This window comes from uncultured Haliea sp., from assembly GCF_963973825.1.
In the GTDB taxonomy this organism is placed as follows: domain Bacteria; phylum Pseudomonadota; class Gammaproteobacteria; order Pseudomonadales; family Halieaceae; genus Haliea.
The window spans coordinates 1-115,343 of record NZ_CAXBAE010000009.1; the positions used below are offsets into that span (position 1 = coordinate 1).

Here is a 115,343-nt window from a genome sequence, read left to right on the forward strand (position 1 = left end):
CCGTCGGCGGCCATGGATGGCCGCCGCCGAGCCTACATGGACGTACTTGCGGCGGGTCCCGCAGCGCCGGCCCCACCGCCATACTGCCAGCACCAAACCCAAAACCCACAATGTCCAACTGCGCCCACCAAACCGCTGTATAGGAACTTCCGATGACCACCACCGTCCTCACCACCACAGATCACCGCGGCGTTGCCACTGTCACCCTGAACAACCCGACCAAGCACAACGCCTTCGACGACAGCATGATCAGCGCCCTGCGGCTGGCTTTTGACCGACTGCGCGAGCGCGATGATGTGCGCGTGGTGGTACTGCGCTCCGAGGGCAAGCATTTCTCAGCCGGCGCCGATCTGGACTACATGAAACGCATGGCCACCTACGACTACGGCCACAACCTGCACGACGCGGAAATGCTCGCGGGCATGCTGCGCGCGCTCTACGAATTACCCCAGCCGACCATTGCCCGCATCCAGGGAGCGGCGCTGGGCGGCGCCGTGGGGCTGGTGAGCTGCTGTGACATGGCGGTGGCCACACGTGGCGCCAGTTTTGCCCTGTCGGAAGTGAAGATCGGCCTGGTGCCCGCTACCATCAGCCCCTATGTCATACGTGCCATCGGTGAGCGCGCGGCCCGTCGCTATTTCCTCACCGGCGAGCGCTTCGACGCCCACCGGGCGCTGGAGCTGGGCCTGATCAGCGAGGTTGCCGACGAGGAATCGCTGGAGGCCGATGTATCACGGCTGGTTGACGCCATCCTCGGCAACGGGCCCGAGGCCGTGCGCGCGGCGAAGGACCTGATCGCCAGCGTTGCAGGAGAACCGCTGAGCCCGGCACTGGTCGAGGATACCTGCGCCAGGATTGCCCACATTCGGGTCTCTGGCGAAGGCCAGGAAGGCCTCAGCGCCTTTCTGGAAAAGCGCCCCCCCAACTGGCAGGAGACCTAGCCATGTTCGACAAGCTGTTGATCGCCAACCGCGGAGAGATCGCCTGCCGCATCATCCGTACAGCGCGTCGGTTGGGCATCGCCACGGTGGCCGTTTACTCGGACGCGGATCGCAACGCTCTGCACGTGCGCATGGCGGATGAGGCGGTACACATCGGCCCGGCCCCCGCGCGAGAGAGCTACCTGCAGGCCGAGCACATCATTGCTGCGGCGCTTGCCACGGGGGCGCAGGCCATACATCCCGGCTATGGGTTTTTGTCCGAGAACGCCGGCTTCGCGCGCGCCTGTACGGAGCGGGGGCTGGTGTTCGTCGGCCCGCCCAGCGCCGCCATCGAGGCGATGGGCTCCAAGGCTGCCGCCAAGCACATCATGGGCGAAGCGGGCGTACCGCTGGTGCCGGGCTACCACGGTGCGAACCAGGAACCGGTCCTGCTGCGACAGGAAGCCGAGCGCATGGGCTACCCGGTTCTGCTGAAGGCGACCGCCGGCGGCGGCGGCAAGGGCATGCGCCAGGTGTGGTCGGGGGATGAGTTCGACGCGGCACTGGCCGCGGCCCAGCGCGAGGCCAGCGCCAGCTTTGGCGATGCCACCATGCTGGTGGAGAAATACCTGACCCGGCCGCGCCACGTGGAAGTGCAGGTGTTCTGCGACAACCACGGCAACGCCATTTACCTTGCCGAACGCGACTGCTCAGTGCAGCGCAGACACCAGAAAGTCATTGAGGAAGCCCCCGCCCCCGGCATGACAGCTGCGTTGCGCGACGCGATGGGCACCGCCGCCGTGCAGGCTGCACGCGCCATTGACTACCGCGGTGCCGGTACCGTGGAGTTCCTGCTCGACGAAGACGGCAGCTACTACTTCATGGAGATGAACACGCGCCTGCAGGTCGAACACCCGGTGACCGAACTGATCACCGGGCAGGATCTGGTGGAATGGCAGCTGCGGGTAGCCGCCGGCGAGGAGCTGCCACTGCAGCAGCAGGACCTGACGCTGCGCGGCCACGCCTTCGAGGCGCGCATCTACGCCGAGGACCCGGACAACGACTTCCTGCCGGTGACCGGCACCCTTGCCTATCTGCGGGCGCCGGATGAGTCCAGCCATGTACGCGTGGATACCGGCGTGCAGCAGGGTGACGAAATCAGCGTGCACTACGACCCGATGATCGCCAAGCTGATTGTCTGGGATGAATCCCGGGAGCGGGCGCTGCAGCGCCTGTCGACCGCCCTGCGCGACTACCGCATCGGCGGGACCGTCACCAACCTGGATTTTCTATACAACCTGGCCACCGCCGACCCTTTTCGCCGCGCCGAACTGGACACCGGGTTCATCGAACGCCATCAGACGCTGATTTTCCGCCAACGGCAGCAGGATCTGCAGCGGGACCTGCCCATGGCCGCCCTCGCCCTGTTCCTGCATCGCCAGCAGCAGGCAGCGCCGCCCGGCTGCCTTGACCCGTGGTCACCCTGGGGCAGCGGCACAGGCTGGCGCCTCAATGAACCGCACCTCCACCATGTCATGCTGCACTGCCACCAGCACGACGTGAACGCCACACTGGAACCCCTGGCCCGTGGCGGTTTTAGCATCTGCATCGAAGGGCAGCACACCGAACTGCGCGGCGAGTTGCGGGGCGACGAACTGGTTTTCGAGCAGGACGGCCACCGCAGGCGCGCTACCCTGGCATGCACCACGGAGGGTTTTACCCTGTACCTGGCCGACGGTGCCTGCCACTTCCGTGAACTGCGGCCGGACACCGGAGAAACTGCGCAGAACGCGGCGGCAGGCGGCCTGAACGCCCCCATGAACGGGACGGTGGTCAGCCTGTTGGTCGAGCCCGGTAGCGATGTGCAGGCCGGCGCTCCCCTCATGATCATGGAAGCCATGAAAATGGAGCACACCATTCGCGCGCCCGGTGACGGCACCGTGAGCCAGTTCTACTTTGCTCCGGGCGATCTCGTCGACGGCGGCGCTCCGTTGCTGGCCTTCGCCGCAAGCGAGGATGCCCGCGCATGACCCTGCCCACCTCTGTCACCCTCGTCGAAATGGGCCCGCGCGACGGCCTGCAAAACGAATCTGCCCGGATTTCCGTGGCGACCAAACTGCAACTGATTGACGATCTCGCCGCCGCCGGCATCAGGGTGATTGAGGCGGGCAGCTTCGTGAATCCCAAATGGATACCGCAGATGGCGGACAGTGCCGAGGTTTTTCGGGGCCTGCAGCGGCGACCCGGCGTGCGATACACCGCGCTCACACCCAACCTGCAGGGCCTGGAACGGGCACTGGACGCGGGAGCCGATGAAGTGGCCGTCTTCGGCGCCGCTTCGGAGGCCTTCTCACGCAAAAACATCAACTGCGGCATCGCCGAGAGCCTGCAGCGCTTTGAGCCGGTGATGGCGCGTGCGCAGGCCGCCAATGTTGCCGTACGTGGCTATATTTCCTGCGTGCTCGGCTGCCCCTACGAGGGTGCGATTGAGCCCCAGGCGGTGCTGGAGGTGGCACGCGCGCTGCTTGCCATGGGCTGCTACGAGGTATCGCTGGGCGACACCATCGGCACCGGCACTGCGGGCAGTACCCAGCGGCTGCTGGAGACCCTGCTGGCAGACATCCCGGCGCGGCAACTCGCGCTGCACTGCCACGACACCTACGGCCAGGCCCTGGCGAACATCCTGGTAGGGCTGCAACACGGCATCGCGACCATCGATGCCTCGGTCGCCGGTCTCGGTGGCTGCCCCTATGCACGCGGCGCCACGGGCAACGTGGCAACGGAGGATGTGGTGTACATGCTCAACGGTATGGGTATCGACACCGGCATCGACCTGAGCGCGCTGGTCGGCGCCGGTGCACGCATATCGGAGGCCCTGGGACGCCGCAACAGCTCGCGGGCGGCAAACGCCCTGCTAGCCTCCGCGGGCTGATATACACGGGGCCCTGCCGGGCGTGATAAAGTGCGGCGCAAACCGCAGCGGAACGCTCCATGCCCGTCTCCTCCGTCACCCTGCAGCGACAGCTCGCCGCCACCACCGTGGCGGTCAGCGGGGTGCTGCAGATCGCTGCCCTGTGGCAAAACCGGTTGAGTGAAGATCTGCTGGTGACGGCACTGATTGGCAGCATCTACCTGCTGGTTGCGCTGGGCCTGTTCGGCCGCTCACGCTTTGCGCTGGTTGTCGCGGTTGCCACCTGCGGCAGCAGCGCGCTGCTTCTCGCCCCCGACCTGCCGCTCGCGAACTGGTCTCCTCTGCAACAGCTGCGCATTGCGGGCGATGCCATCGTCGCGGTGGTGTGCCTGAACGTGCTCTGGTCGGTACGCCACTTGCCCAGCATCTAGACCACCGGCCGCGGCTACCGCAGGGCAACCCGGCGTGCCTTGCACCAGGTCGGGGCCGATTCTGGCTAGTCAGCACCGCGGGCAGGCGCTAGAGTGCCGCGATGGACACACTCTCCACAGCATTCCCCAGCGAAGGACTCGACCCCGAGACCTGCCGCCGGGCGCGCCTGTCGCGGGATCCGCGCTTCGACGGCGAGTTCTTCCTCGGGGTGCGCAGCACCAGCATCTACTGCCGGCCCATCTGCCCCGCGCGCGCAGCGGCCGAACACAATGTGGTGTACTTCCGGGAGGCCAGCCAGGCTGCCGAGGCGGGCTTTCGCCCCTGCCTGCGCTGCCGCCCGGAGGCGGCACCCGGCAGCGCCGCCTGGCAGGGCAGCTCCGTGACCGTGCAGCGGGCGCTGCGCCTGATTCGTGAGGGCGCCCTGAACACAGCCACGCTGGCCGCGCTGTGTGAGCGCCTGGGCGTCGGCGAGCGGTACCTGCGCAAGCTGTTCCAGCGCGAACTCGGCGTTTCGCCGAATGCCGTCGCGCAGAACCAGCGGCTGCTTTTCGCCCGCCAGCTGTTGCAGGAAACCGCCCTGCCCGTCACCGATATCGCCTTTGCCGCAGGTTTTGGCAGCGTACGGCGCTGCAACAGCGCGTTCCGCGTCAGTTTCGGCAAACCACCCAGTGCCATGCGTCGGGGCCGGGACCCGGCGACACCGGGCCAATCGATCAGGCTGCAGCTGCGCTACCGCCCACCCTACGACTGGGAGGGCGTTCTGGACTTTTTCCAACGGCATGCGGTGAGTGGTGTGGAGTCAGTACAGGACGGCGTGTATCACCGTCAACTGCGCTGGCCGGGGAACGGCGGTGCGATTACCGTGCGCCACCGGCCCGCAGACCGCGCCATCCTGCTTGAGCTGCGGCTTGACCATCTCGCGGACATGATGGCCGTGGTACAGCGGGTGCGGCGCATGTTCGACCTGGATGCCAACCCCGGGGTCATCGCCGACAGCCTCGCCCGGGATCCTGCACTGGCGGCGCTGTTGGAACGCTTTCCCGGGGTACGATCCCCCCTGTGCTGGAGTGCCGAAGAGGCCACCGTTCGGGCAATCGTGGGCCAGCAGGTCAGCATCGGCGCGGCGCGCAGCGTCTGCTCCCGGCTGGCCGATGCCACACGGGAGCCAGGACAGGGTGCCGGCTTTCCAACCGCAGCGGCCATTGCGGCGCTGGACGACAGCCACTTTGCCATGCCCACACGGCGTCGCGACACGCTGCGCGCCGTGTGCCGTCGCCTGGCCAGCGGCGAACCCACGAGCGCGCAGGCGCTGCTGGCAGAGCCGGGCATCGGCCCCTGGACCGTCGCCATGATCGAGATGCGTGGCGAAGGCCGGCCAGATGCCTTCCCGCCCCGGGACCTGGGACTGATGCGCGCCTGGGAGGCACTGCCCGACGCCGAGGCTCCGCTGGACCACGCCTGCGAGCGCTGGCGCCCATGGCGGGCCTATGCCGCCAACCTGCTGTGGCTCAGCCTCGGTGCCTAGCCGGCCGACGCTGCCCGAAGGCGCACCCGCCCCCGAGCCCTCAAACCAGGACACCCCCACCATGCCCATCACCACAGCACGCGTGATAGACAGCCCCCTTGGACCACTGCAACTGGTCGCAACGGGGTCACACCTCAGCGCCATTCATTTTCCCGGCCGCCACGGGGCGTACACGCCGGACGACGGCGCCTGCGCTGTCTTGGAACTGGCCAGCCTGCAGTTGACGGAGTATTTCGCCGGTCAGCGGCGCGCATTCGACCTGCCGCTCGCGGCGGGGGGCACGGCGTTCCAGCAGGCGGTCTGGCAGGCCTTGCGCGAGATTCCCTGGGGCGAACTGCGCAGTTACCGGGACATTGCCTGCGCGCTACGGAACCCGCATGCGGTGCGCGCTGTGGGCGCCGCCAACGGCCGCAACCCGCTGCCGATCGTGGTGCCCTGCCACCGGGTAATAGGCGCCGACGGCAGCCTCACCGGGTTTGCCGGTGGGCTGGAGGCGAAGAGACTGTTGCTGGAACTGGAGGGCAGTCTGCCGACGCGCAGTCGTTAACGCAGCCTGCCCACGGCTGCGGATCAGGGACTGTTGGCGATGAAGCTGATCCAGGTAGCTTCGTTGATGAACCCGCCACCCCAGCTGGCCCACACCTCGCCAAGGCCGGCTTCGGTGATCGACTCCACCGACTCACCCGCCGCGAGTTTGTCGGCGACAAAGGTGGAGGTCAGCTGCAGCATGTCGAGGTAGCGCTCCAGATCCGCCTTCGTGGCCAGGCTGCCGTGGCCGGGAACGATTACGGTACTGCCGTCAACACGCTCAAGCACCGCCTCTACCGCGGCAATATAGCCGGGCACCGTACCGCCGGAGCCGATATCCACAAAGGGGAAACGATCCTTGAAGAACAGGTCCCCCATGTGCACCACGTTCTCCGCCGTAAAGTAGACCACGCTGTCGCCATCGGTGTGGGCCGCGGCATAGTGCTGCACCTCCAGATCGTCACCGTTGAAGTGCACGGCCACGGAATCTCCGTAGGTAACCACCGGCAAAGCACCCTTGGGGCTGGGTTCCACCACGCGGTTCATTGCCGGCATGTCCTGCCGTGTCGCCATACGCTCACGCACCCGGGTGTGAGCGACCACAACCGCGCCCCGATCTGCCCAGAACAGGTTGCCACCCGTGTGGTCGGAGTGCCAGTGGGTGTTCAAGACAAACCGCGGGTTGGCATCCGCGCCGGCGAGGTCGATCAGCGCCGCTTCATAAGCGGGTACCATGTTCGCGTAATCGTCGTCGATGATCAGCAGCCCGTCCTCACCCACCGAGGCGACAACATTCCCGCCACGCCCCTGCAGCAGGTGCAGTGTGCCGGTCAGCGGCGTGGAGGTCACCTCGGGCAGGGGTTCGTGGTTGTCTGCCTGGGCTGGCACAGCAGCGGCCAGGGACAGCGCTGCGCCCAGCAGCACAGCCGACAGCGAGACGCGCTGCCCTGCGGGCAAGGTGGGAAAGATCTGTTTTCGTTTCAACGACATGGGACGTCCTTCTTTGCGGATACGACGGTGACCCCTACGCATTGAGGTCGGGAATAAGATCATCCTTGAGGTGTTCAATGGCGTCCTTCAGACGCAGTTTTTCCTTTTTCAGGCGCTGCAGGAGAATCTGGTTTTTATAGGGGAACTCATAGAGCTCTTCGATCTTTTCATCCAGCGCACGGTGCCGCGCCATCAGCTCCATCAGCCGCATGGCGGGCGTCGGTTCCTCGTTGGCGGCGTCGGTTTCAACGTGGCCGCGTCCAAATGGGATGCGCGGTGGCTCGTTCATTGTGGGGCTGGCTCCTGCACTCGCCGTGTCCTGATCGTGTTCAACTCTATACCTTCCGGGTTTGTCGGCACAAGCACCCCGTTAGTCTTCGCTCACCGAGAGGCGTCGCCGGCAACCTGCCGCTGATGCTCCAGCAGCGCCGGCCAGAGCGCGTTGTGCGCCTCCCCAACCGCCAGAAAATGCGGGCTCAGCAGCGAATCCCGGCAGTTGTAACGCAGCGGCAGGCCGTCCATACCGAGCACACTGCCCCCGGCCGCCTCCACCACCGCCTGGCCGGCCGCAACATCCCATTCACAGCAGGGCGAAAACCGCGGATAGACATCCCCTCGCCCCTCCGCCAACTGGCAGAACTTGAGGGCACTGCCGCTGTTTTCGCGCTGTAGGGTGCCACAACGCGACTCCAGCCACGCCAGACAGGCATCCAGCTGGGCATTGCGATGGCGCCGGCTGGCCAATACCGTCACACCACCCGGAGCGTCGCCCAGCGCCCGGGTCGCCAGCGCCTGCTGCTGCCATCCGCCCCGGGTGTCCGCCGTGAAACGCGCCGACAGTTTGCCCGGTACACCCACACAGGCGACCTTCTGCAGCGGTATATAGAGCACCCCCAGCACAGGCCGGTGCGCGTCGATCAACGCGATATTGATGGTGAACTCGCCCGTACCGGCGATGAACTCCTTGGTGCCATCCAGCGGGTCCACCATCCAGAAGCGGGCCCAGGCATGACGGCGGGCCTTCTGCGCGGGAGATGACTCCTCCGAGAGCAGCGGCAGGTCGGGCGTGAGCGCCGCCAGACCATCGCGCAGGCAGGTATGGGAATCCATATCGGCGTGCGTGAGTGGGGAATTATCCGTTTTGGCGCGCAGACCACTGTCGCCGGGGGCGTGATAATGCTCACAGATCAGCTCTCCTGCCGTCCGGCAGAGTTCGAGAAGCGGAGGGATGAGCGTGGTTAAATCGTGCACGGCGAGCACCTGCAGAATCCAGCGGCGATTGTAACACCCTGTTTTGCTGCGCGCTGTCGCGCCGACCCCTTGCCCGGGGTAAACCCCGCCTGCTCCCAGCCCCCGGCATGCGGCTCGGGCCGAAAAACGGCATACTAGGCTGCCTCGAAACAACGATGAGCCGCTGGCATGATCAACTGGGACAGCATCGATACAGTTCTGCTGGATATGGACGGCACCCTGCTGGACCTGCACTTCGACAATTACTTCTGGCTGGACCACCTGCCCCGCCTGTATGCGGAGAAACACGGTATCCCGGCAGCAGATGCCACCGCTGCCCTGCACGGGCGTTTCGATGGCCGCCAGGGCACGCTGGACTGGTATTCGCTGGATTACTGGAGCGCGCAACTGGACATGGATGTACCGGCGCTGAAGCAGGAACTGCGGCACATGATACGGCTGCGGCCCCACGCCCTCGAGTTTCTGCAGCGGCTGCACGCCGGCCCCCGCGAAGTGGTACTGGTGACCAACGCCCACCGCAAAACACTGGATATCAAGATGGCCCAGGTGGATATCACACCGTGGTTCGACCGCTTGGTGGTGTCGCACGATCTCGCCGCACCCAAGGAGGATCAGGCCTTCTGGCACGCCCTGCAGGCGCTGCACCCGTTCAACCCCGCTCGCACCCTGCTGATTGACGATACCGAGAGTGTGCTGCAGTCAGCGCATGACTATGGCATTGCCCACCTGCTCACCCTGCTGCAACCCGACAGTCAGCTGCAGAAGCGTCTGGACACCCGTTTCCCCGGCATCCATCACTTTGATGAGATCATGCCGGATGCTCATTCTGCGAGTGCTATAACGTGAGCGAGCACAAACTTCGCATCGATAAATGGCTGTGGGCGGCGCGCTTCTTCAAAACCCGCAGCCTGGCCAAAACCGCCATCGAGGGGGGCAAGGTGCAACTGGATGGGCAACGCATCAAGGTGTCCAAGGAAATCACCGTGGGTGACCGACTGCTGATTCGTCAGGGCTGGGACCTGCGGGAAGTGATCGTCGACGCGCTCTCCGACCAGCGCCGTGGCGCCCCGGAGGCCCGCCAGCTTTATACCGAAACCGAGGCCAGTGTCGCGCGCCGCGAGAGTGAGACCGAGGCCCGCAAGGCTGCCGGGGGCATGATAGAACGACCGCTGCACCGGCCGACCAAGAAGCAGCGGCGACAGATCCACCGTTTCAAGGAACTGCCGGGCGACGAGTAAGTGGCAGTGCTAACACACGGAAATGATCGCAATCCTCTCCGAATACGCTAAAATCTGACCATGTTACGCGATATTCCCGTCACACTTCCCACCACGCCCCTACTGAGCGCCGTCGATCAGGGGCGCTCCCTGCGCACGCTGAACGAGACAGAGCTGGCGCAATTGTGCGAAGAGCTGCGCGCCTATCTTCTCTACAGCGTCGGGCAGAGCGGCGGCCACTTTGGTGCCGGCCTCGGTGTGGTAGAGCTGACCGTGGCACTGCACACTGTATACGACACACCACAAGACCGCATCGTGTGGGACGTTGGCCACCAAACCTACCCGCACAAGATTCTCACCGGGCGCATGCAGCAGATGCGCAGCATACGCCAGTCCGGCGGCCTCGCGGGCTTCCCCAAGCGCAGCGAGAGCGAGTACGACACCTTCGGGGTGGGCCACTCATCGACCAGCATCTCCGCCGCCATGGGCATGGCCCTTGCCGCACGGCAGCAAGGCGTTGACCGGCATGTTGTCGCGGTGATCGGCGATGGCGCCATCACGGGCGGCATGGCCATTGAAGCGCTGGCGCACGCGGGCCATGTGCGGCCCAACATGCTGGTGGTCCTCAACGACAACCAGATGTCCATCGGCCACAACACCGGCGGCCTCGCCACCTATTTCGCCAAGATATGGGCCAGCAAGACGTACATCAGCCTGCGAGAGGGCTCCAAGAGGATCCTCAAGCGCATCAAACCCGCCTGGGACCTGGCCAAGCGCACCGAAGAGCATATGAAGGGCATGGTTGCTCCCGGCACCCTGTTTGAAGAGCTGGGCTGGCACTACATTGGCCCGCTGGACGGCCACGACCTGCCGCAACTGCTGCAAACCCTGGAGAACATGAAGGACCTGGAAGGGCCCCAGTTCCTGCACATCCGCACCATGAAAGGGAAGGGCTTCGCACCGGCGGAAAAAGACCCGGTGGGCTACCACGCCATCAACAAGATCGAAGCTGTACCCAAGGGACCGCAGGCCAACCTGCCCGCTCCGCCCGCTGCACCGCGCAAGCCCAAGTTCCAGGACGTATTCGGGCGCTGGCTGTGCGACATGGCCGAGCGGGACCCAAGGCTCGCGGGCATAACGCCAGCCATGTGTGAGGGGTCAGGCATGGTGGAATTCGCCGAACGCTTCCCCCAGCGCTACCACGACGTTGCCATCGCCGAGCAGCACGCCGTCACCCTGGCGGCTGGCATGGCCTGCGATGGCCTGAAGCCCGTTGTGGCAATCTACTCCACCTTTTTACAGCGGGCCTACGACCAGCTCATCCACGATGTCGCCATCCAGAACCTGGACGTCACCTTCGCCATCGACCGCGCTGGCCTGGTGGGCCAGGACGGCCCCACCCACCATGGCGCCTTCGATCTCAGCTACCTGCGCTGCATCCCTAACATGGTGATAGGCGCGCCCTCCGATGAGAATGAATGTCGGCAAATGCTCTACACGGCCTACCAGCACGCGGGCCCCGCGGCAGTCCGCTACCCGCGCGGCACGGGCAAGGGTGCACTGATTGCGGAAACCATGACTGAGCTGCCCATCGGCAAGGCTGTTACCGTGCGCGAGGGCCATCGCGTGGCGATTCTGGCCTTCGGCACCGTGCTGCCGGCAGCGCTCGAAGCCGGAGCTGCCCTGGATGCCACGGTGGTTGATATGCGCTGGGTGAAACCGCTGGATGAAGCCCTGGTGCTGGCGCTTGCTGGGAAGCACGACTTGCTGGTCACCGTGGAAGACAACGCGATTGCCGGTGGTGCGGGCAGCGGGGTTCACGAACTACTCGCGGCGAGGCGCGTCGACACGCCCTGTCTGCATCTGGGCATTCCAGATGCGTTTGTGGAGCACGGCAGCCAGGCCGAGCAATACGCAGCGGCCGGACTGGACGCGGCGGGTATTGTGACAGCGGTGGAATCCCGCCTGATCGACGTGGAGCTTGCGCATGGCGAGGTTCGGGCCAATGCTGTGCCGGTGGTGGGGTGATCGCTTGAACACCGAGGGCGCCTGACACGTGGCCCCCATCAAGGTGCTCTGCGCTGCAACCTCCTATCCTGCGGACACCAGCGACTGGCGCGGGGTATTCATCCGCCATCTGGTCGATGCACTGGCCCGCCGCCCGGATATTCAACTCTCCTTGTGGGCCCCACCGGGCCCCTTGCCAGACAACGTGCGCTACCTCCCCAACCATGATGAAGAGCGCATGCTCTCCGAACTCATGGCCGCCGGGGGCATCGCACATCTGATGAGAAGCCGCAGCCTCAGTGGTTTAACTGCGCCACTCAAACTATTGCGCTCCCTTCACTCAACGTTTCGCAGAGAGTCACAAACCGATCTTTACCACCTGAACTGGCTGCAAACGGCTCTGCCGCTTCCTGCCGATGGAAAACCGGTGCTGGTTACGGTTTTGGGGACGGATTTGAAGCTACTGCAGCTTCCATTGGTGAAATCGTTGCTACGACGAGTGATGCGACAACGTGCGGTAACCATCTGCCCCAATGCCGAGTGGATGCAGGCGCCTCTCGAGAAGGCTTTCGGGGATATTGCACACGTTCAACCGGTTCCCTTCGGCATCGACCCCCTGTGGTATGACATCGAACGAAAACTGGAGCCGAAGCAACCGGTATGGTTGGCGGTCACCCGCCTGACTCGCGACAAACTGGGTCCACTGTTCGAATGGTCAGAACCGCTGTTCAAGGGCAAATCTAGGCAGTTGCACCTTCTGGGACCCATGCAGGAGCAAACAGAAATCCCAAGCTGGGTGCACTACCACGGGCCCGCCACTCCAGTGCAGCTGGAAACCCGGTGGTTCCCCAAGGCGCACGGCCTGATAACGCTCAGCGAGCACGCAGAAGGCCGCCCGCAGGTTATGCTGGAGGCCATGGCCGCAGGCTTGCCCATTCTCGCATCCGATATGCCAGCCCACGCCAGCCTTGTGCAACAAAGCATCACCGGCGAGTTGGTTAGTGACCGGGAAAGCTATGCTACCGCATTGCAAAACCTCGAAAACGAGACGGGTAATGGGCAGTACGGCGCCAGCGCCCGACACTGGGCACAGGAAGCCGTCGGCACATGGGATGACTGTGCGGCGCGCTTTTTAGCGCTCTACAACGAGCTGCTGACACACGCCCATGATTAGCCGTGTGCTGGTCATTGGCGCTGGAGGCTTCATCGGCAGAGCGCTGTGTCAAGCGCTTAATGTCCAAGGCACACGAGTGAAGGCGGTTTCGCGCAGAGGACAGCTCCTGAACCTCCCGGGTATCGAACAGATTGCTAGCGATTGCCGCAACCCCTCCGAGGTGGCCACCTCGCTGGGCGACATCGACGCCGTGGTTTACCTAGCTGCGTGCAGCACACCGGGCAGCAGTGCTGGCAAGCCGTCTGCAGAGCTCAGCGAGAACCTGGCGCCATTGATGGCTACACTTGAGGCGCTGCAGGGCCACCCTTCCATACCTCTCATCTATTTCTCTTCAGCCGGTGCAATCTATGACGAGCAGGCTGCGGTGGCCTCTTGTGAAAGTGACCTGCCGCGGCCTCGCTCCTACCATGGTGCAGCGAAGGTAGCCGCAGAGCAGTTCATTGGAGCCTGGGCAAGGCAGTTTGGTGGAGGCGCAACAATCATAAGGCCTTCCAACGTTTACGGCCCCGGCCAGGCAGAAAAAGCAGGCTTCGGCATCGTGCCAGCAGCCCTCGGCTGCATCAGAAGGGACGAAGCACTGACCGTGTGGGGAGACGGCTCCGCCGTGCGCGACTACCTGTATATTGACGACCTTGTAGACTTGACGCTCGCCGCACTGGAACAGGCATCAGCAAGCGAAGTACGAACACTGAACGCCGCCAGCGGCGAGTGCGTCAGCCTCAACGAGCTTCTCAGCCTCGCCGAGCTGGCGAGCGGCCAAGCCTTGCGAAGACAATATATACTGGGCCGCACGGTGGATGCCAGCAGGGTAAGCATCAGCGCGGACTGCGCTCGCCAGACTTTGGGCTGGCGGCCCGCAGTGCCACTGGCAGAGGGACTCAAGCGAACATGGCTGTGGTTGAACACTACCCCGCTCTAACGCGGCCTGCTGCGCCGCTGGTCTCGGTCTGTATCGCCCACTACAAGGGCCCGGAGTTGATCGCGGCATGTCTTGATTCCGTACTGGCGCAGGACTGTGCTTTCGATCTGGAGATCATCGTGCATGACGATGCGTCTCCGGATGATTCGGTGGCGTTCCTGCGGAAACGTTACCCCCAAGTGGAGCTCCTCGTCAGCGGGGAGAACGCGGGGTTTTGCGTGGCCAACAACCGGATGGTGGCCCATGCGCGAGGCAAGTTTGTGCTGCTGCTCAACAACGATGCTGCGCTGTTCCCCGATGGTCTGACTGTTCTGGCGGACGCGGCAGCACAGCAGGATCCGCCGGGCATTCTCACGCTGCCGCAGTACGACTGGGAAAGCGGCGAACTGGTGGACCGCGGCTGCTTGCTGGACCCCTTCTACAACCCGGTGCCCAACCTAAACCCGGACCGCAGGGACGTGGCGATGGTGATTGGGGCGTGTTTATGGATTGAGAGAGAAGTGTGGGGGCGGCTGGGCGGGTTTCCGGAGTGGTTTGAGTCCGTCGGTGAGGATCTTTATCTGTGTTGCGCGGTTCGTCTTGGTGGTGGGCCTGTGGAAGTTACCTGCGAAAGCGGGTACCGACACAGGCAGGGGCATAGCTTTGGTGGCAACAGAGTGGACGGAAACAAGATCTCTTCCAGCTACCGTCGCCGGCGTCTGAGCGAGCGCAATAAGACCTATGTATTATTCGTAGTCACTCCGACCGGACTGATGTGGCCCCTGCTCGGACTCCACATTCTGCTAGTCTTCGTTGAGGGCCTCATCTTGACTCTGATCAGAAGGGACGGTCGAATCTTGCGTGAAGTATATGCCAATGTATTCACTTCATCGTGGTGTCAAAGAAAACTACTGCAGGAATGCCGGGCTTCAGCACAAAGAATGAGTTCAATCAATCCACGGGATTACTTCCGAACTTTCACCTTGCGCCCGAGAAAATTAACCATGTTGTGGCACTACGGTTGGCCTTCACTTGAGAAATAATGCAGACATCGCTGCGACTTGGCGCTCTACGCTGACCATCGTAATTCCAACCTTCAACTCGATAACAGACCTTCCAGCATGTCTGAAAAGTGTCCAGAGCATACTTGGCCACCTAGTCGGGGAGACCGTTTTCGTCGTCATCCAAGACGGCCTTTCTACAGACGGCACAAAGGAATATGTGGAGAACATTAGTAGTAATGGAATCAGCTTCGTGTCAGAAGAGGACAAAGGCGTCTATGACGCAATGAACAGAGCTGTCGCACGAACGAACACAGAGTGGATATATTTTCTGGGTTCTGATGACCGTCTTCTCCCAGGTTTCGAAGTCATGTTAAGCCAATTGACCAGCACTGATAATATCTATTACGGGAATGTGAGACTTGGAAGTAGTGCAAAACGATATGATGGTTCTTTTTCAACCGTCAAACTCGTATTCCGCAACATCTGTCATCAAAGCATGTTTTTCCCAACACATGTTCTCAAGCAGCATCCTTACTCGCTCGATTATCCAATCAAATCTGACTGGGCTAGTAATATTCGCCTTTTTGCCAGCACACCGTTCCAGCATGTAAATGTGGATGTTGCGCTTTACAATGACAATCACGGATTAAGCTCAACTTATGAAGATAAACAGTTCAAAAGAGATAAGGCGAAATTGTTTCGTGAATTCCACGGCTACTGGTCGAAGCTTCTATGTGACATCTCGCCAACGATAACAAAAATCTATCACCTCGCGACTAGGAAAAAGAAAAAAGGACTCATAGAATTTAGAAACATCTGAAAGCAGACCTATCCGAGACTATATTTACGATTCGCTCAATCACAATCTCCTAAATTTACAGATCTAAGCTATGGTTTCTTCGCAACGATCACGTCTTGATATGAGAAGTGCCTCTCTCTATTTGACCAGCTTCCATGAAGAATTGGCTCCTCAATCACCAACCCCGCATCGACATAGAATCCTCTTACGAGCTCTTCGGATACGGCAATCGTCTGCTCTGGCGTTCGCTTGTGCGTCGACAAGAAGTCGCCGAAATCATAGCAGAAATTTTGCGATGCCTGCTTGGAGAGAATCTGCGCCATCGTGAACTCGTTAATCAAATAGTAAGTTATAAAGCACTTCCCATTTCTTCTCATAACTCGCGAAATCTCATTCAAGTAGGCACTAATGTCATCGGGGCGCATATGACTAAAAACTGACGTAAGAAAAACTACATCGTAGGTACTATTCTCAAAAGGAAGTCGGTATTTTGCCGCCGGCTGGCCATTCTCACGCCCCGCATATGGATTTGATACGTCCGCATGATGAAACAAAAAATTGGGGTATCGTGATGTAATCTCATTCGTACACCACTCAACAGCCTTTTCTACAATTTCAACGCCATCGTAACGACCCGGGGGACTCACTAAATCTGCTAATGCGATAGCCACCCTGCCATAACCACACCCTATTTCAAGGATTGCTGAACTCTTATTCAAACCCGTTGTCACTACCAAGTCGTGCTTGATCGCCGCTCCTATAGCCGCAAAGTCTCCGCCGCCAACCAAAAGCGCCGTCATAGCTGGAGGAGACATCGGCCTCCTGGTCCGGGTGAGCGATCGATAAGCGTCTATGAAAAAATAAAATAAAATTCTGGCGAAACGTTTTAAAAATGGCGGAATGTATTGTAGAGCACTTTTCATATAGTTCTCTGTGCGATAGCTAAACCTACACACCAGCAGTGGGTACGTCCTTAGGCAACCAGTTTTCCCTCAAATGCCGCTGGGCTGAGACTCCCATTGGCGCTGTGTCGGCGTCCTTGATTTTAATCCACTTCGCTACACTCGGATACCGTTTGCCTCATTTCTCCCCAGGTACCGATGTGCCAGCCATAGACTGCCTCCACTGTGAGCCAATGGATGAAGCTCCCTGCGCAGGCATCGCCTTGGCAGCTGCTCCGGCTCATACTGCAACTCATACCATGTTCGCCTGGGACCGCTTGGTAGGCCTTTGAATAAAACTCGCCGCCGCGATCAGAGTGTACACTGATCCCGGTAGGCATACCGCGAAAGCGCAGGGATACTTTCAGTGCATCGCGGACCAACTGCGCCGTCATGCGCTCTGACATTGAGGTGGTTCAATAGATGTGACAAACCCAGTCAAGGAATAATATCCTGAACTGGAGGTGGTACAAGATGGACACGAGGAAGAAGTACTCAAAGGAATTCAAGCTGGATGCGATCAGCCTGGTATTGGAGCAGGGCTACAGCCGCGCAGAAGCTGCGCGCAGTCTGGGCATTAACGCCAACATACTGTGCCGGTGGATCAAGGAGAGCGAGACGGACGATGGCACGGCCTTCCGTGGCAACGGCAAGCTCACAGCGGAGCAGGCTGAGATTCGAAATCTCCGAGGCGAGGTGCGGCGTCTGAAGATGGAGAAAGACATCTTAAAAAAGGCGACGGCCGGAATGCCGGACCACTTCTTTGCCAAGGAAACGCGGTGAAGTACGCGTTCATCACCCTGCACAAGAAGACCTGGCCTGTCGATCTGATGTGCCGACTACTGGGTGTCGCCTACTACCGGCACTGCGTGTATCAAAAATACCGGCAGCCGGATCCGGAGCACGAGGGTATGCTTGCAGCGGTGAAAGCGGTCGCCACGTCCAGTGGTTACAGGTACGGGTCGCGCCGGATGCGGCGGGCGCTGAACGCGCTTGCGTATCCTGTGGGACGACGCAAAACGCGATCCCTGATGCGTGAAGCGCAGGTTCGCGCACGCTACCGAAAGAAGTACAAGGCAACGACGAACAGCAATCACAAGCAGCCGGTATTTGAGAACGTGCTGCAAAGACAGTTCACGGCGGAAGGGCCGGACCAGGCGTGGGTATCTGCCCTGACGTATATATGGACACAGCAAGGCTAGCTGTACCTGACAGTGTTTATCGACCTGTTTAACCGCGAAGTCGTGGGCTGGAGCATTAGCTCACGGATGAAGACAAAAGCAGTGACCGATGCGTTACGCATGGCGCTGTGGCGACGGCGTCCAGCGCCTGGTTTGGTAATGCTTGCGGAGCTTCTTCTCCAGCCTGGCCCACGGGATGAGCTTGTCCATCCGTTCCAGAAAAATCTCGCGCCGAGTTTTGCGCTTCTTGTTGGCAAACTCGGCTTCGGCGAAGGTCATCTGGGTCATGCTGACATCCTGTGCTTGGGGCATGGCGTATTATCGCAAAATTCCAGGCTTATTCAGAGTATTTCTAAGGTGCGGTGAAGATGAAAATTGAGCCCGACAGGTATAGCAAATTGAAAGTTATAGCTCTGTGGTACTCACCTATCTCCGCGCACCCGGTACTCTCCGCTAGAATGATCGTAAGCAATCAGATGTGAACTCAATGCCACTTTGATCGCATCGGGAAGATAGTTCGCCATAAGAAACCGAGCAGCCAGTAAGAAATCCAGAAAGCGTGGACGGCGACAAATGGAGAGATGCTCTTCTCTATAACTCTCGGCCCTGATCTGGCTCAATTGACCCACATGAATTGTGAACCCAGCCAGCCACGCGGATACAACATAGAGATTCGCATGCTGACTGAAAACACTCCAGAGATAAGCATCGCCAGCCAGCTTGAATCTACGCAATCTATCGAAATCAATCCTCTTATGTAGTGATGCCGACCAGAAAGTAGATTCCTGCTGAATATGTGGAAGCAACCCTCCGTAAAAGCCCTTATCGATAAGCCTACGGCTATAACCATAAGGCAACCGGCAAGATACCATATGTTCTTGTTCGTTATAGACAACGTCAAATCCGGTGACGAACTCAACGCAGCTAATGGAGAAAACCTCATCAAGTATTTCGAGCGCATGCGGCGCATAATAATCACCGGCATTTACGTAAGCGTATATATCTGCAACGGCAGCGCGCTGAAAACCTTTGGCTATCGCGTCGTACATCCCCGAATCTGATTCAGAGTGTACTCGTATTGAGATACTATCTACCATACTCGAAAAGTCATGCGCAATGCGTTCAGCTATAGCCAGAGTGGCATCTGTCGACCCTCCATCGCATATTATATACTCCAAAAATATACTGCCATCACCCGCCGAAAGCGCCGTCTGCTTTATTACGGAGTGCATAGTGCGCTCAATGTAGCGCTCCGCGTTGAGACAGGGAGTCACGATGCAGAAATTCATGGTTCGCTCTGTAGCACTTGTCGACTTGGTTAACCTTGCGTGTGTACACTAAGGGCTCTTCTCTATAAAACGTTACCTCGACGGGATACTGAAAGCAATGAAACTCTTGGCTAGAATAGTTAACTATTTGCTGGGCTTGGTGGGCCTCAAACTCATCCCCAAGAGTGCCGATGCCTTCCAGATGACTAAAGCGCTCGAAAGGCTCTTTGTACACATTCCGAATACAAAGACAGTCATTGACATCGGTGCATCCAATGGCATGTGGAGTGAAGCCGCGATGCGCACATTCCCAAAATCCAGCTTTCTGGCTGTGGAACCCCTGATCGAGCGGGAGCACTTCCTTCGGGCGATACAGTCCCGAACCCCACGGTTTGACTATGCACTGTGCGTTGCTGGCTCTCCAAACGATGAGATTCTTAGAATACGTGTCGCAGAAGATCTTGACGGCAGTGCAGTTGATATCGATGGCGCCTCAGGTCGCCAAGTGCCAAGTAAGACCATAGATCAGTTGGTTGTCGAGAAGGGTCTAACGGGTCCTTTTATTCTCAAATTCGACACACATGGATTCGAGCGAGAAATTCTTGAAGGAGCAAGAAAAACGCTACACACCACTGAAGCAATCATTATGGAATGCTATAACTTCAGCATCACGAAAAGCAGCTTGCGATTTCCAGATATGTGTCTGGCTCTGGAAAAAATCGGTTTTAGACCGATGGACCTTGCAGATCCAATGTTACGCCCTACCGATAGTGTTCTTTGGCAGTTTGACTTGATATTTATGAAATCTGATGCCAAAGTTTTCCTAGATGACCGCTATCAGAGCCATTAAGACCATGCTGTGTTTTCAGGGTATTCCAAGTGAACTATCGCATCAGCGCTCATTCACCAACACTAATTTCGATTAACTAGCGTCTATGTGCGCAGCGTCTGATGTATCATTTTCACTCCTGGCTGGAACTAAAGACGAGATACCTCCGAGACTCGGCGTTCCGTTCCGACTAAATCCATCGCATTTGAGCTGTTAAACGTAGTTTAGCTTGCCACCCCAGAGTCGCGTGAGAAGACTTAGCAACGCATAAAACGTGAAAGCACACTGTTCAGAAAGTTGGCCGCTGCCCTCATATTCAATCAAATATTGCCTGGGTTGAATCCATTTTCGATCAAACCGAAGTTCGCGAAGCCATTCATCAGCCAGATATCGCATCCATGACGCTCGCCCTCTTTCTTCTATCAAGTAGTGACTTAACGCAGACCGGTAACCTTGAGAAATCTGATTGCGGGTGTTTGAAACTGAAAAAGATCCACTATGGGCGCGAAAAAAGACGAGTGGCGTAGAGAGGTGAACAACGCAGCTATAACTCCCGGCAGTCAACAGCGATATCATTACATCTGGTCCTGCCCCGTGAGCATCGAAGGGTCTAGGCGTTGCGGTCGGGAAATTTGTGTGCAAGTTGGCGATCAAGTCCTTTGTGCGAATTACAATGGCACCTGGGCTGACTGGAGCATCGCCACACAAAATTAGATTGATGAACTTAGTCGAGTCCAAACGCACGGCATTGCCTAATGAATAGTCAGTGCGTGATCTGTCCTTGCTCCTGCCGATTCGAGCCGCGCAATAAACGAGTGCCACATCGGGGTCTTCCAACTCTGGTACCATTTCGGCAAGACAGTTCAGTTCCAGCGTGTCGTCGCTAAACAGGATCTTGACAAATTCGCCCCTTGCCTGTTCGGCGCAGCGCCTCCAGTTGCGCACCGGGCCAATGTTCCTATTGTTGCGGAACGCTCTCACACGCGGGTCGCGGGCGGCGAATTGCTGACAGATTTTCCAGGTGCCATCGTCGCTCGCGTTATCCACCACCACGACCTCGAAATCCAGATAGGTTTGAAGCAGCGCTGACTCGATGCACTCAGCTATCAAATTTTCCCGATTGTATACAGGGATGAGAATACTGACTCTCGGTGAAGCCTTTGTGTCGGTCATGCTGCCTGTACTTATACGTGAGACTTAATAAGGTAATGAACTTGAATTGGCAATGCTACAGCAGCAAGCAGCAAACTGCAGATGGTTCCCAGCACAATCCCGCTCAATCCCAAGCCAAGATGTTTCGCCAAAAATATGGACAGCGGGATATTCGCCAGCATGGCCACAATAGCTGTGTAAAGCTGCAGTCTGATTCTACCTATACCGTTTACCAACATGACGAAGATGGTGTTCCAGGTGGAGATTAGGACGAATAAACCTATTGTAATTATGATAGGTAAAGAAACTACCAGATCACTGCCTATCCACACGGAAATTATCGGGCGTGCCGATAGGCACAGCGCAATAACCATGACCACGATGCCCCCAAAGATCATCATTTGTTTGCGGAGCATGTCTTCTATCCACGCAAAGTTCTCGCGGTGGTACGCATCGGTATAGGCCGACCAGAGCGGCCCAGCGACCAGTGCGTGCACGAAGGTGATTACACCAAAAAGCTTGGAAACGACCTCGTACTGAGTAACGTATTGTGGGCCGAACAGCTGGGTAATCAACATTTTGTCGGTAGTAAAAAGAACGAGCACGGCGAGCTGGATGGTGAAGAACTGCAGGCCTACATGCAATAAAGGGTGCGCATGCTGTTTTTTTAAATACGGACGCGGGCGTAGCTCTGGATAACGTTGGTAGAACCACAGACTCAACGAGATGTTGGCGGCAGTCAAGGATAGGCCGTAAACAAGTGCCAAATGGCTGATCGACGCACCGGTGGTTTTGGTGAGGACATATACCAGACCGAGCACCGCGACGTTCGAGATCAGCTGGCCCAAGGCTATCACCGAGGTTTTCTGTACAGCTCCCAGAAGCGCACCAATCAGACCGATCCAGAAGTTGAGCACTATAAAGAAAACCCCGATTTGCACGGTCGCCCGCAGGGCGGCGTCCGAAATCGTCTGGGTATTGAACACTACCTGCCACGGTATAAAGAACGAAACCGCCGTGACGAGCACCCATAGCGCCAGCGCGATCAAGCCAATAAGAGTGTATCCAGAGGCGATAAAACGGGCGGCTTCGCCGCGCTCGTTCTTGGCCAGGGACTCGGCGACTCTGTTGCGCAGACCGTTACCGACACCCAGGTCAAAAAACAGGACCCAAGACATGACAGTGAGCAGGGTTGACCAGACGCCGAACTGCTCTTGGCCTAGGTAGCCGATCATAAGGGGAATCGCGAGGAAGGAGGCGCCCATAGCGATAGCACGATACCCAACCGCGCCCTTTATCTGACGCAGGTAGTTATGGGTCCGCTCCGTGGAACCGGCCTCGTTCATCAGGCAGTGCCCACCCATTCAACCATGCGCGCCACACCTTTCTGAGCAGAGACCAGTGGCTCCCATTCCAGCAGTTGTCTGGCCTTAGCAATATCCGCGACGAAGACGCGCTGGTCGCTCTTGCGAACGGGAAGCCGGGTGAACTCCAGCTCGATCTCCTGTAGTTGTTCAAGGACTGAGAAAAGCTCCAGCAGCGAAAGGCTGTTTCGGATGCCGCCACCGATATTAAAAGCCTGACCCCTGGCCTGTTCGATATGGGCGACCGCGGCCATATATAGCTGCTTCATATCGTCCGCATGGAGTACGTCGCGTACCTGCTTACCTGTGCCCGAAATGGTGAAAGGCTCTGTTACCTTGCCTGCTCGCGTTTCAACGGCCTTCTGGCAAAACCAGCCTACCCAGCCCTGATCATAGGTAGCGAATTGCCTGCCGCCGTACATCGACGAGTGGCGGAACACGACGGTCTTCAGGCCAAAGATACGCGCGTAGTCCAGCATGTACTGGTCAGCAGAACCCTTGGAACAACCGTAGGGCGAATGAAAATCCAGCTGTGTCTGCTCGTCAAAACCGTTGGGGTGCTCCACACATTGGTAGCGCGTTTCAGTTTCCTGATAATTATATTGCTCCAAATCACCATAGACCTTGTTGGTCGAAGAGTACACCACGATAGCCTGTGGTGCATGCTGGCGCACCGCTTCCAGAAGATTGTGCGTACCCAGCGCATTCACTTCGAAGTCCATTCGCGGATTGGCGATTGAGGTGGTCATCGCCACCTGGCCAGCAAGATGGAAAATGGTATCTGGCTTGAACGTTTGGATAACGCGGGTGATGTCATTCTGGTTGCGGATGTCGCCGTGCTTGAGGGAGAATTTCCCCTGTCCTTGCAGCCAGGCTAGGTTGTCGCGCGAGCCGTTTCTGGAGAGATTATCGAAAACCACCAGTTCGTCGCCTCGGGCGAGGGCGTCCGATGCCAGATTACTGCCCAGGAATCCGCAACCGCCGGTAATCAGTAGTTTCACGTGTTAAATTCCAGCTCGATAGTCTTTTGGAGGCCTGCTTCCAGGTCAAAGGCTGGTTGCCAGCCAAGTTGTCTGATGCGATCGGTATTGGCCTGGCAATGCATCACTTCATTTGGGCGATACGGTAATGCACCAAAATGCAATTCGGTCTGTGATGCCGTCAGTCGATGCGCTGTTTCGACAAACTCCCGGATAGTGGTTGCCACCCCAGAGCCCACATCTATGTCTTGCGTCGCATCCAACTGGTGGCGTTTCTTCAACAATGTATCATAGGCGTGAACGACATCGTCAATGTAGATCAGGTCACGCGCTTGCTCACCTGCGGTTAACTTGAGCAAAGGATCGTTGCGCTGGCATGCGTTCAGCACATGCGTGGTGAACTTAGACGCATCATCATTCGGGCCATACATGTGTTGGAGTAGCACATTGACAAACTTTAACTGACCGCCCGATTGGAGCGGGAGCATACGGCCCCAGCCTGCAAACTGATGTTTACTAAGCGCATAAACGCTTACCTCAGGGGCCAAGGCGCTGCCAGTATTGATAAAGGTGACGGGCAGTGTGCTTTGCTGGAGAGCCTGTGTAATGACAACTCCAAACCGCAAATTGGTATCAAAAACCTGTAGGTTAGTTTCGCCCTGTCGGCCGTAGGAGCACGCAGTATGTACAACTATTTCTGGCTGGGTCTTTTTGATAAAGGCATAAACTTCAGCATCAGTAGTATAGCGGCCGATATTGAACGAGGGATCCAGACCGCTCAGGCGGTGCAACTGCGAACCGGGCCTTAGTAGCAGCGCCACCTGATGGCCGGCCTTGAGCCAATGGAGAGCAAGAGCGCTTCCCAAAAAGCCACTTGCGCCAGTCAACAGAATATTCAAAGCAAGTATCGCCCGCTCTAGAAGTTGATTCCGAAAAGCTCCTCCATCTTTTCTCCGATGAAGTCGAAATGCTCGGCAGAAAGCGAAGGCTGAACGCCCAACCAGAACGTCTGGTTCATGGTACGGTCGGTGTTGGTCAATTCGCCAACCACACGATACTCAACATCCTTGAAGTAGGGCTGTCGGGTAAGGTTACCGGCAAACAGAAGGCGAGCGCCAATCTTGTATTGGCCAAGGTATTTAAGCAGGTCAAGGCGCCTTACCCCGCTGGACTCTTTGAGGGTCACCGGAAAGCCAAACCAGGAGGGGTCGCTGTTGGGTGTTGCTTCGGCGACTTCCAGATATTCGTTAAGGCTGGCAAGCCGCTCCTTAAGCAGCGCGAAGTTACGCTTGCGCGTAGCTATGAATTCGGAGGCGCGTTCCAGCTGGGCTAGCCCGCAAGCAGCCTGCATGTCCGTAATTTTCAAGTTGTAGCCAATGTGGGCATAAACATACTTGTGGTCATAGCCGTGCGGCAAAGTGCCGAACTGCTGGCCAAAGCGTTTACCGCAGGTGTCATCGCAGCCAGGTGCGCAGTAGCAGTCCCGGCCCCAGTCACGGAAGGACTCAGCGATCACCTTCAGTGTTGGGTTGTTGGTGAATACTGCGCCACCCTCCCCCATGGTGATGTGGTGCGCCGGGTAGAAACTCAGCGTACCAATGTCACCCCAGGTACCGACCATTCTGCCATCGTATGTGGCGCCCAGCGCGTCGCAGCAGTCCTCTACCAGCCAGAGCTGGTGCTTCTCACAGAGGGACTTAACCTTGGCGAGGTTGAACGGGTTCCCCAGCGTGTGTGCCAGCATAATGGCCTTGGTTTTGGGCGTAATCGCCGCCTCAATCAAGTCGGCATTGATATTGTGGGTCTTAGTATCAACATCAACAAATACTGGCACGGCTCCGAACTGCACAATCGGGTTGACAGTAGTTGGGAAGCCCGCAGCCACGCCAATGACCTCATCCCCCTTTTTGATGGCGCGGTCCCCCAGGTTTGGTGACGTTAATGCGCTGAAGGCAACCAGGTTGGCGGAAGAGCCGGAATTTACGGTGATCAGGTGGTCGACACCAATGAATTCCGCCAGTTTCCTCTCAAATTCGGCGTTGAAACGGCCTGTAGTCAGCCATCCGTCCAGCGACGCTTCCACCATTAGTTGCAGCTCGCGCACACCAATAATCTTGCCAGATGGTGGAATGACGGTTTCACCTGGGCTAAACGCTTTGGGGGCCAACGCTGTGTCGGCGTACTGTTCAACCAGTCTGCCGATCTCCTGTCGGAGTGCTTCTGGAGTCATGAAGTGCCTTTGCAGATTATCTCGGTGAGTTTCAGGGTCAACTGGCTTGATACTGCGTTATTTGGTCGAGGGTCTTTTGCTGGATATCGCCCTTGCCCAACCAGCATCGTTGCCAGTCCACAATGGACAAAAGCGCCTGCTCCAAAGGCCAGCGCGGCTGCCAATGTAGTTTGCCGGCGGCTTTGGAGATATCCAGTTTCAGCAGCTGTGCTTCATGAGGCAATGAACTCCGGTCCAAATGCCAGCTCGCTCCTTCGCCCCAGACTGAGACCATGTAGTTCAATATCCACTCTACAGCGCGAACATCTTCATCTCGCGGCCCGAAGTTCCAACCTTGCGCGTATTCCGCACCTTCGGTAGATAGCTTTTCAGCTAGAAGCAGGTAGCCACTCAAAGGTTCTAGTATATGCTGCCATGGGCGGGCGCCCTGCGGGTTGCGGATTATCACCGGCTGCTTCTTCTCGAACGCCCGTAGGATGTCTGGAATCAACCTGTCATCGGCCCAATCACCCCCGCCAATCACGTTACCTGCCCGCGCTGAGGCCAGCCAAGCCGTTTCTGGGCTGTCGAAAAAAGAGCTGCGGTAGGCCGCGGTCACCAGCTCCGAACAGCCTTTGCTGCTGCTGTAGGGGTCATGGCCACCCATGGGCTCGTATTCGCGATAGCCCCAGACCCACTCGCGGTTCGCGTAACATTTGTCTGTTGTTACGTTGACGATCGCTTTCAGGCTCTTGCACTGGCGTGCGGCCTCCAGCACGTGCACGGTCCCCATGACGTTGGTAGCGTAGGTCTCCACTGGCTCGCGGTACGAAAGCCGTACCAGCGGCTGAGCGGCCATGTGAATCAGAATATCCGGGTCAAACTCGGTCATGCTGCTCGTAACGGCGTCCAGATCGCGAATGTCTCTGATCTCCGACTCTATTCCCTCGGCAACTCTGGCCTCCAGAAACAGCGCTGGACTGGTCGGCGGCTCGAGGGCAAAGCCTTTGACCTTGGCATCCATACTCTTAAGCCAAAGCGTCATCCAGCTGCCCTTGAAGCCCGTATGCCCGGTCAGAAATACCTTCTTGCCCTGCCAGAAATCTGGATTAACATTTGCGCTCATCGAACTAGCCCCACACCTTCCAGGGGGCCTTGCCACTTTCCCATAATTGCTCCAGCAAGACCTTGTCCCGCAGCGTATCCATGGGCTGCCAGAAACTCTGATGCTCATAGGCCATAAGTTCGCCCGCTTCCGCCAACTGCATCAACGGCGCGTCTTCCCACATAGTCAGGTCGCTAGCGAGGAAATCAAGCACTTTAGGTGAAAGCACGAAAAAGCCGCCGTTTATCATGCCGCCATCACCTTTCGGCTTTTCCTTGAAGTTCATCACCTGCTTGTTTCGTATATCCAGTGAGCCAAAACGACCTGGCGGATAAGTGGCGGTCAAGGTTGCGGCTTTCCCGTGGGCTTTATGAAAGCGCACCGATTCCGAGATGTCTATGTCGCCTACCCCGTCACCATATGTGAAGCAGAAGGCTTCCTCATCCCTGACATAGCTGGCAACCCGCCGCAATCGACCGCCGGTCATGGAGTGCTCGCCTGTGTCCACAAGCGTCACACTCCAGGGCTCGGCGCGTTTGTCGTGCACCTCCATCGTGTTGTCACGCATGTTGAAGGTGACATCGGACATATGCAGGAAGTAGTTGGCGAAGTACTCCTTTATAAGGTAGCCCTTGTAGCCGCAGCAGATCACAAAATCGTTGATTCCGTGCGCTGAGTACATCTTCATGATGTGCCAGAGAATAGGCTTGCCGCCAATTTCAACCATCGGCTTGGGGCGGGTGCTGGTTTCTTCGCTGAGCCTTGTGCCCAGCCCGCCAGCCAGTATAACCGCTTTCATCCTTACTCCTGTTCTGACCTCAATTTGAGCTCACGAAGGCATCAGAGAAAAAATTCTTGCCACTGAGCCCCTCCGCGACAAGTTCGTCATGCGCGCTATGAATCATTGCCTCTGAACCGCAGGCGTAGACCACTGCATCGGGCAAGTTAAGTCGATCCTCGAGGACGGCGTGTTGCACGTAACCTTTGCGCCCTGACCACTCTGGGCTGCGCGATAGGACAGAGGTGAACTCTAAGGGTAAGTTGGGAAACTTGGGCTGCCAGTAAATATCCTGCTCCGTTCGCCCACCCCAGTACAGGTGAATCCGGCTAAACCCGGGTCGCGCGGCTGCCGACAACTGCTCAAGCAGCGACTTGATGGGCGCTATGCCAGTACCTGTCGCCAGCAGGATAATCTGCTTGAGGTTCGTTTTACGCAGACTGAAGGTCCCCAATGGCCCCTCCAAACGGAGCAGGTCATTGGTTTTGGCTTCAGAGAACCAGTATTGGCTCATTTCGCCATCGGGAACCTTGCGGATCTGTAGCGTAAGTTTTCCATCATTTCGCGGGGCGTTGGCAATGGAATAGCTACGGCGCAGGCCATCCTTGCCAATCATATCCACGTACTGGCCCGGCACATATCCGAGATGGATGGCCGGAGGGGTGCGCAGAGTCACTTCCAGGACGTCGTCGGTCAACGGCTGCAAGTGGTCGATGCGACAAGGCAGCGTTTTTACCTGCAGCTTTCCAAGCGCTCCCAGGTCTTCGATATCGAGCTGCACCGAAGTGGTGGCGGTTCGACAGCAGGTAAGAATGTAGCCTTCTGCCAGCTGCGATTCCGTGAGGGAGACTTCCGGCTGCAGTGCAGTTGTCTCGCCGCTTACTACCACCGCCTTGCAGACACCACATCTACCAGTCCGGCAACTGTGCTCCAGAATAATACCGTGATGTCGGGCAGCCTCCAGAATCCTCTGCTCTGGCTGGCAGTCGAAGTGAATTTGGTTGGCGAGCATCACTTTGAGCATCGTTTGGATTCTACTGGTTGCCACTCAGAACCTGATTCAATAGACCCACCCGATTCTGACCAGGTTGTGGATGCCCAGTATACCTATGCGGTTGTGGTTGAGTCTCTATTTTACTACGTGTTTCTGCTTGGTCACATAAGACAGCTGCTGGTTCCTATCGGATTGTTTAGCCGCTGACCGTGTGTATTCTAATCGACCAATCGAACTGATTCTACGAGACCTCAATCAACTCTCAGAAATAGATAGAGATAAGGATAGATACAAACGTAGACCTACTGTGTTATCAAATCTTGATTCTGCGACCGTTGCTTCTACCGGCGCTTCTATTCCACTGGTGAGTGCGTAGAATACCTGACTGATGAGATTTCCGAAATTCCGGTCGTCAGAAGCCCACTAACTCAACGCTATCGAAGCGAACTATATATTCAAGGAGTTCAATCTTGGCACCCAAAGCACTCATCACCGGCGTCACCGGCCAAGACGGCTCCTACCTGGCCGAGTTGCTCCTGGATAAGGGTTACGAAGTTCACGGCATCAAACGCCGCGCCTCCTCGTTCAACACCCGGCGCGTCGATCATATTTACCAAGATCCTCACGTGGACAACCAACGGTTCATCCTGCACTACGGCGATCTCACCGATTCCTCAAGCCTCACCCGCATCATCCAGCACGTGCAGCCAGACGAGGTCTACAACCTCGGCGCCCAGAGCCATGTAGCGGTCAGCTTCGAGTCACCCGAGTATACCGCCGATGTTGATGCGATGGGCACTTTACGTATTCTGGAGGCCATTCGGTTGCTCGGACTGGAGCACAAAACGCGCTTTTACCAGGCGTCAACCTCGGAACTGTATGGGCTTGTCCAGGAAACACCGCAACGCGAGTCAACTCCTTTTCATCCGCGCTCACCCTATGCAGTGGCCAAGCTCTACGCCTACTGGATCACGGTGAATTACCGTGAGGCCTACGGCATGTACGCCTGTAACGGCATACTGTTCAACCACGAATCACCCCGCCGCGGTGAAACCTTCGTGACCCGCAAAGTCACCCGCGGCCTCGCCAACATCGCCCAGGGGCTCGAAAGCTGCCTGTACATGGGCAACATGAATTCCCTGCGTGACTGGGGTCATGCGAAGGATTACGTGCGCATGCAATGGCTGATGCTTCAGCAAAGTGAGGCGAAAGACTTTGTTATCGCCACTGGCAAGCAACATTCTGTACGCGACTTCGTGCGTTGGAGCGCCCAAGAACTGGGTATCAAACTCGAATTCCACGGCAAGGGCCTCGATGAGCGGGGTATCGTGGCAGAGATCCTCGGGAACAAGGCGCCTGCGGTGCGGGTAGGTGATGTGGTAGTCCGTGTCGATCCGCGCTACTTCCGACCCGCAGAGGTCGACAGCCTGAAGGGGGATGCGACACGTGCACGGCGGGAACTGGGCTGGGAGCCTGAAATTACAGCGCGGCAAATGTGTGCAGAGATGGTCGAGGAGGACCTCAAGGTGGCGCAACGAAACGCATTCCTCAGGCAACATGGCCACGACGTGTCAGTCACGGTAGAAAACTGATGCCTCACAAGACCATATACGTTGCCGGCCACAAGGGAATGGTTGGCTCTGCCATTTGTCGACTTCTTGAGAGACGTGAGGACGTCACCCTGGTCACGGCATCCCACGACGAGCTGGATCTGTCGCGACAGACCGAGGTAGAGGCTTTCTTCTCCGGGCACGCGATCGATCAGGTGTATCTGGCAGCCGCCCGGGTCGGGGGCATACACGCCAACAACAGCTACCCGGCCGAGTTTCTGGGTGACAACCTGCTCATCCAGACGCATGTGATACAGGCCGCCCACCGGACAAACGTACAAAAGCTGCTGTTCCTGGGATCTTCCTGCATCTACCCAAAGCACGCCGCCCAACCCATCCGTGAGGATGCTTTGCTCACCGGCGAACTAGAACCTACCAACGAGCCCTACGCCATCGCCAAAATCGCAGGCATCAAGCTCTGTGAAAGCTTCAACCGCCAGTACGGACGCGATTACCGGTCAGTCATGCCGACAAATCTCTATGGGGTCGGCGACAACTTCCACCCGGAAAATAGTCATGTTATTCCCGGCCTCATGCGACGGTTTCATGAAGCGGCACAGACCGGGGCGGAGAGCGTCAGCGTCTGGGGAACCGGCACGCCCCGGCGCGAGTTCCTCTACGTCGACGATATGGCCAGTGCCTGCTTGCACATCATGGAGCTTCCTATCGAGCGCTACCAACAGCACACACAATCCAGACTCAGCCACATTAACGTGGGGACGGGGACAGACTGCTCAATCCGCGAACTGGCCGAGACCATTGCCAGGGTCACGGGGTTCAAGGGGCGGCTGGAGTTTGATACCAGCAAACCGGACGGCACCCCACGGAAGCTGCTTGATGTATCGAAGCTGGCAATGCTGGACTGGCATTCAACGATGGGCTTGGAAGAGGGATTAAAGGAAACCTATACATGGTTCCTTGAGAATGAGGCAGCTGTTATGCCGCTGCTTCCCTGAAGATCACCGTATTCATACACTTCGCATACACCTCATACCCCCTCTCCCGCATGAAGCACCCAACGTCGCTGCCTTCAACCTCGTGAAGGCTGCTCTTCAGCACTTCAACGAGCACATACTGCGGCCGGTAACGGTTCCAGTCATTAGACTTCAACACATCCAGATCCAGGCCCTCAACATCAACCGTCAGGAAGTCGATCTGCTGCCCGGCCGGCAAATGCGCCTCCAGTATCTCTGCCAAGGGTAACACCTGAATCTTTCGGGTCGAGATGATCCTGAATCGGTTGTCGGCCTGCGCCCGCTGTTCTGAGAGTGCCGCGGAAAAACCGTTCAGCGCAGGCTCATTGAACATGTAGTAGTCCAACTCCGTCGCCACGGCGCCCACGCCCATTTCAAGGTTGATATCGCGCTTACGGTGCTTGCGGAAAGCACGCATGCTATTGGGCATCGCATCAATGTTGATGCCGCGCCAGCCTGCCTTGTAGAACAGGCAGGTATTCGAGTATCGCTGTGGATGGTGTGCCCCGACGTCGACATAGAAGCCATCTCTCTTCTCCGAGAAAATCCGTTTCAGTATGAGGTCTTCGCCCTCCTGCGCCCAGGAGCATTGCTGCCACTGATCCCAGCGGATGTTATAGAGCACCCGCCTGACAAGGCTCTTGATAAAATCGGGCACGTATTCCCGTATAAACTCACGCATTAGCCATCACCAATGAGACCGGGCCATTCTGGTCGTCACAGCCACAATATTGAACGACGCCACTTTCATCGCGAAAATTCTGCGCGTTTCTCCCTGCAACAAGTCGGCAAAGAACGCAGCTGTTGCATAGGACAGCACCGTAGCCCAAGCCGCACCCAACGCGCCATAGGACGGAATGAGGAGCAGGTTCAAAGCGACATTCACCAGCATCCCCAGAACCGCCCTCTGCATGCTCAACATCTGCCGGTTCTCAGCAAGATACCAGTTACTGCTGGCAACCCCCAAGAATACAAATATCGCCGCCCAGATGTGAACCGACAACACTTCGCCGGCAGCCGCATAGTCGCTGCCAAACAGCAGGGTCACTACAGGGGTAGACAGGAATGTCATGGGCACGGCGACACACACCGAGAGCCAGACCATGACGTCGAACAGAGTCTGTAAGCGCCGGTAGTACTGTGCCTCATCGGCCATCCGGGATTCCAGGATGGCTGGCAGCACCGACGCCATAACAGCCATGGGGACAAAATACCAAACCTCACTCACGCGGGTCGCAGCGCTGTATAACCCTACCTCTGTATCACCAATCATCTGCCCGAGCATGATCTGGTCTACTTTCATATAAACGGTGATCGCCACGCCCGACAGCAGCAGGGGCCAACTGGCTGTCAGCATCGCCTTTGCCCTGCTGGCAGAGGCTCTGAGTTCGGCAAGAGAAAATCCATAGAACCGGAAAACCCAAAGCATCAGCACGGCGCCCACAAGCGCTTCGCCCATCACGGCCCACGCGAAGAGCACCAGGGGAGCATTCAGCAGAATGAGCACTATCTTGACCACGGCAAAGGCGAGAAAGGCAGCGTTCTGCACCATCACGGTGTACTTGGACAGCACCTGCGACTCGAACCAGTAGGTGGCGACGTCACTCACCTTGAAGAGCATCATGGAGCCGAGTATCGCAACCAGTACTAGCGCCAGCCTGTCCTCGGGGCGCAGCCAGAAGATAACCAGCAGAATGAGCCCGTAGGCCAGCAGCCCACCCGCGAATTGCAACGCAGCGGCGGTGCCGATTGTCACCCCCTTGCCGGCCGGTTCCCGCACGATGTCCCGGACCACAATGCCCTGCAGCCCGAGGCCTGCAACAGCCCCGAACAACCCCACAAACGCGGTGGCGAAACTGAGCAGACCAAACTGCTCGGGGCCCAGGTAGCGGGCGATCCATACCCCTACCAAAAGCCCCACGCCCATACGCAGCACTTTGTCAAAAAAGAGCCAGCCGATGTTGTCGATGACCTTCAGCAGATTGGGCCGATGGGCAACGCGGCGCCTTAGAATGTCAGGGACGATACTCAAATCGATGTACGTTCCCGGGTGAGCCGCTGTTTCCAATATTGCTCTGCACCCAGCACTCCCTCAAAGTCCATCTTACTTTATCCCTGTAGTGGCGCTGCGCGCCCGTCGCGCCGCTTGTAAGCGCACTGCCTTCGGCTCGGGTCGCCCCGTATCGCGCTCTCCTGAGGCGAGACTGACGACATTGAGCCGATCCGACAAGGCGCCAGAAAGACAACGGAGTATACCGTTGCATAACCAGGCAGTGCAGACCAGGCGCTATTCACTCAAAAATGGGCAAACGACTGTTATCATACCCCACCCCAACCCACACAGTCGGACCCCATGACCAAGAAGCAGCCAACCACCTTCGCCGAAACCCTGAGCCAGTTGGAAGCGCTTACCGCGCGCCTCGAAGACAGCGACACCTCTCTGGAGCAGTCGTTGAAAGACTTTGAGCAGGGCGTTCAACTCATTCGCCAGGCACAGCAGTCCCTGCAGGAAGCCGAACAGAAAGTGCAGCTGCTGCTTGAAAAAGAGGGCAAGCCCGTTGCTGCACCGTTCCACAGCGAAGACGAGGAAGGCACAGCAGAGTGAGCCCGGCGTTGAGCACCTTCATGAGCCATAGCCGCGCGCGCTGTGAGGCGCGGTTGCAGGCCGTGGGTGGCATAGCCGCCCAAGACGCGCGTGCCGCGGCCGCGCTCGGCGGCCTTGAGGCGGCGGTACGCTATGCATTGGAGGCTGGCGGCAAGCGCATCCGGCCCTGCCTGGTGTATGCCGCGGCGCAGGCCATCGCCCCCGCAGCGGACGCAGACGCGGCGCTGGACAATGCGGCCTGTGCCATGGAATTGATGCACACCTACTCTCTGATCCATGACGACCTGCCGGCCATGGACGACGATGCGCTGCGTCGAGGACGCCCCACCCTGCACAAGGCCTTCGATGAGGCCACGGCCATCCTGGTGGGCGATGGACTGCAGGCGCTGGCCTTCGAACTGCTGGCAGACGCGCAAGGTGTCTCGGCCGAAGGCCGGGTTGCCATGGTCAGGGTGCTCGCCCGGGCCAGCGGCCTGGGCGGTATGGTCGGCGGCCAGTTTGTCGATATCGCTGCCACCGGCAGCACCCTGACCCTGCCGGAACTGCAGGGTCTGCACGCCCTGAAAACCGGCGCCCTGATCCGCGCCGCATTGAGCCTGGGTGCCATCGCGGCCGGCGCTTCAACCGACGAGCGTTCAGCGCTGGAAACGTTCGGCCAGCATCTCGGCCTGGCCTTCCAGGTGGTGGACGACATACTCGATGTGGAGGGCAACGCTGCCACCCTCGGTAAAACCGGGGGCAAGGACGCCCTCGCGGGCAAAACCACCTATGTCAGCCTGCTCGGGCTGGCGGGCGCACGCGCCGCTGCCGATGCGCTGCTCGCCGAGGGTCTGGAAGCGCTGGGCGGGTTTGGCCGCGAGGCCGACCCTCTGCGCGAACTCGCCCGATTTATTGTGCAACGCCAGGCCTGAACGCCCCGAGCGACCAGGCTTCAGTGGCCCCTGACGCCACGCCCTATTGTGCGCGCCCGGTAAACAGGTGGCCGAGCTTCGCACCTTTGGTTTTGAGGTATTTTTCGTTGTGCGGGTTACTCGCGCAGTGCAGCGGCACGCGTTCTACCACGCTCACCCCGTTTTCCTCCATCGCGGCAACTTTCCGCGGGTTATTGGTCATCAGCCGCACCCGGGTGATCTTCAGGTGCCTGAGCATCGGGCCGAGGATGGAGTAGTCGCGCATGTCGGCGCCGAAACCGAGCTGTTCATTGGCCTCCACGGTATCGGCGCCGGCGTCCTGTAACTTATAGGCCTTGATCTTGTTGAGCAGACCGATACCGCGGCCCTCCTGGCGGAGGTAGAAAATGGCGCCACGGCCGGCCTCTGACACTGCCTTCATCGCCGCTTCCAGCTGGTTACCGCAGTCGCAGCGCAGGCTGAACAGGGCATCACCGGTAAGGCATTCAGAATGGATACGTGCCAGCACCGGTTCACCGTCGCTGACATCGCCCATGGTGAGCACGATATGCTCCTTGTTGGAATCCGGATCCTCAAAGCCGTGGATATCAAACACGCCCCAGGCAGTGGGCAGGCGGGAGGTCTCTACGTAGCGTACTGGCACGGGGGAATCCGGTGGCGAAAAAAAGGGGCGTAGTTTAGCACTTAATCGTCCCGGGTGTGGGGCAGGCCACTACCATTCACGGGAGATGGACAGCACGCCGTTACGCTCACGCAATTCCACATGCTGCAGGTAGCTCATGCCGAGCAGGATGGTGGTCGGGTACTCGCCCAGCACTACGGTGGCGCGGACGCCTTCAACCGGAATCCCCCCCACTTCCACCCGGTCCAGGTTCAGCAGCCAGGCATCGACGACGCCGCTGGCGGTTTCCAGCGTGGAGGGTATCCCCGCTGCATAATCAAGGCCCAGCGCTTCGGCCTGGCGGGTGTTGAGCGCCACCACATTGGCACCGGTATCCACCATCACCTGCACGCTGCGGCCGTTGATCAGGGCGCTGGTGATGTACTGCATGCGATCGTTGCGGGGGATCTGCAGTTCACGCCGCTCGGGCGCCACGTAGTTGGTGGTGATATTGCGGTTAAGACCCACGCGCTGGCGAGTGCCGTTGATCTCCAGCACCGCCCCGCTGGCGTCGGCGCTGAGGAGCTTCACCCCGTCGACGCTGTCGCCGGCGCGCAGGGTCTTGCGCTGGCCGTTGATCATCAGCACCGCAGTGTTCGGGAGCAGGGCCTCCACCGTAACCGAGGCGGCAAACGCACCGCCACTGCCCAACCACCACAGCAGCAATAGGGCCGGCAGCCATCCGCGGCAAGGGGCGATGCGGGACGTGAACATCTCACTGTGCTGTCGCTGGGCCCGTTGCATCACGCTACCCTGCCGCCATCAGCCAGAGCGCGATGTGCAGGGTGATGCAGGCCATTACACCTGCCACCATGTCATCGACCATGATGCCGAAACCGCCGCCGACCCTGCGATCCAGTGCACCTATCGGCCAGGGTTTGGCGATGTCATACACCCGAAACACCACAAACCCGATGATCACCCACATCCAGCCGGCTGGCACCGCCCACATGGTGATCCAGTAACCCACAAACTCATCCCAGACGATACCCGGGTGATCGTGCACACGCAGTTGCCGGCTCGCACGCTCGCAAATCCAGACCCCTGCCAGGGCGGTGCCTACCACAAACAGGGTATACCAGAGCAGGGGCAAGGCAGTGCGCGCCAGCACGGCGTCCACCAGCAGAAACAGCGGCACTGCGGCCAGCGTACCCGCCGTACCGGGGGCCACTGGCGACAGACCGCTGCCGAAACCGAAGGCGAGCAACTGCACGGGGTTGCGCAGCAGCGCGGGCGGCGGGGTGGCAGCGGGCTTGGCCATGGGGCATCTATCCTTCCTGACGTCGTGCCAGTTTACTGCGCTTTGGCGCTGGAACAACCGGTCATTTCCCCTGGCGGGCGCACGCAACCCGGTACCGGCAACCCGGCACCTGCCATCGCGGATCAGAAATGCCGGTAGCCCGTCGCGAGGTGCTCGAAACCGGGGCAGACGACGCCGGCGCCCGCTGCAACCTCACCGATGCGGGTGCAGCCGGCGGGTGGCGATGCACCGGCAGGCAGGCAAAAACACAGTTCGTAGTCATCGCCGCCGGCCAACGCCCAGGCCAACGCCTGCGCGCGGTCCGGATGGGCCTGCAACGCAGCAGACAGTGGCAGCGCATGGGCATCGATGCGCAGCTGCACGCCGCTGGCCGCGGCGATGTGGCCGGCATCCGCGAGCAGGCCATCGGACAGGTCGATCGCCGCCGTGGCGTCATGCAGCAACGATGCGCCCAGTTGCAGCCGCGCTGTCGGCCGGAAAAAACGGCCCTCGAGGTATTCAGCGACCTCAAGCTCCGGCCGGTAGCGACCCTGCAGCACCGCCAGGCCCGCTGCAGCATCCCCCAGCGTACCCGACACGTACAGGCTGTCCCCCGGCCGCGCTGCGTCGCGCGTGAGCGCCCGGCCAGGCGGCAGGGCACCCAGCACCTGTACGGTAATGGTCAGCGGCCCGCGCGTGGTATCGCCTCCTACCAGCGGCAGTGATAACTCGCTGGCCGCGGCGGCCAGCCCCTGGCTGAAACTGTGTAGCCACAGCTCGTCGGCGGCGGGCAATGTCAACGCCAGGGTCATGCCCAGGGGGCGCGCACCCATCGCGGCGAGGTCTGACGCAGCCGCAGCCACCGCACGGTAGGCCACGTCCTCGGGCAGACTGTCAGCGGGGAAATGCACCCCCTCCAGTGCGGTATCGACGGAGGTGGCGAGGCGCTCGCCGGGAGCAAGCTGCAGCAGGGCACAGTCGTCGCCCACCCCCAGCACCACGGCCGGGCCGGCACCCAGAGATGAGAAATAGCGGGCTATCAGGGAGAATTCGTCAGCCGGCATCAGGCGCTGGCGTCGGTTTCGGCCTTGCGCAGCTGGCGAGCCGCCTTGTCCAGTACACCGTTGATGTACTTGTGGCTGTCCGTTGCACCGAATTTCTTGGCCAGGGAGACAGCTTCGTTGATGACCACTTTCCATGGCACATCAATGCGCTGCTGCAGCTCGAAGACACCCATGCGCAACAGGCTGCGCTCAATCGGGTCCAGCTCGTCGAGTTTGCGGTCCAGCAGGGGCGCCAGCACCGCCTCGAGTTCGTCCACGCAGCCCGGCACCCCGTGCAGCAACGCCTGAAAGTACTCGATGTCGACATGATTGAAGTCGTAATCCGTGCGGAACTCGGCTTCGATCTGGTTAATCGGCGCCTCCGCCATGTGCCACTGGTACAGCGCCTGCATGGCGTAGTGCCGCGCCTTGTGGCGCTCGGCCGCCAGGGTATTGCGGGCTTGTTTGGTCACGGTAGCGGTCAGCTCCCGATCCGGCCCAGCAGGCTGACCATTTCCAGCGCTGACAGCGCCGCTTCGGCGCCTTTGTTACCGGCCTTGGTGCCAGAGCGCTCCACCGCCTGCTCGATGGAGTCCACGGTGAGTACGCCGAATGAGATCGGAATGCCGTGCTCCAGGCTCACCTGGGCGATGCCCTTGGTGCATTCACCGGCCACGTAGTCGAAGTGCGGCGTGCCGCCGCGAATCACGGCACCCAGCGCGACGATCGCGTCGAAACCGCCCTGTTTTGCCACGCGCTGGCAGACCAGCGGTATCTCGAAGGCACCCGGCGCCCGCACTACGGTCATCTGCTCATCCTTCACGCCGTGTCGACGCAGGGCGTCGATTGCACCCTCCAGCAGGTGTTCGACCACAAAACTGTTCCAGCGGCCCACCACCAGTGCGTACTGACCGCTGGCCCCCGTGAAATCCCCTTCAATCGTCTTGATGTTTGTCATGCGAATTCCTTGTTCGTGTGTGCCCGGCGCTAGGGTGCCAGGTATTCGAGCACTTCCAGGTCAAAACCCGAAATGGCATTGTACTTGATGGGTGCGCCCATGAGGTGGATTTTTCCCACGCCCAGGTCCTTCAGGATCTGGGAACCCAGGCCTACCTTGGTGTAGGTGTCCGGCAGGGCACGCGCGCTGGAAGGCGCCCTGCCCAGCGCCATATCGATACTGTCCAGCAGTTGCTCACTGCTCTCATCGCCGGCCAGCAGCACAATCACCCCGCGACCCGCTTCGGCCACGCGCTGCATGCAGGCACCGAACTGCCAGGAGGCGCGCCCGTCAATGCGGCTGGCCACCATGTCGCGCAGGGTCGAAGCCACGTGCACCCGCACCAGCGTGGGCTCCTCAGCCGTGATCTCGCCGCAGGTCAGCGCCAGATGCAGATCGCCGGCGGTGTTGTCGCGGTAGGCCAGCAGGCGAAAACGACCCCAGGCGGTGTCGATGTCTCCTTCGCGTACGCGCTCAATGGTGCGTTCATTGACCATGCGGAAGTGAATCAGATCGGCAATCGTGCCTATTTTCAGCCCGTGGCTGCGCGCAAACTCGACCAGTGCCGGGCCATCTGCCAGCAGCCCTTCCGGCGTCAGGATGTCAGCGATCACCGCCGCTGGCAGCAGGCCCGCCAGCGCCGCATAGTCGCTGGCCGCCTCGGTATGGCCGGCCCGCGTCAGCACACCGCCCGGCAGCGCCGTGAGGGGAAAGATATGCCCCGGCTGGACGATATCGGAAGGCACCGCCTGGGGGGCGACGGCCGCCTGCACGGTGCGGGCGCGATCTGCCGCCGAGATGCCGGTATCGATGCCTTCAGCGGCCTCAATGGACAGGGTGAAGTTGGATTTTTCCCCGTGGGCGGCGGGCACCATGGGCGGCAGGTCGAGCTGGCGGCAACGCTCCTCGGTCAGCGCCAGGCACACCAGTCCGCGCGCCTGTCGGGCCATGAAATTGATATGCGCCGCGCTGACATGATCGGCCGCCACCATCACCACGCCTTCGTTGTTGCTGTCGTCATCGTCATCCATCAGCACCACCATGCGGCCCTGGCGGATGTCACTGATCAATTCGTCTACGCTGTTTGTCTGCATGCCTTTGCAATCCTTCTGGGACAGTGCGCGCCTAACCGCGCAGGTAGCCATTATCGGCCAGGGTCGCGAGGGAGATACCCGCCTCGTGCTGCGGTACGGCGGCCGCATCCCCCAGCACCAGGCGCTCCAGGTAACGCGCAATCACGTCCACCTCCAGATTCACCCGGCTACCCGGGCGGTACTCGGCAAACACGGTTTCCGCACGGGTCTGGGGAATGATGTTGAGGTCAAATTCCGCACCGCGCACGGCATTGACGGTAAGGCTGGTACCGTCCACGCAAATGCTGCCTTTGTGGGCGATGTACTTTGCAAGGCCGTCCGGCGCGCGCATCACGTAGCGCCAGGAACGGCCGTCTTCCACCGCGCTGACTACCTCACCAACGCCGTCGATGTGGCCGCTGACGATATGGCCACCCAGGCGGCTGGCCGGCGTAAGGGCCTTTTCCAGGTTGACCCGGCTGCCCGGCTGCAAGCCGCCAAGCGTGGTGAAGTCCAGGGTTTCGCGGGACACGTCTGCCCAATAGCCGTCACCGGGCAATTCAGTCACTGTGAGACAGACGCCATTCGTGGCGATACTGTCGCCGAGCTGCACATCGGCCAGATCCAGCTTGCCGGTGTGTACCCGCAGGCGCAGGTCGCCCCCGGCGGGCTGCAGGGCGGCGATGGAGCCCACGGCCTGGATGATTCCTGTGAACATAGTCTGTCCTGTGTCGTTTGACGCGAGTCCGGCGTCGGGGCCAACGCTCAGCTCGCGGGAACGGCGGTAAATCGCCAGTCCTGGCCCACCTGCCGCACATCGCGCAGGAGCAGGGGCACCTTGTCCGCCATGTGCTCCAGTGGCAACTCCAGCAGCGGTCGCGCTGCGCTCCCCATCAGGGTTGGTGCCATGTATACGATCAGTTCGTCCAACAGGCCCAATTGCAACAGTGCACCCGCCAGGCGGGGGCCGGATTCTACCAGAATTTCGTTGCACTGCCGCCTGTTGAGTTCGGCAAACAGCGCCTGCAGGTCAAGACCGTGGGCCAGACAGGGCAACGCCAGCAATTCGGTGCCTGCGGAGGGCGCAGGCCTGACGGGCCCGCGGGCCGCGTCGTGGCACCAGAGTGTGGGCGCCTCGGCACTGAACACACGCGCCGTCACCGGGGCACGCTGCTGTGAATCCAGCACGACGCGCAGGGGCTGACGAGCGCTGGCGCGCGCGGCGGTGGCGTCCGGTAAACCCAGTTCCTCCGCGCGCACAGTCAGGGCACAATCGTCGGAGAGCACGGTACCGGCCCCCGTCACCACGGCGCAGCTCATGGCCCGCAGGCGCTGTACGTCACGCCGGGCCGGCGCACCGGTGATCCATTGGCTTGCGCCGGAGGCCATGGCCGTGCGGCCATCCAGCGACATGGCCAGCTTGGCCCGAACCCGTCCGCGGCCACGCCGCATACGGGCGATAAATCCTGGAATCACCGCTTCAGCCTCGGCCTGTAACACACCGCATTCCACCGCCACACCCGCGGCGCGCAAACGGGCGAGACCCTCACCGGCCACCTGCGGATTCGGGTCCTGCATTGCCGCCACCACCCGCACCACACCGGCCGCCAGCAGGGCGTCGGCGCAGGGCCCGGTTTTGCCCTGGTGGCTGCAGGGCTCCAGCGTCACGTAGGCCGTGGCGCCGCGCGCGTTGCCGGCCATCGCCAGTGCTTCAATTTCCGCGTGGTTGCCGCCGGCAGGCTGGGTGAAGCCCTCACCAATCACCTGGCCGTCGCGCACCAGCACGCAGCCCACATGGGGGTTGGGCATGGCGGAATAACGGCCTTCCCGGGCAAGCTGCAGGGCTCGCGCCATCATCCGGGTATCAAAGACCGGGTCAGGCATGACGTCCGGCCGCGCCACTCAGGCGCTGCCGCGCTCCGGCCGCGGCTCGGACTCCAGCAGTTCAATGGCATCGCGAAACTCGGCGATGTCCTGGAACTTCCGGTAGACCGAGGCGAAACGCACGTAAGCGACCTGATCCAGCTGTTTGAGATGCTCCATCACCAGCTCGCCCACCACCCGGGAGCCCACCTCGCGCTCGCCGGTCGCGCGCAGGGCGTGCTTGATATGGTTGATCGCCGCCTCGACCTCTTCCACCGGCACCGGTCGCTTCTCCAGTGAGCGCTGGAAGCCAACGCGCAGCTTGGCCTCATCAAAGGGCTCGCGGTTGCCGTTATGCTTGATCACCCGCGGCATGACGAGCTCCGCTACCTCGTAGGTGGTGAAGCGCTCGTGGCAGCTCAGGCACTCGCGACGGCGCCGTATCTGGTCGCCACCAGCGACCAGCCGCGAGTCGATCACCTTGGTATCATCAGCAGCGCAGAACGGGCAGTGCATTGGCTCTCACCTTCAGTACAAGTGCCTGAAGACTAACACATTTTGGCTCTGACTAGCGCGGCAACGGAAGCGCCATTGGGGCTACCATCACAACTTTGCTATCCTCCGGAGTCCACCAGAGGAGATGCTCATGCCCCAGAGCCTGCAGAAATGCCTTTTCCACCGCGCCCTGGCGCTCACGCTGGCCTGCTGCATGGCCTGGCCCACCGCCGTGTTGGCACAGAAGACGGCGCGCCCCGTACTCCTCGGCAAACACTGGGTGGCGCTGACCGGCAAGCCACAGGGCGCTACCGCCGGCGCCATGATGTTCCAGCAGGGCGGCAATGCCATTGACGCGGCCGCTGCAATGCTGGCGGTCACCGCGACCCTGTGGGACGTGCTCGGCTGGGGTGGGGAAACCCAGGCGCTGATTTACAACCCGAATACCGGCAAGGTCATCGGCCTGAACGCCCTGGGTGTTGCACCCACCGGCGCAACGCCCGAGTTCTTTCGCAACCAGGGCATGCTCTACCCCCCCGAATATGGGCCGCTGGCGGCGGTGACCCCGGGCACGCCGGGTGGCCTGATGGTCATGCTGGCGGAGTTCGGCCGGCTGAGCCTCGCCGAGGTGCTGGCCCCCGCCATGGAGATGGCCCGGGGATATCCGATTGAGGCCACCCAGGCACGCTTCATCGAGAGCCGCCGCGACATCCTGCAGCAGTGGCCCGACTCGCAGCGGGTATTCCTGCCCCACTACGACAGCGACAGCCCGGAACAGCGCGCGGCACCGGCGCCCGGCGAGATATTCCGGCAGGCCGATCTGCTCGCCACGCTGCAGAAACTGGTGGATACGGAGGCCGCTGCACTGGCCGCGGGCGCCGACCGCAAGGCGGCCATCATGGCTGCCTACGAACGCTTTTACCGCGGTGACATCGCGGCCGAAATCGTGCGCAGCAACCGCGCCGCCGGCGGGCTGATCACCGCGGATGACCTCGCCGAGTGGGAGGTGATTCTGGAAGAACCCGTGAGCGTCAATTACCGCGGCATCGATGTCTACAAACTCACCACCTGGACCCAGGGACCGGCCATGCTGCAGGCCCTGAACCTGCTCGAGGGCTTCGACCTCAAGGCCATGGGCTACAACAGCACACGCTACATCCACACGCTCTACCAGGCCATGAACCTGGCCTTCGCCGACCGTGACTTCTACTACGGCGATCCCTACCTGCCCCCTGAGGAACCGGTTGAGGGGCTGCTCTCCAAGCGCTACGCCGAAGAGCGGCGCAAACTGATGCCCCCAGACCACAACCTCACGGACCTGAAACCGGGTGACCCCTACCGGTTCCAGCGCGGCAAGAACCCCTTCGAATCACTGCGCCAGCAATGGACGCCAATACCGCCTGCCGCCGACGCGGCTGGCGCCGAGAGCTTCCAGCAGGCCAGCCGCATGACGGCGGACGAGGCCTTCCTCGCCGGCACCACATCGATACAGGCGGCGGACGCAGAGGGCTGGGTGATTTCCGTGACCCCCTCCGGCGGCTGGATTCCGGCGTTCATTGCCGGCAACACCGGCGTTGGCCTGAGCCAGCGTATGCAGAGCTTCGTGCTGGACGAGGCCCTGAACCCCTACAATGTCGTGCAACCTGGCCAGCGTCCACGGGTGACGCTCACACCGTCGCTGGCGCTGCGTGACGGCAAGCCGCTCATGGCCTTCTCCGTGCAGGGCGGCGACACCCAGGACCAGAACCTGCTGCAGTTTTTCCTCAACATGGTGGAGTTCGACATGAACGTGCAACAGGCGGCGGAGGCGCACAATATCCTCAGCTACCAGATGCAGAGCTCATTCGGCGCGCACCAGTCCGAACCTGGGCGGCTGCAGGTCACACCGCTTGTATCACCGTTCACGCGCGCCGAGCTGGAACGCATGGGGTACGACGTGGAGGTGGTGGAGCGCACCTACAACCCGACCACGGCGATCTGGTTCGATCACGAGCATGGAGTGATGCAAGGTGGCGCGTCGGACTACGGGGATGACTACGGGATTGCGTGGTAACAGCTGGCGGGCTGGCGGGCTGGCGCGTGTGGAGCTTCGTAGCGGCGGGACAACGCGGGGGATCGCGGCGAGAACGGCCACTCGTTTTCCATCATCTCCGGGCGGCTGCGCAACTCGACCATTTTTGCTGCGCAAAAATTGGGACTCGAACAGTGCTCGCCGCAAAGCCCCCTCCGATGATGGAAAACGAAAGCTGTGGCCTGATTGTTCTCGCCGCGATCCCCCACGTTGTCCCGCGTACCGTGCGTATTTCTCAGAGGCGACCGGCTCGCACAGTGGGGATTGCCCAGAGGTGGCCGAGTTGACACGCTCCCCGGGTTGAGGCGGATTAAGCTAAACCGTGTCGCTTATTCTGAATGTTGCGGCGTTGACCCGACGCGTTCCGGACTTGCCGCCTGCTATATCCCCAATTCCTTTCGCAGGCTCCGTCTTCAGGCCCGATGCGGTGCACGGGTGGGCGAAAAATCAGGCCACAGCTTTGGCTCGCGATCACCGTAGGGGGTAGTCCGCGAGCACTGTTCGAGTCCCAATTTTGCACAGCAAAAATGGTCGAGTTGCGCAGCGGCCCGGAGGTGATCGCGAGACAGTGGCCGTTCGCCCACCCGTGCACCGCATCGGGCCGCGCTACGAAGTCCCAACACCAACGCAGCCCAGCACAGCCCACAAAAAAGGGGAGCCAAAGCCCCCCCTTTCTTGTGAATCAGCCACCCAATTCACCGATACACAGGAAACCGCGCACAGATGTCCAGCACCTTGGCCTTCACCTCGGCAATCGCCGCATCCGCGGAACCCTGCTCCAGCGCCTCCAGCACATCGCACATCCAACCGGCCAGCTGCACAGTTTCCGCCTCCTTGAAGCCGCGGGTAGTGATGGCCGGCGTGCCCACGCGCAGGCCGGAGGTGATGAACGGTGACCGCGGATCGTTGGGTACCGCGTTCTTGTTCACCGTGATGTTCGCGTTGCCCAGGGCCTCATCGGCATCCTTGCCCGTGTAGGGCTTGCCGATGAGGTCCACCAGCATCAGGTGGTTGTCGGTGCCCCCGGAAACGATATTGATACCGCGATCGATGAAGGTCTTCGCCATCGCCCGGGCGTTGGCCACAACCTGCTTCTGGTAGGCGACAAACTCGGGGCTCTGGGCCTCTTTGAAACTGACGGCCTTGGCCGCAATCACGTGCATCAGCGGGCCGCCCTGGCCGCCGGGGAAGACGGCGGACTGGAACTTCTTCTCCAGCTCTTCATTGGCGCGCGCCAGAATGATGCCACCGCGCGGACCGCGCAGGGTTTTGTGGGTCGTGGAGGTGACCACATCGGCATGAGGAACCGGGTTGGGGTAAACCCCGGCGGCCACCAGGCCAGCGACGTGTGCCATGTCCACCAGCAGGTAGGCGCCCACCTTGTCGGCTATCTCCCGAAACCATGCCCAGTCCATGACACGGGAATAGGCGGAGAAACCGGCCACGATCATCTTTGGCTTGTGCTCCAGCGCCAGCGCCTCAACCTGGTCATAGTCCACCTCGCCGGTGCTCGCCTTGAGGCCGTACTGCACCGCGTTGTACATCTTGCCGGAGAAATTGGGCTTGGCACCGTGTGTCAGGTGCCCGCCGTCGGCGAGGCTCATGCCCAGTACCGTGTCGCCAGCCTGGCACAGGGCCTGGTAGACCGCGGAGTTGGCCTGGGAGCCAGAGTGCGGCTGCACATTGGCATAGTCCGCCCCGAACAGGGCCTTGGCGCGGTCAATCGCCAGCTGCTCGGCCTTGTCGACGTACTCGCAGCCACCGTAGTAGCGCTTGCCTGGATAACCCTCTGCGTACTTGTTGGTGAGCACGGTGCCCTGGGCCTGCATCACGCGCGGGCTGGTGTAGTTTTCCGAGGCAATGAGCTCGATATGCTCTTCCTGGCGACGCTCTTCCTCCTTGATGGCAGCAAAGATCTCGTCGTCAAACCCCTCGATGGTCATGCGCTGGTCAAACATCGGTGTCCCCTGGCAGGCGGGGCCGCGGTGGCCCGTGAAAAGAGCGCAGCATTTTACCCAAATTCGGCCCGGCATATAAGTGGCGAGTCACCCGGAGGGGATTCCTGTATTATTTCTGTCACTGTTGTGACATACAGTGGGCAGCCATCAGTGAACGGCGATACAGGAACCCCCGGTAATCGATGAATATCAGCATATTTGGCAGCGGCTACGTGGGCCTCGTACAGGCAGCGATTTTTGCGGATGTGGGCCACAGGGTGATCTGCATGGATATCGACGCGGGTCGCGTGGACCGCTTGCGCGAGGGCGATGTACCGTTCTATGAGCCGGGCCTGTCGCAGCTTATCCGCAACGGTATCGGCAGCGGACTGCTGTCATTCACCACGGATGCGAAAGAGGCCGTGCAGGCCAGCGACTACCTGTTCGTTTGCGTCGGCACGCCTGCCGGTAGCGATGGCTCCGCAGACCTCACTTATGTGATGCAGGTGGCGGACTCCATCGCCCGCTACATGACCAGCCGCAAGGTGGTGATCACCAAATCAACGGTGCCCGTAGGCACGACCGACAGGATTCACAGGTATATCCTGGACGCGCTGCATAAACAGGGCCGCTCGATTGCTGTCGAGGCCGCCTCCAACCCGGAGTTCCTCAAGGAGGGCTCCGCGGTCGCCGACTGCCAGAGCCCCGACCGCATCATTATCGGCACCGAGTCCCCCCGCGTGCTGGAAGAGCTGCGGCGCATGTACCAGGCCTTCAACCGCAATCACGAGAAAGTGATGCATATGGATCCGCGCAGCGCGGAGATGACCAAACTGGCCGCCAATGCCATGCTCGCCACCAAGATCAGTTTCATGAATGAAATGGCCGCCATTGCGGAAGCGGTGGGCGCCGACATCGAGCTGGTCCGGCGCGGCATGGGTTCGGACCCGCGCATTGGTTACCAGTTCATCTACCCCGGTTGCGGCTACGGCGGCTCCTGTTTCCCCAAGGATGTCCGCGCGCTCAAACACCTGGCAGAGCAGCACGGACACCGCGCGGGCATTCTCACTGCCGTACACGACACCAACCAGCGGCAGAAAAACAAGCTGGCGGAGCGCGTCATGGAGCGGCTCGGTGCCGACCTCAGCGGCAAGACCATCGCAGTGTGGGGACTGTCGTTCAAACCCAACACCGACGACATGCGCGAAGCCCCCAGCCGCTACCTGATCGAGGGCATCTGGTCCTGTGGTGGTCGCGTACAGGCCTTCGACCCCCAGGCCATGCAGGCCTGTCGCGATATCTACGGCGAACGCGATGAACTGGTACTGTGTGCGCACAAGGAAGATGCCCTGAAAGGCGCTGATGCGCTGGTAATCTGCACCGAGTGGAAGGCCTTCTGGTCACCCGATTTCGAACTGATCAAGCGCGAGCTCAGCACGCCACTGATTTTTGACGGCCGCAACCTGTATAACCCGGCACAAATGGAAGAGCTGGATATCGAATATTACGGCATCGGCCGCGGCCGCTCTCTGGCCAGGCCGGCGTGAACGGGCAGGTCACCCTGGGATGGCGGGAGTGGCTGGGGCTGCCGGAGCTCGGTATTGCCCATATCAAGGCCAAAATCGACACCGGCGCGCGCACCAGTGCCCTGCATGCCTTCTACGTTGAGCCGTTTGAACGTGATGGGGAGCAGTGGGTGCGTTTTGGCATCCACCCGCGCCAGGGCGATACAGAACAGGTCGTGGACTGCGAAGCGCGGGTTGTGGACCAGCGCCAGGTCACCGACTCGGGCGGTCACCGGGAAAATCGCTTCGTCATCCAGACCCTGATCGAGCTCGGTGGCGAGCGCATCGAAGCCGAAATCACACTCACCGACCGGGAGAACATGCGCTTTCGCATGCTGCTGGGCCGCACCGCCATGCGTGGCCGCTGCCTCGTCGACCCCGGCCAGTCCTACCTGCTCGGCAGGCGGGCACGCACACAGGATTAACGGCAGATGCCGGCACACGGCAAGGCACTGGACATAGGCGGCCAGCGGGTTCAGCCCGGCGAGCGCAAGGTGATCGACATCCCCGTCGCGCCCACCTACACCCGCGATAACCTGTCCATCAGCGTGCAAGTCGTGCGCGGCAGGCGACCCGGGCCGGTGATGTTCGTCTGTGCCGCGGTGCACGGTGACGAAATCAACGGTGTGGAAATCATCCGTCGTATTCTCAAGGATCCGCATCTGGACCGGCTGCGCGGCACCCTGATCGCGATTCCCATCGTCAACGTGTACGGTTTTATCAACCACACGCGCTACCTGCCTGATGGCCGCGACCTCAACCGCTCGTTCCCGGGCTCTGCCCGCGGCTCGCTGACCGGCCGCATTGCGCACACCTTTCTGCAGGAGATTGTGGCGCACTGCACCCACGGCATCGACCTGCACACTGGTGCACGCCACCGCAGCAACTTCCCGCAGATCCGCGCCAACCTGGAGGATCCCGTGGTGCTGGGCATGACTGAGGCGTTCGGCGCGCCCATCGCCATTGATGCCAAGATACGCGACGGCTCCCTGCGCCAGGCCGCGGGTGACCTCGGTGTCCCCGTGTTGCTCTACGAGTCCTGCGAGGCACTGCGCTTTGACGAGATCTACATCCGCGCGGGGGTGAAAGGGGTGCTCAACGTGATGCGCCATATCGGCATGCTGCGCCGCTCGCGCGCGCGCCCCCGACCGCCGACCATCAGCCGCAACACGCGCTGGCTGCGCGCTCCGGAGAGCGGCATTCTGCGCGTGCTGGTGCCGCTGGGCGCAGAGGTGCAACAGGGGCAGACCATCGGGTTTATTGCCGATCCTATGGGGACCAGTGAAACCGACGTGGTGGCGGACATCCACGGGATCGTTATCGGCCGCACCAACCTGCCCCTCGCCTACGAGGGCGATGCGCTGTTCCACATTGCGGAGATCAGCGACAAGGCCAACTGGGAGGTGGATGAGTTCCACGAGGCGCACGAGCCGGACGCCTCGGAGCTGGACCCGGAGGATTTGAGTTCGGCGCCGATTGCGGATTGACGGAGTTGGTGCCTTCGTTCGGGACCGGCCGGGGCGACGGTGGGGGCGATTCGAGGCGCGCTCAAGGCCATCGCTTACTGCTGAGGCTGCGGGCGGTGCAGGGCTGCCGGGACTGTCCGAGACAGGATGTCGAGGTCAAGCGAGCCATGGATGGCCTTGAGCGTGTCCCGGCAGCCCTGCACCGTTCGCGGCCGGCACCTGAACCGAGCCCTGATACCTGAACGAACAAAGCACGGCACTGAACCCAACCCCGATTCCTGCTAGAATCCGCCCACATTTTTACCACCACAGGCAACGCATACAGATGGCCCAGTACGTCTACACCATGAACCGCGTCGGCAAGGTTGTGCCGCCGAAAAAGAAAATTCTCGAGGATATCTCCCTGTCCTTCTTCCCGGGTGCCAAGATCGGCGTGCTCGGCCTGAACGGCTCGGGCAAGTCGACCCTGCTGCGCATCATGGCCGGGATAGATACGGATATCCTCGGCGAAGCGCGGCCCCAGCCCGGCATCAAAATCGGGTATTTGCCGCAGGAGCCGCAGCTCAACCCGGAGAAGGATGTGCGCGGCAATGTCGAGGAGGGCCTGCAGGAAGCGGTCGATGCGCTGGCGGGGCTGGAAAAGGTGTATGCGGCCTACGCCGAGCCGGATGCGGATTTCGACGCACTGGCGAAGGAGCAGGCACGGCTGGAAGACATTATTCAGGCCACCGACGCCCACAACCTCGATCACAAGCTGGAAGTGGCGGCGGATGCCCTGCGCCTGCCGCCCTGGGATGCGGACGTGACCACGCTGTCCGGCGGTGAGCGGCGCCGTGTAGCACTCTGTCGCCTGCTGCTGTCCGCACCCGACATGCTGTTGTTGGACGAGCCGACCAACCACCTGGACGCAGAGAGCGTTGCCTGGCTGGAGAAATTCCTGCACGACTTCCCGGGCACCGTGGTCGCCATTACCCACGACCGCTATTTCCTCGACAACGCCGCCGGCTGGATCCTGGAGCTGGACCGGGGTCGCGGCATCCCCTACGAGGGGAACTACTCGGATTGGCTGGCCGCAAAGGAAGCCCGCCTGGAACAGGAGAAGCGGCAGGAGGCCTCGCACCAGAAGGCCATCAAGGCCGAACTGGAGTGGGTACGCAGCAACCCGAAGGGTCGCCAGGCCAAGAGCAAGGCGCGCCTGCAGCGTTATGAGGAGCTGCAGTCACAGGAGTTCCAGGCCCGTAACGAGACCAATGAGATCTACATCCCGCCGGGGCCGCGCCTGGGTGACAATGTGGTTGAAGTGACCAAGCTCAAGAAAACCTACGGCGAGCGGCTGCTGTTCGACAACATCAGTTTCACCGTACCCAAGGGCAGCATTGTCGGCATCATCGGCGCCAACGGCATGGGTAAATCCACACTGTTCCGCATTCTCATGGGCGAGGAGCAACCGGACGGCGGTGAAGTGAAGGTCGGGGAGACGGTGAAGCTGGGCTATGTCGACCAGTCCCGCGACGACCTGGACGGCAGCAAGACGGTCTGGGAGCAGGTGTCGGGCGGGCAGGACGTGATCCGCATCGGCAATTACGAGGTGAATTCCCGCTCTTACCTCGGGCGCTTCAACTTCAAGGGCTCGGACCAGCAGAAGTTCGTCAAGGACCTGTCCGGTGGCGAACGCAACCGGCTGCACCTGGCCAACCTGCTGAAGCAGGGCGCCAACGTACTGCTGCTCGACGAGCCGACCAACGACCTGGACGTGGAGACCCTGCGCGCATTGGAAGAAGCGCTGCTGACCTTCCCCGGCAGCGCCCTGGTCATTTCACACGACCGCTGGTTCCTGGACCGCATCGCAACGCACATCCTGGCCTACGAGGATGATGGCAACGTGGTTTTCCACGAGGGCAACTTCACCGAATACGAGGAGGACCGCAAGACCCGCCTTGGCGCCGCCGCGGCACAGCCACACCGGGTGAAGTACCGCAAGCTGAAGTAGCAGCGGGCGCCCCTGTTATCCACCCGCTGCGCCGGCCTCGCAATAGGCCCGCAGCGGGGCTATGATTTAGCCAACTTGATACGCACGAGACCAGGCATGACCGACTCCCCCAACGAACGCCGAGCCTACACCCGCGTCGCTATCGACCTTCCCGTGGAGGTACAGCAGGGCGGCAGCAGCTGGCACCAGCGCCTCATCGACATTTCCCTGGGCGGCGCCGCTACGGATCAGCCGGATGTCTGGGATGCACAGTACAACGAGCCCTTTACGCTGCTGATCGACACCGGCGAGGCGGAACCGCTTGAACTGTACGCCTACCTGCAACATGTGGAGGCCGGGCGCCTGGGGTTCAAGGTGGACCACGTCGACCGGGAGAATATAGACCCGCTGCGGCGCCTGCTGGCCGCCCACATGAGCAACCCCGACGTGCTGGACACGGAACTGCGCCAGCTTGAGGAACAGGCCGAAGACGAGGACGACTGAGGCATCAGGCCCCCGCCGCCGGGATCATTCGACGGCGGCGAGGGCCTCTTCGAGCCGCGACACCGCGATCACCTGCATGCCGCGAATCTCGCCGCGCGGCGCGTTGGCCTTGGGCACTATCGCCCGCCGGAAGCCGTGTTTCGCCGCCTCCGAGAGGCGCTCCTGACCACTGGGCACCGGGCGAATCTCACCGGACAGTCCCACTTCCCCAAAGATCACCATATCTCGCGGCAGCTGCCGGTCGCGGAAGCTGGAAACGATGGCCAGCAACAGCGCGAGGTCGGCACTGGTTTCCAGTACCTTCACACCGCCAACCACATTGGCAAACACATCCTGGTCGCCCACCTGCAGCCCACCGTGTCGATGCAGCACCGCCAGCAGCATGGCGAGACGGTTCTGCTCCAGACCCACCGCCACGCGGCGCGGATTGCCCAGCGCGCTGGCATCGACCAGTGCCTGGATTTCCACCAGCAGGGGTCGCGTGCCCTCCCAGACCACCATCACCGCGCTGCCCGAGGCCGGTTCGCTGCTGCGATCCAGGAAAATGGCCGACGGATTGCGCACCTCCCGCAGACCCTGCTCGGTCATGGCAAAGACCCCCAGCTCATTCACCGCACCGAAGCGGTTTTTCTGCCCGCGCAGGGTGCGGAACCGGGAGTCGTGCCCGCCTTCCAGCAGGATGGAACAGTCGATCATGTGTTCCAGCACCTTGGGCCCGGCCAGCGAGCCGTCCTTGGTGACGTGCCCCACCAGGAACAGCACCGTGCCGCTGCGTTTGGCATAACGCGTAAGGAACGCGGCGCACTCGCGCACCTGGGAGACGCTGCCCGGCGCGGAGCTCAGGTCATCCGAGTGCACGACCTGGATGGAGTCCACCACCAGTACGCGTGGACGGTGGGTTTCGGCGGCGGCAATGATGGCCTCCACACTGGTTTCGGCCATCAGCCGCAGACGGTCGGTGGCCAGGCCCAGGCGGCGCGCCCGCATCGCCACCTGCTGCAGGGACTCCTCACCCGTGATGTACAGGGCATCCATGCTCGCGGCCAGGTGACACATGGTCTGCAGCAGCAGTGTGCTTTTCCCGGCACCCGGGTTGCCGCCCACCAGAATGGCGGAGCCGGGCACCAGCCCCCCACCCAGCACGCGGTCGAACTCCTCGGCGCCACTGGAAAAACGCGGCAGCTCGGCGAGGTCGATGTCACCCAGCAGGCGCGCCTCACTGACGCTGCCGGCGAAGCCACCGCGCGCCTTGCCGCCCCGGGACGCTGCGCCACCTCCGGTCGGGCCGCCCAGTCGAACCTCCGACAGGGTATTCCAGGCCCCGCAATCGTTGCACTGACCCTGCCACTTTGCATAGTCCGAGCCACACTCGTTGCACACGAACGCCGTTTTGCTCTTCGCCATGCCCTGCCCTGCTCCTGTCTCATCGGAAAAAATCGGTCACCCTGCTATCAGACGCCGGGTCAGGTCGGTATCCTAGTGCACACCGCCACCACTTGCCCAACACTAACGGACAGTCCATGCCCCATTCCTCCCTGATTCCCGAACCGCCACTGGTGTTTTCGCCCGGGCTGGCGGCGACGATCGGGCTGGAGGAGGCCATTCTGCTGCAGCAGCTGGCCACACTGTTCGCGCACCGCCCGACCCAGCCCCATCGCGGCTATCGCTGGCTGCGGGTCGAGCGCGATGTCCTGTTGCAGCAGATGCCGTTCTGGGGCCCCGCCGACCTCTACCGCATCTGCCGCAGCCTGGTCGACAAGGGCGTCATTCTGGTGGAGTCCCCGCCCCTGCACAGCCATCCTGAACTCCTGTTCGCCATGAACGAGCAGCACAGCGATGCACCGACGGCGGCCCCCGCCGGACCCGGAGGGCAACCCGCGGGCGTGGTGAAAACCTCCGACGAGCCGGCGGCAGCTGCGCCGCGCAGTGCAGCCCAGCTTCCGGCCAGCTGGGGTCCCAGCGAGGATCTTCTGCAGTTACTGGCGCTGAACCACAACATACCGCGCCAGTTCGCCCTGGACCAACTGGAGGATTTCATCTTTTACTGGCGCGAACGCGGTGAGCCCAGCCACGCCTGGGAAAACAAGTTTCGCCAGCATGTCATCAGCTGCTGGCGGCGTGAACAGCAGCACCGTGCCGAGGCATTTCGCGTCGACCAGAACCAGCCGCTGGACAATCACTGGCAACCCAGCCGGGACGCCCTGGAGATCATGCTGCGCAGCGGCATCGACCGCGACTTCATTCGTGAAGCCACCCCGGAGTTCATCCTCTACTGGCGTGAACGCGGCGATGCCCCGAAAGAACTGAACTCAAAATTCATCCAGCACATCCGCATACAGTGGGCCAAGTACACCTCCAGCATGCGCCACAGCACAGAGCCACGGCGCATCACCGAGGACTGGCAGCCCGATGACGATGTTTTTGATATCCTGCGCCTGTCCCACATCGATGAGGACTTCGCCCGGGGGCTGCTGCCGGAATTCATCGTCTACTGGCGCGACAGCAACCAGGCCCACACATCCTGGAACAGCAAGTTCCTGCAGCACGTGAAATTCCATTGGGCAAAACAGCACCGCATTGACCAGGCAGGACACAGCCATGACGGACAGCAAGGATCTTCTCGAACGGGTCGCACGCGGGATCGAAGCCTCGCAGACGACCTCAACGACACCTCCTGGGCCGACTGATGCCCGCCGTCGGCCCGCCAGCGATGCCCATGTCGAAGCCATCAACCAGGTTTTTGCCCTGTTCCGGCTGAACTACCACAACCAGTATTACGCGGCCTACCCCGACGCCGAACAGCTCAAGCAGATCAAGAAACTGTGGCTGGAATCCCTTGCGGACTATCCGGTTGAGCAAATCCTGCGCGGCGCCCGCCACGCCATCGAGAACAGTGAGTACCTGCCCACGCTGCATCGCATGCTGGAGTGCTGCCAGGAGAGTATCGCCAGCCTCGGTCTGCCCGATGCCTACACGGCCTATCGCGAGGCCTGTGATGCCCGGAGCCCCCGTTCGGCGCAGCGCTGGAGTCACACGGCGGTCTACCTCGCCGGCCGGGACAGCGACTGGTTCTTTCTCGCCAACAACCCGGAACGCCTGACCTGGCCGGTGTTTCGCAAGCACTACCAGGCCTGGTGCACGCGTGCCCTGCGCGGTGAAACGCTGACCATACCCCGCGAGGCGGCACTGGAGCAGCACGAGCCGGCGCCGCTGTCAGCCGAACAACAGCTGGAGGCACTCGCCAGGCTGCGTCGCGAAACGCAGCTCTGAGCGGGCGCGCGCGGCAGCGATGTGTTGCCGAGCCTGGAGGCAACTGTTATTTTTGCGGCGTATTCCTGTGCACTTACTCTCAACAATAAGAACGGACACCCAACATGACCCAGCACAACAAGACGATACTGGCAGTCGCCGTGACGGCACTGCTCGCGGGCTGCAGCGACGGCAGTGACCAGGTGGCAGAGGTGCTGCCGCCGCCCAACCCCTGTGACGGCACGGAAACCGAATCCTCGCGCCTGTTCCTGCAGCAGCTGACCAGCAGCAGCGTGATCATCAAGTGGCGCGGGGAAGCCACCGCCGCCTGCATCGGCAGCAGCGCCGACGGTCTGGCGATGCGCTTTGCCGCCGAGGACACAGAGGGCGACCACAAGGAAGTCCGTATCGATGGCCTGGAGGCGGGCACCACCTACTACTACTCCGTGGGCGGCGCGCCCACCGCACCCGCCGGACAGCAGTTCACCACGGCGCCCGCACGGGGCGATGCGGCGGCCGGTGGCAAGACGCGCCTGTGGGTGATCGGCGATTCAGGCACCGGCGGCGATGACGAGCGCGAAGAACACGAGGGCGAGGCCGCCGAGGTGCTGGCGGGCATGGAGGCCTTCATCGAAGCTGACGGCAAGGCCATTGACCTGTTCCTGATGCTCGGTGACAACGCCTACAACGTGGGCAGCGACTTCAATTACCAGCAGGCAGTGTTCGAGACCTACCCCGACCTGTTGAAATCGGTCTCCCTGTGGCCGACCATCGGCAACCACGAAATGGGCCTGGGCTTTCTCTCCCCGACCCTGGGCCTACCCGGGCTGGGCACCAGCGCAGACCCGGACTCCTACCAGGCCAAAGCCGATGACGAGCCGGGGCGCATGCCATATCTGGACATCTTCTCCCTGCCCGCCGAGGGTGAGGCGGGCGGCGTTGCCAGCGGTACCGAGCAGTACTATTCCTTCGATCACGGCAACGTGCATGTGGTGAGCCTGGATTCACAGCTCTCGGCACGGGACCCTGAGCAGCTGGCGACCATGCGCGAGTGGCTGATTGACGACCTGAGCAGCAACGACCTGGACTGGACGGTGGTGATCTTCCACCACCCGCCCTATTCCAAGGGCGCCAACCACGACTCGGACGACGTGGAAAAGGTCAATGGCTTCGACCGCCCGCAGCGGGACATGCGCGAACAGTTCGTGCCGATCTTTGACGCCTACGGCGTCGATCTGGTGTACAACGGCCACTCACACTCCTACGAGCGCAGCTACTACATCACCAGCCACACCGGCACCTCGGACACATTCTCCACGGCAGAGCATGCCGAACTGCTGGACGGAGATCCGGCAAAGCCCGCGACGGGCCGCGGTGATCTGCCCTACGCCCAGCTCAGCCCGACCAGCGGCGGTGTTGACGACCGGGTGATCTACAGCGTCGTGGGCAACTCCGGCAAGGCAGACAAGGACGCCGGCAGCCTGACTGCTGCGGACGAGTGGCTGCGTCACCCGGCGCACATCGAGCAGCCTGCGGATACCGAGGAACCGCCACGCCGCGGCCTGCCGGTGCTCGGCTCTGCCATCATCGACGCCAGCGACACGGCCCTGACCCACTCCTTTATCGACGTCAACGGCCAGGTGCTGGATCAGTTCACCATAACCCGCTGACCCCCGTGTGGCCGCGGCCCAGTGCCGCGGCCCGGTTACCCAAGAGCACTACAATAATGTCGCGCCCCCTGTTGCTAATGCTGCTACTGTGCCTGGCGCCGGCAGGCGCTGCGCCTGTGGTGGCGCATCCCGGCCATGAGGACCAGCTGAGGGCGATCGAACAGGCCCTCGCCAAGGCCCCCGGGAACCAGGCGCTGTATCTGCAGCGGGGCAAGGTGTACGGGGAAATCGGCCATTTTGCCGAGGCCCAGGCGGACTTTGCCCGGGCACGGGAGCTGGGCCCGGCGCAGTACGCGGACCTGCCCGAGAGCATCATGCTCTACGGCAAGGGTGACCTGGAGCAGGCCATGGCTCTGGCAAATCGCCACATCGCGGCCTTCCCGGATGACCCGGAAGGCTTTCGCCACCGAGCCCTGATCGCCCGCGATGCCGGCGATCACGAGCGCGCACTGGCGGACCTGCAAACCCACTTCAGGCTGCAGGCCCGGCCCAGCCCCGGGCTGTTCGTCTCCGCCGCCACGATGCTGGAGGCATCCGGTCGTCCGACGATGCGCTCGCCGTGCTCGACCAGGGCCTGGAGCAACTAGGGCTGGTACCGCAGCTGCAGCGTGAGGCAATCGCACTGGAACTCGGCGCCGGTAGGCTGCAGGCAGCCCTTGCCCGGCAGGAAACTCTGAGGATACCCTTGCGTGACAGCGCACGCTGGAAACTGGAGCGGGTGGACCTGATGTTGCAGGCCAACAGCCAGGCGGAAGCCCGCGCGCTCCTCGCCGCGGCCAGCGAGCAACTGGCCGGCCAGCGCGACACGCCCGCCCGTCGGGCGCTGGAGGCGCAGGCCGCGCGACTGGCAGAGGCCCTCGCGGACTGATATAACGGGGGCCGGAAAAGCGCACACCGGAGCCCGCCATGACCGCCTTGCAAAATACCGCCGAACGCGCCTCGGCGCTCGCCGATACCCACACCGTCGAAAACGTATCGCGGGAGCTGCAGGACTACAACCTTTACACCGAGGACAAGGCGCTGCAGGAGGCGGTGGCTCGCGAGGGCGCAGCCTGGGCCGGGGAGAGCCTCAGCACCTTCGGCCACGCTGTCGGTAGGGCGGAGTACCTGCAACTCGGCTTCGCCGCCAACAAGTACACCCCGGAGTTCGACACCCACGACCGTTTCGGCAACCGCGTAGACCTGGTCAGCTACCACCCGGCCTACCACCGCCTCATGGACACCGCGATCCGCCACGGGCTGCACGCCTCCCCCTGGACGGAACCGCGCGCCGGTGCGCATGTCGCCCGCGCCGCACACACCTACCTGCACAGCCAGGTGGAGGCCGGCCATGGCTGCCCCATTACCATGACCTTCGCCTGTATTCCCTCAATCCGCACAACCCCGGCCATTGCGGCGCTCTGGGAGCCGAAGATCACGGCTCGGGAATACGACCCGCGCAACGTGCCTGACGTCGAGAAGCGCGCGGTCACCATCGGCATGGGCATGACCGAGAAGCAGGGGGGCTCGGACGTGCGCAGCAACAGCACCCGCGCGCACCCGCTGGGCGCGCGCGGTATGGGGGAAGCCTACGAACTGGTCGGTCACAAGTTTTTCCTGTCGGCTCCCATGTGCGACGCCTTCCTGGTACTGGCGCAAACCGAAGCCGGCCCCAGCTGCTTCCTGGTACCGCGCTGGCGCCCGGATGGCAGCAAGAATCCCCTGCAGGTGCTGCGTCTGAAGAAGAAGCTCAGCAACGCCTCCAATGCGTCCAGCGAGATTGAGCTGCGCGGGGCACTTGGCTGGCTGCTCGGCGAAGAGGGGCGCGGCGTGCGCACCATTGTGGAGATGGTCAGTCTGACCCGCTTTGACTGCATGATTGGCTCTGCCGCCGGCATGCGCATGGCTGCATCGCAGGCGCTGCACCACTGCAGCATCCGCCAGGCATTCGGTCGCGTGTTGAACGAACAGCCCCTGATGCAGAATGTGCTGGCCGACCTCGCCATCGAGAGCGAGGCCGCCCTGGTGACCGGCATGCGCATGGCGCGGGCACTGGACAACGCTGCAGATGAGCGCGAAGCCCTGTTCATGCGCCTGGGCGTCGCCGTTGGCAAGTACTGGGTGTGCAAGCGGGCCCCCAACCACGCCTATGAAGCGATGGAGTGCATTGGCGGCAGCGGTGTCATGGAAGACAGCATGATGCCCAGGCTGTATCGCGAAGCGCCCGTGAACGCGATCTGGGAAGGCAGTGGCAATGTGCAGTGCCTGGACGTGCTGCGCGCCTTGCAGAAGTCACCCCGCGTGGTCGAGGTGTTTCTCGATGAACTGGGCGCGGCCCGCGGCGCGCACCCCGCGCTGGATCGCGACATGCAGCGCCTGCAGCAGGATCTCAGCGCGCCCGAGGATTTTGAGTACCGCGCGCGGGACATCGTGGACCGCATGGCACGGGCGCTACAGGCCGCGCTGTTACTGCAACATGCGCCGACCGGGGTAGCGGAGGCTTTCTGCAGCTCCCGCCTGGGCGCTGAAGGCCAGCACAACGTCGGGGCGCTGCCCCGTGGCCTGGACTGTGCAGCCATTATCGAGCGGGCGACACCAAGGGCCTGAGCCGGCAGCGTGCACGAGGACCCGTGTGACGGGGCTATTCCTCGTCGTAATGCCCGCGCGCGAGATTCTCGAAACGGGTGAATTGGCCGATGAAGGCGAGCCGGCAGGTGCCAATGGGGCCGTTCCGCTGCTTGCCGATGATGATCTCAGCCGTGCCTTTGTCCGGGGAGTCCTCGTTGTACACCTCGTCCCGGTAGATGAACATGATGACGTCGGCGTCCTGCTCAATCGCGCCCGATTCCCGCAGGTCAGAGTTCACCGGGCGTTTGTTCGGACGCTGCTCCAGGGAGCGGTTTAGCTGTGACAGCGCGACCATGGGGCAGGCAAACTCCTTGGCGATGGCCTTCAGGCTGCGGGAAATCTCGGAAATCTCCGCGGTACGCCCCTCGGAGGACCCGGCCACCTGCATCAGCTGAATATAGTCCACCATGATCATCCCGATCTGGCCGTGTTCGCGGGCGATCCGGCGGGCGCGGCTGCGCAATTCGGTGGGCGTCAGCGCCGGCGTGTCATCGATAAACAGCGGCACATCCTTCAGTTTCGATACCGCGCCGCTGAGCTTGGGCCAGTCCTCCTGCTCGAGCTTGCCGGTGCGAATGCGCGTCTGGTCGATACGACCGATAGACGACAGCATGCGGATGATCAGCTGCTCGGCAGGCATTTCCATACTGAACACCAGAACCGGCCTGGACTGGCCGAGTACGGCGTTCTCCACCAGGTTCATGGCAAAACTGGTCTTACCCATGGAGGGACGGCCTGCAACGATCACCAGGTCCGACGGCTGCAGGCCGGAGGTTTTGCGGTTGAGCTCGATAAATCCGGTGTCCAGGCCGGTGATATCGCCGCCGGAGTGGAACAGTTCTTCAATGCGCGCCAGGGCCGATTGCAGCAAGGGGTTCACGTCCCGGGGGCCGCCGGCTTTCGGGCCCTGCTCCGAGATTTGCATGATCAACCGCTCGGCCTCGTCGATCAGCTCATCGGAGGTGCGGCCCTCGGGGCTGAAGCCGCTCTCGGCAATGGTCTGCGCCGCCTCGATCAATTTGCGCAGGCTGGCGCGCTCGTTGACCACCTCTGCGTAGGCGCGAATATTGGAGGCACTCGGCGTATTGCTGGCCAGTTCGGCGAGGTAGGCGAGCCCTCCCGCAGCCTCCAGTTCGCCGTTGGCGGTGAGCCGGTCGGCCACCGTGATGACGTCGATGGGCTGGGTCACCTCGGCAAGGCGCGCGATCTGGCGAAAGATGAGACGGTGGTCGGGGCGGTAAAAGTCCTCCGCGGTGACCGTTTCCGCCACAGCATCCCAACCATCGGCGGACAACAGCAAGCCGCCCAGCACGGACTGCTCGGCCTCGATGGAGTGGGGCTGCATCTTGATGCGCGCGACGTCCCTGTCGAAACTGCGCCCACCGCCGGCAAAGGGCGGTTCGGCGATCATCTCGGGATAGTCGGGCTTGGACATAACAAGGGACTGCGGCCAACGCGGCCGCACAGATTAGCGGATTTTTACCCGCAAGGTAAACCGTGCCCCCGGGTTTCGTACGGGACGCGCAGTCCGGGACGCGCAGTCCGGGGCGCGTCGTCCGCGACGGGCAGCCCGGGCACACATGCTCCCGGCACGCATCAGCCCGTGCGCGGCGTTACGGCGGGATACGCCCCGGCCGGAGCCGAGCCCGCTGGCTGCTTACTCGGCGACAACCGCGATGACAACGGTGGCGGTGACGTCACCGTGCACCTGGATATCCACCTCGAACTCGCCCAGCTCACGCAGCGGGCCCTGGGGCAGACGCACTTCGGACTTGTCGATGTCGCAGCCGGCTGCTGTGACGGCCTCGGCGATGTCACGGGTGCCGACCGAACCGAACAGCTTGCCTTCCTCACCCGCGTTGGCGCCAATGGTGACCGGCTGCAGGGCGTTGATCGCCTCTGCGCGCTGCTCGGCCGCGGCCAGTGCTGCTGCAGCGGCGGCTTCGAGTTCCGCGCGACGGGCTTCGAACTCGGCGATATTGCTGCGCGTTGCAGGCACGGCCTTGCCCTGGGGTACCAGGTAGTTGCGGCCATAGCCGGCCTTCACATCTACCTTGTCCCCCAGGCCACCCAGGTTGCCGATGTTTTCCAGCAGAATGACTTCCATTTTGACTTCCTCTTTTCGGGAGCCAGGCCCCCTTACGTGTAAATACTCAGTGCCGGTTATCGCGATCGTCTTCGTCGCGCCGACTCACCTCTTTTCCGGCCGCTGCTGCCGCCCAGCGCTGGCGGAACCCCCACCAGCTGTCTACCACCGCCAACAGCACCACCATCAGCTTGACCAGATCGACCAACAGCCAGCCCACATATAACGCAGTAAGCAAGCCGCCACCTCGCCCCCGCTCGGCGACCCGCGCATGCGCCAAGGCCAGGCCAGCGGCCGTCAGCGGTACCGCGCACACCGCTGCCCAGGGCCGAAACTCGGCACCCAGGGCGACCAGGGCTGCGGCCACAACCACCAGCAGTGTACTGACCACCGGTGGGTAGTACAGCGCACGGAACTCGCTGCCAAAGCCGCCCGGGTTATACAGGGCCGCCTGCCACCAGCGAGCCAGCAGCAGGCACAACACGCTGAGCATGGCATTCGCCGCACCCAGCATACCGGCCACCTGCGTTGCTGTGGGCCGTGGCAGGGTGACAGCTGCGCTTTCCGCCGCCATCTGCTGCTCCAGTCCCGCCAGAAACTGGTCGAAGAAGACCAACATCTGCGCCAGCAACTCGCCGCCAAACACCGCGATAGCCAGCCCTGTCAGCAGCCCCACCGGCACACTGGCCAGCAGTGCCAGCGGCAAACTTACGGTGACCCGCAGCACCAGCGCCAGGGCCGTGGTACCCAGCAAGAGGGCAAACGGGCCGCTGTCGCCGAACACCACCATCAATACGGCTGCCGGCAATACCGCCCACAACAGCAGCCAGAGACCCTGCCCCGGCCCGCGGCGCAGCGCCACCAGCGCAATGGCTGCGGCGCTGATCCAGCAAAACAGCAGGCTGCCGGAACCGGCAACGGCCACCAGCAATGCCTGCAGGCGGCCGCGCATGATGAAACTGGCCAGGCCTTTCAATCTGGGCCTCCCGTGACCGGATGACCGCTGGCGGTCATCACCCTGGGGACTTCCTTACTTGTGGGAATCCGAATAGGGCAACAGCGCCAGAAAACGCGCACGCTTGACGGCGGTAGACAGCTGACGCTGGTACCGGGCCTTGGTGCCCGTAATGCGGCTGGGAACAATCTTGCCGGTTTCGGAAATGTACGCCTTCAGGGTTTCCAGATCCTTGTAGTCGATTTCCTTCGTGCCTTCGGCAGTGAAGCGACAGAACTTACGGCGACGGAAAAAACGTGCCATGGTGCTACTCCTCGTAAACTATGCTAGTCGTTACAACGTGACAGTCAGCTTATTCGCCGGACTCGTCATCGCCCTTGTCAGCCGAATCATCGCTGCTGCTGCGCGCACTGCGCTCGGCATCAGCTGACTGGCGCTCTTCGTAACGGGTTTTGCGCTCGCGGCTTTCCTTTTCGGCCTTCATGATGAATGACTCATCAGTGATGGCTTCGTCGCGGCGAATCACCAGGTTACGCAGCACGGCATCGTTGTAACGGAATGTCGTAGTGAGTTCTTCCATCGCTTCGTTGGACGCTTCAACATTCATCAGCACGTAGTGTGCCTTGTGAATCTTGTTGATAGGGTAGGCCAACTGGCGGCGGCCCCAGTCTTCCAGACGGTGCACACTGCCGCCGTCCTTCTGGATGGTGTTGGAGTAGCGCTCGATCATGCCGGGCACTTGTTCGGACTGGTCCGGGTGGACCATAAAAACAACTTCGTAATGACGCATGGTGGCTCCTTACGGGTTAATGCTACCCGCCGCAGCGGTGTAGCAAGGAGAATCGGCTGCCAAAACAGCCGGGCAAAATTCAGGCCGCGGATTGTATAGACATTGTTTGCCTACCGCAAGCGCTCAGGAAGCCCCCGCGCCGCGGCGCTGGCGCACCACCTCGAACAGGCAGATACCGGTCGCCACCGAGACGTTGAGGCTGCTCACGGTCCCCGTCATCGGCAGCTTGATCAGGTAATCGCACAGCTCCCGGGTCAGGCGGCGCATGCCATCGCCCTCGGCGCCCATGACCAGGGCCACGGAGCCCCGCAGGTCCGTTTCGTAGAGCGTGGCCTCCGCCTCTCCGGCGGTACCGTAGATCCATACACCGCGCGCCTTCAGGGCCTCCAGTGTGCGGGCAATATTGGTCACGCGGGCAAACGGCACCACTTCCGCGGCGCCGCAGGCCACCTTGCTGACCGTCGGGCCGAGGTCGGCGGACTTGTCCTTCGGCACAATCACCGCATCCACCCCGGCGGCATCGGCGCTGCGCAGACAGGCACCCAGATTGTGCGGGTCTGTCACCCCGTCCAGCACCAGCAGGAGCACGGGGTGGGGACTGTCATCCACCCGCTGCAGCAGCGCCACTTCATCCAGCAGGTTGTCACCCGCCGTCTCGGCCGCCGTCGGCGCGAGGGTTGCGACAGCGCCCTGGTGACGGCCAGCCACCCGCTGATCCAGCACCGCACGGGGTTCGCGCACCACAGCAACCCCCTGGTTGCGCGCCAGGGTCTCCAGCGCGGCAATGCGCTTGTCCGAGCGGCCCTGCTGTAACGCGAGCTCGCGGATTGACTCGGGCTTGCGCCGCAGCAGACCGTCTACGGCGTGAATGCCGAACAGATACTGCATGGCTGATCAGCGCCTGCGGCGCCGGGATTTGCCCGCGGGCCTGGCGCTGCCATCGGCAGCACCCTTGCCGCTGCCTGCCTTCGACTTGGCAGCCGCCCTGGGCTTTGCATCACCGGCTTTTTTGCGCGCCGCGCCGGCAGACGGCGTCGTGGCCTCCCCCTTGCGCTTGCGCGATTTACCGGCCTTGCTCTTGGTGGCCGAGGGCGCGTCGATCAGTTCCAGATCAATCTTCTTGTCATCGAGGTCCACCCGCGCCACCTGCACCCGCACCCGGCCGCCAAGCCGATAGCTGCGACCACTGCGCTCTCCCACCAGTCGCTGCTTGGCGGCATCGAAACTGTAGTAGTCGCCGGGCAGCGCGCTGATATGCACCAGGCCTTCTATATAGATCGGCTGCAGTTCGACAAACAGCCCAAACGAGGTGACTGCGGCAATGACGCCATCGAACTCGTCGCCGACATGCTCCTGCAGGAACTCACATTTGAGCCAGGATTCCACATCACGGGTGGCATCGTCCGCACGCCGCTCGGTCATGGAACAGTGCAGGCCCTGGGCGACCATATCGCGCTCGGTATACGGGAAAATGGCCTCGCGCGCAATTTCCGGCGCACCGCGCTGGCGCTGCACGGTTTTGGTGCGCACCTTGGAGCGGATAATATGGCGGATGCCCCGGTGCACCAGCAGGTCGGCATAACGCCGTATGGGTGAGGTGAAGTGCGCATAGGCGGGGTAATGCAGGCCGAAGTGGCCTTCGTTCTCCGGCGTGTAGACAGCCTGACGCAGGGAGCGCAGCAGCATGGTCTGGATCACGTTGACGTCATCGCGCCCCTGCACTGCGTCGAGCAACTCACCGTAGTGCGCCGGCGTGGGCTTCTCACCACCGCGCAGTTCCAGCCCCAGTTCGCCGAGAAAGGCGCGCAGGTTCTCCAGTTTTTCCGGCGTGGGGCCTTCATGCACACGGTACAGCACCGGGAGCTTGTGTTCCTCGTAAAACCGGGCTGCCGCCACGTTGGCGCAGAGCATGCACTCCTCGATCAGCTTGTGGGCATCGTTGCGCACGACCGGCACAATGGCGTCGATCTTGCGCTGCTCGTTGAACAGAATGCGGGTCTCCGTGGTTTCGAAATCAATGGCCCCGCGCACATCCCGCGCCTTGCGCAGCACCTTGTACAGAGACTGCAGGCGCTTCAGATCCTTGAGCCGCGCCTTGTCGATCTGCGGGTGGCTACCGGCCTCCAGCGCTTCGCCGACCTGGGTGTAGGTGAGCCGCGCCTGCGAGTGGATAACCGCCTCGAAAAAGCGATAGCCGGTCAGTTTGCCGGCGCCGCTCAGTTCCATTTCACACACCATGGCGAGCCGGTCGACCTGTGGCTTCAGCGAGCACAGGCCGTTGGACAGCGCCTCCGGCAACATGGGCACCACCTGCTCCGGGAAATACACCGAGTTGCCGCGCAAGGCCGCCTCTTCGTCCAGTGCAGACCCCGGGCGCACATAATGCGATACATCGGCAATGGCCACCCAGAGGCGCCAGCCGCGCAAGCGCTTCTCGCAGTACACCGCATCGTCGAAGTCGCGGGCATCTTCACCGTCGATGGTGACGAAGCCCAGGTCGCGCAAATCGGCGCGATGCTTCTTGTCCTCTTCCCGTGGCTCCTCCTCCAGTGAGCCCGCCTCACGCAGCACGGCCTCCGGCCACTCGTGGGGAATGCCGTGGGAGCGGATGGCGACATCGATTTCCAGCCCCGGGTCCAGGTGGTCGCCGAGTACCTCGACGACCTGCCCCTTGGCACCCAGGTTGCGGGTGGGGTAGTCGGTAATCTCCGCGGTCACGATCTGACCCGACTTCGCACCCCCCTTGAGCTTCGGTGGAATCAGAATGCGATGATTGACGCGGCTGTTGTCCGGCACCACAAAACCGATACCGCTCTCTTCTTCGTAGCGGCCGACAATGCGCGAGGTGCCGCGATGCAACACCTCCACCACCCGTCCTTCCGGGCGCCCGCGGCGATCCAGCCCGATAATGCCCACCAGCACTTCATCGCCATCGAACACAAACTGCATCTGGCGGGAACTGAGGTAGACGTCATCGCCTTCGTCCAGCGGCACGGCAAAGCCATAGCCGTCACGGTGTCCCTGCACACGGCAGCGCAGCAGGTTCAGCTTGTCCACCAGGCCGTAGGCACCGCGGCGATTGACCATCAGCTGTCCATCGCGCTCCATGGCGCGGAGCCGCTTGCGCAGGGCTTCCACCTGCTCTTCTTCATGCAGGTCGAGTTCACGGGCGATGTGCGCATGGCTGAGCGGTTTATCCGCTGCTGTGAGCAGGTCGAGTATGACTTCGCGGCTGGGGATGGGGTTGTCGTAGCGTGCGGCTTCGCGCTCGGCGTGGGGGTCGGCAATCTTGCCTTTTTTGGCCATAGGTAAAGGGGCTTCCTGTCGTATTTTGACGTTGTCTGAATTTTAATTGGCAACAGTATACGCGAGGATTGACAAAGCTGCTGCGGAAAAGTAAAGTGCGCGCCCTCGGGTAATCCACCGCGATTGCACGATGCCCAGGTGGTGAAATTGGTAGACACGCTAGCTTCAGGTGCTAGTGCTCGAAAGGGCGTGGAGGTTCAAGTCCTCTCCTGGGCACCATCTTCCCGAACACGACGGTTCAGAACATCCCCGCAGTAGCGCGCCGCCCGACACCCTTCAGGTGCACGCGCGGCCCCGATTTATGGCTGCTGGAAACGTGACAATCCCAGAAACGCGCAGTCCGCAGCGGGGGTCTCTCCGGTTGCCAGGTCCACGAGCGTTTCGCCCAATACCGACGCAAACTTGAAGCCGTGGCCCGACAGGCCAGCGGCAAACGCCACATTGCGCCTGCCCGGGTAACGATCAACGATAAAGTGTTCGTCCGGCGTGCGCGTGTAGAAGCAGGTCTGATGATGCAGACGCTCATCCAGGACGCCGGGCAGATGCTCGCGAACGAACGCCTCGATCCGCTGGCTATCCAGTGCGCTCGGCTCACGGCTTGCGCTGAGGGGGTCGCTCACAGGCTCCCCGCCGGTGTGCTCGGCTACCTTCAAACGCCCGCCTGCTGCGGGGAAGCCATAGAACTGGCCCTGCGGGAGGTCGAAGAAGAAGCCGCTCTGATAGCGGCTGTCTTCGCAGCGGAACCAGTGCAGATGCTTGCGATGCACCGTCAGTGGCAGCGCGAGTGACTGCAGCAATCGGGCGCTCCAGGCCCCGCCGGCGACGACCAGTGCACCGGCACTGTAACGACCGCATTCGGTGACCACCTCCACCCCCGAGTCAACGGCCAGCCAGTCAACCACGGCCTCTCCCCAGCGATGCTCGGCGCCCGCCGCAACAGCCTGATCGAGATGGGCAAGCACGCACTGTTCCACCGGCAGCCAACCTGCATCGGCTTCGAAGAGCGCTGTAAAACCGGCTGGCGCCCTGAAATGGGGCAACGCATTCTCCGCAAGCAGATCCACGCCCAGATCGTGTTGCCGCGCCGACGCCAGTACGCCGTCAATGATCTGGCCACCGGTCGGACCGAAATACACCACCCCACTGCGCACCAGCAAGCTGGGATCCAACTGGTCCCACAACGCATAGCTGCGCTTGAGCATGGGCACATAGCTGGGGTGCTCGAAATACGACTGACGAATAATACGCGACTCGCCGTGCGAACTGCCGCGGTCGTGTGCGGGCGGAAAACGGTCCAACCCGAGACATCGCAGCCCCCGCCGCGCGGCGTGATACAGCGCAGCGCTGCCCACACCACCGGTGCCCAGGACAATAAGGTCGTAGTGATGCAAATGCCACCTCCAAACTGTGCAGCTTTGCGAAAAACCGGGTTGAATACGACCTGGTTTTCGGCAACGTAACAACCAGGACGGACAAGCGCCGGGGCGTGTACGCGTACCGGCACCAGACACACGTCCCCGTGAATTATCGCTTATGTTCACGCCGTTGTGGCCGCCTGTATGACAATGACGTCTGCGCGCAGTTGAGAATAAACAAATTCGTCGATCATGGAGGTGGCGGGATGACCAAACTTTTTGCGGCGCTTTTGGGGGCCTTCGGCCTGCTGATGCTCGTGCCAGGCATATGGCTCGCCGGTCTCGGAGGTTCACCGTATTACGCGATTGCAGGTGCGGGACTGTTGTGTTCTGCACTCCTGTATTGGCGAGGAAGCCCCACGGGCATCTGGCTGTTTGCCGGAATCTACGCTGGAACCTGTATCTGGGCTGTGTGGGAAGCAGGAACAGAGGTTTGGCCTCTGGTCCCCCGCATCGTTGCACTGTCGGTGCTTGGGGTGCTCGCGGCCATTGTTGCTCCATCACTGCTTGACGGCCGCGGCGGGCGCAGCTCATTCGCCGTAGCCGGCGCACTGACATTGACCGTAGTCGCTTTTTTCTGGGCCATGGCGACGCCACAGGGCGTCATTGTCAACGCGCCGTCGGCAGCAGTGGCGAACGCGTCGACGCTTCCGGCGGACAAAAGCACAGACTGGAAACACTATGGCCGAACACCCAGCGGAACTCGCTTCACCACCGCCGGTGAAATTACACCCGGAAACGTACATCAACTGGGGGTCGCCTGGACTTTTCAGTACGGCGATGCGCCCGCCGGCACCGGACAGGACCAGAACACACCACTCTACGTTGACGGCCTGGTGTACCACTGCTCACCCAACAATATCGTCAGCGCGGTTGACGCGATTAGCGGCACGCAAATCTGGCGCTTCGACCCCCAAGCCAGTTCACCATTATGGCAGCGCTGCCGGGGTGTCACCTACTATGAACCAACTCCGTTGAACGTTGCTGAGACGGCCTCCGAACCGACCCGGGAAAGTGCGTGTGCACGCCGCATCGTTCTGAGCTCCATCGATGCGCGCCTGATTCAACTGGATGCAAAGACCGGGGAACTGTGCACAAGCTTTGGCAACGGGGGCACGGTCGACCTCACTCGCAACATGGGTGACGTGAAAGCCGGCTACTACTTCCCGACTGCTGCTCCCACCGTCATGGGCGACCAGATCATCATCGGCGGCTGGGTTTGGGACGGCATGGCGCTGGATGAACCCTCCGGCGTCGTGAGGGCATTCGACGGGCGCAGCGGTGAAGTCGTCTGGGCCTGGGACATAGGCAATCCCGACATTGAATCCCTGCCGCCAGAGGGAACGACCTATACCCCCGGCACGCCCAACGTGTGGACAACCCCGGCGTTCGACGAGGCATTGGGGCTGGTTTACCTGCCCACAGGGAACGCACAACCGGATTTCTATGGCAGCGCGCGCATCAACGCGGCACACGACTGGAACTCATCAGTGGTTGCGATCGACGTACGCTCCGGCAAGGTTGCGTGGAGCTTCCAGACGACCTACCGCGATATATGGGACTATGATCTCGCCTCGCAACCAATGCTCTACGACGTAGACGACGGCCGTGGAGGAACGATTCCTGCCCTGGTGCAACTGACCAAGCGTGGGCAGATTTTCATGCTCGATCGTCGCGACGGCACGCCGATCGCCAGAGTTGAAGATATTCCCGTGCCTACCGATGGCGGTGTGGAACCCGACTTCATGTCACCGGTTCAGCCCTATTCCGTGGAGATGCCGGTCATCGGTGCTGAAGCGCTTACTGAGGCGCGCATGTGGGGTGCCACTCCGCTGGACCAGCTCTACTGCCGCATCCGTTTCCGTCAGGCCCTTTACAAGGGCGACTTCACGCCCATGTCGGAACAGGGCACGCTAATCTGGCCGGGCTACTTCGGCGGCATGAACTGGGGGACGGGGACGATAGACGAGACCCGTGGTCTGTTGATCGTCAACGACACCCGCATTGCACACCTTCTACAACTGCTTCCACGCGAAGTTGCCGACAGCCTCGGGGTGGAGGTGGTTGGACCACACGACGGCCTTGCACCGCAGGATGGCGCACCCTTCGCGGCAATGCGTTCCAACTTCTTTTCGTTTGTCGGTGTACCCTGCCAAGAGCCGCCCTACGGCACCATAACCGCCATTGACCTGAACCAGCGCTCAATACTCTGGCAGCGCCCGGTGGGGACTATTGAGGAAACCGGGCCGTTCGGTATACGTACCGGTTGGCGAATGCCTGTGGGCATGCCGCTGGTGGGCGGCCCCATATCCACCGCGAGTGGCCTCACCTTCTATTCGGGAACGCAGGACTACTATCTGCGCGCATTTTCGTCGGTCGACGGCGAAGAGCTCTGGCGGGGGGCACTGCCCGTAGGGTCGCAATCTACTCCCATGAGCTATATTGGGCCGGATGACAAACAGTACGTGGTCGTCGCGGTCGGCGGTCTGAATGACGCCATGGGGCGTGGTGACTACCTGATCGCCTTCAGGTTGCCAGACGATCCCGCTTGATTGCATTCACATAGCCCCACGGTGTCATAACCCTGGTCATCCAGGTTTGGCTGACGGTCCACCACGGCATCGTTGCAAACACCGGCCCAGAAGTTGTAGTGGGTGATCCAGAAACCGCGAATCTGCACGTCGTCGATGTATACAGGCTCCCGCGGTGAAATCGAACCCGGCGTGTGAATCGGTTCAAGAAACTGGGCCACGGGCAGGTACCGGGTTGCGAGGGCTTAGGCGGCTGTGAGCATCCAGCCCCCCGCCAGAATCATGATCAGATTCTCAGTGAGGGAAACAAACCCCAGCGGCACCTGGCTGTCGCCACCCACACAGGCGCACTTCAGTTCACGCCGGTCGATATACACGGCCTTGAACACCGAGACCGCCCCGACAGAGCCGATAAAGAGCGCAACCGGTGCGAATGCCCAGGGCGCTGCGCCGGCCAGCATGCCGATACCCGCGTAGGCCTCCGCGAAGGGGTAGACATAGGCGTAGCGTACGTGGCGCATGGCGAGCAGGTCGTAGGTCACGAACTGGTTGGAAAAGGCCGTAAGGTCCTGCAGTTTCTGGATCGCCAGCACCACCATGCTCAAGCCGATGAACGTCGACACCGCAGCCGACAGGTTCAGCGCGCCACCGCTCCAGGCCAGCGCCAGGGCAGCCAGCGCGGAGGCCCCGAAGATGGCGATGACGGGCTTGTAGGTGGTGCCGGAATCGCCCTCCTGGTCAAGGCCCAAGTGCGCCCGCAGCGCCTCGTAACCCCCGATCTGCTCACCCTCGATAAACACCTGGGGCGTGGTGTCCACGCCGTGCTCGCGCTTGAAGATATCGGCTTCCTGTCGCGAGCTGAGCACGCGATCGTCCAGCGCGAAGCCCTCGCGCCGGAGCAGGTCCCGCGATTTCAGCCCGAAGGGACAGATGTGCTCCGCCGTTTCCATGCGGTATAGCGTTGCCTGTTTTGTCATGAGCGACCTCCTCTCGCTTGCTGCGTTGTTGAACAGTGTAGACGCTGCACGCCTCACTCGCCCCCTGTGCCCTCAGCGCGGTGCGGCAGGCCCCGGCGCCGCCAGAGCAGATACACCGTCGGCAATACCAACAGCGTCAGCACCACGGCACTCGCCATGCCCCCCACCAGCGGCGCTGCGATACGCTGCATGATTTCCGTGCCCGTGCCGCTGCCCAACATGATGGGCAGCAGGCCGAGTATGATGGTCGCCGAGGTCATCATCACCGGGCGAATACGCCGCCCGGCGCCGCTGAGCACCGCCTCAACAAGCTGTGTCGACGTCGGCTGCCCGCCGCTGTCCTGCAGCAGGCGGCGCCAGGCCTGGTCGAGATACACCAGCATGATGACGCCGATCTCCACAGCCACACCGGCGAGGGCGATAAATCCAACGCCGACCGCCACCGAAAAGTTGTAGCCCAGCAGATACATGAGCCAGATGCTGCCCACCAGCGCCAGCGGCAGCGTGCCCAGAATCATCACGACCTCCGCCACGCTGCGAAAGTTCAGGTACAGCAGCACCACGATGATGCCCAGGGTCAGTGGCACGACATAGGTGAGTTTTGCCTTGGCGCGCAGCATGTACTCATATTGGCCGGACCAGGTGATCGAGTACCCCGGCGGCAGCTCAACCCGCTCGGCAACCACACCCCGCGCCCGCTCGACATAGCTACCCACATCCACGCCCTCGATGTCCACAAAGGTCCAACCGTTGAGCCGAGCATTTTCGCTCTTGATCGCCGGCGGCCCCTCCTCGATGTACACCTTCGCCACGTCCCCCAGCGCGATGTGCTGGCCACCCGGAGTGACGATCGGCAGCAGCGCCAGCTGCTCCGGTGAGTCGCGATAGTCCTCGGGGTAGCGCAGGTTCACCGGGTAGCGCTCGAGACCCTCGATGGTTTGCGTCACGTTGGCACCACCGATGGCCGTGGCCACTACCTGCTGCACATCGGCGATGTTGAGGCCGTAGCGCGCCGCGCTGGCCCGCTGTATGTCTACCTTGATATAGCGCCCGCCGGCCACGCGCTCCGAATAGACCGACGCTGTACCGGGCACGTCCTGCAGCACCTGCTCCAGACGTTCGCCAATGCGCTCAATCTGCCGCAGGTCCGGCCCGGCGACCTTGATGCCCACCGGCGTCTTGATGCCGGTTGCCAGCATGTCGATGCGGGTCTTGATCGGCATTACCCAGGCATTGGTGAGCCCGGGCAGCTTCACCAGCGCGTCGAGTTCCTGTTTCAGCTTGTCCGTGGTCATCCCCTCGCGCCACATCGACTTCGGATGCAACTGCACAAAGGTTTCGATCATGGTGAGCGGGGCGGGGTCGGTGGCCGTCTCCGCCCGACCGATCTTGCCGAACACGCTCTTCACCTCGGGCACGGTGGCAATCAGCCGGTCGGTCTGCTGCAACAGCTCGCGAGCCTTGCCGATAGACAGCCCGGGGTAGGTGGTGGGCATGTACATCAGGTCGCCCTCGTCGAGATCGGGAATGAACTCACTGCCAATCTTGCCGGCGGGCCAGAAGCCCACCGCTGTCACCAGCGCGGCCAGGCACAGGGTCCTTGCCGGATACCGCAGCGCCACCTGCAGTACACGCAGGTAGCCTGCCGTGAGCAGGCGATTGATCGGGTTGCGATCCTCCGCAAGCACCTTGCCGCGAATGAAATAGCCCATCAGCACCGGCACCAGGGTGATGGCGAGGGCGGCACTCGCTGCCATGGCATAGGTTTTGGTGAAGGCCAGGGGCGCAAACATGCGCCCCTCCTGGGCCTCCAGGGTGAACACCGGCAAAAAGCTCACCGTGATAATCAGCAGGGTGAAGAACAACGCCGGCCCGACCTCCGCCGCAGAGTCCGCGACGATACGCCAGCGATTCTGCTCGGTGAGGGGGGTGCGCTCCATGTGCTTGTGCATGTTCTCGATCATGACAATGGCGCCGTCGATCATGGCGCCAATGGCGATGGCAATGCCGCCCAGCGACATGATATTGGCGTTCAGGCCCTGCCAGTGCATCACGCTGAAGGCCGCCAGAATGCCCACCGGCAGGCTGATAATGGCCACCAGCGACGAGCGCACATGGAACAGGAACGCCATGCATACCAGCGCCACCACCAGAAACTCCTCCAGCAGTTTGCGCCACAGGTTGTCCACGGCGCGCTCGATCAGTGCAGAGCGATCGTAGACGGTGACCACCTCCACACCCTCCGGCAACCCGGCCTGTAACTGCTCGAGGCGCGCCTTCACCTGCTCAATTGTCTGCCGCGCATTTTCGCCGTAACGCATGACGACAATGCCGCCGACCACTTCACCCTCGCCATTCAGCTCGGCGATGCCGCGGCGCATCTGCGGGCCGAGCTGGATATCCGCGATATCCCGCAGACGCAGCGGCGTCCCGTTGGCATCCAGGCCCAGCGGAATCTCGGCCAGATCCTCCACGCTGGCGATATACCCTGTGGCACGCACCATGTATTCCGCCTCGGCCATTTCCACCACCGATGCGCCGATTTCCTGATTGCCGCGCTGGATCGCCGTCTGTACCAGCGACAGGGGTATGCCATAGGCGCGCAGCTTCTCTGGGCTCACCCTCACCTGGTACTGCTTGACCATACCGCCGAGGGTGGCGACCTCGGCGACACCCGGCACGGTCTGCAGCTCGTACTTCAGGAACCAGTCCTGCAGGCTGCGCAGCTCGCTGATATCGTGCCGGCCACTGCGGTCAACCAGCGCGTACACATACACCCAGCCCACGCCTGTCGCATCCGGGCCAAGCTGCGGCCGGGCACCGTCCGGAAGCGTGGGCGCCACCTGTGACAGGTATTCCAGCACTCGCGAACGGGCCCAGTAGAGGTCGGTGTCCTCATCAAAGATCACGTACACATAGGAGTCACCGAAGAAGGAGAAGCCGCGCACGGTTTCCGCACCGGGCACCGCGAGCATGGCGGTGGTCAGCGGGTAGGTCACCTGGTCCTGCACCACCTGGGGCGCCTGTCCGGGATACCGGGTCTTGATGATGACCTGAACATCGGAGAGATCGGGAATGGCGTCCACCGGGGTATTTCTCAGTGACCAGGCGCCGGCAGCCACCAGCACCAGGGTCGACAGCAACACGAAGAAGCGGTTGTACACCGACCAGCGAATAATCGAGGCGATCATGGCGTGTGCCCCATGCTGTGCCCGCTGTGGTCGTGCATGTCATGACTGTCATCCGGCGCAGCTTGCATGCGCCGGAAATCCGACGTCTTGCTGGATTCAGAATCGATCAGGAACTGCGCCGACGTGACAATGCGGTCCCCCGCCTGCACACCGTCAAGAATTTCCGCCTGCTCCGAGCCCACGCGCCCGGGGGTCACGGCGACCGATTTGAAGCGCCCGTCCCCAAGCGCTAGCACGACGCGGGTCTGGGCGCCCGTACGAATCAGCGCCTCCCGGGGGACCAGCAGCGCCTGCTCTCCGGGATCACTGGCAATCTGCAGGCGCGCGAACATTCCGGGACGCAGTGCGCCATCCGGATTGGCGACGCGCACTCGCACCTGCAGGGTCCGTGTGCGCGGGTTCAGGGTGGGGTATACGTAATCGATCTCGCCCTGCCAATCACGGCCTGGCAGGTGGTCAAACTGCATGCGCACCGTGTCACCCGGTTGCACCTGCGAGGCCTGTCGCTCAAACACCTCACCAATCACCCACAGCTGCTCCAGCGATGCAATCGAGAGGGTCTCCATGCCCGGTTTGACATACATACCCTGGCGCACCTGCAGCGTCTCGACGACACCGCTCCGGGGCGCCTCTACCGTGATGGTACGGCTGACACGGCCACTTTCCCGCAGCGCACGGATGGCCGCAGCGGGCACCTGTAGCGCCTGCAAGCGCTCCGTTGCGGCGGCAATCAAGGCGGGATTGTCGCGCCGCCAGGCCAGCAGCAACTCCTCCTGTGCATTGACCAGCGTGGGCGAATACAGAGTGTAAAGCGCCTCCCCCTGCGTCACGGGCTCACCGGACGCGTGCACGAACAGCGCCTCAACCCAGCCTTCCACACGGGGGTGCACGTGCTGCAGGCGGTCTTCGTCAAACTGCACAAAGCCCACGGTTTCGATCCCGGCGGGAAGTCGCCCCAGGACCACGTCCGCGGTGCGCACACCCAGGTTGTTGACCACCTCGGGAGAGATGCGAACCGTGCCGGCCGTCATATCCGCGTTCGTGTCGGCGTACACCGGAATCAGGTCCATACCCATCGGTGACTTGCCCGGCGCATCGCGACGGTAATTGGGGTCCATGGGCGCTACCCAGTACAGGGGCTCGGGGTCGTCAGTGGTTACCTGCAATGTCGCGGATTCGCCGCCCCACCAGCGCAGGCCCGCAGCTCCAGCCATCACACCGAGTGTCGCCGCGGCGATCAGTTTCATCGTGACATTCATTGTGTTTCTCCCATCTGTTGTGCGGGCGCTTGCGCATGCCCGTATCCGGCGGCGACCGTCAGGTAGTGGATGCTTGCCATCAGTTGCTGTCGCTCCACGGCAATGGCCAGCGACGCCATGCGCGCATCGAGCTGTGCGATGCGCGCGCGGACTGCCTCGGCAAAATCTCCATCGTCGTTGTTGTAGGCGGCCAGCGCCGCCTCCGCCTGGTCAGCCATCTGCGGCAACAGGCGCGTCGCGTACAGATCGGCTCTTTCGTCAACCCGCTGCAGGCGTGCCAGCGCAGTCTCCAGTTCAGCCAGCAGCCGGCGCGCGAGTAGTTGACGCTCAGTGCGCAGTGCCTCAACGCGCGCCAGGGTGGCACTCACCTGTTGGTCCTGACGGTCATCGGTGAACAGCGGCAGGTCGAGAGTGACGCCGACACTGAACAGGTCGGCGCGGTCGCGCCCCATCGGGTCATCGTCCCGGTAACCATACTGTGCGCTGACACCCCAGGCGGGCCGGTAGCCCTGGCGAGCCAGTTCAACCTCGGTCGTGACGGCGTCGATACGTCTGTCGACCGCCCGTACCGCGGGATGGCGGACAATCCAGTCGCGGTACTGCTGCGAAGATGCCCGCAGCACGGCTGCACTGATGGAAGAGCTGTCGCGCGGGGGTGGAGCCAGCGGCAAGGTGGCGTCCGCGCCAATCCATTCAGCCAGCTGTCGCTGGGCGGCGTCGCGCCGCTGCTGCAGGCCCGTCAGCCAGTCCTCCAGCCGCGTCAACTCGAGCTGGGCCCGCACCAGGTCCTGTTGCCGTGTGCTGCCCAGCGCGGCTGAATAGCGCGTACCGGCAGCCTCCAGCAGTTGATCAAACAGGCCTCGACTCTGCTCGACAAGCCCTATCGTCTCCTGTGCCAGATAGGCCGTGAACCACAGCTGCGTCACCGTCCGCTGCACCTGGGCACTGCGCTCCTCACGCAGCAGGGGTTCCTGCTCCGCCAGCTGCGTTCTCTGCTGTCGGGACAGCGCCCGGCTGTCGCCGCGTGGGAACGCCTGGCTCACCCCCACGGTAAACTGCGTCATTGCCTCCTGGTTGACGTCGAAGGTGTCCAGCGGCAGGTTCCCAGCGGCGATGTTCAGCTTCGGGTCCGGCAGGCTGCCCGCGGCGGTAGCCTCACTGAGCAGGGCCTCCTCGCGGTACTGGCTGCCCACCAGCCAGGGGTCTGCAGCTACCGCCAGCCGCAGTGCATCCCCCAGCGCCAGCGCCGCTGGCGCCGACTCGGCAAGCGCTGGCAAGCAGAGCCAGAGCACGCTCCACCAGGCCCTGTGCAATCTATTCATGGTGTCTCCTCCACGTTCTCACAGTTGTTCACGCCGCCGGTCCGTGCAAGGTATCGGGCAGGCTATGGACGGCGCCGCATGCCGCGGCGTATTACTGGGCAAACGGACCAGGGACAGCAGCAGAGCAGCAGATTTCTAGGTAGGGGAGTCGGGTGCTCCCGCGTTAACCCGGTGTGGGCCCGAATTTCGGGCGCACTAACCCCGTGTCAGCGGAAAATGGGTGGGCGAAACAGGGAGGAGCCTTCGGCGACAACACTGGACAGTGAGTCACCTGCGTTGAGAACGGAAGAAAACGCCAGACGCGTCGCAAGCGGGGCGGCCAACAGCGCCGCACCGGAGGACAGGCAATGCAACAGGGAGCACAGCAGCGCATCGCAGCAGGCCGGCTCGTCTGCCACAACGCCAGAGGCCGCCATGTGGCCCGCATGGTTCATGCCCATTGCAAAATGGGCAGACTCCGGCACACTACCCGTGTTCAACATGATGCAGGGTGAAGAGGCAGCCGACACCAACTGCCCGGTGAACGTCACCAGGACCAAAAGCACAACGAATAATCCGGCTTTGCGCTGCAACATGTGCCACACGACCCAAAAAACACTCCTACAGGATAGCTGTTCCTGAAGATTGTTCCAACAACGAACCGACCTCTGCGCAGGAGATCCAGGAACAGTGGCAGCACGCATCTCGACACTCTCCGGGCTTCTGGAGCTTGACACAGGCATTTATATTGCCGACATCGGCGCCGCCCTGCTGGCTGAAACGCCGGTATACGCCCCGCTGGTCCGGGAGTATGCACAGGCGCAGCTGTTCAGCTTCGACGGTGATCCGCGACAGATTGCCGCCTTGCAGGCGCACTATGGCGACAAGGCAACCGTGCTGGAGCACTACGTCGGCGATGGCGAGGCTCACACCGCCTACGTGTGCGACGCGGCATCGGGCATGACATCGCTGTTCAAACCCTCACCGGCAGCCCTGGGCTTCTTCAACGGCTTTGATGACTTCGGACGGGTGCTGCAAACCGAGACCGTACACACCACGCGGCTGGACGCCATCGATGCCATTGAACGGATCGACTTTCTGAAAATGGATATCCAGGGCTCCGAGCTGCGGGTTCTGCAACACGGTCGCGAAAAACTGCGCGAGTGCGTGGCGATCCAGCTTGAAGTCTCCTTCATCGGCCTCTACGAGGGTCAGCCCACCTTTGGCGATATCGACCACTGGATGCGTGCCAACGGCTACCTCCCCCACCGCTTCATGGATATCAAACGCTGGTCAATATCCCCCACCGTCCGCAACAACAACTTCCGTATTCCCTTCAACCAGCTTCTGGAAGCCGACGCGGTCTACATCAAGAACCCTATTGCGCTGCAGCACTACAGCGACAACCAGCTCAAGCGACAGGTGCTGTTTGCCGACCTGTTCTTCGACAGCCCGGACCTCGCCGTGTACTGCCTGCGCGAACTCTGCACACGGCAGGTACTGGGTGAGCAGGCGCTGCGACAGTATTTCGCGCTCTTGAACACCCCGGCCGAGCGCTAGGCCAACCGCGACATGCTGGCGACGCCCATCACCTTGCCGCCAGGTCCCGCCCCAGATACAGATAGACCGCAGGCAGCACATACAGGGTAAACAGCGTGCCGATCGTCATGCCGGAGGCGATGACCAGGCCCATGGAAAAGCGCGCAGAGGCACCCGGGCCGGATGCCAGCAGCAGCGGGACCATGGCAATGACCAGCGCGGCGGTGGTCATCAACACGGGCCGCAGGCGTACTGACGCGGCCTCCTCGATCGCTTCGCGCTTCTGCATGCCCTCTTCCTGCAGGCGATTGGCAAACTCCACAATCAGGATGCCGTGCTTGGAGATCACACCGATCAGGGTGACGATACCGACCTGCGTATAGATATTCAGCGTGGCACCGGTGACCTGGAAGAGTGCGAGGACATTCAGGCACAGCAGGGCACCGCACACCGACATGGGAACCGTCACCAGCATGATGATCGGGTCGCGGAAGGACTCAAACTGCGCTGCCAGCACCAGGTAAATCAACAGCAGGGCGAAAAAGAAGGTCATGATCAGGGCACTGCCCTCCGTCTTGAACTGCCTGCTCTGGCCACCGTAGTCCACACTGTATTCGCGGCTCAGCTCCTCGCGGCTGATCTGTTCCAGCGTCGCCAGTGCGTCACCCAAGGCGATACCGGGGCGCGGAATCCCGTTCAGGGTGACCGCGTTGAGCTGCTGAAAGCCGGTCAGGGAGCGCGGCACCACTTCGCTCTCGAGCCGCACCAGTGTACTCATGGGGATCAGGTCGCCGCTGCGCGTACGGGTGTAGTAGCCCGCCAGGTCCTGCGGCGTCATGCGCTGCCCGCGCCGTACCTGCGGAATGACCTTGTAGGACCGGTCATTCATGGTGAAGCGGTTCACATAGCCGCCCGACAGCAGTGCCGACAGATCGGCGCTGAGCTGCTGCATCTCCACGCCCAGCAGCGCGGCCTTGTCACGGTCCACCGTCAGGCGCTGCTGGGGCTTGTCGATCTGCAGATCCTGGTCAATGAATATGAATTTGCCGGTCTCACGCGCGCGTTGCAGCACGCGCTGTACATCCTCGAACATGATGTTGAAATCCAGGGTGGACGTGAGCACGAACTCCACCGGCAGCACGCCGCTGGAGGGCAGCGGTGCCGGGTTCACGGCGTTTACCTGCAAGCCCGCAATGCGCTGTGTGCGCGGCAGAATGCTCTCCTGCAGAACCTGCTCCGAGCTGCGCTCGCGCTCACTCCAGGGTTTGAAGATGAATCCGCCGAAGGCGCCGTTGGTGGCGCCACCACCACCGGGGCTCACGCCATTGAACAGGAAGTTGACGTCGATTTCCGGTGTGCTGCGGGTGATCTGGCCAATTTCCGCCGTGTACTGCTCGATGTAGTCCAGCGTTACATACGGGTCGGACTCGGCGAGATAAAAGATCAGCCCGATATCCTCAGACGGCGCCAGCTCCGAGGGCGAGCGCACAAAGAGGAAATAGCAGGAGACGATAATAATGGCGCCGAACAGCAGAACCCCGCCGCGGTCGTCGAGCACGCGATCCAGATCACGCTGGTAGACCCGGCGCAGCGCCTCAAAGCGCTGGTCAAGCCAGTGCTCCAGCCGGTTGCTGTTGTCGCCTTCGTCCCTTCTCAGCAGCCGCGCGCACATCATCGGCGACAGGGTCAGGGCGACGACACCGGAGATCAACACCGCACCGGCCAGGGTAAAGGCAAACTCCGTGAACAGGGTGCCGGTCAGGCCGCCCACAAAGCCGATGGGAATATAGACCGCGATCAGGGTGGTGGTCATCGCCACGATGGGCCAGGCCAGCTCGCTGGCCCCCAGCAGCGCCGCCTCTTTGGGTGCCATGCCCGCTTCAATGTGCCGGTGAATGTTCTCCAGCACAATGATGGCGTCATCAACCACGATGCCGATGGCGAGCACGATAGCCAGCAGCGTCAGCAGGTTGATACTGAAGCCCATCAGCTGCATGAGGAACAGTCCGCCAACCAGCGACAGCGGCACAGCCACCGCCGGGATCAGTACCGAGCGCAGGGAGCCCAGGAACAGGAAAATCACCAGGATGACGATAATCATCGCCTCGATGATGGTGGCCTCCACGTCGTCGATAGCGTTCTGGATATAGACGGTGGCGTCGTAATTGATATTGCCAACAATGCCTTCCGGCAGTCGTGGCGCGATGTCCTCCGCGTAGACCTGCCGCACCCGGGCAATCACCTCCAGGGCATTGGCATCCGGCGCCACGTCGATCTGCATGAACACCGCTTCCTGGTCGATAAACATGGATGAGGAGCCGTATCCCTCATTGCCGAGCTCGACTTCTGCGATGTCGCCGAGGCGCACAATGGCGCCGTCCTGCTCGCGCAAGACCATCTCTTCGAAACCCTGCACCGAGCGCAGATCGGTATCGGCCTTCAGGTTGATCTCGACCATGCTGCCCTTGCTGGCACCCACCGCCGAAAGCACGTTGTTGGCGGCGAGGGCAGCGCGCACTTCGCTGGCGGTCATCCCGAGCGCCGTCATGCGCTCCTGGTCCAGCCAGATGCGCATGGCAAACACGCTGGTGGAATTAGCGCTTGCGCGCAGCACGCCGGGCAGGGTCGACAGCTTGGGCTGCACCTCGCGGATCACGTAATCCGCTACACGATTGGTGGGCAACTGGTCGCTGATGAACGAGATGTACATGCTGCCCACCTGCTCGCCGATCGCCAGGTTGAGCACCGGATCCTCGGCCTCGCGGGGCAGCTCGTTGCGCAGCTTGTTGACCTTGGTAACCACCTGGGTGAGGACCTCGTCGGGATCGGCCTCGGTGCTGACATAGGCGGAGATGATGCTCAGCCCCCGTGTGCTGGAGGACGTCAGGTAATCAATACCCTCGGCTGTGGCGATCTCCTGTTCCAGCGGCGTGGTAATGAAACCCTTGATCAGCTCCGCGTCGGCGCCGATGTACGGCGTACTCACCGTGATCACCGCCGTCTCGATCATGGGGTATTCCCGCACGTTGAGCTCGGTCGCCGCACGCAGGCCGAGAATCAGCAGGAACAGGCTGACCACCGTTGCCAGTACCGGTTTGTGGATGAAGATATCGGTGAATTTCATGTCAGCCGTTATCCGGTTGCGGGTCGAGCTCCGCCGCTGGCGGGGAGCTGTTGTCAACGTTCACCGTCATCCCGCCATCCAGCTTCAGCAGTCCGCTGGTCGCGACGCGTTCACCCGGATCCAGCCCCTCCTCGACCGCCACCAGATCGCCGCGCACCGGCCCCAGGGTGACGAAGCGCTGCGATACCCGCAAGGCACCATCCTGCCCGGTAATGACGTACACCGAGTCCCCGTAGGGTCGGTAGGCAATCGCCGTCTGCGGCACCACAACCCGCTCCAGCTCTATGCCGATTGGCAGCACCAGGCGGGCGAACATGCCGGGGCGGAGCAATTCCTCCGGGTTGGGCAGGGTCGCCTGCAGCGTGAAGTTCCGGGTATTCGGGTCCACCACCGGCGAAATGGCGGTGACAGTGCCCTCGAAGATACGACCGTCCAGCGCCTCCAGACGGGCCTGCACAGGCATCCCCGCCGCTACCTGCTGGCTGTATTGCTCGGGCAGTGAGAAGTTCACATACAGGCTGTCCAATGCCTGCAGGGCAATCACCGTGTCCCCCGCCTGCACATAGTCGCCCACGTTGTACTGACGGATGCCCAGCCGTCCCGCATAGGGCGCGCGCAGGGTTTTCTGCTCGATCCGCGCCTGCTGTGCCGCAACACGGGCGCGGGCCTGCTCCAGCAGACTACTGCGCTGGTCCAGCTCCGACTCGGAAATGTTGCGCTGCGCCACCAGCCGCCTGGCACGCTCCAGTTCCAGCCGGGCCAGCTCCGCCGCGGCCTGCAGCTCCGCCAGCTGCGCCCGATCCGGCGCCGAATTCAGCGTGATGATGGCGTCGCCGGCGTTCACCGCAGCGCCATTTTCGAAATGGATGGTCTCCACCGTGCCGGGCACTTCCGTTGCCAACTCGGCGCCGCGGATCGCCACCAGCGTGCCGACGCTCTCCACGCTGTCACGCCACAGGGCCGTGCCCGCCTCCATGGCAGTGACCGTAGCGGGCTGCACCGGCATGTTGTCCATGAACTCGTTCATCTTCTTGTTGCCGAACCACTGCATGCCGAACAGCCCGCCGAATACCAGCAGGGTGACCAGCAGCATCAGCCACATGCGCAGACTGAAGAGCACCTTTTTTCCAGACATGATAGTCACCGACTTCCGTGATCAGGGGGGCAGGGGCCGGTATCGCGCTACCGCCACTGCACCGAAACGACAGGCAGCCAATGATACGCGGGCGATGCGGTCGATACCATGCACAGATCACCGGGGTTGAGCAGGACTGTGGCATTGCCGCCTCGCTATGAGTATGCTTGCCCGCTCAACACGGCCCCGGAGCGAAGACACTGCTGCCATGACCTATTGCCTCGCCATCGCCGTCCAGGACGGCCTGATCTTCTGCTCGGACTCGCGCACCAATGCCGGGCCCGACCGGGTCAGCACCTACAGCAAAATGCATCGCTTTTCAGTGGCCTACGACCGCTCTCTGGTGCTGATGACGGCGGGCAACCTGGCCACCAGCCAGGCCGTGATTGCGCATATCCAGCGGGACCTGGAGGAGGATGCCGAATTCAACATTCTCAAGGCGCGCTATGTCGCCGACGTCGCGGACTATATCGGAGAGCTGAATGTCGCAGAACAGGCTCGGCACAAAAAGCCGTCGGGGCCGGGCGCAGGCGCCAGCTTTGATGCCTCTGCCACGTTCATACTCGGCGGCCAGATCAAGGGACACGCCCAGGCGCTCTACCTGATCTACCCCGAAGGCAACTACATCACCGCCTCAGAGCTCTACCCCTACCTGCAGATTGGCGAAACCAAATACGGCAAGCCCATTCTCGACCGTATCGTGCGCCCGGACACACCCTATGAGACCGCCATGCGCTGTGCCCTGGTCTCAATGGACTCCACCATACGTTCCAATGCCACCGTCGGGCCGCCTCTGGAGTGCCTGTTCTACCGCAACGACAGCCTGAAACCGCATGCGCGCTACTTTGCGCTGGAGGAGCATCATCCCTACCTGGCCAAGCTGCGCCAGAGCTGGGACGACAATATTCGCGAGGCCTTCGCCAAGCTGCCCTCCCTGGGCGAGGTTATCGGTGAGGACGACTGAGGCATGAGCCACAGTAGCGGCAAAAGCCAGCAGGACGCCCTGCATGCGGCGGACGCTGCATCCACGCTGGTGCTGAAGCGGGTTGCCATAGACACCTACCGGGAGAACGTCGCCTATCTGCATCGGGATTGCGAGCTGTACCGCGCCGAGGGTTTCCAGGCACTGGCGAAAGTCGAGGTGTCCGACGACGGCCGGCGTATCCTTGCCAGCGTCAACGTCGTCGACGACGACACCATCGTCGGCTGCAGCGAGCTCGGCCTCTCGGAAGACGCCTTCGCCTTGCTGGGCCTGCCAGAGGGCCACCGGGTAAGCGTATCGCAGGCTGAACCGCCGACCTCGATACCCGCCCTGCACCGCAAGATTGCTGGCGAACGCCTCAGCAGCGAGAATTTTCGCGCCATCGTCAACGACATCGCCGAACACCGTTACTCGAAGATTGAACTGACCGCCTTCGTCGTCGCCTGTAACCAGGCGGAACTCGACCGCGAGGAGGTTTTTTTCCTCAGCGACGCCATGAGCCGTGTAGGGCGCCGCCTCAACTGGGGTGAGCACCCGGTGGTGGACAAGCACTGCATCGGCGGTATCCCGGGCAACCGCACCTCCATGCTGGTCGTGCCGATTGTCGCCGCACACGGCATGCTGTGCCCAAAGACCTCATCCCGCGCCATCACCTCTCCGGCCGGCACCGCCGACACAATGGAGGTACTGGCGCGCGTTGAGCTGCAATTCGAGCAGCTCAACAGTATCGTGCGCACCCACCGCGGCTGCCTCGCCTGGGGCGGCACCAGTGACCTCTCGCCGGCAGACGATGTACTGATTGCCGTTGAGCGTCCCCTGTCGATCGACTCACCGGGGCAGATGGTGGCATCCATTCTGTCCAAAAAGGTCGCGGCCGGCTCCACCCACCTGGTTCTGGATATCCCGGTCGGCCCTACCGCGAAAGTCACGTCTATGCCCGAAGCACAGCGGCTGCGCCGCCTGTTCGAGTACGTCGCCAAGCGCATGGGGCTGGTGCTGGAAGTCGTGATCACCGACGGACGACAACCCATTGGCAACGGCATCGGCCCGGCCCTGGAAGCACGGGACGTGATGCAGGTGCTGGAGAACAGCCCTGCGGCGCCCGCCGATCTGCGCCAGAAGTCGCTGCGCCTGGCCGGTCGCATGCTGGAATTCGACCCCGATGTGCGCGGTGGCGACGGCTTCGCTATCGCCCGGGACATCCTGGATTCCGGGCGCGCCCTGCGCAAGATGCAGGACATTATTGAGGCCCAGGGCAGCAAGCCATTTGATCTCGGCAACCCGCCGCTGGCACCACTGACCTACGCGGTTCGCGCCGACACTGCAGGCACGGTGGTCAATATTGACAACCTGCAGCTGGCGCGCATTGCGCGGCAGGCCGGTGCCCCGCGGGCACAGGGCGCAGGGGTCGACCTGCGCGCCAAGCTCGGCGACCCGGTACAGCCCGGCGACCTGCTGTATACCGTCTACGCGGCCTACCCGACCGAGCTCGGCTTTGCCCGCAGGCTGTGCGAGCGCAGCAGCGGTTTCACCCTGGGCCAGGCGGCTGACATTACCCCGGCATTCATGGAGTTCTGATGAGCGCGCTGCTGACCTATCTGGCGGACGAGCGGGAGCCCGCATTGCGCCTCGCGAGCGCCTGTGCACTGCCCACCCTTGCCGTTGCCCGGCACCGCTTTCCCGACGAGGAACTGAAGCTGCTGCTGGACCTGCCCGCGGGCACGCAGACGCTGGTGGTCTACCGCAGCCTGGATCGACCCAACGAGAAACTGGTGGAACTGCTGTTGCTGGCGCGCCATGCACGTCGCGCCGGCGTGCCACGGCTGGTGCTGGTTGCCCCCTATCTCGGCTACATGCGCCAGGACATTGCCTTCCAGCCGGGCGAAGTGGTCAGCCAGACCATCGTCGGCAAGTTCCTTGCGGAGCTGTTTGACGCGGTTATCACGGTCGATCCCCACCTGCACAGGATAAGCCGCCTGGATGAGGCCATTCCCTTGCAGGACGCCATCGCCCTGTCGGCTGCGGGCAGCCTGGCGGAACGGGTGGCGAGTGAACGCGACCATCCGCTACTGGTTGGCCCCGATGCCGAGTCGCGGCAGTGGGTGGAGAGCGCGGCGGCGGTCCGCCAGCTGGACCACGCCGTGTGCAGCAAGCAGCGCCACGGTGACCGCGATGTGGTTATCACCCTGCCTGACGTTGCCGTCGCGGGGCGTGCGGTGGTCCTCCTGGATGACGTGGCCAGCTCCGGGCGCACCCTGGCGGGCGCCGCGCGACTGCTGCTACAGGCGGGCGCCAGCTCTGTGGATGTCGCGGTGACTCACGCCCTGTTTGCCGGCGATGCCCTGGCCGTGATGGAGAGCGCGGGCATCGGCACCGTGTGGAGCACAGACTGCATTCAACACCCCAGCAATGCCGTCTCCATGGCGCCCCTGCTGGCCACGGCGCTGAACCCCCTGCTACAGCGCTGGGCTGGCTAGCGCTGCCCCGGCTGCTGCTGCAGGCGACGAATCGCCGTGTCGACAAAGGCCAGTTTCGATTCGACGAAGTGGTTGATGACGAAGGGATAGGCGTCCCCCCGGCCAACGCTGCGGTTAAGTTCGTTCAGGGTGATGCTGAGGTCTCGCCAGAGTCCGATCCGTTCACCGACCTCCAGACTCGCCACGTCCTTGCGAATAACGCCGTAGGCCGCCGCCGTCTCCAGCGCATCCTGGATGTGCAGGTAATGTCCCCAGGTTTCCGCCCAGTCTTCCATCGGGTGCACACTGGCGTAGGCGCTGATGTAGTACTTGCGCCAGTCGGGTGACGGGCCCTCGCGGTAGTGGCGGTCCAGCGCCTCGCGATAGTCCATCTTTTCATCCCCGAACAGCTGCGCAAAGCCGCTGCGAATGGTCTCGTCACGTGCCAGGCGCGCCCAGTAGTAATGACCGGATTCGTGGCGCATATGCCCGAGGACCGTGCGGTAGGGTTCGTTCATCTGCTCCCGCACCGCAACCCGCGCAACATCATCCGCCTCCAGGGTATTGATGGTAATCACGCCGCCGGCGAACCCCGTGCTGACAAAGGACTCCGCGTATTCCTCCCGGCTGCGTCCATCCTCGATAAAGTCCAGTAGCAGGCCATTCTCGGCGTCCTGCCAGCCATTGATCAACGGCAGGTCGAGACTGCGCAGGGTGTACAGGAGGCGTTTCTTGCCCTGTTCCAGTACCCACCAGCGCTGGATGTTGCCGGGCAGCGAAAGGTCGGGAATGGTACGGTTGAATTGGCAGCCCCAGCACAGGGGGTGAGTGTCCTCTTCAGCGCAGAGCCAGTTGCAGACATCCCATTCCGAGCCGTTGGCGCACATACGGTAACGACGCCCCGCGGCAGACTGCAGAATGCCATCGCCCGCGTCGCTGAGTGAGACCATTTCCAGCGCAAGAGGGTCAAACCCAAGCTCCCTGCCGCAGTGCACACAGTCCCGACTCTCGAAAAACACCTGGCTGCCGCAGCTGCACTCCAGCCGCTTCATGGTGTATCCGGCTGAAACCAGGACGCGGTGATCGCGTCGTGGAGGTCGGCCAGCAGTGCCTGGAACTCATCGATGTAGGCATGCAGCGCCTCGCGGGACATCTGTTCCGGCTGCAGCTTGCCCAGTTTTCGCCGCCCGCGGTTCAGGGTGCGCATAGCCCGCTCATGGTTCTTCAGCGGCTTCAGTTCGGCGCGGATTTCTGCGAGACAGAAGGCCACCGAACGCGGCAACAGCGGCTCCTGAAACACAAATTCCACCACCTCCTCCGCTTGCACCAGCGGGCCTATCATTCGCCGGTAGGCTCCGAAGGACGACAGGGCCTGCAACAGGGAAGTCCAGATCAGCGGGTCCGTGGCCTCATGGGTACCGGCCCGCCCGAGAATCTCCCCGGTGCCCACATCCATCAGGCGGGTGGTCATATCGGAGCGTTCGAGCAGGTGCCCCAGGCGCAGGAAGCGATGCGCATGGTCTCGGGGCAGGCTGGAGGACAGCATGCCGTTCACCCGCTGGCAGCGGCTGATCACTTCCTCGAGGAAGGCCTGGCGATTACGCCGACCCACAGACTTTTCCGCCGCATCAGTCACATACAGGTGCAGCTCGTTGATCTGCTCCCAGGTTTCCTCAGGCAGCACATCGCGCGTGGTGCGCACGTTTTCACGCGCCCAGCGCACAGCGAAGGGGATACTGGCACAGCTGTCTTCTTCTGCCATGAGAAAGCGCAGGACATTCTGTTCATTACCCACCCGATACTGCTGATAGAAAACGGGCTCGGCATCGAGAATACGCACCAGCACGTCCCAGCCCAGCTCGGCTGCGCGTGGAATGTCCATGATGAGGTGGTTATAGGCTGCCACCAGACGAGCGCTGTCCTCCGCACGCTCCAGGTAGCGCCCCATCCAGTACAGGCGTTCGGCGACACTGGAAAGCATTGTCATGCCTTGCCCTCCACAATCCAGGTATCCTTGCTGCCACCGCCCTGCGAGGAGTTCACGACCAGTGACCCCCTGGTCAAGGCCACCCGTGTCAGTCCGCCCGGCGTCACCCAGGTATCCCGTCCCTGCAGGATAAAGGGGCGCAGGTCCAGGTGGCGTGGCTCGACCGCCTCGTCGATGTAGGTGGGCGCGGTCGACAGGGCCAGGGTCGGCTGTGCCACATAGTTGCGCGGGTTCTCCTCGATCAGGCGGGCAAACTTGCGACGCACGGCGGCAGTACTGTGCGGACCGACCATGATGCCGTAGCCGCCTGATTCATTGGCCGGTTTGACCACCAGTTGATCGAGGTTCTTGAGGACATGCTCGCGATCTTTCTCGCGCATGCACAGCCAGGTGGGCACGCTGGCGAGCAGCGGCTTCTGCTTGAGGTAATAGCGAATCATTTCCGGCACGAACGCGTAGATGACCTTGTCATCTGCCACGCCGCTGCCCGGTGCGTTGGCGATGGCCACATTGCCTGCCTTCCAGGCGCGCATCAAACCGGGGACACCGAGCAGCGACTCCGGCCGGAACGCCTCGGGGTCCATGAAGTCTTCATCAATGCGCCGGTAAATCACATCCACGCGCACGGGACCATCCACGGTGCGCATGTAGACGCAGTTGTCATCTGCGACCATCAGGTCGCGACCCTCCACCAGTTCGGCCCCCATGCCCTGGGCCAGGTAGGCGTGCTCAAAATAGGCTGAGTTGAAAATACCCGGCGTGAGCACGACGATACAGGGGCGGCGGCGTTCCCTGGGAGACAGCGATGCCAGTGTCTGGTAAAGCTGCGAGGGGTAATCGTCCACCGGCAGGATACTGTAGTTCTCGAACAGCTCCGGCAGCACCCGCTTGGTGATCTCGCGGTTCTCCAGCATATAGGACACCCCCGAGGGCACCCGCAGGTTATCCTCGAGTACGCGGAAACGGCCATCACCGTCACGCACCAGATCGGAACCACAGATATGCGCCCAGACGCCAAAGCGCGGCGACATGCCCATGCACTGCGGTTTGAAATTGCTGGATTCCAGCACGATATCCGCCGGCACCACGCCGTCGGCGAGGATTTTCTGCTGGTTGTAGATATCCTGGATAAAGTGATTGAGCGCGAGCGAACGCTGGCGCAGACCGTCGCTGACCGCCTGCCACTGCCGCGCGGATATCACCCGCGGAATGATGTCGAAGGGCCAGGCGCGATCGATATTGCCGGCCTCGTTATAGACCGTAAAGGAAATCCCCATTTCCCGTATGGCGAGCTCCGCCGCAGCGCGGCGTTCCGCCATTTCCTGCCCCGGCAGTTTCTGTAGCAAGCGCACTACACCCCGCGCAGCAGCGCGCGGCTGCCCCTTGGGCGTGATCAGTTCGTCGAAGAAACTGCCCGACGCATACGACTTCCAGCTTTCGTTCATCGTTCTGGCAACCCGCATTGGAACCTGCATCCACACTACACAAAAAGCGCTGACCCGACTACTCGCGCACAGCGCGGCGAGTGCACTTTATTCGTGCACCCGCTACACTCCGGGGAAACCCATAACACGAGAGTGCCCTCCATGCCGGCTACCGTGCACCATCGCGCCTGCCACCTCTGTGAGGCTATCTGCGGGCTGCGGATTGAAACTGACGGGGATCGCATACTGTCGATCAAGGGCGACCCGGCCGACCCCTTGAGTCGCGGCCACATCTGTCCCAAGGCGGTAGCCCTGCAGGACATTCACAACGACCCGGACCGCCTGCGCCGGCCAGTGCAGCGCATACGCGGCACCGACCGGTGGCGCGAAATCAGCTGGGAGGAAGCGCTGGATAGCACAGCGCAGCGGCTGGTGGAGATTACGCAACGGGATGGCGTGGATGCGCTGGGCGTTTACCTGGGCAACCCCACAGTGCACAACTACGGGATGATGACGCACCAGAAAAACCTGTTCCGCCATTTCCACACCCGCAACCGCTTCTCCGCCACGTCCGTCGACCAGCTGCCACATCACCTGGTCAGCCTCTGGCTGTTCGGCCACAAATCATTGTTCCCGATTCCCGATATCGATCGCAGCGCGTACTTCCTCATGCTCGGCGCCAACCCCATCGCCTCCAACGGTAGCATCTGGACCGTGCCCGATGTGCGCAAGCGGATCAAGGCCCTGCGCAAGCGCGGCGGCAAGCTGGTCGTGGTCGACCCCCGCTACACCGAGACGGCAGAGCTGGCCAGTGAACACCTCTTCATACGCCCCGGCAGTGACGCCTTGTTCCTGCTGGCGCTGGTGCATACGCTGTTTGCCGACGATCTGGTGGCGCCTGGCCCTCTGGGGGCGTTCACCACCGGCTTGTCGGAACTGGCCGCGGCGCTTGCCGACTTCACGCCCGAGTTCGCCGCCGCCCACACCGGCATCGAGGCGAGCACAATCCGTCGCATCGCGCAGGAGTTCGCCCAGGCCGGGGCCGCCATCTGCTACGGGCGCATGGGCGTATCGACACAGCGCTACGGCGCGCTGTGCCAGTGGGCGATACAGCTGCTGAACATCCTGACCGGCAACCTCGACCGGGAGGGCGGTTCGCTGTTCACACTGCCCGCCGTGGACCAGGTCAGCAGCATCGGCCCCGGCGGCTTTGCCCGGCACCACAGCCGCGTGCGCCAGCTGCCGGAGTTTGACCGTGAACTGCCCGCCTCGGCCATGGCCGAGGAAATCACCACACCCGGAACGGGGCAGATCCGCGCGCTGTTCGTGGGGGCGGGAAATCCGGTGTTGTCGACACCAAACGGCCGCCAGCTGGACGCGGCGCTGGCGCAACTGGAGTTCATGGTCTGCCTGGACCCCTACCTCAACGAAACCACGCGCCATGCGGACATTATCCTGCCGCCGACATCGCCGCTGGAACACGACCACTACGATCTCGCGTTCCACATCAACGCGATACGCAACACGGCCCGGTACAACGAAGCGGTGTTCGCAAAACCGGAAGGCACACTGCACGACTGGGAGATATTCACCGAGCTGGGCAACCGGGTCGCCGCGCTGCTGGGCCAGCCCGCGCAACCGGTGACGGCGCCCCACGAGATCATCGACATGGGCCTGCAGATCGGGCCCTACAGTGAACGCCAGGGCAGTGTACACGCACTGACCCTGGACAAGCTGCGGGAGAATCCCTCGGGTATCGACCTCGGGGCCCTGCAGCCGCAACTGCCGGACCGGCTGCAGACTGCGGACAAAACCATCGACTGCGCCACCCCACAGGCGCTGGCGGACCTCGACCGGCTGCGCGCAGCGTTCAGCGCAGGCGACAGCGGCGCCCTGCGTCTGATTGGGCGCCGGCACGTGCGCTCGAACAACTCCTGGATGCACAACTATCACCGCCTGGTGAAGGGCAAAGAGCGCTGCACCCTGCTCATGCATCCACAGGATATGGCGACGCGCGGCATCAGCGACGGTGACCGCGTACACTTGAGCTCCCGAGCCGGCAGCGTCACCGTCGCGGCGGAAGCCAGCACCGGGGTGATGCCCGGGGTGGTCAGCCTGCCGCACGGCTACGGCCACGGCCGGCCCGGGGTGCGCCTGCACACCGCGGCCAGGCATGCGGGGGTCAGCTGCAACGACGTCACCGATGACCTCGCCCTGGACGTCCTGTCCGGCAACGCCGCCGTCAACGGCATTGACGTCGAGGTGGCACTGGCCTGAGCGGTCCTCGCACCCGCGCCGTTTTCGGGTAGAATCGGGCTACCACTACCGCCTGGGAGGGTGTTGCATGGACGTTTCTACGATTGTGTTCTGGCTGGTCCTGCTGGGCCTGGTGATGTATGTCATCGGCATCTACAACCGCCTCGTTGCCCTGAAAAACCGCTACCAGAACGCCTTTGCACAAATTGAAGTGCAGCTGAAGCGGCGCTACGACCTGATACCCAACCTGGTGGAAACGGCACGGGCCTACATGAGCCACGAACGCGAGACGCTGGAGGCGGTGACTGCAGCGCGCAACGACGCCGCCGCGCTGCTCAAGGCGCTGGGGCCGGACGCCATCGGCGGTGCCGACATGACCCGGCTGGCGAGCGCCGAAAACGCGCTGCAGGGTGCACTCGGCAAACTCAACGTCACCATGGAAGCCTACCCCGATCTCAAGGCCAGCGAGAACATGCAGCAGCTTTCCGAGGAGCTGACCAATACCGAGAATCGTGTCGCTTTCGCCCGCCAGGGCTACAACGACGCGGTGATGGCCTACAACACGTACCGCCAGAGTTTCCCACCGGTAGCGGTGGCGTCCACCTTTGGCCACGCACAGGATGCCACGCTGCTGGAATTCGACGACTCTGCACAAATCCAGGCAGCGCCGAAGGTCAGCTTCTAGGGTTATCGCAGCCGGCGCCTGAAGGGCTGCAATGGACTTCTTCGCCCAGCAGGATCTGGCGCGCCGCAACACGCGCCTGCTCACCCTGCTGTTCCTGTGTGCCGTTGCCGCACTCATTGTATTGACCAACGCCCTGGTCGCCGGCTTTCTCTGGTGGGGCGACCACTACAACCTCTACGCGGGCAGCCGCGGCAGCTTCAGGGATTTTCTGCGCTATTTCAGCTGGGAGCGCTTCGGCACGATCGGGCTGGGTATTTCCGCCACCGTGGGCCTGGTGGCAATGGTCAAGTGGCTGCAACTCGCCGCCGGCGGCAAGGTTGTCGCCGAAGCCATGGGCGGCACGCGGATACTGCCCCAGACCAGCGACAGCGCCGAGCGCCGCTGCCTGAATATCGTCGATGAAATCGCGCTGGCCGCAGGTATGCCGGTGCCGCCAGTGTTCGTGATGAATGCGGAGCGCGGCATCAATGCCTTTGCCGCGGGACTGTCGCCGGCCGATGCCGTCATCGGCGTGACGCGAGGCGCCATCACCCACCTGCGGCGCAACGAACTGCAGGGCGTTATCGCGCACGAGTTCAGCCACATCCTGAACGGCGACATGCGCCTCAACATCCGCCTCGCAGCGCTGCTGAAAGGTATTACCTTCATCGGCGATGTCGGCTACATCCTGATGCGTGCCAGCAGCCACCATCGCACCGGGAATGATCGGGACCGCAGCAACGGCGGCCCGGCCCTGCCCCTGCTGGGGCTGGGGCTGTGGATTCTGGGTTGGCTGGGAGGGCTCGCATCCGGTTTTATCAAGGCGGCCATCAGCCGCCAGAAAGAGTATCTGGCAGACGCCTGCGCCGTGCAGTACACCCGCGACAACAGCGGCATTGCCGACGCCCTGAAGGTGATCGGCGGCTACGTGCCCGGTTCCCTGGTGCATACGGCGCGGGCGGATGAACTGTCACACATTTTCTTCGGCCAGATCCGCCACCGCCTGTGGCAACTGTTCGCGACCCACCCGCCGCTGCCAAGCCGCATTCGGCGCCTGGAGCCGGGCTGGAATGGCGCCTACATCACACGCAAGGTGGAGCACTACGAACACGCCCAGCCCCATCCGGCTGCGGCCGAGGTCGGTGTGGGACGCGCAGCGCTGGTGGCAGCAGCGCTGGCGGCGGTGGAGGCCGGCAACGGCCCGCTGGAGGCGCCCGACGCTGCGGATGCGCATTTTGCCGGAGACGGCGCCGAGGCTGAGTTCCCCGCGCATCATGGCCTGCCGCAGGCGTTCCTGCGCTACAGCCACGAACCCCTCGGCGCCAGCGCGCTCATGCTCGCGTTGCTGATCAGCGACGATGCGTCGGTGCAGGCCACGCAGTATGCCCTGCTCAGGGAAAGCGGCGTGCGGGGTCTGGAGGACCTGACGCACACACTGGCACCCGGGGTTGCAGCGTTATCGGCGGGGCAGCGGCTGCCACTGCTGGAACTGTGCCTGCCGGCCCTGAAAAGCCAGTCCGTCGGGCAATACCGACAGTTCAAGCGCCTGCTGCTGGGGCTGATCCGCGCGGACCGCCGCACCGAACTGCTGGAGTGGTGCCTGTACCAGCTGCTGCGCCACTACATAGACCCCGAATTTTTCCAGGTGAAGCCCGCAACGGCGCGGTACCGCAGCCTGCGCAAGGTGCGCGAGCACCTGCGCGTAGTGCTGTCGATGCTCGCCCACAACAGCAGTGGTGACACTCTGCTCTGTTTCCGCACGGCAGCGGAAGCGCTGGATGACTCCGCGTTGACGCTGCTGCCACAGGCAGACTGTTCACTTGCCGCCTTCTCCCGTGCCGTGCGGGAACTCGCGGACTGCTATCCCCTGCTCAAACCCAGAATCCTCAAGGCGATGCGCAAGGCCGCCAACGCCGATGGCCGCGTGAGCGCGCTGGAGCAGGAACTGCTGGCCGCCATTGCCGCCGCCATGGACTGTCCGCTGCCCGATGCCCTGGGGAATCAGGCAAACACCGATCGCTGAACCCTTCCCATCATTTTCGTCCGGAAGCGACGTGCGCAACGCACAGGCACATTTTCTCTGCTATCTTTTCCAGTGTAGCGCGAGCTCCAGGGACGGGGTGCAGAAGCGCTGCCTGCTTCATGACGACACCAGAACAGGGAGGTTCCGGTTATGCAACACCTGCACAGCGCAGCCCCAACCCGGGTTGCACACACCACCACGTCGAACCACACACAGCGCCGCGACAGCCAGTACCGCACGACCGACCGGGTCTTGCAGATTCTGCTGCAGGGAGATCTCTATCGGCTGCGGGTCGAATCCGTTGCCAGCCAGCTGGGGATGAGCGCCACAACGCTGCGACGCCGGCTGCGCATGGATCACACCCACTACCAGTTTCTGCTCGACCGCGCACGACAGTACCGCTGCGAGCAGGCACTGCGTGCGTCGCGGCTACCCGGTAAATGTCTGGCCGACGAGCTGGGCTATCTGGAGGTGAACAGTTTCTACCGCGCCTTCAGGCGCTGGACCGGGGTTGGGTTCAGCGCCTGGAAAGCTCAGCGATTGTAGTGCGCGAGGTCAGACCGCGTCGAAGGGGTGGCGCAGCACAATCGTCTCTACCCGGTCTGGCCCGGTCGAGATGATATCGATCGGAGCGCCGACCACATCCTCGATTTTCTGGATGTAGTCGCGAGCCGCCTTGGGCAGCTCATCCAGGGTGCGTGCACCCACTGTGGACTCGCTCCAGCCGGGCACCTCCTCGTAGAAGGGCACCAGGCCGTCGTAATCGTCGGAATCCACCGGGTTGGGCACCGGCTTGCCGCTGGCATCCACATAGCCTACGCAAATCTGGATGGTTTCCAGGCCGTCGAGAACATCGAGCTTGGTCAGGCACAGGCCGGACACCGAGTTGATGTTGACGGCATTGCGCAGGGCGACCGCGTCGAACCAGCCACAGCGGCGAGGCCGTCCCGTGGTGGCGCCGAACTCGTGTCCGCGTGCCGCGAGGTGGGCGCCGGTAGCATCGAACAGTTCGGTGGGAAACGGCCCGGAGCCGACGCGGGTGGTGTAGGCCTTGGTAATGCCCAGCACATAGTCGAGGAACAGCGGGCCAAAGCCGGAGCCGGTCGCCGTGCCGCCCGCCGTCGTGTTGGAACTGGTCACGAAGGGATAGGTGCCGTGGTCGATATCCAGCAGCGAACCCTGCGCGCCCTCAAACATGATATTGGCGTCGGTTTTCCGGCACTCGTGGAGGATCGCGGTTACATCGGCAATCATGGGCAACAACTCCTGCGCCATCGCCAGTGTTTCCGCCAGCACCGAGTCGTAGTCCAGCGGCGCAACCTTGTAGTAGTGCTGCAACTGGAAGTTGTGGTAATCCATCACCTCACGCAGCTTCTCCGCAAAGCGCTGGGGGTCTTTCAGATCACCCAGGCGCACGCCGCGGCGGGCCGCCTTGTCCTCGTAGGCGGGGCCGATGCCGCGCCCGGTGGTGCCGATCTTGCCCTCGCCACGGCGCGCCTCACGCGCCACGTCCAGCGCCACGTGATAGGGCAGGATCAGCGGACAGGAGGGTGAAATGCGCAGCCGCTCGCGCACCGGCACCCCTTTCTCCTCCAGTGTGCCAATCTCCCTGAGCAGTGCGTCCGGCGCCAGCACCACACCATTGCCGATCAGGCACTGCACATTGGCGCGCAGAATACCCGAGGGAATGAGGTGCAATACGGTTTTCTGCCCGTCGATGACCAGTGTGTGGCCCGCGTTGTGCCCACCCTGGAAGCGCACCACGGCGCTGGCGCGATCGGTCAGCAGGTCGACGATTTTGCCCTTGCCCTCATCGCCCCACTGGGTGCCGAGAACCACTACATTCTTGCTCATGAACATTCAACTCGTCTGATTGATCAGGAATCGAGCGGGCGCAGCGCCCACTCACCGTCAGCTTTTACCAGTTCGCGGTCACACCGCGGATCGGGGCGCTCGCCGGCACAGCGAATGACGATCTCACCGCCCTTGCGCAATGCCGCCACTGCCGCAAGCAGTGCAGGATCGTCGTTGTCCGGCGCACTCACGGCACCCGGCTCATCTGCGCTTGCCGGTACCAGCGCCATCAGGGCCTTGAGGTCGGTAGCAAAGCCGGTCGCCGGTCGCGCGCGGCCGAAGACCTTGCCGACATCGTTGTAGCGACCGCCATTTGCCAGCGCCTGGCCGTGCCCGGGGGCGTAGGCCGCAAACACCATGCCCGTGTGGTAGTGGTAGCCACGCAATTCTGCGAGGTCAAAGTACACGGTAATGCCGGGGTGACTGCGCGCGATCGCGGCGGCCACGGCCTCCAGCGCCGCCACGGCATGCAGCGCGTCCGGCGCTGCCTCCGCCAGCAGTTCGCGCGCCGCATTTAGCACCACCGCATCGCCGTGCAACTCGAGCAGGCCGAGAATCAGCCCGGCGGCCGGGGCCGCGACATCGGCAAGAGCCAGCAGCAGATCCGGGCGGGACTTGCGCTGCAGGGCGTCGAACACCTCCGCCTCCTGCTCCGCCGTCAGTGCCGCCGCCGCGAGCACCGCTTCGTACACACCCACGTGGCCCAGGTCCAGCGTCACCTGGGTGACGCCGGCGGCACCCAGGGTGGCAAGCATGAGCCGGATAATCTCCACGTCGCCCGCCAGGCTGTCGTCGCCGTAAAGCTCCGCCCCCAGTTGAATGGGCGAGCGCGAGGCGAGCAGCGACTTGGGCCGGGTATGCAGGGTCGACCCTGCATAGCAGAGGCGCGTCACACCGGCTTCGGCGAGGCTGTGCGCATCGATGCGCGCCACCTGCGGCGTGATGTCGGCGCGAATGCCCAGGGTACGGCCACTCAGCTGGTCCGTCATCTTGAAGGTCAGCAAGTCGAGATCACGTCCCAGGCCAATCAGCAGCGACTCGGTGAATTCCATCAGGGGGGGGATGACCAGCTGGTAGCCCCACTGCTGGTAAAGGTCGAGAATCTCGCGCCTCAGGCGCTCGACAATGCGCGCCTGCCGGGGCAGCACTTCCTCTACCCCGTCGGGCAATTGCCAGCGATCCACCGTCGTCATAAATGCCCTTTAGTGCACCCAATACAGCATTGCCACCCCGAGCAGCATGCTGCCCAGGCCGACATTGCGGATGACCTTGTCCTGCTGCTGCGCCACCCCGATCACCATCTGTCGCCAGGTGCGGGGGCTCAGGAAGGGCAAGACACCCTCGATAATCAGTACCAGCGCCAGGGCCGCCGGCAGAACCTGCCAGAATTCCACATTATCCCCCTGAAGCCGTGCTCATAAAAAAACCGCGGGGCCAGCGTTTGTGGGTAAAACGCCGGATCCCACGGTTGCAGAATTCTACCACAGGCGCCACTGAAGGCACCTGCGTTTTTTGCCCCTATTGACTGCCTTCGGAATCCTTCAGATAGCGGAAGAAGTCGCTGTCTGGCTGAATCAGCATGATATCGCCGCTGTTCTGGAACGACTCCCGATACGCCCGCAGGCTGCGCGTGAACGAGTAGAACTCGGGATTGCTGTTGAAGGCCTCGGCATAGATATTGGTCGCCAGGGCGTCACCCTCACCACGGATCAGCTGCGCATCGCGGTAGGCGTTCGCCTCCAGTACCGTGACTTCGCGGTCCGCCGCGGCGCGAATACCCTCAGCGAGCTCCTGGCCCAGTGCGCGGTGCTCCCGGGCCTCTTTTTCCCGCTCGGCGTTCATGCGGCGGTACACGGACTCGGAGACATCCGGCGGCAGGTCGATCTGCTTGACCCGCACGTCCAGGACCTCAACGCCGTATTCTTCCAGTGCCACTTCGCTCAGCTCTTCAGTCAGCGCTTCCATCAGCTGGTCACGCTGGCCAGATACCACCTCCTGAATGGTGCGTACCGCCACCTGGTTGCGCAAACCGTCGTTGATTCGCTGCCCGAGCAGCGCGCTGGCTCGCGCTTCCTCACCGTTGGTCGCGGTGTAGAACTTCGCGGTGTCGGCCACACGGAACTTGGCATAGGAATCGACAATCAACGCCTTCTTCTCCTGCGTAAAGAAGCGTTCGGGCGTTGAATCCACCGTCAGCAGCCGTGCCTCGAACTTGCGCACGTTGTTGACGAAGGGCACCTTGACGTGCAGGCCGGGCTTGATGTCCGGATTGACCACTTCACCAAACTGCAGCATCACCGCGCGCTCGGTCTCCTTGACCACAAACACCGTGTTGCTCAGTACGAACAGCGACAGGGCAGCTACCAGCAGCCAGGTCATACCTTTTCCGCCCATCTTAGCGACCTCCTCTGCGGTTATTGGCTGCAGCGGCGTCCTGACGCAGCTGCTCAGTCACGGCGTCGGTCAGCTCGCGTACCGTGTTGGCATCCAGCCGACCGCTGCGCGGCACGCTGGCACCGGACGAGCTGGTCATTTTGTCCAGCGGCAGGTACATCACGTTGTTGCCGCCTTCCACATCCACCATCACCTTGTTGGTGTTGGTGAGCACCTCCTGCACGGCTTCGAGGTACAGCCGCTCACGGGTCACTTCCGGTGCCTTGGCGTACTCGGCCAACAGCGCCTTGAAGCGTTCCGCCTCACCTTCGGCGCTGGCGACCACCTGTTCGCGGTAAGCGCCGGCCTCCTCAAGCACCCGCTGGGCACGGCCGCGCGCTTCAGGCACGATGCCATTGGCATAGGCCTGGGCCTCGTTCTTGAGCCGCTCCTCATCCTCACGCGCCTTGATCACGTCGTCGAATGCGGCCTGCACCTGGCTCGGCGGCTTGGATTCGTCGATGTTCACCTTGATCACACGAATGCCGGTTTCATACATGTCGGTGTAGCGCTGCAGGCGCACCTGCACGTCGGTGCCGATCTGGGCACGCCCCTCAGTCAACACCGAGTCCATGCGGGTATCGCCGACGACATGCCGCAATGCGCTCTGGGCCGCATGCTGCAGGGAATCCTCAGGGTCGCGCACCTTCAGTACGAAACTGGTTGGATCGACGATCACATACTGCACGGACATGCGCACCTCGACGATATTCTCGTCCTGGGTGAGCATGATCTCGCGGAAGGTCGCGGCGCGCACCTTGGTGGTGTTGACGCGAATCACTTCATCGATCAGCGGTGGGTTCCACTGCAGGCCAGGCTGCACAGTCTCGAGGTACTTGCCGAAACGCAGCACCACGGCGCGCTCCTGCTCGTCGACCTGGTACAGCCCCATCAGGCCCCAGACCAGTACAGCGACCAGTGCAATCACCCCCAGCAGGCCGGCGGAGAGGCCGCCACCGCCACCGCCACCCGATGAGCCGCCGCGCCTGGCGCCGCGACCGCCAAACAGGCCGCCGAGCTTCTCCTGCAACTTTTTCAGCGCCTCATCAAGGTCTGGGGGCCCCTGGTCACCGCCGCCCCAGGGATCCTTCGGCTTGTTACTTCCACCACCCGGCTCATTCCAAGCCATACTGAACTCCCATTTTCACCATGTTTGCAGTTTACCAAAACTATCTGAACCCCCGACCCGGGTTCCTAGGGCACCAGCTCTGGCCCCCGCTTCATCAGCCGATTCCAGTCGGCCCGCGGCAGGCGCACGCTCAGGTGTGCTGTACCGTCATCGCCGTACTGTTCCGCCGCCACCGCCCCCATCTGGTACAGCGCGGCACGCAGACGGCCCTGCTGTGGCTGCAGGTGCAGCTCTTCCTCCACCATATCAGCCCCAACGCGCTCGCCGATCGCCTGCAACAGCAGGTCGCGGCCCGCTCCGGTGGCCGCGCTCAGCCACACGCGCTCGGGGACGCCGTGCTCATCGTAATCAATACGCGGCTCCTGCTCCAACAGGTCAAGTTTGTTGAACACCTGCAGCTGCGGGATGTCCTGTGCGCCAATTTCCTCCAGCACAGCCTGCACCTGGTAGATGTTGTCCTCGCGCGCGCCCGCGGCGACATCGATCACGTGCAACAGGAGATCGGCGCTGACCGTCTCCTCCAGCGTCGCCTTGAAGGCCTCGACCAGCTTGTGCGGCAAATGGGCAATGAAGCCCACGGTATCCGCCATGATTACGGGCCCGACTTCTTCCAGCTCCAGCCGGCGCAGCGTGGGGTCCAGGGTGGCAAACAGCTGGTCGGCGGCATACACCTCGGCATTGGTCAGGCGGTTGAACAGCGTCGACTTGCCGGCATTGGTATACCCCACCAGCGCAATAGTGGGCACTTCCGCCCGTCGCCGGGACCGCCGACCCTGGTCGCGCTGGCGCCGCACTTTCTCCAGCCGGGCCAGAATCGACTTGATACGCACCCGGAGCAGACGCCGGTCGGTCTCCAGCTGGGTTTCGCCGGGCCCACGCAGCCCGATACCGCCCTTCTGTCGCTCGAGGTGAGTCCAGCCGCGGACCAGGCGCGTGCTCATGTGTTGCAGTTGCGCGAGCTCCACCTGCAGCTTGCCCTCATGGGTGCGGGCACGCTGGGCGAAGATGTCGAGGATCAGCCCGGTACGATCCAGCACGCGGCATTTGAACTCCCGCTCCAGATTGCGCTCCTGACTGGGGCTCAGCGCGTGATTGAAAATCACCAGCTCCGCCTCGTGCAGCTGCACCTCGTCCAGCACTTCCCGAACCTTGCCGGACCCTATGAAGGTGCGCGAATCCGGTACGTCGCGGCTGCCCACAACAAACGCGACCGGATCACCCCCTGCCGACAGGACCAGTTCCTCGAACTCGCGGGGGTCTTCACGCTCGTCTTCGCTGGCAATGGCGAGGTGCACCAATACGGCGCGCTCGCCGGATGCTGGACGCTCAAAGAACACGCTCGCCTCGGGGGTCGGCTGTGGGTGAGGTGGGGGCGCCGCAGCGCCCGCACAATCTGGGCAGACTAGCTGTCGCCGTCATCATCTTCCGGCGGATTCTGCATGGGCATGCGCACCACGCGGGAGGGGACCACAGTGGAAATGGCGTGCTTGTACACCATCTGGCTGACTGTGTTTTTCAACAGCACGACAAACTGGTCAAATGACTCGATCTGGCCCTGCAGCTTGATGCCGTTCACCAGATAGATGGATACCGGAACGCGCTCCTTACGCAGGATGTTCAGGTAAGGGTCTTGTAGCGTGTGCCCTTTTGACATAACTCTCTCCTTGGCTGGCTCAACTGGAGCCTGATAATAATGGATGTACTCTCGCCTTCTCTCACCCTGGCGGGTCGGTTTGCCGACCCCCGGGGCGCTCCCCGACCGATTGTTGACAGTATAGCTGGTATTCCCCCCTAGATGGGGCTCTCCCGCAGATACTTCAAGGCACAGGTGAGCGAATTTTCATTCAGGTCGCCTGCGCTGTGCTCTGACTCTCCCACCGCACAAACGTTCCCCGCCGCGTTGGTCAGCAACCAGTGTAGCCCCTGCCATTTGCGCAGCCAGGTCAGCTGCCGCTTCGCCAGCTGCCGGGTCGCGGCGACGCCCTGTTGCACCGCTTCCTCCAGGCTGCACTCGCCGTCCAGATGTCGGGAGAGCTGGCGGTAGCCGACAGCACGCAACGCCGGGAGCTCGTTGTGCCCTGCCAACTGCTCGCGCAGCGCGGCAACCTCCTGCAAAAAACCCTGTTCCATCATCTGTGCAAAGCGCTGGGCTATGCGCTGATGCAGCACCCCGCGGTCCCGGGGGCATATGGCCAGCTGCTGCACACGATAGTCACGTACCGGACTCTCCGGCACCTGCTCATGCCATACGCTCAACGGCACACCGCTGCTGGCAAACACTTCCAATGCTCTGCTTATACGCTGCGAGTGGTGAGGGTGGATTGCCGCCGCGGAGACAGGGTCCACCGCCGCCAGCCGCGCATGCAGCGCAGGCCAGCCCTGCGCTGCCGCCTCGGCGGCCAACGACCCTCGCAGCTGCGCGTCGGCAGGGGGCATTGCCGCCAACCCGTCCAGCAGCGCACGGAAATACAGCATGGTGCCACCCACGAGGATCGGCACCCGACCACGTCCGACGATATCCGCGGCAGCGCGCAACGCGTCCTGAACGAATTCCGCTGCGGAGTAGGACTCGGTGGGGTCGCGGATGTCGACCAGGTGATGGGGGTAGTCCGGTTTCGCACTGCCAATATCCAGGCCGCGATACACCAGCGTGCTGTCAACGCTGATCAATTCGCCCCCGAGGGCCTCGGCCAGCCCCACCGCCAGATCAGTCTTGCCGGCGGCCGTCGGCCCGGTGATACAGAGCAACAGCGGCTTCTGCGCCTCCTGTCGGGCCATGTGCGCCTAGCGGCCCCGCAGGAACAGTTTATCCAGTTCCTCCAGCGACATGCGTGTCCAGGTGGGACGCCCATGGTTGCATTGGCCCGCGCGTTCCGTTTCTTCCATGTCCCGCAACAGGGCATTCATTTCCGGCACGCTGAGGCGCCGGTTCGCACGCACCGAGCCATGGCAGGCCATGGTCGACAGGATGTCATCCATATGGGCTTCAATGCGGTCCGAGCTGCCGTATTCGGCCAGATCCGAGAGCACGTCCCGCACCAGGGCTGCCACATCCGAGCCGCGCAGCGTCACGGGGATCTGGCGCACCAGCAGCGACTCCTCACCGGCGACTTCCACCAGCAGCCCCAGGCGCGCGAACACCTCGGCATGGTCCTGGGCCAGGGCCACCTCACGCTCACTGACCGCTATCGCCTCAGGGACCAGCAGGGGCTGGCCGGGAATGGCATCCAGCGCCCTGGCTGCCTTCAGTCGTTCATAGGTGATGCGCTCGTGGGCCGCGTGCATGTCGACCAGCACCAGGCCCTCGGCGTTTTCCGCGAGGATGTAGATACCCTTCAACTGCGCCAGGGCATAGCCCAACGGCGGCACCTCCTCCGGGGTCTCCACCTCGGGCAGCGCGCGGGGATGCAGGCCGGCATAGCTGCGCAGCTGTTCCCCGGACTGCCCCGGCAGGGGTGCGGAGGTCGGCCGGTAGGTCGCCTGCGGCCCCCAGCCCAGGCCGGGCTGGCGGGCGATCTCACCGGTTGTCGTATCTACCGCCAGGCCCTCGGGCGTCGCCACAGGCGGTGGCGCCGCGGCGGGCCTGACATCCGCCAGCGCGCGGTGCAGACCGCTGAAAATACACTGGTGTACGGCACGACTGTCCCGGAAGCGCACCTCGTGCTTGCCGGGGTGCACATTGACGTCCACCTGTGCCGGATCAAGCTCGAGAAAGAGCACAAAGGCAGGGTGGCGGCCGTGATAGAGCACGTCGCGGTAAGCCTGTTTCACTGCGTGCGCCACCAGTTTGTCGCGAATCACCCGGCCGTTGACAAAGAAATACTGCAGGTCTGCCTGACTGCGGGAAAAGGTCGGCAGCCCCAGCCAACCCCAGAGCCGCATATCGCCGCGATCGACTTCGATAAACAGTGCCTGCTCCATGAAAGCCGGGCCACACACGGCGGCAACACGTCGCTGCCGCTCCGCCTCCGATGCGGCACCTGCCAGGCTGTGAATCACCTTGCCGTTGTGGCGCAAGGTGAAGCCGACATCGAAGCGCGACAGGGCCAGGCGCTTGACGACCTCTTCCAGGTGATTGAACTCGGTTTTTTCCGTACGCAGGAACTTGCGCCGCGCCGGCGTGTTGAAGAACAGGTCGCGGACCTCTACCGTGGTGCCCCGTGGGTGGGGTGCAGGGCGCAGCTGCACGTCCATGTCACGCCCCTCGCAGAGTGCACTGCACCCCTCGCTGGTCCCGTCGCGGTGATTGCTGGTGAGCGTCAGCCGCGACACCGAGCCGATGGAGGCCAGTGCTTCGCCGCGAAAACCGAGGCTGCCCACGCGCTCCAGGTCGTCCAGGGACGCGATCTTGCTGGTAGCGTGGCGGGACAGCGCCAGCGGCAGGTCTTCCGGATCGATCCCGGAACCGTTATCCCGGATACGGATCAGCTTGCAACCCGCAGCCTCGATATCGATGTCGACTCGCGTGGCACCGGCATCAAGGCTGTTTTCAAGCACTTCCTTGACGACGGAGGCGGGTCGCTCAACCACTTCGCCGGCGGCGATCTGGTTGGCTAGCCTCGGGCTGAGGCGCTGGATTCTGGACATGAATGGGGCTTCAGTCGGGCTCAGGTCGCAGGGATTTTCAGCGTTTGACCTACCATGATGTGCGAGGAATCACGCAGGCCGTTGTGTTCCCGCAGACGGCGAACCGGCACATTGAAACGCTGGGCGATGCCCGAGAGTGTATCACCTCGGGCAATGGTGTACTCCTGATCACCCTGCTGCTTGCGCTGGGCAATCAGCGTGCCCGGCGGTGGCTGGGCCAGAAACCAGTCACGAATACCGGCGTGAATGGCCTGTGCCACCTTTTGCTGATAGGCACGGGTGCTGAGCTTTTGTGCCTCACCGGGGTTGGAGATAAAGCCGGTCTCGACCAGGATGGAGGGAATGTCAGGTGACTTCAGCACCGCAAAGCCGGCCTGCTCGACATTGCGCTTGTGCAGCCGGGCCACCGTATCCATACGCGACAGCACCTTGGCGCCGACTTTGAGGCTGTGGTCCAGTGTATTGGTCATGGAGAGATCGGTGAGCACGCTGGCCAGCACGTCATCCTTGTCACCCAGACGCACACCGCCGATCAGGTCTGCCGCGTTTTCGCGCTGCGCAAGGTAACTGGCGGCGGTGCTGGTGGCGCCGCGGGTCGACAGCGCGTACACCGACGCGCCGTTGGCTTCACGGCGCGTAAACGCGTCTGCGTGGATGGAGACAAACAGGTCAGCCTGCCGCTGACGGGCAAGGTCGCGGCGCCCCTTGAGGCTGACGTAGTAATCGCCCGTGCGGATCAGGGTCGGGCGAAACCCCTCATCGCGCTTGAGCAAGGACTCCAGCTCCCGGGAAATGGCCAGCACGATATCCTTTTCACGCTGCCGATTGGGGCCGATGGCACCAGGGTCCTCACCACCGTGCCCCGCATCAATGGCAATCACGATGTCGCGACTGCCGCGCTCCGTCGCGGCGGACGTCTTCACCGGCTCGGCCGTGACAGCCTTCTCGCTAACGGGGTTCCGGTCGTAGAGATCCAGCACCAGCCGGTCGCCGGCCTGGGCGTTGGCCTTGAGCGCAAAACTGCGCGGGTCCACGGCGGCACGCACATCGAACACCACACGCAGGTCGCGCCCTTCACGGACCCCCGAGCGCACCAGTGAAATCGGCGTGTTGGCCAGTTCCAGGCCGCTCAGGCTGGCTTTCAGCGTGGCGTTGCTGACATCGAGGACAATGCGGTCGGGATTGCTGAGGGTCAACAGGCGATGATCCGCCGGGCCGCTCAGGTCAAACACCACACGTGTGTGATCCGGCGCACGCCACAAGCGGACGTCATGCACCTCCACTGCCAGCGCCGTCGATACACACAGGCACCACAGCACCAGACTCGCCCAGAAACCCCTGTTCATCTCACTCCAGACGCGTATCCGTCGCTATGCTCGGGCCGCGGATTGCCAGCGCGCCAGGATGTGTTCACCCACATCGCTTCCAGCCTGCACCTGCAGGCTGCGCCCGCTACCCGCTGCGGTTATGGTAATCGCTAAATCTGCCCGGGGCAAAACTCCCGCGCCACGTTCGGGCCACTCCACCAGACACAGGCTGTGCGGGCCAAAGTAGTCCCATATCCCCATGAATTCGAGCTCCGCCGGGTCGGCGAGCCGGTACAGATCGAAGTGAAAAACCTCCAGCTCACCGAACTGATAGGGCTCTACCAGCGTGTACGTGGGGCTTTTCACCGCACCCCGATGACCGAAACTCTGCACCAGACCGCGGCTCAGGGTGGTCTTGCCCATACCCAGGCCGCCGCAGAGATACACGACCGCACCGGGCTGGCTGGCCGCCCCGAGCAGAGCGCCCAGACGCACCATGGCGGCTTCATCCGGTACCGAAAACGTAGCCGCTGCCGTCATCCCAGCAGTTTCCTCAGTGGCAGCATCAGATCGCTGGCCAGCAGGCCGCGCTGTCCCGCGGCCGCCGCCAGGTCCGCTGCCGCACCGTGTGCACAGGCCGCCAGCGCGGTGGCCTCCAGGGGACTGAGGCCCTGCGCCAGCAGGGCACCAATCACGCCGCTCAGTACATCGCCCATGCCCCCCGACGCCATGCCGGGATTGCCGTAATCCGCCAGCAGCTGCTGCTGTCCGTCGGCAATCAGGCTGCCGTTACCCTTCAACAGCACAACCCCGCCAAGCCGTGCCTGCAACGCGTCCGCCGCGGCAAACCGGTCACACTGCACTGCCGCCGTGGAACCGCCCAGCAGACGCGCGGCCTCCCCCGGATGCGGGGTATAGACCCGGTTTTCGTGCAACACCGCCGATTCCCGCGGCAATTCCGCCAGCAGGTTCAGGGCGTCTGCATCAATCACCACTGGCTGCGGTGCCGCCAGCGCCACCTGCAGCAGTTGGCCGGACCAGCTGCTGCGACCGAGGCCCGGCCCCAGCACAATAACATCCGCGCCGGCCAACAGCGGCTGCAGTTCCTGCCCTGAGCGCACCGCGCTGACCATCGCTTCCGGTGTGCGCGCGACGATTGCGGTCAGATGCTCTGGCCGCGTCGCCACCCGTACCAGACCTGCGCCGCAGCGCAGTGCGGCTTCTGCGGCCAGTGCCACCGCGCCGGGAAAGCCGTAATCGCCGCCCACCACCAGCACCGTGCCGTAATCACCCTTGTGGCTGGCCGCGGGGCGTTGCGGCCATGCGCTGAGCAGGCGCTGCAGATCGAGGCGGCGCCAGGCCGGCGCTACCGACTGCAGTGCCTCTGTGGGCAGCGCGAGATCAGCGTACTCGAGCTGGCCGCTGCAATCGGGGCCGTGCAGAGTGAACAGACCGCGCTTGCGGGCAATGAAGGTGACCGTGAGGTGGGCGCGCACCGCCGTGCCGAGCACGCGCCCGGTATCGGCGCAGAGCCCGGAGGGTATATCCAGGGCCACTACCGGCTGGCCTGCACGGTTCAGCGCGTCGATCGCGGCGGCGAAGGGCTCGCGAACATCGCCTCCCAGACCGGTGCCAAGCAGGGCATCGACCAGTACACCCTCGGCCTCCAGCGCATTGCCGGTAAACGGCGCTACGGGCACGCCATTGGCCAGCGCCTGCTCGCGGGCGCGCAACGCGTCGCCGCGGATTTTCGCCGGGTCTCCCACCTGCAGCACCCGCACCGGTATGTTGCGGCGACGGGCCTGATCGGCCAGCAGATAGCCATCGCCGCCATTGTTCCCGGTGCCGCAGAGCACCTGCAGCAAGGCAGGCTGGGGCCAACGCAGCAGGAGCTGGCGCAGGGCCGCAGCGGCCGCCCGGGACATCAGTACCGCGCCTTCGATGCCAGCGCGCTCAATCGCCCACTGATCCAGCGCGCGCGTCTCGCTGGCACTGTACAAACCTTCGTGCTCCGAGGCGTTGAAACCCTGCCTGACTGACGTCGCCAAAACCAACCTCGCGCTGCTACACTGGCGAGCCCGGAATACGCCCGCAAACCCGCGGATTATAGGCAGCTTTCCCTGCCCGGCCCAGCCCTATGCACAGCAAAGCCCGATGGCACCGACACTGACCCCACAGCAGGAGAGCGCGCTGCGCCAGCGCATCGACACCTGGACCCGGGAGCTGGGGTTCAGTCAGTGGGCGGTGAGCGACATCGACCTCACTGCCCACGAGCCTTACCTGCAGAAGTGGCTGGATGCTGGCTATCACGGCAGCATGGAGTACATGGCGCGACACGGGCTGCGCCGCGCGCGGCCCGCGGAGCTGGTACCCGGTACCTTCCGGGTCATTACCGTGCGCATGGACTATCTCGCTGCAGACACCCGGCCGCTGCAGGTGCTTGCATCCACGGAAAAGGCCTACATATCACGCTACGCACTGGGACGGGACTACCACAAACTGGTGCGCAAGCGGCTGGCGCGACTCGCGGAGCTGATCGAGGGCGCCGCGGCAGCGGGGCAGTACCGCGCTTTCGTGGACAGCGCACCCGTGCTGGAGCGTGCCCTCGCAGAGCGCGCAGGGATGGGCTGGCTGGCAAAAAATACGCTGTTGATCAACGAGCGCGCAGGCTCCTGGTTCTTCCTCGGAGAAATCTACACCGACCTGCCCCTGAACCCGGATCCGCCGCAGGCGAGCAAGCACTGCGGCAGCTGTACCGCCTGCCTCGACATCTGCCCGACCCGGGCATTCACTGCTCCCTACACGCTGGATGCGCGCCGCTGTATCTCCTACCTGACCATCGAGCACCGCGGCAGCATCGACCCCGAGCTTCGTCCCCTCATGGGCAACCGGGTATTCGGCTGCGATGACTGCCAGCTGGTCTGCCCCTGGAACAAGTTCGCGCGGCACAGCGAAGAGGCAGACTTCCAGCCGCGCCACGCGCTGCAGGACAGTGAACTGGTGGCACTGTTTCTCTGGGACGAGGCGACCTTCCTGGCACGCACGGAGGGCTCCGCGCTGCGCCGCATCGGACACGAGCAGTGGTTGCGCAACCTGGCCGTGGGCCTGGGCAACGGCCCGGCGACTCCGCGCGCCATGGCGGCACTGGCATCCCGCCTTGCACACCCTTCAGCGCTGGTCCGCGAACATGTGCAGTGGGCGCTGGACACGCTCAGGGCGCGCGCAGGAAATGCTCCCGGTAGTAGCGCAGCTCGGCAACCGATTCACGAATATCGTCCAGCGCCTGGTGACTCCCGGCCTTGACCACCCCCGCTTCCAGCTCGGGCCGCCACAGGCGCATGAGTATTTTCAGGGTGCTGACATCCAGGTTGCGGTAGTGGAAAAAGGCCTCCAGCTGCGGCATGTGTCGCGCCAGGAAACGTCGATCCTGGCAGATGGTATTGCCGCACATGGGGGAGCTGCCGGCTGGAACCCACTCCGCGAGGAAGGCGAGAGTTTCCGCCTCCGCGGCGGCGGCGTCGATGCGACTGTTGCGGACGCGCTCCACCAGGCCGGAACGCGTGTGGTGGGTCGTGTTCCACTCGTCCATTTGCGCCAGCACGGAATCGGGCTGATGCACGGCGATCACCGGCCCCTCGGCAAGGGTGTGCAACGCACTGTCGGTGACAATCGTCGCCATCTCGATGATCACGTCCCGCTCCGGGTCCAGGCCAGTCATTTCCAGATCCACCCAGATCAGGTTCCCCTGCTGCTGCATACCCTCACATCCTGTTGCTTTACGCGCCGCCGGGCAGTGTAACAAATTGCCTGTACAGCGCCACGTCGGGCACCAATAATGGCGCCATGAGCAAACGCAAACTGAGTCGCCAGCAGAGTTTCCGCATCCGCAGGATCCAGGAGGAGCGCACGGCGCGTGCACAGCGACGGGACGCCAGGGCGGACGAAGCGCTTGGGGCAGGCGAACTGGGGCCGGAGCAGAGCGGGCTGGTGATCGCTCACTACGGCACCCAGGTGGACATCGAGGATGACACCGGGCACAGCCAGCGCTGCCACCTGCGCGCCAATCTGGATGGCCTGGTCACCGGAGATCGGGTGACCTGGTGCCCCGGTGACAGCACCGGCGTTGTGGTGGCGCGCGAGCCGCGTCATAGTGAGCTGCGCCGGCCAGACCCCTACGGCAAGCTGAAAGCCATCGCCGCCAACATCGACCAGATACTGGTGGTGATCGCACCGCTGCCGGAGCCTCATGCAAACCTTATCGACCGCTACCTGGTCGCCGCCGAGGTCGTCGGTATCGAACCGGTGCTGGTGCTGAACAAATGTGACCTCCTGGCGCAGGACGCCGACCTTCGCGCGCGCCTGGACGCACTGCTCGCCATCTACCCGACGCTGGGGTACCGGGTGCTGGAAGTCAGCAGCCAAAGCGGCAGCCTGGCCCAGCTTCGGCAAGCCCTGCAAGCGCGTGTCAGCGTGTTTGTTGGGCAATCGGGGGTTGGCAAGTCGTCCCTGGTCAATACACTGCTGCCCGGTGCGGAGCTACGGGTCGGCGAGCTGTCCGCACTGCGCCAGAAAGGCACCCACACCACGACCACCGCACAGCTGTTTCACCTGCCGGGGGGAGGCAGCCTGATCGATTCACCGGGCATTCGCGAATTCGGCCTGTGGCACATGCAACGTGAGCAGGTTGAATACGGTTTTCGGGAATTTCGCCCCCTGCTCGGGCACTGCCGCTTTCGCGATTGCTGCCACAAACATGAGCCGGGCTGCGCGATCCTGGAAGCGGCGGCCAGGGGCGCGATCAGCCCGGCCCGGCTGGACAGCTACCGGCACATTGTGGAGAGCCTCAATCAGCCCGAGTGAGCGCCTGCGCCCTGCGACAGGCTGCCCAGCGGCTGGCCGAGCCGGGTGGCACTGCCCGCCTGCAGCGCGGGGTCCCACTCCACGGCGCCCTCCGGGAACAGGAGGATGACCGTCGAGCCCAGTTTGAAGCGCCCCATCTCCTCGCCTTGTGCAAGCCGCACCGACGTTGGCAGGCTGCGGTAGTCGCGATCGCGCACAGCGCGGGGTGGCGGTGCCACCTGGCCCTCCCACACGGTATCGATGCCCGCCACAATCATGGCGCCCACCAGCACTAGCGCCATCGGCCCCGCGGGCGTCTCGAAATAGCAGATCAGTCGTTCATTGCGGGCGAACAGGCGGTCAACGCCTTCAGCCGTCGTGCCGTTGACCGAAAACAGCTTCCCCGGCACATAGCGGGTGGCGACCAACTCACCCTCAATGGGCATGTGTACGCGGTGATAATCGCGGGGGGACAGGTAGATGGTGGCAAAGTGACCGTTGCGAAACTGTGCCGCGCGCTCCTCGTCCCCGCCCAGCAGCGCCCAGGTGGAATAGCGACGACCCTTGGCCTGCAGCAGACTGTGTTCCTCAATACGCCCTATCTGGCTTACCGCGCCGTCGGCCGGACACACCAGGCCGGCAGCCGCCAGAGGCCGCGCCCCGGGACGCAGTGGGCGGGTAAAAAAGGCATTGAAATTGGCGTAGGCCTCCGGGTAGCGCTCCTCAGCCTCGTTCATGTCAACGCCAAACGCGCGAATGAACGTGGCGATCATCCCGTTCTTCAACCAGCGCGGGTGCCGCACTTCGGCCAGCCAGCCCACAAGGCGTGACAACGCATGCTGTGGGACCAGGTACTGCAGCAGAATGAAAACAGCGTTCATAGGCTATGAATTCCGGGATCAGGTACGGGGCGCTGCGTGCGAGCAGCGCCCCGTACCTTAGCAGAAAAGCACCCGAAGGGCAGCGCTACAGCTGCTCCTCGGCGAACGCTGCCAGACGGGAACGCACAATGCCGTTCACGTGCATGATGCCCGCGTGGGGGTATGCCTTGGTTTTCTCCACCAGGTAGGTCAGCCCGGAGGTCAACGGCGATATGTATTTGTTGTCGATCTGCGCCAGGTTCCCCAGCACCACAATCTTGGAGTCTGCCCCCACCCGGCTGATTACCGACTTCAACTGGAACTGGCTGAGCCCCTGGGCTTCGTCGATGATGATGTAGGCGTTGTTGAAGGAGCGGCCACGCATGAAATTCAACGATTTGAACTGGATATTGGCGCGCTCTTTCACATAGGCGATGCTCCCGTGGCAGGATTCGTCGGTACCGTGCAGGATCTCCAGATTGTCATCGAAGGCCGCCAGCCAGGGCGCCATCTTCTCCTCCTCAGTACCCGGCAGGAAACCGATATCCTCGGCGATGGGTGGCGTTGAGCGCGCCACGATAAGCTTGCTGAACCGCTTTTGCTCGAGGATCGCGTGCAGACCATAGGCCAGTGCCAGCAGCGTCTTGCCCGAGCCGGCCGGGCCAGTCATCACCGTCATGTCGACGTTGTCGTTCTCCAGTAACGACATCGCCATGGCCTGCTCGAGATTCCGCGGCGCCAACCCCCAGAAGCGACGGTGCATCAACTTGTCGCGGCTGTCGCAGTGCAGATACACGTACTCACTGTCGATACGCTTGACGAACGCGATGAACGCCTGGTCGTCATAGAGGAACATGTTCGGGTAGACATCGGGCAGGGACCGGCGCGGAATGCGGTGCAGGGTGCAATCGCCTTCGCGCAGGGTATCCACCTCGGAGATATCCGACCAGAAATCACCCTGGATGTGTTCATAGCCGCGCGCCAGCAGGTCGATATCATCCAGCACCCGGTCGCGGCGATAGTCCTCCACATGCACCAGGCCGGACCCCTTGGCCTTGATGCGCATATTGATGTCCTTGGTGACCAGGCAAACGAAAGCCGCCGGGTTTTCCGCCTGCAGCCGCAGGGCCACGTTGATAATGCGGTTATCGTTGGCCTGATCCTGGGTCACGTCGAGGTAGGGCACATCGCTGGCATCACTGAGCAGCTGGTCCGGGTAGATGGCCAGAGTGCCCGGCACCCCGTCCATGTTGCTGCCGGGGATCGGCACCCCTGCCTGTATGGCCTGAGGCGACGCAGTATCAACGACCTTGTCGATCATCTGGATCGCAATACGCGCCTCGCGGCTCACCGTTTTCTCATGGCGGTCCTTGATGTGATCAAGCTCCTCCAGCACCGTCATGGGAATGACCACGTGGTGCTCGTTGAAGGCGGTTACCGCCGTGGGATCGTGCAGCAGGACGTTGGTGTCCAACACGTAGGTTTTCTTGACAACGGCCTTGAGCGGGGTTTTTTCGACGCGCAGGGGTGAGCCTGAGTCCATAGTGACATCCTCATGGGTGGGCATTCAGTGCTGGGGGGCGAGTGGTGTGCGGGGCGTACTGCCGGCGTCCGGGGCCGGGGTGGGGATAAGCGAAAACAACCGGGTTGTCTCAAATGCGCTTCCTGGTAACAGCGAAACCAAAGCGTGCCTCGATTACAAACCCTGCGCCCCACAATGTCAACGTCCGGGGAATCCTGACAGCACCGCCGTTTTCGGCTAGGATAGCCAGCTTGTTCAGCCACCAGCCAAAGACTCGATTGCCGCGATGCTCAACCCGGACTCTCTCGCCCAGCTCAAGGGCCTCAAATCCCAGATGGAGGCCGAGAAAGAGCGCGCCGACGCGGTGATAAAGGGCACCCAGTCCCGCTACGGCTTTGCCGTGCTCGCGGACGGCCGGGAGATTTTCGTGCCGCCGGATGAGATGCTGAAGGCATTCCCGGACGATCGTGTTCGCGTCTGCGTGCGCCCCTCGGGCGACAACAAGCTGATCGCCGATATCGAAAAGCTGATCGACAGCCCGCTGGGCGACTTCAGCGGCCGCTGTGTGCGCAAGGGCAAGGCGCTGTTCGTGCAGCCGGACCTGCCCCAGCTTAAGCGCTGGCTGTTCATACCGCCACACGCCCGCAACGGTGTGCGTGAGGGCGACTATCTGCGCTGCGCGATCCTCCGCCACCCCATCCGGGACGGCAAGCCGCAGGCCAAGGTGTTGCAGGTGCTGGGTAACGACAGCACCCCGGGCATCGAGAACCTCTACAGTATTGCCAAGTACCGGCTTGCCGCCGGCTGGAGTCCACCGGCGCTGCGCGACATGGAAAAGCGTATTGCTGACGTGCGGCCACTGGACGACGAGCGGCGCAGGGACCTCACCGACCTGGAATTTGTCTCGATTGATGCAGCCAAGACGCAGGATATCGACGACGCGTTGTACGCCGACATCAGCAGCGACGGCTGGACGCTGTATGTAGCGATCGCCGACCCCAGTGCCTGGGTGCCCGCCGACTCCAGCCTGCGTCAGGACATTGCGGCACGCGGCACCACCGTGTATTTCCACGGCGATGTACTGCCCATGCTGCCCGAGCAGATGGCCCAGGACACCTGCGCGCTGTCCGAGGGGAATGATCGCGCGGCCCTGGTCTGCAGGATATCCGTCAGTGACAGCGGCCGCGTGGGTGCCTTCGAGTTTATTGAGGCCACGGTGCGCTCCCGGGCCAAGCTGTCCTACTTCGCCGTGGATCGCTACCTCAACGGTCACGGCGACGACCTCATGAGCCACGCCACACCGCTGGAGGCGCTCTATCAGGTGTACCGCGCGCTGCGCGCCCAGCGTGAGGCAGAAGAACTGGTGATGGAAGATCGCCGCGAGTATCGCTGGATCCTCAACGACCAGAAGCAGATTGAGACGATAGAGCCCCACGAGAAGCTGCTGTCGCAGAAGCTGGTTGAAGAGTGCATGATCGCCGCCAACCGCTGTGCCGCCCGCTTTCTTGCCGAGCATGATGGCAGTGGCCCGTTTGTCACCCACCCGGGCTTTCGCAGCGACCGACTCGAGGAATGCCGTAAATTCCTTGCCCTGCATGCACCGGAAGTCGCCGGGTTGGACCCGACCTCGCGCGAGGGATACCGCGACATCATGCGGCGCCTCGCCGCCAGCGAGAACCAGCTACCACTGCGGGCCATGATCAACCGCCTGCTGACCCGTGCAGAGCTGTCGACCCGCGCCGGGCTGCACATGGGCATGGCCCTGGAGTGCTACACCAACTGCACCTCGCCCCTGCGCAAGTACGTTGATTACCTTGTACACCTGCAGATCAAGGCGGTGCTGCGTGGTGAGCCGGCACAGCTGGTCAGTGCTGCCGAATTAACCGCGCTGAAGGAGCGCCTGGGTAACGTGCGCGCCGCGACGCAGGAGGCCGAACGGTGGCTGGCCAGCAGATACCTGGCACGCATCGCCGGTGAAAGAACCGACGGCTTCAGTGGACGCATTGTGCACATCAACAGCTCCGGCATGAGCGTGCGCCTGCTGGACTGCGGCCTGGAGGGCTTTATCGACCTGCGCAAGGATCCCGAGAAATTCAGCTACGACAAGTGGACAGCGAGCCTGACCAGCACCACACGGCGCTTCCACCTCGAACAGACTATTGAGGTGGATTACCTGGGCTGCGACGTCGAGAACGGCTACCAGACGCTGTTTGCGGTGCGCCCGGGCAGTGGCCTGAAGCCGCCGAAGGAACCCGCGACCAGCTCACCAGCCAGCTGATTGCGTCCCTGGCCGGGCGCCCCTAACCGGGCGCCCCTAGCCGGGCGCCTAAAAACTAGCGTTGCCGGGGGTGCGCGGGAAGGGGATCGCATCGCGCACGTTTTCCATACCCGTCACATAGTTGAGCAGGCGCTCGAAGCCCAGGCCAAAACCGGCGTGCGGCACA

Annotated in this window: 103 protein-coding genes, 1 tRNA gene and 2 pseudogenes (1 of these 106 running past the window's edge); 44 read left to right on the forward strand and 62 right to left on the reverse strand. The window is 62.5% G+C overall.

Translation table 11 applies throughout. The features are described 5' to 3' along the window. The first annotated feature begins 152 nt into the window (after positions 1–152). The 6 genes from AACZ17_RS11335 (at position 153) to AACZ17_RS11360 (ending at position 6,335) form a co-directional block, all read left to right on the forward strand. Positions 153–941: an enoyl-CoA hydratase/isomerase family protein gene (locus AACZ17_RS11335; protein ID WP_290746184.1), complete on the forward strand. Its 789-nt coding sequence runs from the start codon at positions 153–155 to the stop codon at positions 939–941. A gap of 2 nt (positions 942–943) precedes the next feature. After that, positions 944–2,950: an acetyl/propionyl/methylcrotonyl-CoA carboxylase subunit alpha gene (locus AACZ17_RS11340; RefSeq protein ID WP_290746187.1), complete on the forward strand. Its 2,007-nt coding sequence runs from the start codon at positions 944–946 to the stop codon at positions 2,948–2,950. Further along, positions 2,947–3,852, forward strand: coding sequence for a hydroxymethylglutaryl-CoA lyase (locus AACZ17_RS11345; protein ID WP_290746190.1), 906 nt, complete (start codon positions 2,947–2,949; stop codon positions 3,850–3,852). The genes AACZ17_RS11340 and AACZ17_RS11345 overlap by 4 nt, the downstream gene beginning before the upstream one ends. 59 nt (positions 3,853–3,911) lie before the next feature. Continuing rightward, entirely contained in the window at positions 3,912–4,262 is a 351-nt protein-coding gene (locus AACZ17_RS11350) for a hypothetical protein (protein ID WP_290746193.1), read from the forward strand. 101 nt (positions 4,263–4,363) lie between these two features. Then, positions 4,364–5,788, forward strand: a complete 1,425-nt coding sequence (locus tag AACZ17_RS11355) for an AlkA N-terminal domain-containing protein (protein ID WP_290746196.1) — start codon at positions 4,364–4,366, stop codon at positions 5,786–5,788. Positions 5,789–5,849: 61 nt separating this feature from the next. Continuing rightward, the gene (locus tag AACZ17_RS11360) at positions 5,850–6,335 is read left to right on the forward strand and encodes a methylated-DNA--[protein]-cysteine S-methyltransferase (protein ID WP_290746199.1); all 486 of its coding nucleotides are present in this window, start codon (positions 5,850–5,852) and stop codon (positions 6,333–6,335) included. Positions 6,336–6,358: 23 nt separating this feature from the next. Here the strand turns inward: AACZ17_RS11360 and AACZ17_RS11365 are convergent, their stop codons facing one another. From AACZ17_RS11365 to cysQ, 3 genes are all read right to left on the reverse strand, one after another. Beyond that, on the reverse strand, positions 6,359–7,306 hold the full coding sequence (locus tag AACZ17_RS11365) for an MBL fold metallo-hydrolase (protein ID WP_290746202.1): 948 nt from the start codon (positions 7,304–7,306) through the stop codon (positions 6,359–6,361). A 34-nt stretch (positions 7,307–7,340) separates the two neighbouring features. Next, the gene (locus AACZ17_RS11370) at positions 7,341–7,595 is read right to left on the reverse strand and encodes a YdcH family protein (RefSeq protein ID WP_290746205.1); all 255 of its coding nucleotides are present in this window, start codon (positions 7,593–7,595) and stop codon (positions 7,341–7,343) included. Between the two features lie 92 nt (positions 7,596–7,687). Beyond that, the gene (gene cysQ / locus AACZ17_RS11375; protein ID WP_290746208.1) at positions 7,688–8,557 is read right to left on the reverse strand and encodes a 3'(2'),5'-bisphosphate nucleotidase CysQ; all 870 of its coding nucleotides are present in this window, start codon (positions 8,555–8,557) and stop codon (positions 7,688–7,690) included. Positions 8,558–8,725: 168 nt separating this feature from the next. On the opposite strand from cysQ, the gene yrfG reads away from it, so the two are divergent. The 7 genes from yrfG to AACZ17_RS11410 are packed head-to-tail and all read left to right on the forward strand — an operon-like array spanning position 8,726 to position 15,677. After that, the gene (yrfG, locus tag AACZ17_RS11380; RefSeq protein WP_290746211.1) at positions 8,726–9,403 is read left to right on the forward strand and encodes a GMP/IMP nucleotidase; all 678 of its coding nucleotides are present in this window, start codon (positions 8,726–8,728) and stop codon (positions 9,401–9,403) included. Next, positions 9,400–9,795: a S4 domain-containing protein gene (locus AACZ17_RS11385; RefSeq protein ID WP_290746214.1), complete on the forward strand. Its 396-nt coding sequence runs from the start codon at positions 9,400–9,402 to the stop codon at positions 9,793–9,795. The genes yrfG and AACZ17_RS11385 overlap by 4 nt, the downstream gene beginning before the upstream one ends. 60 nt (positions 9,796–9,855) lie before the next feature. After that, the gene (gene dxs, locus AACZ17_RS11390) at positions 9,856–11,802 is read left to right on the forward strand and encodes a 1-deoxy-D-xylulose-5-phosphate synthase (protein WP_290746217.1); all 1,947 of its coding nucleotides are present in this window, start codon (positions 9,856–9,858) and stop codon (positions 11,800–11,802) included. A 28-nt stretch (positions 11,803–11,830) separates the two neighbouring features. Further along, positions 11,831–12,955 (forward strand): glycosyltransferase, encoded by a 1,125-nt coding sequence (locus AACZ17_RS11395; RefSeq protein ID WP_290746220.1) that lies wholly within the window; start codon positions 11,831–11,833, stop codon positions 12,953–12,955. 4 nt (positions 12,956–12,959) lie between these two features. Continuing rightward, entirely contained in the window at positions 12,960–13,874 is a 915-nt protein-coding gene (locus AACZ17_RS11400) for an NAD-dependent epimerase/dehydratase family protein (protein ID WP_339638262.1), read from the forward strand. Next, positions 13,844–14,896, forward strand: coding sequence for a glycosyltransferase (locus AACZ17_RS11405; protein ID WP_290746226.1), 1,053 nt, complete (start codon positions 13,844–13,846; stop codon positions 14,894–14,896). Before AACZ17_RS11400 ends, AACZ17_RS11405 begins: the two co-directional genes overlap by 31 nt. Next, positions 14,886–15,677 (forward strand): glycosyltransferase, encoded by a 792-nt coding sequence (locus AACZ17_RS11410; protein WP_290746229.1) that lies wholly within the window; start codon positions 14,886–14,888, stop codon positions 15,675–15,677. Before AACZ17_RS11405 ends, AACZ17_RS11410 begins: the two co-directional genes overlap by 11 nt. Positions 15,678–15,745: 68 nt before the next feature. On the opposite strand, the gene AACZ17_RS11415 is transcribed toward AACZ17_RS11410, so the two are convergent. Beyond that, complete coding sequence (locus tag AACZ17_RS11415) at positions 15,746–16,579, reverse strand: methyltransferase domain-containing protein (RefSeq protein WP_290746231.1); 834 nt, start codon at positions 16,577–16,579, stop codon at positions 15,746–15,748. Positions 16,580–17,071: 492 nt separating this feature from the next. Between AACZ17_RS11415 and AACZ17_RS11420 the strand changes: the two are divergent. Next, a pseudogene (locus AACZ17_RS11420) lies at positions 17,072–17,949 on the forward strand (IS3 family transposase); the annotation flags it as partial. Between the two features lie 9 nt (positions 17,950–17,958). Here AACZ17_RS11420 and AACZ17_RS11425 read toward each other — a convergent pair. After that, positions 17,959–18,066, reverse strand: a pseudogene (locus tag AACZ17_RS11425) (IS5/IS1182 family transposase); the annotation flags it as partial. A gap of 134 nt (positions 18,067–18,200) precedes the next feature. Continuing rightward, entirely contained in the window at positions 18,201–19,067 is an 867-nt protein-coding gene (locus tag AACZ17_RS11430; RefSeq protein ID WP_290746234.1) for a glycosyltransferase, read from the reverse strand. Between the two features lie 97 nt (positions 19,068–19,164). Between AACZ17_RS11430 and AACZ17_RS11435 the strand changes: the two genes are divergently transcribed. Next, positions 19,165–19,896 carry an FkbM family methyltransferase gene (locus AACZ17_RS11435; protein ID WP_290746237.1) on the forward strand — a complete coding sequence of 244 codons (732 nt, stop codon included), beginning with the start codon at positions 19,165–19,167 and terminating at the stop codon, positions 19,894–19,896. 192 nt (positions 19,897–20,088) lie between these two features. On the opposite strand, the gene AACZ17_RS11440 is transcribed toward AACZ17_RS11435, so the two are convergent. The 8 genes from AACZ17_RS11440 to AACZ17_RS11475 are packed head-to-tail and all read right to left on the reverse strand — an operon-like array spanning position 20,089 to position 28,487. Then, the gene (locus AACZ17_RS11440) at positions 20,089–21,048 is read right to left on the reverse strand and encodes a glycosyltransferase family 2 protein (RefSeq protein WP_290746240.1); all 960 of its coding nucleotides are present in this window, start codon (positions 21,046–21,048) and stop codon (positions 20,089–20,091) included. A gap of 11 nt (positions 21,049–21,059) precedes the next feature. Next, positions 21,060–22,373 (reverse strand): polysaccharide biosynthesis protein, encoded by a 1,314-nt coding sequence (locus AACZ17_RS11445; RefSeq protein ID WP_290746243.1) that lies wholly within the window; start codon positions 22,371–22,373, stop codon positions 21,060–21,062. Further along, entirely contained in the window at positions 22,373–23,392 is a 1,020-nt protein-coding gene (locus AACZ17_RS11450) for an NAD-dependent epimerase/dehydratase family protein (protein ID WP_290746246.1), read from the reverse strand. The genes AACZ17_RS11445 and AACZ17_RS11450 overlap by 1 nt, the downstream gene beginning before the upstream one ends. Next, a complete protein-coding gene (locus AACZ17_RS11455; RefSeq protein WP_290746249.1) occupies positions 23,389–24,270 on the reverse strand; it encodes an NAD(P)-dependent oxidoreductase in 882 nt (293 codons plus the stop codon). Before AACZ17_RS11455 ends, AACZ17_RS11450 begins: the two co-directional genes overlap by 4 nt. Before the next feature lie 17 nt (positions 24,271–24,287). Next, positions 24,288–25,601, reverse strand: a complete 1,314-nt coding sequence (rfbH, locus tag AACZ17_RS11460) for a lipopolysaccharide biosynthesis protein RfbH (protein ID WP_290746252.1) — start codon at positions 25,599–25,601, stop codon at positions 24,288–24,290. Between the two features lie 37 nt (positions 25,602–25,638). After that, a complete protein-coding gene (gene rfbG, locus AACZ17_RS11465) occupies positions 25,639–26,706 on the reverse strand; it encodes a CDP-glucose 4,6-dehydratase (protein ID WP_290746255.1) in 1,068 nt (355 codons plus the stop codon). A 4-nt stretch (positions 26,707–26,710) separates the two neighbouring features. Further along, entirely contained in the window at positions 26,711–27,484 is a 774-nt protein-coding gene (gene rfbF, locus AACZ17_RS11470) for a glucose-1-phosphate cytidylyltransferase (protein ID WP_290746259.1), read from the reverse strand. Positions 27,485–27,503: 19 nt separating this feature from the next. Next, positions 27,504–28,487: an FAD-binding oxidoreductase gene (locus tag AACZ17_RS11475; RefSeq protein WP_290746263.1), complete on the reverse strand. Its 984-nt coding sequence runs from the start codon at positions 28,485–28,487 to the stop codon at positions 27,504–27,506. Positions 28,488–28,927: 440 nt separating this feature from the next. Between AACZ17_RS11475 and gmd the strand changes: the two genes are divergently transcribed. Together gmd and AACZ17_RS11485 are read left to right on the forward strand one after the other, a co-directional pair. Continuing rightward, complete coding sequence (gmd, locus tag AACZ17_RS11480; RefSeq protein ID WP_290746266.1) at positions 28,928–30,049, forward strand: GDP-mannose 4,6-dehydratase; 1,122 nt, start codon at positions 28,928–28,930, stop codon at positions 30,047–30,049. Continuing rightward, the gene (locus AACZ17_RS11485) at positions 30,049–31,023 is read left to right on the forward strand and encodes a GDP-L-fucose synthase (RefSeq protein WP_290746269.1); all 975 of its coding nucleotides are present in this window, start codon (positions 30,049–30,051) and stop codon (positions 31,021–31,023) included. The genes gmd and AACZ17_RS11485 overlap by 1 nt, the downstream gene beginning before the upstream one ends. Here AACZ17_RS11485 and AACZ17_RS11490 read toward each other — a convergent pair. Both AACZ17_RS11490 and AACZ17_RS11495 read right to left on the reverse strand, forming a co-directional pair. Further along, complete coding sequence (locus AACZ17_RS11490; protein WP_339638263.1) at positions 31,004–31,699, reverse strand: FkbM family methyltransferase; 696 nt, start codon at positions 31,697–31,699, stop codon at positions 31,004–31,006. The genes AACZ17_RS11485 and AACZ17_RS11490 overlap by 20 nt on opposite strands. A 30-nt stretch (positions 31,700–31,729) precedes the next feature. Beyond that, positions 31,730–33,109, reverse strand: a complete 1,380-nt coding sequence (locus tag AACZ17_RS11495) for a flippase (protein WP_290746275.1) — start codon at positions 33,107–33,109, stop codon at positions 31,730–31,732. A gap of 285 nt (positions 33,110–33,394) precedes the next feature. Between AACZ17_RS11495 and AACZ17_RS11500 the strand changes: the two genes are divergently transcribed. Then, on the forward strand, positions 33,395–33,646 hold the full coding sequence (locus AACZ17_RS11500) for an exodeoxyribonuclease VII small subunit (protein WP_290746278.1): 252 nt from the start codon (positions 33,395–33,397) through the stop codon (positions 33,644–33,646). A gap of 20 nt (positions 33,647–33,666) precedes the next feature. Then, entirely contained in the window at positions 33,667–34,557 is an 891-nt protein-coding gene (locus tag AACZ17_RS11505) for a polyprenyl synthetase family protein (RefSeq protein ID WP_290746281.1), read from the forward strand. Positions 34,558–34,600: 43 nt separating this feature from the next. On the opposite strand, the gene ribA is transcribed toward AACZ17_RS11505, so the two are convergent. From ribA to nrdR, 10 genes are all read right to left on the reverse strand, one after another. Next, the gene (gene ribA / locus AACZ17_RS11510; RefSeq protein WP_290746284.1) at positions 34,601–35,200 is read right to left on the reverse strand and encodes a GTP cyclohydrolase II; all 600 of its coding nucleotides are present in this window, start codon (positions 35,198–35,200) and stop codon (positions 34,601–34,603) included. Between the two features lie 69 nt (positions 35,201–35,269). Further along, positions 35,270–35,962, reverse strand: a complete 693-nt coding sequence (locus AACZ17_RS11515) for a TIGR02281 family clan AA aspartic protease (RefSeq protein WP_290746619.1) — start codon at positions 35,960–35,962, stop codon at positions 35,270–35,272. Between the two features lie 4 nt (positions 35,963–35,966). Continuing rightward, entirely contained in the window at positions 35,967–36,479 is a 513-nt protein-coding gene (locus tag AACZ17_RS11520; RefSeq protein ID WP_290746287.1) for a phosphatidylglycerophosphatase A, read from the reverse strand. Positions 36,480–36,601: 122 nt separating this feature from the next. Next, the gene (gene thiL / locus AACZ17_RS11525) at positions 36,602–37,522 is read right to left on the reverse strand and encodes a thiamine-phosphate kinase (RefSeq protein ID WP_290746290.1); all 921 of its coding nucleotides are present in this window, start codon (positions 37,520–37,522) and stop codon (positions 36,602–36,604) included. Next, on the reverse strand, positions 37,522–37,974 hold the full coding sequence (gene nusB / locus AACZ17_RS11530; protein WP_290746293.1) for a transcription antitermination factor NusB: 453 nt from the start codon (positions 37,972–37,974) through the stop codon (positions 37,522–37,524). The genes thiL and nusB overlap by 1 nt, the downstream gene beginning before the upstream one ends. 8 nt (positions 37,975–37,982) lie before the next feature. Further along, entirely contained in the window at positions 37,983–38,459 is a 477-nt protein-coding gene (ribE, locus tag AACZ17_RS11535) for a 6,7-dimethyl-8-ribityllumazine synthase (protein ID WP_290746296.1), read from the reverse strand. Positions 38,460–38,488: 29 nt separating this feature from the next. Further along, positions 38,489–39,592, reverse strand: a complete 1,104-nt coding sequence (ribB, locus tag AACZ17_RS11540) for a 3,4-dihydroxy-2-butanone-4-phosphate synthase (RefSeq protein WP_290746299.1) — start codon at positions 39,590–39,592, stop codon at positions 38,489–38,491. A 31-nt stretch (positions 39,593–39,623) separates the two neighbouring features. Then, positions 39,624–40,289, reverse strand: a complete 666-nt coding sequence (locus AACZ17_RS11545) for a riboflavin synthase (protein WP_290746302.1) — start codon at positions 40,287–40,289, stop codon at positions 39,624–39,626. 47 nt (positions 40,290–40,336) lie between these two features. Beyond that, positions 40,337–41,455 carry a bifunctional diaminohydroxyphosphoribosylaminopyrimidine deaminase/5-amino-6-(5-phosphoribosylamino)uracil reductase RibD gene (ribD, locus tag AACZ17_RS11550; RefSeq protein WP_290746305.1) on the reverse strand — a complete coding sequence of 373 codons (1,119 nt, stop codon included), beginning with the start codon at positions 41,453–41,455 and terminating at the stop codon, positions 40,337–40,339. 18 nt (positions 41,456–41,473) lie between these two features. After that, a complete protein-coding gene (gene nrdR, locus AACZ17_RS11555; RefSeq protein ID WP_290746308.1) occupies positions 41,474–41,950 on the reverse strand; it encodes a transcriptional regulator NrdR in 477 nt (158 codons plus the stop codon). Between the two features lie 130 nt (positions 41,951–42,080). Here nrdR and AACZ17_RS11560 point away from each other — a divergent pair, with 130 nt between their 5' ends. Beyond that, positions 42,081–43,982 (forward strand): gamma-glutamyltransferase, encoded by a 1,902-nt coding sequence (locus AACZ17_RS11560; protein ID WP_290746311.1) that lies wholly within the window; start codon positions 42,081–42,083, stop codon positions 43,980–43,982. 713 nt (positions 43,983–44,695) lie between these two features. Here the strand turns inward: AACZ17_RS11560 and glyA are convergent. Further along, the gene (glyA, locus tag AACZ17_RS11565; protein WP_290746314.1) at positions 44,696–45,958 is read right to left on the reverse strand and encodes a serine hydroxymethyltransferase; all 1,263 of its coding nucleotides are present in this window, start codon (positions 45,956–45,958) and stop codon (positions 44,696–44,698) included. Positions 45,959–46,140: 182 nt separating this feature from the next. On the opposite strand from glyA, the gene AACZ17_RS11570 reads away from it, so the two are divergent. From AACZ17_RS11570 to AACZ17_RS11590, 5 genes are all read left to right on the forward strand, one after another. Then, positions 46,141–47,484, forward strand: a complete 1,344-nt coding sequence (locus AACZ17_RS11570) for a UDP-glucose/GDP-mannose dehydrogenase family protein (RefSeq protein ID WP_290746317.1) — start codon at positions 46,141–46,143, stop codon at positions 47,482–47,484. Continuing rightward, on the forward strand, positions 47,481–47,927 hold the full coding sequence (locus tag AACZ17_RS11575) for an ATP-dependent zinc protease (protein WP_290746321.1): 447 nt from the start codon (positions 47,481–47,483) through the stop codon (positions 47,925–47,927). Before AACZ17_RS11570 ends, AACZ17_RS11575 begins: the two co-directional genes overlap by 4 nt. 6 nt (positions 47,928–47,933) lie before the next feature. After that, on the forward strand, positions 47,934–48,989 hold the full coding sequence (locus AACZ17_RS11580; protein WP_290746324.1) for a succinylglutamate desuccinylase/aspartoacylase family protein: 1,056 nt from the start codon (positions 47,934–47,936) through the stop codon (positions 48,987–48,989). Positions 48,990–49,293: 304 nt separating this feature from the next. Beyond that, positions 49,294–50,958, forward strand: a complete 1,665-nt coding sequence (gene ettA, locus AACZ17_RS11585) for an energy-dependent translational throttle protein EttA (protein WP_290746326.1) — start codon at positions 49,294–49,296, stop codon at positions 50,956–50,958. 96 nt (positions 50,959–51,054) lie between these two features. Continuing rightward, positions 51,055–51,441, forward strand: coding sequence for a PilZ domain-containing protein (locus AACZ17_RS11590; protein ID WP_290746329.1), 387 nt, complete (start codon positions 51,055–51,057; stop codon positions 51,439–51,441). Positions 51,442–51,465: 24 nt separating this feature from the next. Here the strand turns inward: AACZ17_RS11590 and radA are convergent, their stop codons facing one another. Next, a complete protein-coding gene (gene radA, locus AACZ17_RS11595; RefSeq protein WP_290746332.1) occupies positions 51,466–52,845 on the reverse strand; it encodes a DNA repair protein RadA in 1,380 nt (459 codons plus the stop codon). Positions 52,846–52,961: 116 nt separating this feature from the next. On the opposite strand from radA, the gene AACZ17_RS11600 reads away from it, so the two are divergent. From AACZ17_RS11600 to AACZ17_RS11625, 6 genes are all read left to right on the forward strand, one after another. Then, positions 52,962–54,128 (forward strand): DnaT-like ssDNA-binding domain-containing protein, encoded by a 1,167-nt coding sequence (locus tag AACZ17_RS11600; RefSeq protein WP_290746335.1) that lies wholly within the window; start codon positions 52,962–52,964, stop codon positions 54,126–54,128. Then, a complete protein-coding gene (locus AACZ17_RS11605; protein WP_290746338.1) occupies positions 54,040–54,711 on the forward strand; it encodes a replication protein P in 672 nt (223 codons plus the stop codon). Before AACZ17_RS11600 ends, AACZ17_RS11605 begins: the two co-directional genes overlap by 89 nt. A 104-nt stretch (positions 54,712–54,815) precedes the next feature. Beyond that, positions 54,816–56,360 carry a metallophosphoesterase family protein gene (locus tag AACZ17_RS11610; protein WP_290746341.1) on the forward strand — a complete coding sequence of 515 codons (1,545 nt, stop codon included), beginning with the start codon at positions 54,816–54,818 and terminating at the stop codon, positions 56,358–56,360. Positions 56,361–56,416: 56 nt separating this feature from the next. Further along, complete coding sequence (locus tag AACZ17_RS11615) at positions 56,417–56,947, forward strand: hypothetical protein (protein WP_290746344.1); 531 nt, start codon at positions 56,417–56,419, stop codon at positions 56,945–56,947. After that, positions 56,920–57,228: a hypothetical protein gene (locus tag AACZ17_RS11620; RefSeq protein ID WP_290746348.1), complete on the forward strand. Its 309-nt coding sequence runs from the start codon at positions 56,920–56,922 to the stop codon at positions 57,226–57,228. The genes AACZ17_RS11615 and AACZ17_RS11620 overlap by 28 nt, the downstream gene beginning before the upstream one ends. A 38-nt stretch (positions 57,229–57,266) precedes the next feature. Next, a complete protein-coding gene (locus tag AACZ17_RS11625; RefSeq protein ID WP_290746351.1) occupies positions 57,267–58,946 on the forward strand; it encodes an isovaleryl-CoA dehydrogenase in 1,680 nt (559 codons plus the stop codon). 34 nt (positions 58,947–58,980) lie between these two features. Here the strand turns inward: AACZ17_RS11625 and dnaB are convergent, their stop codons facing one another. From dnaB to rnr, 7 genes are all read right to left on the reverse strand, one after another. Continuing rightward, complete coding sequence (gene dnaB, locus AACZ17_RS11630; protein WP_339638312.1) at positions 58,981–60,378, reverse strand: replicative DNA helicase; 1,398 nt, start codon at positions 60,376–60,378, stop codon at positions 58,981–58,983. A 246-nt stretch (positions 60,379–60,624) separates the two neighbouring features. After that, a complete protein-coding gene (rplI, locus tag AACZ17_RS11635; protein ID WP_290746358.1) occupies positions 60,625–61,074 on the reverse strand; it encodes a 50S ribosomal protein L9 in 450 nt (149 codons plus the stop codon). A 46-nt stretch (positions 61,075–61,120) separates the two neighbouring features. Next, on the reverse strand, positions 61,121–62,029 hold the full coding sequence (locus AACZ17_RS11640) for a hypothetical protein (protein ID WP_290746361.1): 909 nt from the start codon (positions 62,027–62,029) through the stop codon (positions 61,121–61,123). A 54-nt stretch (positions 62,030–62,083) separates the two neighbouring features. Next, positions 62,084–62,311, reverse strand: a complete 228-nt coding sequence (gene rpsR / locus AACZ17_RS11645) for a 30S ribosomal protein S18 (RefSeq protein WP_290746364.1) — start codon at positions 62,309–62,311, stop codon at positions 62,084–62,086. A 49-nt stretch (positions 62,312–62,360) separates the two neighbouring features. Next, positions 62,361–62,798, reverse strand: a complete 438-nt coding sequence (gene rpsF / locus AACZ17_RS11650; RefSeq protein WP_290746368.1) for a 30S ribosomal protein S6 — start codon at positions 62,796–62,798, stop codon at positions 62,361–62,363. A gap of 123 nt (positions 62,799–62,921) precedes the next feature. Next, complete coding sequence (gene rlmB, locus AACZ17_RS11655) at positions 62,922–63,686, reverse strand: 23S rRNA (guanosine(2251)-2'-O)-methyltransferase RlmB (RefSeq protein WP_290746377.1); 765 nt, start codon at positions 63,684–63,686, stop codon at positions 62,922–62,924. Positions 63,687–63,692: 6 nt separating this feature from the next. Then, positions 63,693–66,104, reverse strand: coding sequence for a ribonuclease R (gene rnr, locus AACZ17_RS11660; protein ID WP_290746380.1), 2,412 nt, complete (start codon positions 66,102–66,104; stop codon positions 63,693–63,695). Between the two features lie 132 nt (positions 66,105–66,236). On the opposite strand from rnr, the gene AACZ17_RS11665 reads away from it, so the two are divergent. Further along, a tRNA-Leu gene (locus AACZ17_RS11665) sits at positions 66,237–66,323 on the forward strand. An 80-nt stretch (positions 66,324–66,403) separates the two neighbouring features. Here the strand turns inward: AACZ17_RS11665 and solA are convergent. Next, complete coding sequence (gene solA / locus AACZ17_RS11670; RefSeq protein WP_290746383.1) at positions 66,404–67,495, reverse strand: N-methyl-L-tryptophan oxidase; 1,092 nt, start codon at positions 67,493–67,495, stop codon at positions 66,404–66,406. A 230-nt stretch (positions 67,496–67,725) separates the two neighbouring features. Here solA and AACZ17_RS11675 point away from each other — a divergent pair, with 230 nt between their 5' ends. Beyond that, on the forward strand, positions 67,726–70,071 hold the full coding sequence (locus AACZ17_RS11675) for a membrane-bound PQQ-dependent dehydrogenase, glucose/quinate/shikimate family (RefSeq protein ID WP_290746385.1): 2,346 nt from the start codon (positions 67,726–67,728) through the stop codon (positions 70,069–70,071). A 224-nt stretch (positions 70,072–70,295) separates the two neighbouring features. Here the strand turns inward: AACZ17_RS11675 and AACZ17_RS11680 are convergent, their stop codons facing one another. The 5 genes from AACZ17_RS11680 to AACZ17_RS11700 all read right to left on the reverse strand — a co-directional run bounded on the left by AACZ17_RS11680 (position 70,296) and on the right by AACZ17_RS11700 (position 77,344). Then, entirely contained in the window at positions 70,296–71,027 is a 732-nt protein-coding gene (locus tag AACZ17_RS11680) for a MauE/DoxX family redox-associated membrane protein (protein WP_290746387.1), read from the reverse strand. 53 nt (positions 71,028–71,080) lie between these two features. Beyond that, on the reverse strand, positions 71,081–74,218 hold the full coding sequence (locus AACZ17_RS11685; protein WP_290746390.1) for an efflux RND transporter permease subunit: 3,138 nt from the start codon (positions 74,216–74,218) through the stop codon (positions 71,081–71,083). After that, a complete protein-coding gene (locus AACZ17_RS11690; protein ID WP_290746392.1) occupies positions 74,215–75,477 on the reverse strand; it encodes an efflux RND transporter periplasmic adaptor subunit in 1,263 nt (420 codons plus the stop codon). Before AACZ17_RS11690 ends, AACZ17_RS11685 begins: the two co-directional genes overlap by 4 nt. Further along, positions 75,474–76,799, reverse strand: coding sequence for a TolC family protein (locus AACZ17_RS11695; protein WP_290746394.1), 1,326 nt, complete (start codon positions 76,797–76,799; stop codon positions 75,474–75,476). Before AACZ17_RS11695 ends, AACZ17_RS11690 begins: the two co-directional genes overlap by 4 nt. Positions 76,800–77,005: 206 nt before the next feature. After that, positions 77,006–77,344 carry a hypothetical protein gene (locus AACZ17_RS11700; protein ID WP_290746397.1) on the reverse strand — a complete coding sequence of 113 codons (339 nt, stop codon included), beginning with the start codon at positions 77,342–77,344 and terminating at the stop codon, positions 77,006–77,008. A gap of 124 nt (positions 77,345–77,468) precedes the next feature. Between AACZ17_RS11700 and AACZ17_RS11705 the strand changes: the two genes are divergently transcribed. After that, positions 77,469–78,338: an FkbM family methyltransferase gene (locus AACZ17_RS11705; protein ID WP_290746400.1), complete on the forward strand. Its 870-nt coding sequence runs from the start codon at positions 77,469–77,471 to the stop codon at positions 78,336–78,338. 28 nt (positions 78,339–78,366) lie between these two features. Here the strand turns inward: AACZ17_RS11705 and AACZ17_RS11710 are convergent, their stop codons facing one another. Both AACZ17_RS11710 and AACZ17_RS11715 read right to left on the reverse strand, forming a co-directional pair. After that, a complete protein-coding gene (locus tag AACZ17_RS11710; RefSeq protein WP_290746403.1) occupies positions 78,367–81,441 on the reverse strand; it encodes an efflux RND transporter permease subunit in 3,075 nt (1,024 codons plus the stop codon). A gap of 1 nt (position 81,442) precedes the next feature. Beyond that, positions 81,443–82,576 carry an efflux RND transporter periplasmic adaptor subunit gene (locus AACZ17_RS11715; RefSeq protein ID WP_290746406.1) on the reverse strand — a complete coding sequence of 378 codons (1,134 nt, stop codon included), beginning with the start codon at positions 82,574–82,576 and terminating at the stop codon, positions 81,443–81,445. A 208-nt stretch (positions 82,577–82,784) separates the two neighbouring features. Between AACZ17_RS11715 and AACZ17_RS11720 the strand changes: the two genes are divergently transcribed. Genes AACZ17_RS11720 through AACZ17_RS11730 form a run of 3 tightly spaced genes read left to right on the forward strand, consistent with a single transcriptional unit; the run spans position 82,785 to position 86,035 of the window. Further along, entirely contained in the window at positions 82,785–83,540 is a 756-nt protein-coding gene (locus AACZ17_RS11720; protein WP_290746409.1) for a proteasome-type protease, read from the forward strand. 3 nt (positions 83,541–83,543) lie between these two features. Beyond that, on the forward strand, positions 83,544–85,136 hold the full coding sequence (locus tag AACZ17_RS11725; protein WP_290746412.1) for a thymidine phosphorylase family protein: 1,593 nt from the start codon (positions 83,544–83,546) through the stop codon (positions 85,134–85,136). Further along, positions 85,136–86,035, forward strand: a complete 900-nt coding sequence (locus AACZ17_RS11730; RefSeq protein ID WP_290746415.1) for a ribose-phosphate diphosphokinase — start codon at positions 85,136–85,138, stop codon at positions 86,033–86,035. The genes AACZ17_RS11725 and AACZ17_RS11730 overlap by 1 nt, the downstream gene beginning before the upstream one ends. Here AACZ17_RS11730 and AACZ17_RS11735 read toward each other — a convergent pair. Genes AACZ17_RS11735 through AACZ17_RS11745 form a run of 3 tightly spaced genes read right to left on the reverse strand, consistent with a single transcriptional unit; the run spans position 86,032 to position 89,446 of the window. Then, positions 86,032–87,066 carry a putative zinc-binding metallopeptidase gene (locus AACZ17_RS11735; RefSeq protein ID WP_290746418.1) on the reverse strand — a complete coding sequence of 345 codons (1,035 nt, stop codon included), beginning with the start codon at positions 87,064–87,066 and terminating at the stop codon, positions 86,032–86,034. The genes AACZ17_RS11730 and AACZ17_RS11735 overlap by 4 nt on opposite strands. Continuing rightward, a complete protein-coding gene (locus AACZ17_RS11740) occupies positions 87,063–88,001 on the reverse strand; it encodes an alpha-E domain-containing protein (protein WP_290746421.1) in 939 nt (312 codons plus the stop codon). The genes AACZ17_RS11735 and AACZ17_RS11740 overlap by 4 nt, the downstream gene beginning before the upstream one ends. After that, complete coding sequence (locus AACZ17_RS11745; protein ID WP_290746622.1) at positions 87,998–89,446, reverse strand: circularly permuted type 2 ATP-grasp protein; 1,449 nt, start codon at positions 89,444–89,446, stop codon at positions 87,998–88,000. Before AACZ17_RS11745 ends, AACZ17_RS11740 begins: the two co-directional genes overlap by 4 nt. A 141-nt stretch (positions 89,447–89,587) precedes the next feature. Between AACZ17_RS11745 and AACZ17_RS11750 the strand changes: the two genes are divergently transcribed. The 4 genes from AACZ17_RS11750 to AACZ17_RS11765 all read left to right on the forward strand — a co-directional run bounded on the left by AACZ17_RS11750 (position 89,588) and on the right by AACZ17_RS11765 (position 94,914). Beyond that, positions 89,588–91,702, forward strand: a complete 2,115-nt coding sequence (locus AACZ17_RS11750; protein ID WP_290746424.1) for a molybdopterin oxidoreductase family protein — start codon at positions 89,588–89,590, stop codon at positions 91,700–91,702. Positions 91,703–91,769: 67 nt separating this feature from the next. Further along, positions 91,770–92,366 (forward strand): LemA family protein, encoded by a 597-nt coding sequence (locus tag AACZ17_RS11755; RefSeq protein ID WP_290746427.1) that lies wholly within the window; start codon positions 91,770–91,772, stop codon positions 92,364–92,366. A 31-nt stretch (positions 92,367–92,397) separates the two neighbouring features. After that, complete coding sequence (locus tag AACZ17_RS11760; RefSeq protein ID WP_290746430.1) at positions 92,398–94,368, forward strand: M48 family metalloprotease; 1,971 nt, start codon at positions 92,398–92,400, stop codon at positions 94,366–94,368. A gap of 150 nt (positions 94,369–94,518) precedes the next feature. Then, positions 94,519–94,914 carry an AraC family transcriptional regulator gene (locus AACZ17_RS11765; protein ID WP_290746433.1) on the forward strand — a complete coding sequence of 132 codons (396 nt, stop codon included), beginning with the start codon at positions 94,519–94,521 and terminating at the stop codon, positions 94,912–94,914. A gap of 9 nt (positions 94,915–94,923) precedes the next feature. Here AACZ17_RS11765 and AACZ17_RS11770 read toward each other — a convergent pair whose 3' ends face one another. From AACZ17_RS11770 to AACZ17_RS11825, 12 genes are all read right to left on the reverse strand, one after another. Continuing rightward, positions 94,924–96,222 (reverse strand): adenylosuccinate synthase, encoded by a 1,299-nt coding sequence (locus tag AACZ17_RS11770; RefSeq protein WP_290746435.1) that lies wholly within the window; start codon positions 96,220–96,222, stop codon positions 94,924–94,926. Between the two features lie 23 nt (positions 96,223–96,245). Next, positions 96,246–97,415 (reverse strand): ATP phosphoribosyltransferase regulatory subunit, encoded by a 1,170-nt coding sequence (locus tag AACZ17_RS11775; protein ID WP_290746437.1) that lies wholly within the window; start codon positions 97,413–97,415, stop codon positions 96,246–96,248. Between the two features lie 9 nt (positions 97,416–97,424). After that, the gene (locus tag AACZ17_RS11780; protein ID WP_290746439.1) at positions 97,425–97,616 is read right to left on the reverse strand and encodes a DUF2065 domain-containing protein; all 192 of its coding nucleotides are present in this window, start codon (positions 97,614–97,616) and stop codon (positions 97,425–97,427) included. 124 nt (positions 97,617–97,740) lie between these two features. Continuing rightward, on the reverse strand, positions 97,741–98,616 hold the full coding sequence (gene hflC / locus AACZ17_RS11785; RefSeq protein ID WP_290746442.1) for a protease modulator HflC: 876 nt from the start codon (positions 98,614–98,616) through the stop codon (positions 97,741–97,743). 1 nt (position 98,617) lies between these two features. Beyond that, positions 98,618–99,784, reverse strand: a complete 1,167-nt coding sequence (gene hflK / locus AACZ17_RS11790; RefSeq protein ID WP_290746445.1) for an FtsH protease activity modulator HflK — start codon at positions 99,782–99,784, stop codon at positions 98,618–98,620. A 65-nt stretch (positions 99,785–99,849) separates the two neighbouring features. Further along, positions 99,850–101,121: a ribosome rescue GTPase HflX gene (gene hflX / locus AACZ17_RS11795; protein WP_290746448.1), complete on the reverse strand. Its 1,272-nt coding sequence runs from the start codon at positions 101,119–101,121 to the stop codon at positions 99,850–99,852. Positions 101,122–101,186: 65 nt separating this feature from the next. Then, on the reverse strand, positions 101,187–101,438 hold the full coding sequence (gene hfq, locus AACZ17_RS11800; protein WP_290746451.1) for an RNA chaperone Hfq: 252 nt from the start codon (positions 101,436–101,438) through the stop codon (positions 101,187–101,189). A 137-nt stretch (positions 101,439–101,575) separates the two neighbouring features. Next, positions 101,576–102,562, reverse strand: coding sequence for a tRNA (adenosine(37)-N6)-dimethylallyltransferase MiaA (gene miaA, locus AACZ17_RS11805; RefSeq protein WP_290746454.1), 987 nt, complete (start codon positions 102,560–102,562; stop codon positions 101,576–101,578). 6 nt (positions 102,563–102,568) lie between these two features. Continuing rightward, a complete protein-coding gene (gene mutL, locus AACZ17_RS11810; RefSeq protein ID WP_290746459.1) occupies positions 102,569–104,371 on the reverse strand; it encodes a DNA mismatch repair endonuclease MutL in 1,803 nt (600 codons plus the stop codon). A 20-nt stretch (positions 104,372–104,391) separates the two neighbouring features. Then, the gene (locus tag AACZ17_RS11815; protein WP_290746462.1) at positions 104,392–105,717 is read right to left on the reverse strand and encodes an N-acetylmuramoyl-L-alanine amidase; all 1,326 of its coding nucleotides are present in this window, start codon (positions 105,715–105,717) and stop codon (positions 104,392–104,394) included. A 24-nt stretch (positions 105,718–105,741) separates the two neighbouring features. After that, positions 105,742–106,218: a tRNA (adenosine(37)-N6)-threonylcarbamoyltransferase complex ATPase subunit type 1 TsaE gene (gene tsaE / locus AACZ17_RS11820; protein ID WP_290746465.1), complete on the reverse strand. Its 477-nt coding sequence runs from the start codon at positions 106,216–106,218 to the stop codon at positions 105,742–105,744. Then, the gene (locus AACZ17_RS11825) at positions 106,215–107,726 is read right to left on the reverse strand and encodes an NAD(P)H-hydrate dehydratase (protein ID WP_290746468.1); all 1,512 of its coding nucleotides are present in this window, start codon (positions 107,724–107,726) and stop codon (positions 106,215–106,217) included. The genes tsaE and AACZ17_RS11825 overlap by 4 nt, the downstream gene beginning before the upstream one ends. Positions 107,727–107,832: 106 nt before the next feature. Here AACZ17_RS11825 and queG point away from each other — a divergent pair, with 106 nt between their 5' ends. After that, entirely contained in the window at positions 107,833–108,981 is a 1,149-nt protein-coding gene (queG, locus tag AACZ17_RS11830; protein ID WP_290746471.1) for a tRNA epoxyqueuosine(34) reductase QueG, read from the forward strand. Here queG and orn read toward each other — a convergent pair. Next, positions 108,890–109,435: an oligoribonuclease gene (gene orn / locus AACZ17_RS11835; RefSeq protein WP_290746474.1), complete on the reverse strand. Its 546-nt coding sequence runs from the start codon at positions 109,433–109,435 to the stop codon at positions 108,890–108,892. The genes queG and orn overlap by 92 nt on opposite strands. 86 nt (positions 109,436–109,521) lie before the next feature. On the opposite strand from orn, the gene rsgA reads away from it, so the two are divergent. After that, positions 109,522–110,538 (forward strand): small ribosomal subunit biogenesis GTPase RsgA, encoded by a 1,017-nt coding sequence (rsgA, locus tag AACZ17_RS11840; protein WP_290746477.1) that lies wholly within the window; start codon positions 109,522–109,524, stop codon positions 110,536–110,538. On the opposite strand, the gene asd is transcribed toward rsgA, so the two are convergent. After that, complete coding sequence (gene asd, locus AACZ17_RS11845; protein WP_290746480.1) at positions 110,526–111,398, reverse strand: archaetidylserine decarboxylase; 873 nt, start codon at positions 111,396–111,398, stop codon at positions 110,526–110,528. The genes rsgA and asd overlap by 13 nt on opposite strands. Positions 111,399–111,483: 85 nt before the next feature. Beyond that, entirely contained in the window at positions 111,484–112,920 is a 1,437-nt protein-coding gene (locus tag AACZ17_RS11850; protein WP_290746483.1) for a PhoH family protein, read from the reverse strand. Between the two features lie 265 nt (positions 112,921–113,185). Between AACZ17_RS11850 and AACZ17_RS11855 the strand changes: the two genes are divergently transcribed. Further along, on the forward strand, positions 113,186–115,177 hold the full coding sequence (locus AACZ17_RS11855) for a VacB/RNase II family 3'-5' exoribonuclease (RefSeq protein WP_290746486.1): 1,992 nt from the start codon (positions 113,186–113,188) through the stop codon (positions 115,175–115,177). Positions 115,178–115,225: 48 nt separating this feature from the next. On the opposite strand, the gene asnS is transcribed toward AACZ17_RS11855, so the two are convergent. Continuing rightward, a protein-coding gene (gene asnS, locus AACZ17_RS11860; protein ID WP_290746489.1) for an asparagine--tRNA ligase crosses the window boundary here: on the reverse strand, positions 115,226–115,343 show its 3' end. 1,280 nt of this gene lie beyond the right edge of the window; the window shows 118 of its 1,398 coding nt (coding positions 1,281–1,398); its start codon lies beyond the right edge, outside the window; its stop codon occupies positions 115,226–115,228.

Excerpts from the sequence above, each read along its gene's own strand:
- AACZ17_RS11605 (WP_290746338.1), top strand. The coding sequence starts at position 54,040 with ATGACGGACAGCAAGGATCTTCTCGAACGGGTCGCACGCGGGATCGAA.
- AACZ17_RS11365 (WP_290746202.1), bottom strand. The coding sequence starts at position 7,306 with ATGTCGTTGAAACGAAAACAGATCTTTCCCACCTTGCCCGCAGGGCAG.
- AACZ17_RS11750 (WP_290746424.1), top strand. The coding sequence starts at position 89,588 with ATGCCGGCTACCGTGCACCATCGCGCCTGCCACCTCTGTGAGGCTATC.
- AACZ17_RS11715 (WP_290746406.1), bottom strand. The coding sequence starts at position 82,576 with ATGTCTGGAAAAAAGGTGCTCTTCAGTCTGCGCATGTGGCTGATGCTG.
- rfbF (WP_290746259.1), bottom strand. The coding sequence starts at position 27,484 with ATGAAAGCGGTTATACTGGCTGGCGGGCTGGGCACAAGGCTCAGCGAA.
- rsgA (WP_290746477.1), top strand. The coding sequence starts at position 109,522 with ATGAGCAAACGCAAACTGAGTCGCCAGCAGAGTTTCCGCATCCGCAGG.
- AACZ17_RS11435 (WP_290746237.1), top strand. The coding sequence starts at position 19,165 with ATGAAACTCTTGGCTAGAATAGTTAACTATTTGCTGGGCTTGGTGGGC.
- AACZ17_RS11335 (WP_290746184.1), top strand. The coding sequence starts at position 153 with ATGACCACCACCGTCCTCACCACCACAGATCACCGCGGCGTTGCCACT.
- AACZ17_RS11720 (WP_290746409.1), top strand. The coding sequence starts at position 82,785 with ATGACCTATTGCCTCGCCATCGCCGTCCAGGACGGCCTGATCTTCTGC.
- mutL (WP_290746459.1), bottom strand. The coding sequence starts at position 104,371 with ATGTCCAGAATCCAGCGCCTCAGCCCGAGGCTAGCCAACCAGATCGCC.
- rpsR (WP_290746364.1), bottom strand. The coding sequence starts at position 62,311 with ATGGCACGTTTTTTCCGTCGCCGTAAGTTCTGTCGCTTCACTGCCGAA.
- AACZ17_RS11760 (WP_290746430.1), top strand. The coding sequence starts at position 92,398 with ATGGACTTCTTCGCCCAGCAGGATCTGGCGCGCCGCAACACGCGCCTG.
- AACZ17_RS11755 (WP_290746427.1), top strand. The coding sequence starts at position 91,770 with ATGGACGTTTCTACGATTGTGTTCTGGCTGGTCCTGCTGGGCCTGGTG.
- hflK (WP_290746445.1), bottom strand. The coding sequence starts at position 99,784 with ATGGCTTGGAATGAGCCGGGTGGTGGAAGTAACAAGCCGAAGGATCCC.
- hflC (WP_290746442.1), bottom strand. The coding sequence starts at position 98,616 with ATGGGCGGAAAAGGTATGACCTGGCTGCTGGTAGCTGCCCTGTCGCTG.
- AACZ17_RS11680 (WP_290746387.1), bottom strand. The coding sequence starts at position 71,027 with ATGACAAAACAGGCAACGCTATACCGCATGGAAACGGCGGAGCACATC.
- AACZ17_RS11415 (WP_290746231.1), bottom strand. The coding sequence starts at position 16,579 with ATGAAAAGTGCTCTACAATACATTCCGCCATTTTTAAAACGTTTCGCC.
- AACZ17_RS11745 (WP_290746622.1), bottom strand. The coding sequence starts at position 89,446 with ATGAACGAAAGCTGGAAGTCGTATGCGTCGGGCAGTTTCTTCGACGAA.
- AACZ17_RS11505 (WP_290746281.1), top strand. The coding sequence starts at position 33,667 with ATGAGCCATAGCCGCGCGCGCTGTGAGGCGCGGTTGCAGGCCGTGGGT.
- AACZ17_RS11360 (WP_290746199.1), top strand. The coding sequence starts at position 5,850 with ATGCCCATCACCACAGCACGCGTGATAGACAGCCCCCTTGGACCACTG.
- rnr (WP_290746380.1), bottom strand. The coding sequence starts at position 66,104 with ATGGCCAAAAAAGGCAAGATTGCCGACCCCCACGCCGAGCGCGAAGCC.
- AACZ17_RS11440 (WP_290746240.1), bottom strand. The coding sequence starts at position 21,048 with ATGACCGACACAAAGGCTTCACCGAGAGTCAGTATTCTCATCCCTGTA.
- AACZ17_RS11355 (WP_290746196.1), top strand. The coding sequence starts at position 4,364 with ATGGACACACTCTCCACAGCATTCCCCAGCGAAGGACTCGACCCCGAG.
- rpsF (WP_290746368.1), bottom strand. The coding sequence starts at position 62,798 with ATGCGTCATTACGAAGTTGTTTTTATGGTCCACCCGGACCAGTCCGAA.
- AACZ17_RS11765 (WP_290746433.1), top strand. The coding sequence starts at position 94,519 with ATGCAACACCTGCACAGCGCAGCCCCAACCCGGGTTGCACACACCACC.
- yrfG (WP_290746211.1), top strand. The coding sequence starts at position 8,726 with ATGATCAACTGGGACAGCATCGATACAGTTCTGCTGGATATGGACGGC.
- AACZ17_RS11775 (WP_290746437.1), bottom strand. The coding sequence starts at position 97,415 with ATGACGACGGTGGATCGCTGGCAATTGCCCGACGGGGTAGAGGAAGTG.
- AACZ17_RS11675 (WP_290746385.1), top strand. The coding sequence starts at position 67,726 with ATGACCAAACTTTTTGCGGCGCTTTTGGGGGCCTTCGGCCTGCTGATG.
- AACZ17_RS11340 (WP_290746187.1), top strand. The coding sequence starts at position 944 with ATGTTCGACAAGCTGTTGATCGCCAACCGCGGAGAGATCGCCTGCCGC.
- AACZ17_RS11740 (WP_290746421.1), bottom strand. The coding sequence starts at position 88,001 with ATGACAATGCTTTCCAGTGTCGCCGAACGCCTGTACTGGATGGGGCGC.
- ettA (WP_290746326.1), top strand. The coding sequence starts at position 49,294 with ATGGCCCAGTACGTCTACACCATGAACCGCGTCGGCAAGGTTGTGCCG.
- AACZ17_RS11445 (WP_290746243.1), bottom strand. The coding sequence starts at position 22,373 with ATGAACGAGGCCGGTTCCACGGAGCGGACCCATAACTACCTGCGTCAG.
- AACZ17_RS11350 (WP_290746193.1), top strand. The coding sequence starts at position 3,912 with ATGCCCGTCTCCTCCGTCACCCTGCAGCGACAGCTCGCCGCCACCACC.
- radA (WP_290746332.1), bottom strand. The coding sequence starts at position 52,845 with ATGGCGAAGAGCAAAACGGCGTTCGTGTGCAACGAGTGTGGCTCGGAC.
- nrdR (WP_290746308.1), bottom strand. The coding sequence starts at position 41,950 with ATGCACTGCCCGTTCTGCGCTGCTGATGATACCAAGGTGATCGACTCG.
- rplI (WP_290746358.1), bottom strand. The coding sequence starts at position 61,074 with ATGGAAGTCATTCTGCTGGAAAACATCGGCAACCTGGGTGGCCTGGGG.
- glyA (WP_290746314.1), bottom strand. The coding sequence starts at position 45,958 with ATGTTTGACCAGCGCATGACCATCGAGGGGTTTGACGACGAGATCTTT.
- AACZ17_RS11520 (WP_290746287.1), bottom strand. The coding sequence starts at position 36,479 with ATGGCCAAGCCCGCTGCCACCCCGCCGCCCGCGCTGCTGCGCAACCCC.
- AACZ17_RS11685 (WP_290746390.1), bottom strand. The coding sequence starts at position 74,218 with ATGATCGCCTCGATTATTCGCTGGTCGGTGTACAACCGCTTCTTCGTG.
- ribB (WP_290746299.1), bottom strand. The coding sequence starts at position 39,592 with ATGCAGACAAACAGCGTAGACGAATTGATCAGTGACATCCGCCAGGGC.
- miaA (WP_290746454.1), bottom strand. The coding sequence starts at position 102,562 with ATGGCCCGACAGGAGGCGCAGAAGCCGCTGTTGCTCTGTATCACCGGG.
- dnaB (WP_339638312.1), bottom strand. The coding sequence starts at position 60,378 with ATGATCGCCGAACCGCCCTTTGCCGGCGGTGGGCGCAGTTTCGACAGG.
- tsaE (WP_290746465.1), bottom strand. The coding sequence starts at position 106,218 with ATGACGGCAGCGGCTACGTTTTCGGTACCGGATGAAGCCGCCATGGTG.
- AACZ17_RS11515 (WP_290746619.1), bottom strand. The coding sequence starts at position 35,962 with ATGCAACGGGCCCAGCGACAGCACAGTGAGATGTTCACGTCCCGCATC.
- asd (WP_290746480.1), bottom strand. The coding sequence starts at position 111,398 with ATGAACGCTGTTTTCATTCTGCTGCAGTACCTGGTCCCACAGCATGCG.
- AACZ17_RS11730 (WP_290746415.1), top strand. The coding sequence starts at position 85,136 with ATGAGCGCGCTGCTGACCTATCTGGCGGACGAGCGGGAGCCCGCATTG.
- AACZ17_RS11475 (WP_290746263.1), bottom strand. The coding sequence starts at position 28,487 with ATGCTCAAAGTGATGCTCGCCAACCAAATTCACTTCGACTGCCAGCCA.
- AACZ17_RS11545 (WP_290746302.1), bottom strand. The coding sequence starts at position 40,289 with ATGTTCACAGGAATCATCCAGGCCGTGGGCTCCATCGCCGCCCTGCAG.
- AACZ17_RS11815 (WP_290746462.1), bottom strand. The coding sequence starts at position 105,717 with ATGAACAGGGGTTTCTGGGCGAGTCTGGTGCTGTGGTGCCTGTGTGTA.
- AACZ17_RS11710 (WP_290746403.1), bottom strand. The coding sequence starts at position 81,441 with ATGAAATTCACCGATATCTTCATCCACAAACCGGTACTGGCAACGGTG.
- ribE (WP_290746296.1), bottom strand. The coding sequence starts at position 38,459 with ATGACAAACATCAAGACGATTGAAGGGGATTTCACGGGGGCCAGCGGT.
- orn (WP_290746474.1), bottom strand. The coding sequence starts at position 109,435 with ATGCAGCAGCAGGGGAACCTGATCTGGGTGGATCTGGAAATGACTGGC.
- AACZ17_RS11725 (WP_290746412.1), top strand. The coding sequence starts at position 83,544 with ATGAGCCACAGTAGCGGCAAAAGCCAGCAGGACGCCCTGCATGCGGCG.
- AACZ17_RS11430 (WP_290746234.1), bottom strand. The coding sequence starts at position 19,067 with ATGAATTTCTGCATCGTGACTCCCTGTCTCAACGCGGAGCGCTACATT.
- ribD (WP_290746305.1), bottom strand. The coding sequence starts at position 41,455 with ATGCCTGACCCGGTCTTTGATACCCGGATGATGGCGCGAGCCCTGCAG.
- rfbH (WP_290746252.1), bottom strand. The coding sequence starts at position 25,601 with ATGACTCCAGAAGCACTCCGACAGGAGATCGGCAGACTGGTTGAACAG.
- AACZ17_RS11345 (WP_290746190.1), top strand. The coding sequence starts at position 2,947 with ATGACCCTGCCCACCTCTGTCACCCTCGTCGAAATGGGCCCGCGCGAC.
- thiL (WP_290746290.1), bottom strand. The coding sequence starts at position 37,522 with ATGCCGGCTGACGAATTCTCCCTGATAGCCCGCTATTTCTCATCTCTG.
- AACZ17_RS11600 (WP_290746335.1), top strand. The coding sequence starts at position 52,962 with ATGCCCCATTCCTCCCTGATTCCCGAACCGCCACTGGTGTTTTCGCCC.
- AACZ17_RS11580 (WP_290746324.1), top strand. The coding sequence starts at position 47,934 with ATGCCGGCACACGGCAAGGCACTGGACATAGGCGGCCAGCGGGTTCAG.
- AACZ17_RS11590 (WP_290746329.1), top strand. The coding sequence starts at position 51,055 with ATGACCGACTCCCCCAACGAACGCCGAGCCTACACCCGCGTCGCTATC.
- AACZ17_RS11610 (WP_290746341.1), top strand. The coding sequence starts at position 54,816 with ATGACCCAGCACAACAAGACGATACTGGCAGTCGCCGTGACGGCACTG.
- AACZ17_RS11625 (WP_290746351.1), top strand. The coding sequence starts at position 57,267 with ATGACCGCCTTGCAAAATACCGCCGAACGCGCCTCGGCGCTCGCCGAT.
- AACZ17_RS11690 (WP_290746392.1), bottom strand. The coding sequence starts at position 75,477 with ATGAATGTCACGATGAAACTGATCGCCGCGGCGACACTCGGTGTGATG.
- AACZ17_RS11500 (WP_290746278.1), top strand. The coding sequence starts at position 33,395 with ATGACCAAGAAGCAGCCAACCACCTTCGCCGAAACCCTGAGCCAGTTG.
- AACZ17_RS11735 (WP_290746418.1), bottom strand. The coding sequence starts at position 87,066 with ATGAAGCGGCTGGAGTGCAGCTGCGGCAGCCAGGTGTTTTTCGAGAGT.
- AACZ17_RS11695 (WP_290746394.1), bottom strand. The coding sequence starts at position 76,799 with ATGAATAGATTGCACAGGGCCTGGTGGAGCGTGCTCTGGCTCTGCTTG.
- rfbG (WP_290746255.1), bottom strand. The coding sequence starts at position 26,706 with ATGAGCGCAAATGTTAATCCAGATTTCTGGCAGGGCAAGAAGGTATTT.
- dxs (WP_290746217.1), top strand. The coding sequence starts at position 9,856 with ATGTTACGCGATATTCCCGTCACACTTCCCACCACGCCCCTACTGAGC.
- AACZ17_RS11850 (WP_290746483.1), bottom strand. The coding sequence starts at position 112,920 with ATGGACTCAGGCTCACCCCTGCGCGTCGAAAAAACCCCGCTCAAGGCC.
- rlmB (WP_290746377.1), bottom strand. The coding sequence starts at position 63,686 with ATGCAGTATCTGTTCGGCATTCACGCCGTAGACGGTCTGCTGCGGCGC.
- queG (WP_290746471.1), top strand. The coding sequence starts at position 107,833 with ATGGCACCGACACTGACCCCACAGCAGGAGAGCGCGCTGCGCCAGCGC.
- AACZ17_RS11370 (WP_290746205.1), bottom strand. The coding sequence starts at position 7,595 with ATGAACGAGCCACCGCGCATCCCATTTGGACGCGGCCACGTTGAAACC.
- AACZ17_RS11560 (WP_290746311.1), top strand. The coding sequence starts at position 42,081 with ATGCCCCAGAGCCTGCAGAAATGCCTTTTCCACCGCGCCCTGGCGCTC.
- AACZ17_RS11405 (WP_290746226.1), top strand. The coding sequence starts at position 13,844 with ATGGCTGTGGTTGAACACTACCCCGCTCTAACGCGGCCTGCTGCGCCG.
- AACZ17_RS11485 (WP_290746269.1), top strand. The coding sequence starts at position 30,049 with ATGCCTCACAAGACCATATACGTTGCCGGCCACAAGGGAATGGTTGGC.
- AACZ17_RS11855 (WP_290746486.1), top strand. The coding sequence starts at position 113,186 with ATGCTCAACCCGGACTCTCTCGCCCAGCTCAAGGGCCTCAAATCCCAG.
- AACZ17_RS11770 (WP_290746435.1), bottom strand. The coding sequence starts at position 96,222 with ATGAGCAAGAATGTAGTGGTTCTCGGCACCCAGTGGGGCGATGAGGGC.
- AACZ17_RS11615 (WP_290746344.1), top strand. The coding sequence starts at position 56,417 with ATGTCGCGCCCCCTGTTGCTAATGCTGCTACTGTGCCTGGCGCCGGCA.
- hfq (WP_290746451.1), bottom strand. The coding sequence starts at position 101,438 with ATGTCAAAAGGGCACACGCTACAAGACCCTTACCTGAACATCCTGCGT.
- AACZ17_RS11570 (WP_290746317.1), top strand. The coding sequence starts at position 46,141 with ATGAATATCAGCATATTTGGCAGCGGCTACGTGGGCCTCGTACAGGCA.